Source organism: Streptomyces sp. NPDC001714 (genome assembly GCF_042892755.1).
Taxonomy (GTDB): Bacteria; Actinomycetota; Actinomycetes; order Streptomycetales; family Streptomycetaceae; genus Streptomyces.
On record NZ_JBIAUL010000013.1, the window covers coordinates 1 to 114045 of the forward strand.

Consider the following 114045-nt stretch of genomic DNA (forward strand, 5'->3'; position numbering starts at 1 on the left):
CCGCCCCGGCCCCCCCCCCCCCGCGCCGGGCCACCACCCCGGGCCCCCGGTTTAACTACCGGTTGCCCGGGTGGGGGGCCGAACCGGGGGGGGCCGGGGGGGCGCCCGCGGGCGCCGACCGGACCTGGTCGGAAACCGGCTGGACGAGGGCCCGTGCCGTGCGCGCGGGCCCTCGGCGTTTGTCGGGACGTGCCCGTTTCGGTGCTCGTTGTTTGTACTGGCTTTTGCCGTGACACTCCGGAGCGGTACGGTCGTCGATCAGAAGCACCATAGGGAAGGCGAAGGGCGTCGATGGCCATTGCCAAGGCCGAGCGGCTGATGAACCTGGCGCTGTGCCTGCTGGGGACGCGGCGGCCGCTCAGCAAGCGCGAGCTGCGCGAATCCATCGAGGCCTACCTCGAGGCGGGCAGCGACGACTCCTTCAGCCGGATGTTCGAGCGGGACAAGGACGATCTCCGTGAGCTCGGACTGGTGATCGAGACCGTCGAGAACCTGGACGGCGAGGTCGGCTACCTGGCGCGCCGCGACAGCAACCGCCTGCTGCCCATCACCCTGGACGCCGAGGAGGCCGCCGCCCTCGGTCTCGCCGCCAAGGTCTGGCAGCAGGCCCGGCTGGCCGGCGCCGCCAGCGGTGCCCTGCAGAAGCTGCGCGCGGCAGGCCTCCCGGAGGACGTCGACCCGTACGAGTCCCATGGCGCCCTGGAGCCGCGGATCCCCGTGCACGAGGCCGCGTTCGAGCCGCTGATGCTGGCCTGCCGGGACCGCCGCCCGGTCGTCTTCGACTACCGCAAGGCCACCGCCGCCCACCCCGAGACCCGGAACGTGGAGCCCTGGGCCCTGGAGTGCTGGCGCGGCCACTGGTACCTGGCGGGCTGGGACCGCGACCGGGGCGCCGAGCGGGTGTTCCGGCTGTCCCGGATCACCGGCAAGGTCCGCTCCCGGGGCGCCGCCTTCACCGCGCCGGTCCCGGACGTCGTCACCGTCCGCGAGACCGTGGCGAGCTGGGCCGGTGAGATCGCCGACCGCTCCGCGCTGATCCGGCTGCGTTCCGGCGCGGGCTACCCCCTTCGGGCGAAGGCCACCGCGGTGCGGGAACTCGGTGACGGGTGGGACGAGTTGATGATTCCGTACGGACACGGGCTCGACGCCTGGCTGGTGGAGTTCGGGCCCGATGTGGTGGTCCTGGAGCCGGCCGAGCTGCGGGCGGACGTCGTGGACCGGCTGCGTGCCGTGGCCAAGGGCTGAGGGGGAGCGGAGCAAGGCAGTGGCAGGCAAACCGGTCAGGCCCGTGAACGCCATCGACCAGACCCGGCGGATGCTCTCCCTGGTGACCTACCTGCGCGAGCGCCCCGGCGCCCGGATCGCGGACGTGGCGCGCGCCTTCGGCATCACCGAGGACGAGCTGGTCTCCGATCTCGACGTGCTGCCCATGTGCGGCACCAGCTTCCGGGGCGGCGATCTGCTGGACATCGACACCGACGGCGAGCGGATCTGGTGGCACAACGCGGCCGCGCTCGGCGAGGAGGCCGCGGAACCGCTCAGGCTCGCCGCCGACGAGGCGACCGCGCTCCTGGTCGCCGCCCGCGCGGTGGCCACCCTGCCGGGGCTGCGCGAGGGCGACCGGCAGGCGCTGCTGCGGGCCACCGCCAAGGTGGAGACCGCGGCCGGCGAGGCGGGCGACGCCAGCGCCCGGCTGTCGGTGACCTTCGAGTCCGAGGGCGGGGTCTTCGCCGACGTCGACCGGGCGATCGCCGAGCGCCGCCGGCTGTGGATCCGCTACTACTCACCGGCCCGCGACGAGGTCACCGAGCGCGAGATCGACCCCATCCGCCTGGTCAGCGTCGGCCACACCTATGTGGAGGCCTGGTGCCGCCGCTCCGAGGCCCGGCGTACCTTCCGGCTCGACCGGGTGGCGGAGATCAGGATCCTGGACGAGCCGTCCGCGCCCCCGGAGATCGAGCTGCGGGACCTGTCCGAGGCCCTGGTGCAGCCGGCCGCCGAGGACCCCGAGGTGGTCGTCGAGGTCGGTCCGGGCGGCCGCTGGGTCGCCGAGTACTACCCGCACGACAGCGCGGATGAGCTTCCCGACGGTGGACTGCGTATTACTCTGCGCACCCCCGATCCGGCCTCGCTGCGCCGGCTGGCGCTCAGGCTCGGCGGCGACGGCCGGATCGTGTCACCGCCCGAGCTGGCCGATGCCGCCCGCCGGGCGGCCCGCGAGGCACTGGCGGCGTACGACCACGTTGGGCACGGCGACGAGGAAGGGCATGAGTGAGCCGGAGGAGCGCGCCGGTGTCGAGGCGGTGACCGCACCGAGGCCCGCAGGGTCGAGCACGGTCACCCCCTCGACAGCGGCTGAGGCGCTCCGAAGGCGAACGATCAAGAAGGAGGGGCGAGGGTTTTGAACGAGTCTTCGGGGGTTCTGGACGAGTCTTCGGGTTCCGTCGGCGCGGGAGCGCGGGAGATGACGGTCGCGGCCGCCTTCGCCGGGATGAGAAGAGTGGTCCCCGTGGTGTTCAGGGCCGGCTGCCCGGACTGCCGGAGCAGTTTCGAGCTCACCGCGAGCGCCCTGCGCCTGGCCATCGGAGCCACCAGCAAGACGACGTTCTACTCGTTCACCTGCCCCGACTGCGGGGCCGCCGTCCGCAAGCCCGCCGGCGAGCGGATCGTCGAACTGCTCACCGGCGGCGGGGTCAGGACACTGCGGCTGCATCCCACCGTCTAGGCTCGCCCCATGTTCTGGGCGATGGTCGCGGTAGCTGTGGGTTTCGTGGGTCTCGCCGTGCTCGGCGTGCTCGCCGTCCGGGTCTTCCTGGAGGCGCGGCGGCTGGGCGAGCAGGTCGCGGACTCGGCGCGGCGCATCAACCGGGCCGCGGAGGACCTGGAGCGGGCGGCCGAGAGCGCCGCCCGCACTGTGGACGCACTGTGACCGCCGCTGTGCAAGCGATGTGAGTAGGGGGCCATAAGCGGTTTGCGTCACTTCGCCCTGTCACGGTGCCCGCAGGGAAAGGTACGCTGCTGCTCGCGGGGCGGAGAACGAGGCCCGTTCCGCGGACCGGGAGTACGCACGGGGATTGCCTCACGTTTACCCCTGAGCGTTACGATCGCTGACAGCACGATCACTCGGGCGCATGTCCGAAGGATCGGACAGCACCCCACCCAGCCGCCTCGGTGAGAAGGTAAAGACTTATGTTCGGAAGGCTCGGCGCCCCCGAGATCATTCTCATCCTCGTCGTCGTCATCCTGCTGTTCGGCGCGAAGAAGCTTCCCGACATGGCGCGCTCGCTCGGCAAGTCCGCTCGCATCCTCAAGAGCGAGGCCAAGGCGATGAAGGAAGACGGCAACACCACGACCTCCGCCCAGGCCCCCGCCTCCGGCGAGCAGTCCCAGGCCCAGCGCACCATCCAGGCGGCCCCCGGCGACGTGACCAGCGCCCGCCCGGTCAACGAGCCGTCGGACTCCACCCAGCGCTGACGCAAGGCCGGTAGCCCCCGGCCTGCCGCACGAGATGAGGACGTGGGTTGCCAAAGTCTGCCCGCAATCAGGAGAAGGATCCCGAGGGGCGGATGCCTCTCGCGGATCACCTTCGTGAGCTCCGCAACCGGCTCGCGAAGGCCATGCTGGCCATCATCGTCATCACGGTGGTCGCCGCCTTCTTCTACAACAACATCATCGACTTCCTCACCAAGCCGATCCTCGACTCGGTCGGTTGCCACCACACCTTCTCGGAGATGAACACGACGAAGGGTGACGAGCAGTGCGCGCAGATCACCATCAACGGTCTGCTCGCGCCCTTCACCCTCGCCCTCCAGGTCTCCCTGATGGCGGGTGTGGTGTTCGCCTCGCCGGTCTGGCTGTACCAGCTGTGGGCCTTCGTCGCCCCCGGTCTGCACCGGCACGAGAAGAAGTACGCCTACGCCTTCGTCGGCACCGGCGTCCCGCTCTTCTTCGGCGGCGCGTTCTTCGCCTACAAGGTCCTGCCGACCACCGCCAAGGTCCTCATCGGCTTCACCCCGCACGGCGTGAGCAACCTGCTGCCGCTCGACGACCTGCTGCAGCTGGTCACCCGCATGGTGATCGTCTTCGGGCTCTCCTTCGAGCTGCCGCTGCTCCTGGTGTTCCTCAATCTCACCGGGATCATCACGGGCAAGCGGATGCTCGGCTGGTGGCGGGCCATGATCCTCGGCATCACGGTCTTCGCGGCCGTGGCCACGCCGAGCACCGACCCGCTCTCCATGCTGGCGCTCGCCGGACCGATCTGGGTGCTGTACTTCGGCGCGGTCGCGTTCTCCCTCCTCAACGACCGGCGCAGGCGCCGCCGCGACGACGACGGCCTCGACGACGACGAGGCCTCCGACCTCGACCTCACCCCCGAGGACATCGGCGAGATCGAGACCGTCTCCGCCAGCCGCGCGCTGCCCGAGGGCCCGGACCGGGTCAACGGCTACGACGACGTGACCTGACAGGGCGACCCCAATCACCGAGAGGTGCCCGCGTCCCACGACGCGGGCACCTCTTCGTCGTCCGTTGTCCCATGTTCCGGATAATGATCGTCCTGTTGTCAGTGGGGACCGGTACGCTCGAAAGCACGATGACAGAGGACCTCTCACCGGCCGAGCGGTATGCGGCGGCCCGCAGGCGGGCCGCCGAGCAGGCCACCGCGCTCGCGTCGTTCCGCGAGATGTACGACTTCGGCCTCGACCCCTTCCAGATCGAGGCCTGCCAGGCGCTCGAAGCCGGAAAGGGCGTACTGGTGGCCGCCCCCACCGGCTCCGGCAAGACGATCGTCGGCGAGTTCGCCGTCCACCTCGCCCTCATGCAGGGCAAGAAGTGCTTCTACACGACACCCATCAAGGCACTGTCGAACCAGAAGTACGCCGACCTCTGCCGCCGCTACGGCGACGGCATGGTCGGCCTCCTCACCGGCGACAACAGCATCAACCCGGACGCCGCCGTGGTCGTCATGACCACCGAGGTCCTGCGGAACATGCTGTACGCGGGCTCCCAGACCCTCATCGGCCTCGGTTACGTGGTCATGGACGAGGTCCACTACCTCTCCGACCGCTTCCGCGGCGCCGTCTGGGAAGAGGTGATCATCCACCTCCCGGAGTCCGTGACCCTGGTCTCCCTGTCGGCCACCGTCTCCAACGCCGAGGAGTTCGGCGACTGGCTCGACACCGTCCGCGGTGACACCGAGGTCATCGTCTCGGAGCACCGGCCGGTCCCGCTGTTCCAGCACGTGCTCGCCGGACGCCGGATGTACGACCTGTTCGAGGAGGGCGAGGGCCACAAGAAGGCCGTCAACCCCGACCTCGCCCGGCTGGCCCGGATGGAGGCACAGCGTCCCTCCTACCAGGACCGCAGACGCGGCCGCGCCATGCGCGAGGCCGACCGGGAGCGGGAGCGCCGGCAGCGGTCCCGGGCGTGGACACCGGGCCGCCCCGAGGTCATCGAACGGCTCGACAACGAGGGCCTGCTGCCCGCCATCACCTTCATCTTCAGCCGCGCCGCCTGCGAGGCCGCCGTCCAGCAGTGCCTGTACGCGGGACTCCGGCTCAACGACGACGAGGCCCGGGAGAAGGTCCGCGCGCTCGTCGAGGAGCGCACCTCGTCGATCCCGCCGGAGGACCTGCACGTCCTCGGCTACTACGAGTGGCTGGAGGGCCTGGAGCGCGGCATCGCCGCCCACCACGCCGGCATGCTCCCGACCTTCAAGGAGGTCGTCGAGGAACTCTTCGTACGCGGCCTGGTGAAGGCCGTGTTCGCCACCGAGACCCTCGCGCTCGGCATCAACATGCCCGCCCGGTCGGTGGTGTTGGAGAAGCTCGTCAAGTGGAACGGCGAGCAGCACGCCGACATCACCCCGGGCGAGTACACCCAGCTGACCGGCCGTGCGGGCCGCCGCGGCATCGACGTCGAGGGCCACGCGGTGGTGCTGTGGCAGCGCGGGATGAGCCCCGAGCACCTCGCCGGGCTCGCCGGCACCCGTACGTATCCGCTGCGGTCCAGCTTCAAGCCGTCGTACAACATGGCGGTCAACCTGGTCGAGCAGTTCGGGCGGCACCGCTCGCGGGAGCTCCTTGAGACGTCGTTCGCGCAGTTCCAGGCCGACAAGTCGGTCGTCGGGATCTCTCGCCAGGTGCAGCGCAACGAGGAGGGGCTCGCCGGCTACAAGGAGTCCATGACCTGCCACCTCGGCGACTTCGAGGAGTACGCGCGGCTGCGGCGGGAGCTGAAGGACCGGGAGACCGAACTGGCCCGGCAGGGCGTGGCCCAGCGGCGCGCCGAGGCGGCGGTGGCCCTGGAGAAGCTCAAGCCCGGCGACGTCATCCATGTGCCGACCGGCAAGTACGCGGGCCTCGCGCTGGTCCTTGACCCCGGGCTGCCCGCAGGGCGGTCCAACGGCCACCGCGGCTTCGAGCAGCACGACGGGCCCAGGCCGTTGGTGCTGACGGCCGAGCGGCAGGTCAAGCGGCTCGCCTCCATCGACTTCCCGGTGCCGGTCGAGGCGCTGGAGCGGATGCGGATCCCCAAGTCGTTCAACCCCCGCTCCCCGCAGTCCCGTCGGGACCTCGCCTCCGCGCTGCGCACCAAGGCCGGGCACATTCCGCCGGAGCGCGCCCGCAAGAAGCGGTCGCAGGCGGCCGACGACCGTGAGATCGCGCGGCTGCGGACCGCGATCCGCGCGCACCCCTGCCACGGCTGCAACGACCGCGAGGACCACGCCCGTTGGGCCGAGCGCTACCACCGGTTGATCCGGGACACCTCCCAGCTGGAGCGGCGCATCGAGGGACGGACCAACACCATCGCCCGGACCTTCGACCGGATCGTGGCGCTGCTGACCGAGCTGGACTACCTGCGCGGCGACGAGGTCACCGAACACGGCAAGCGGCTGGCGCGGCTCTACGGCGAACTCGACCTGCTTGCCAGCGAATGCCTGCGGGCCGGTGTGTGGGAGGGCCTCGGGCCCGCCGAACTGGCCGCGTGCGTCTCGGCGCTGGTGTACGAGGCCCGGGTCGGCGACGACGCGATGGCGCCGAAGCTGCCCTCCGGGAAGGCCAAGGCCGCGCTCGGCGAGATGGTGCGGATCTGGGGGCGGCTCGACGCCCTGGAGGAGGACTTCCGGATCAATCAGACCGAGGGCGTCGGACAGCGGGAGCCGGACCTCGGGTTCGCCTGGGCCGTCTACATGTGGGCCTCGGGGATGGGGCTGGACGAGGTGCTGCGGGAGGCGGAGATGCCTGCCGGGGACTTCGTCCGGTGGTGCAAGCAGGTCATCGACGTGCTGGGGCAGATCTCGGCCGCGGCCCCGGTGGAGGGGTCGACCGTGGCGAAGAACGCACGCAAGGCGGTCGACCTGGTGCTGCGGGGAGTCGTGGCCTACTCGTCCGTGGGGTGAACGGCGGGCGTGGGTGGGGGCCTGCCCGGTGGATCCCGCCGGACAGGCCCCCGCTCTCGGCTCGGGCTCAGCGCTTGAGCGTGAAGGTGAAGTCGCCGGAGAGCCTGCTGTTCAGCCGGACCGCCGAAACGACCTTCCCCTCGGTGACCAGCCGCTCGACCTCGGCCCGCGAAAGGCCGCAGCCTTCGGCGATCAGCCGCACCGGCCGGACCGGGATCCGCGCCGCGAAGCGGACCGAGACGTCGATCACCTCGCGGTCCAGGTGATCCGGTCCGCCGGTGTCGAGGCGCCAGGCGCCGTCCCAGTCGAGGGCGATGCGGTTGCGGCGCCGCACGGCCGGATCCTGGAGCAGCTCGGCGGTCAGGCCGAGGTCGTTGTCGTGCAGCCGGTCCAGCAGCTCAGGCTGTACGGAGCGGACGTTGGTACGCTCCAGGAGCGTGAGCTTCGCCGTCTCCCCGCACGCGGTGCAGAGCACGAGGAGCCAGGCGTCGATGAGCTTGTGGTTCGCGTTGACGCGGAACCTGCCGCTCGGCCGGAAGCGACTGGACCCGCACGTGTGGCAACGGCGCAGGACCAGCGGAAGGCAGGTGGGCATGACCACCCAGTCGGTGAGCACAGAAGTACACCGGTTTCAGTGAGAAATCCGCAGCAAAAAGAGGCGCGGCGCACAGCACAGGCGCGACGCGCGACCGATCAGCGCTTGGGAGGTCTCACACGGTGTACAACGGCACGTCCTTGATCAGACGACGGGGTCGGGCAGCACAGTAGCGGCGCACAGCGGCGCCGTTCCACCGGTTTTCCGAGGGGGCGGCGCGGCTGTCAGTCCCTCGCCAGGAAGGCTCGCCAGCCTCCGTGGTGCGTGATGTCCTCGGCGTCCGCCAGTGCGCCCGGCTCGCACAGGAAGCCGGGGACACTGGTGCCGTCGGCCAGTTCCACGCTGCCCAGGGCCATGGGCCGGGGGAGCGCGGCGAGCAGGCGGCCCAGGCCCTCGGCCGGCAGGCTCCAGATCTCCGTCTCGATCTGCGCGCCGCCCGCTCCCACGTTCACCAGGCCGGGCTTGGGCGGGGTCGTCGGGAGGGCGTGGAGACGGTACGCCGGGGCCGTCGTCGTCGTGCGGTCCAGCACCGCCCCCAGCGCCAGGAGCTGGGGATTGAGCGGCTGGCCCGTCAGGTGGGCGCCGACCACCGCGAGGCTCACCCGCGGTTCCAGGGCGCGGGCGATCGTGGCCAGGCGGTCGTCCGTGAACGCCGGCCCGACCAGCATCACGCCGAACGGCAGGCCGTTCACCTCGCCCGCGGGCACCGCCAGTGCCGCCAGGTCGAAGAGGTTCGTGGAGTTGGTGAAACGGCCCAGCCTGGCGTTGGCGCCCAGCGGGTCGGCCGCCACCTCGGCGAGGGTGGGGTGGCCCGGGGTCGTGGGGAGCAGCAGGGCGTCCGCGTCGGCCAGTTCCGCCAGGGCGCGGGTGCGCAGGTCCGCGAGCCGTTCCTGGTCGGTGAAGAGCCGGTGGGCCGGGATGTCGCGGGCCCGGGTGATGATGCCGGCGACCGTGGGGTCGAGGCCCTCGCCGCCGGATGAGATCAACTTGTCGATAAAGGGACCCACGGCCGTGTACCGCTCGGCCACGAAGGCGCCCTCGTAGAGCATCGCGGCCGCCTCGGTGAAGGGGGTCAGGTCGAGCGGGCGGATCGAGGCGCCGGTGGCGGCCAGGCGGTGCACCGTCTCCTCGTAGGCGTCCGCCCAGCCCGCGTCCAGGTCGCCGAGCTGGGCGAGGGGCGGGACCGCGATGCGCCAGGGGCCCGGGGCTCGCTGGGGGAGGGGCGGGAGGGGGCGGTCCGGGTGGTTTGTCACCTCGTACGGAGACTGGTGTGTGACATGGCACAGGGCCTGCTCCGCCTCCGCCAGCGTCCGCGCGAACACCGTCACACAGTCGATCGAGGCACACGCCGGCACCACCCCCGCCGTCGGCACCAGCCCCCGGGTCGGCTTCACACCGACGATGCCGTTGAAGGCCGCCGGGACCCGGCCCGAGCCCGCCGTGTCCGTGCCGAGGGCGAGATCGACGATGCCCAGCGCCACGGCGACCGCCGAGCCGGAGCTGGAGCCGCCACTGATCCGGGTCGGGTCGACGGCGTTGCGGACCGCGCCGTAGGGGGAGCGGGTGCCGACCAGGCCGGTCGCGAACTGGTCGAGGTTGGTCGTGCCGAGGACCAGGGCGCCGGCCGCGCGCAGCCGGGCCACCACCGGGGCGTCGGCTTCCGGTTCGTAGGCGTACGCCGGGCAGCCCGCGGTCGTCGGCAGTCCGTGGACGTCGATGTTGCCCTTGACGGCGACCAGCCGCCCGGCGAGCGGAAGGTGCTCGCCGCCGGCCACCCGTTCGTCGATCGCGTGGGCCTCCGCCTCGGCCTCCGCCCGCGGGCGCAGGCCGATCCAGATCTCGGGCCGGTCGACGGCCTCGATGCGTGCGTAGGCGGCACGGACACGGGAGACGGTGCTGGACATGGTCTTGCTCCTCGGGGTCAGTTCCGGGCCGGCGCCAGGACGAGCAGGGCCGTCCCCGCCTCCACCTGGTCGCCTGGCCGCGCCAGGATCTCCGTGACCACACCGGTCATCGGTGCGTGCACCCTGGACTCCATCTTCATCGCCTCCAGCGCGAGCAGCGGCTGGCCGGCGGTCACCTCTTCGCCCGGCGCCACGTTCAGTTGCCACACGGAGGCGGCGAACTCGGCCTCTATCAGGCGGCCGCCCGGCGGCACCGCCACTTCGGTGGGCGGGGCGGGGGGCGCGGTGGCCGCCTCCGCCCGCGCGAACTCGCCCGCCGCTTCCCAGGCGTCCCGCTCCGCGGCGAAGGCCCGCTGCTGGCGCGTCCTGAACTCCCCGATGGAGTCGGCGTGCGCGGCGAGGAACTCCCGGTAGGAGGCGAGGGAGAAGGTGCCCTCCTCGATGCGCGGCACGAACCGGCCGGAGGTGATGTCGGCGCGGAGGTCGAGGAGTTCGTCCGCGGACACCGGGTACCACCTGATCCGGTCGAAGAACCGCAGCAGCCACGGCATGCCCGGTTCGAACGCGCCGCGCTGCTGCCAGCCCGACCACACCTGGGTCGTACGGCCCACGAACTGGTAGCCGCCCGGGCCCTCCATGCCGTAGACGCACAGGTAGGCGCCGCCGATGCCGACGGAGTTCTCGGCGGTCCAGGTGCGGGCCGGGTTGTACTTCGTCGTGACCAGGCGATGGCGCGGGTCGAGCGGGGTGGCGACCGGGGCGCCGAGGTACACGTCGCCGAGGCCGAGGACCAGGTACTCCGCGTCGAAGACCGTGCGGTAGACGTCCTCCACCGAGTCCAGGCCGTTGATCCGGCGGATGAACTCGATGTTCCACGGGCACCAGGGGGCGTCGTCGCGGACGCCCGCCATGTAGCGGGCGATCGCCTCGCGGGTCGCCGGGTCGTCCCAGGAGAGGGGGAGGTGGACCGTGCGGGAGGGGACGACCAGCTCGTCGGTGGGCGGCAGGGCGAGGACGATCTCCCGTACCGCACGCACCAGTCCGGCCTGGGGAAGGACCCGCGGGTCGGTCCGGATCTGGAGCGAACGGATGCCGGGAGTCAGGTCCGTGACCCCGGGCAGGTCCGCCGCCGTCACCGCCTCCATCAGCGCGTGGACACGCATCCGCAGGGCGAGGTCCAGCTGCATGGGACCGAACTCGACCAGCAGGTTGTCGTCGCCGCTGCGCCGGTACGTCACGTCACCGTCCCGGGCCAGGACGCCGCCGTCGACGATCTCGGGGCGGGGCGCGCCCGTCACGTCGACCGGGGTGAAGCGGACCGTGTCGCCGGGGCGGAGCTGGCCGAGCTTCCAGCGTTCGCCGCTCAGGACCGTCGCCGGGCACACGAACCCGCCCAGGGAGGGGCCGTCGGGGCCGAGCAGGACCGGCATGTCGCCGGTGTAGTCGACGGCGCCGACCGAGTACGGGGTGTCGTGGATGTTGGACGGGTGCAGGCCCGCCTCACCGCCGTCGGTACGTGCCCAGCGCGGCTTGGGGCCGACCAGGCGGACGCCGGTGCGCGCCGAGTTGAAGTGCACCTTCCACTCGGCCGCGTAGAAGTCGCGGACGTCGTCCTCGGTGAAGAACTCCGGGGCCGCGTGCGGGCCCTCGACGGCCGCCAGCCGCCAGTCGGCGGTGAAGTGCGGGCGTTCGGCGACCGGTTTGCCGTCCGTCACCGCTCCGCCGTGCAGGACGTCACCCGTGCGCAGCGCCCGCCCGCCGTGACCGCCGAACCGGCCCAGGGTGAAGGTGCTCGCGCTGCCGAGGAAGGCGGGGACGTCCAGGCCGCCGCCGGCGAACAGCACGTAGGTGCGCAGGCCGTGCTCGGTGGGCGCGCCGACCTCGAGCAGGCCGCCGGCCGGGACCGTCACCGGCTCCCACTGGGCGACCGGGGCGCCGTCGACGGTCACCGGGGCCGGGGCGCCGGTCACACAGACGGTGGTGGGGTGGGTGAAGCGCAGGGACGGGCCCTGGAGGGTGCATTCGAGGCCGGGTGCGCCCTCCGGGTTGCCCAGGGCATGGTTGCCGAGGCGGAAGGAGCGGTCGTCCATCGGGCCGCTCGGGGGGACGCCGACCTGCCAGTAGCCGGTGCGGCCCGGCGAGTCCTGGACCGTGGTGAGCGTGCCGGCGGCGACGACCTCGATCCGGGGGGTGGGGTCGGTGACCTCGGCGAGGGTCGCCGTGGAATGGGTGGCGGCGCGGAACCCGGGGTCGGCGAGCGCGGCCCGCACCAGACCGAGGTTGGTCTCGATGCCGTCGACGCGGGCGGCGGCCAGGGCCTCGTCCAGCCTGCGCAGCGCCGCCGCGCGGTCCGGGCCGTACGCGATCACCTTCGCGAGCATCGGGTCGTACGACGTCGTCACCTCGGCGCCGGTCTCCACCCAGCCGTCGACGCGCACGCCCTCCGGGAACTCCACCCGGGTCAGCAGGCCCGCGCTGGGCCGGTGCTCGCGGGAGGGGTCCTCGGCGTAGACGCGGGCCTCGACGGCGTGGCCGCGCGGGGTGCCCGGGGCGCGGACGACGTCGGTCTCGCCCAGGGCCAGACGCAGCATCCAGGCGACCAGGTCGACGCCGTAGATCTCCTCGGTGACCGGATGTTCCACCTGCAGGCGGGTGTTGACCTCCAGGAAGTAGGCCTCCTCGCGGGCCGCGTCGTACACGAACTCGACCGTGCCCGCGGAGCGGTAGCCGACCGAGGCGCACAGGTCGCGGGCGGACGCGGCGAGTTGGGCGCGTACGCGGTCGGGCAGGCCGGGGGCGGGGGCCTCCTCGACCACTTTCTGGTTGCGGCGCTGGAGGGAGCAGTCCCGGTCGCCGAAGGTGACGACCCGGCCGTCGCCGTCGCCGAAGACCTGGACCTCGACATGGCGGGCGTGCTCGACGAGGCGTTCCAGGAAGACCCCGGCGGAGGAGAAGGACGCGGCGGCGGTGCGCTGGACGCGGTCCCAGGCGTCGGTCAGTTCGTCGGCGGATCGACATGCCGACATGCCGATACCGCCGCCACCGCCGGTCGCCTTGAGCATGACGGGATAGCCGATGGCGGACGCTTCGCGGCGGGCCTCGTCCACGTCCGCCAGCAGCCCGGTGCCGGGCGCCAGCGGTACCCCGGCGGCCTGTGCGGCCGCCCGTGCGGTGTGCTTCGCGCCGAACAGCTCCAGCTGTTCGGGGGTCGGTCCGACGAAGACGATCCCGGCCTCCTCGCAGCGCCGGGCGAAGCCGGCGTCCTCGGACAGGAAGCCGTAGCCGGGGTGGACCGCGCCCGCGCCGGTGTCCTTGGCGGCCTTGAGGACCAGGTCGGCGTCGAGGTACGACTCCTTCGCCGGGGCCGGGCCGAGCCGGACCGCCTCGTCGGCGAGGCGGACGTGCGGGGCCGAGCGGTCGGGGTCGGAGTAGACGGCGACCGTACGCAGGCCCAGTTCACGGGCGGTCCGGATGATGCGGACGGCTATTTCGCCGCGGTTGGCGATCAGCAGCTTCTCGAAGGAGGTCATCCCGCGGCCCCGGTGATCGTCATCTGCACGGCCGTCGGGTCGAAGCCGTTGCAGGGGTTGTTGATCTGGGGGCAGTTGGAGACCAGCACGAGGACGTCGCGGTCGGCGCGCAGGGTCAGCTTCCGGCCCGGGGCCGAGAGGCCGTCGACGATGCCGAGGGTGCCGTCCTTCTCGACGGGCACGTTCATGTACCAGTTGATGTTGGAGACCAGGTCGCGTTTGCCCAGGCCGTGACGCGCGCCTTCCGCCAGGAAGTTGTCCACACACGCGTGCTGCGACCAGGTGTGGTGTCCGTAGCGCAGGGTGTTGGACTCCTTGGAGCAGGCACCGCCGACCGTGTCGTGGCGGCCGACCTCGTCGGCGACGACGGTCATCAGCGGGGTGTGTTCGTTGCTCATGAGCCTGCTGTGCGTGGTCAGGAAGATGGAGCCCTGGGCCTGGATGGTGTCGGGTGCGCTGTAGCGGACCGAGGTGTCGTGGGCGTCGTAGACGAGGAAGTCGACGGCCTGGTTGCCGTGCAGGTCGGTGATGGTGAGGGTGTCGCCCGCGCGGATCACGGCGGACCAGGCGGCGCGGGCCGGGACGACGGTCTGCGTGCTCATGCGAGCCCCCTCGCGGCGAGGAATTCGTGGGTGTTGAGGAAGGCGCGACGGCCTTCGGGGGTGGCGTCCCAGAGGGGGTCGCCGGGCGGGGTGGGCGCGGCGCGCCAGGCCAGCACCTCCAGGGGGGTGCTGACGTAGTCGGGGCGCGGGTCGGCCGGGTGCGGGACGTTCGCGATCAGTACGGTCACGTCCTGCTCGGTGCGGAGCGTGACGCTGCCGCCGGGGCCCGCGGAGCCGGTGAAGTCCAGCGTGCCGTCGTCGCGTACCTCCACGCCCTGGAAGAACGACAGGGACGGCGGCAGGTCGCGCGGTTCCAGGCCGTTCTTGGCCGCCGCCAGCTTGAACAGCTCGCGTCCTGCGGGGGAGGGCGACTGCGGGGTGCCGTCGCCGTACCGCTCGGTGTTGCGGACGAGGGTGGAGGTGCCGCAGAGCGCGTCGTGCCGGCCGGAGGTGTCGGCGACCACGGAGGCGAGCACCCGGCCCTGGTCGGAGAGGAGCAGCACGCCCTCGCCGAGGTAGGCGTTCCACTGGACCTTGACCGTGTCGGCGACGTTCAGCCGCTCCCAGGGGCGGCCGTCGGCGTACAGCAGGAGGTGGGCGCAGGCGTCGCCGGTCGGGTCGGTCAGGCGCAGTTCGGTGCCGCGGGCCAGGACGCGGTGCGTGTAGTTGCCGCCCGCCACCGTCTCGGCCCACACCAGGTGACCGGCCTCGCAGGGCGGGTCCGGCCAGTCGGCGGCCGGGACGACGGGCATGGCCTCGGCGCGGGTGCCCTCCTGGGCGCGGGCGTGGGCGCGGGCTCCGTACGTGGTCGCTGTCGCCATCGCTGACCTCCGGCTCCTTCGGCTGGGGAGATTTCTGTCGCCCGACAGAAATTAGGGGCGGGCCGGGTCGGCGGCGTTGCCGCGGTGTTCCGGCCCGGTTACCGAGGGCTCACCGGGGGTGGCGGTCCGGCGGGACGGGCGTCGGCGTGATCGCCGTACGGCGTCGTGTGCGAGGATCGAACGCATGGGGACGAGCAGTGGCCGCCGGGTCGGCCGGCCGCGGGCCGCGCAGCGGCCGGACAGCGGGCTCGAGCCGCGGGCCGAACTGCTCGCGGCCGCGGCTGAGTTGTTCACCACCCGCGGCTACGCGGCCACCACCACCCGGGCCGTCGCCGAGCGGGCGGGCATGCGGCAGGCGTCGATGTACCACTACGTCTCCGGTAAGGAGGATCTGCTCGCCGAGCTCCTCGAGTCCACCGTCACGCCGTCCCTGGCCTGCGCGCGGGAACTGCTCGCGGACGACGTGACCCCGGCCGAGGAACGGCTGCGGGTCCTGTGCCGGGCCGACGTGGAGCTGCTGTGCGCCGGGCCGCACAATCTCGGCGCGCTCTACCTGCTGCCCGAGGTGCACACCGAACGGTTCGCCGGCTTCCACGCCGTACGCGCGGAACTCAAGGACGCCTACCGGCAGTTGATCGCCGGCACGGCGGCCGGCGGGGCGCTGGCCAAGGGGGAGCTGGAGCTGCGGACCGATCTCGTCTTCGGGCTGATCGAGGGCGTCATCCTCGTCCACCGCTCCGAACCCGAGCGTCCCGCCCACGAGTTCGCCCGTGCCACGGCCGAGGCCGCGCTGCGGATCGTGGGGGTCTGACGAGTCTCGCGGGGCGGCCGAGGTTCCGCCGCTCAGGTTCCTTTCACCCGTCACAGTGAGTTACTTTCGTACGTCTGTGCGCAGTAACGGGCCGTGTTCGAATGAACGCCCCCCGTACAAAACGACCGAGGGTACTCCAGTCCTTCGGGCGTTTTCAGGTGCTTGCCGAATATGACACGGCGTTGATCCGGTCGGACTAAGCTCGCCCGCGGCGCACCGAGTTGAGGTGAATTCGTGCGCCTGTTCCCAAACATACGGAAGATCCAGACTGCTCCATGAACCTTCCCCCCACGAGCTCCCCCGACACCCAGCCGATTCGTCTCAGAAGGCATACATGGTGAGTGTGCAATCGCCTCCCGATGGCCGTGAACTTTCCCTGGCGCGCGTGCTGTTGCTGCCCGCCATACTGATGGCCGCGGCGACCGCCGCCGCCGTCGTCCTGGTGGCGGGATCCGCCCGGATCGCCGTCGGCGTGTGCGGGGCCGTCGGCATGCTGCTGGTGCTCGCGACGGCGGCGGAAGCGGTGCGCCGCGGCCGCAGGCTCCGGGAGGCCCGGGCCGAGCACGACCGTCACAGCGCGTATCTGGAACGGCGCCTCACCGCGAGCGACGAGGAGATCGAGCACCTCGGCCGGGAGGTCTTCCCGACCGCCCTCTACCGGCTGAAGGCCGGCGAGTCACCCAAAGAGGTGGTTCGCCAGCTCTTCGACGTCGACCCGCGGATGCGCCACGCCCCCGAGTCGCAGCGCCGGCTGATCCGCATCATGCTCGACATCGTCGACGAGGAAGACCTCCAGCGTGACTCCCTGGAGCGCTCGTTCGTCAGCGTCGCCCGGCGCGTCCAGGCCATCGTCCACCAGCAGGCCCACGAACTGCGGGAGATGGAGGAGGACCACGGCCGCAACCCCGAGGTCTTCGACGACCTGCTGCGCATCGACCACGGCACCGCGCTGATCGGACGGCTCGCCGACTCGGTCTCCGTGCTCGGCGGCGGCCGCCCCGGCCGCCAGTGGCCCAACCCCGTCGCCCTCTACAGCGTGCTGCGCGGCGCCATGTCCCGGATCCTGGAGTACCGGCGCATCGAGCTGCACTCCATCTGCCAGGTCAACATCAAGGGCACCTCCGTCGAGCCGGTCATCCACGCGGCCGCCGAACTCCTCGACAACGCCACCCGCTACTCGCCGCCCTCCACCAAGGTGCACGTCACCGCCGTCGAGGTGCAGTCCGGCGTGTGCATCGAGATCGAGGACGCCGGCGTCACCCTCAACGAGGAGGCCCGCGACCGCCTGGAGGGCCTGCTGGAGAAGGCCAAGCAGGGCAAGGACATCCAGGTCCTCGGCGAGAACCCGCGCCTCGGCCTCTCGGTCGTGGGCCGCTTGTGCAAGACGTACAACATGGACGTGTCGCTGCGCGCCTCCGCGTACGGCGGCGTCCGGGCCGTCCTCATCGTGCCCAGCGACATGATGACCACCGACCCCGCCCCGGGCATCGCCCACGGCATCGGTGCCACCGGCATCCCCAAGCCCGAGCTCGGCGCCCTCGAAGGCCCCAAGCGCCCGCCCAAGCGGCGTCGGCCCACCAGCCCCCGCATCCCCGCCGGGATCTCCATGGAGGACGACGTCCCCGAGGTCACCGAATGGACGGCGGGCGGCCTGCCGCAGCGGCGCAGCCGGATGAAGACGCCGCTCAGCCGGCGGATCGCCGAGCAGGCCGCCATCGAGCGCGCCGAACGCGAGGGCAACCCGACCATCTGGTCGCAGCACAAGGACCCCGAGCCGGAGCCCGAGCCGGAGCGCCGTGAGCCCGGCCTCTGGGTCGATGCCTTCTGGGAGGGGCTCAAGAAGAACAACCCGGGTGTCCACCCCACCGACTTCACCCGGAACCCCACCAAGTACCTGCATCTGATCAACGATCCGGCCGGCACCGAGGCCGAAGACGAGGGGGACCTCAAGTGATCCAGCAGCGAGGCAACTTCGACTGGATGCTCAAGCAACTCGCCGACGGGGTACCGGGCGTCGAGATGATCGTCGTGCTCTCCGCCGACGGCCTGCGCATCGCCCGGCACGGTGGCGACCCCGACGCCGCCGACCGGCTCGCCGCGGCCTGCGCGGGCGTGCAGAGCCTGGCCGGCGCCGTCGCCCAGGAACTCCCCATCAGCAACGGCGACATGAACCTCGTCCTGATCGAGATCGACAGAGGCTACTTCTACCTCATGTCCGCCGGCGCCAACGCCTACCTCGCGGTGCTCGCCGACGTCACCTGTGAACCGGGCCGGATGAGCGAGATGATGCGCGACCTCGTCGTCCGCATCGGCGCCCATCTCACCAGTCCGCCCCGGCGGAACGGGCAGACCGTATGACTCCTCCGCAACGCAAACGGCGCCGACCCAGGCCGGAACTCGCTCCGTCCCCGGTCCCGTCCGCGCCGCCGACCCCCGAGAGCGGCGGCGAGGACGAGGACAACAAGAACCCCGAACGGCTCTACGTCATCAGCGGTGGCGACGGCGCCCGGGCCGAACTCGACCTGGTGACCTTAATCGTGGCGCGCGCCGCCGCACCGCCCTCCGTCACCCCGGAGCAGGCGGCGCTGCTCCGGCTCTGTCTCGCCCCCCTGTCCGTGGCCGAGCTCTCGGCCTACCTCAACCTGCCGTTCAGTGCGATGACAGCGCTGATCACCGAGCTGATCACGGCCGAACTGGTGCAGGCGCGCGCCCCGATCGTCCGCCAGGCGCTTCCCGACCGTTCACTTCTCGAAGCGGTGATGCATGGACTTCAAAAGCTCTGAGACGGTCCCCGGCCCCCGCACCGAGGACCATCTGCCGCACACCGCCCAGGCCGCGGTGAAGATCGTGATCGTGGGCGGCTTCGGGGTCGGCAAGACCACCATGGTCGGTTCCGTCAGCGAGATCAGACCGCTGACCACCGAGGAGACCATGACCCAGGCCGGCATCGGGGTCGACGACAACTACGGCTCCGACTCCAAGACCGCCACCACCGTGGCCATGGACTTCGGCCGCATCAGCATCACCGACCAGCTGGTCCTCTACCTCTTCGGCACCCCCGGCCAGGAACGCTTCTGGTTCCTGTGGAACGGCCTGTTCGAAGGCGCCCTCGGTGCGGTCGTCCTCATCGACACCCGGCGCCTGGAGGTCAGCTTCGACGTGATGGGACGCCTGGAGGAGCGCGGGGTGCCGTTCGTCGTGGCCGTCAACTCCTTCCCGGACGGGCCTCGTTACCCCATCGAGGAACTCCGCACCGCGCTGGACCTGCCCCCCGATGTCCCCATCATCGAGTGCGACGCTCGCCGCCGGGCCTCCAGCCGTGACGTCCTGATGACCCTGATGCGCTTCCTGCACTCGCTCGCCATGTCCGGCGCGCTCACCTGACCCCCCTCGAATTTCGGACTCTTTCGAACTCTTTCGGATCTCTTCGGAGCGATCACTGTGACGCCTGAATCCCCCTTCCCGGCCGGCGCCAGCACGGGCCCGGTCCCGCCGCCCGGCTGTCCGGCGCACGACCGCGGCCCCGGCGGACTCCACCGGCTCTACGGCGCCGACGCGGACCACCTGGGCGAGCTGTACGAGAAGCTGCGAGAGGAACACGGGTCCGTGGCGCCCGTCCTGCTCCACGACGACGTACCGATCTGGGTGGTCCTCGGCCTCACCGAGAACCTCCAGATGGTCCGCACCCCCGCCGTCTTCACCCGGGACAGCCGGATCTGGACCCCGCTGCGCGAGGGCATGGTCAAGCCCGACCACCCCCTCATGCCGCACATCGCCTGGCAGCCCATCTGCTCGCACGCCGAGGGCGACGAACACCTGCGACTGCGGGCGGCCGTCCAGGGTGCCATGACCACCATCGACCACCGCAGCATCCGCCGCCTCATCGGCCGCTACACCCAGCTGCTGGTCAACGAGTTCTGCGAGAAGGGCCGCGCCGAGCTGGTCTCCCAGTACTCCGAGCACCTGCCGATGGCCGTCATGTGCGAACTGCTCGGCATGCCCGAGGAGTACAACGACCGGATCGTGGAGGCCACCCGGGACGCGCTCAAGGGCACCGAGACCGCGATCGCCAGCAACGAGTACGTGATGGGCTGCCTGACCCGGCTCACCGCCCGCCGCCGGTCCCGCCCCGAGGACGACTTCACCAGCCACCTCGTCAACCACCCGGCCGGGCTCAACGACGACGAGGTCGCCCAGCACCTGCGGGTCGTCCTCTACGCCGCCTACGAGACCACCGCCAACCTCCTCGCCAACGCGCTGCGCATGGTCCTCACCGAGCCCGGCTTCCGCGCCCAGCTCAACGGCGGCCAGATGACCGTGCCCGAGGCGATCGAGCAGTCCCTGTGGGACGAGCCGCCGTTCAGCACCGTCTTCGCCTACTTCGCCAAGCAGGACACGGAACTCGGCGGCCAGCGCATCCGCAAGGGCGACGGACTGCTCTACGCGCCCGCGCCGGGCAACGTCGACCCGCGCGTCCGCCCCGACCTGAACGCCAACATGCAGGGCAACCGCTCCCACCTCGCCTTCGGTGGCGGTCCGCACGAATGCCCCGGCCAGGACATCGGCCGTGCCATCGCCGACGTCGGGGTCGACCAGCTGCTGACCCGGCTCTCCGACATCCAGCTCGACTGCGACGAGGAGGAGCTGCGCTGGCGCGCCTCCATCGCCTCCCGGCACCTGGTGGAACTGCCGGTGCGCTTCGACCCCAAGCCGAAGCAGGACGTCACCCTCATGCCGAGCCCGGCCCTCGTCCCCCCGCAGCGCACCGACTGGCAGGCCGGCATCACCCGCCCGGCAGCACCCGCACCGGCCGCTCCGGAACCGGCCCCCGAGCCCCAGCCGGCGGCGCCGGTGGCCGTGTCCGCCTCCGAGCCGGCCAGGCCGCGCGGCATCTGGCCCAGGCTGCGCCGCTGGTGGCTGGGCCGTTAAGGGACCTGGTCACCGGCCCACGCCTGGTACGACTCCCAGGCCCGCAGCGTCCGCGCGCTGCACAGCCGGTGCTCCGAACCCGTGACCGGATCGGTGAACTCCAGCCGCCGCGCCAGCAGTTGCAGCGGCCGCCGGAAGTCACCGTCCGGCACGGGGCCCAGCACCACGGGATACAGCGGATCCCCGAGGATCGGCACGCCCAACGCGCTCATGTGCACGCGCAGTTGATGGGTCTGGCCGGTGTGCGGGGTGAGCCGGTACCGTCCCAGCTCACCTCTGCGTTCGACCAGCTCGACGACCGTCTCCGCGTTGGGCTCCCCCTCGATCTCCCGCGCCGCCGGTACCCCACGCTCCTTCAGGATCCGGCTGCGTACGGTCCGGGGAAGGGCGAGCGACGGATCGTACGGCGCGATCGCCTCGTACTCCTTGCGCACCCGCCGCTCGCTGAACAGCGTCTGGTACGCCCCCCGCTCCTCGGGCCGCACGGTGAACAGCACGAGCCCGGCCGTGAGCCGGTCCAGGCGGTGCGCGGCGCCGAGCGCGGGAATCCCCAGCTCCCGCCGCAGCCGGGCGAGGGCGGTCTCGGTGACGTGGCTGCCGCGAGGGGTGGTGGCGAGGAAGTGCGGCTTGTCGGCGACGACGAGGTGGTCGTCGCGGTGGACGACTTCGAGGCGGAAGGGGACGGGGACCTCGGGGGGCAGGTCGCGGTGGAACCAGAGGTAGCGGCCGGGGGAGTAGGGCGTGCGGGCGGCGATGGGTTGTCCATCGACATCGACGACCATTCCCGAGTTCAGCATCTCCTCAACGGCTCCGGGTGCGGCTCCGGAGAGCCGGGCCACGAGATATTCGCCGACGGTGTCCCACTCCTCGGAGAAGGGCAACCGGACCCGAACAGGGTCCACCCCTCGACGCTGGGGGAGCGGGGAGGGCGGGGCGGGGGTCTTACGTCTCATTGCAGCCAAGGGTAAGGCGGACGCCCCTTTCTCGGGGACGCGGGGAACTGCGCGACCAGCCCCCACGCACCCGCACCCCGACCGACTACGCCGCAGCCTCCGGCACAGCGACCGCACTCCGCGACTCCGCCCGGGTGAGCCTCCAAACGCCGCCCACCACCACCGTCCCGACCAGGAACAGCACGGTGAACCACCGGAAGTACCAGTGGCCCCCACTGGGGTCGTACACCGCCCCCCGAGGCCACGCCAGATTCACGGTCATCACCAGCCCGTACAGCAGCGCGACCACGTTGACCGGCACACCCCACCGCCCCAGCGAGAACAACGGCGCGCCGGTCTCGTCCGTCCCCTCCACCCGGAACTCCCCGCGCAGCCGTCGCACCAGCAGCGGCCCGGTCACCATCGCGTAGGCGAGGTACAGCATCACGATGCACGTGGTCCCGATCGCCAGGAACGCGTCCGGTGAGGCGAAGTTGAGCAACAGCAGCACGGCGGCCAGCACCCCCACCACCACGGCCGGCGCGCCCGGCATCCCGGTCCGCGGATTCACCCGCGCCAGCCGGCCGGCGAACGGGAGCTGCTCGTCCCGCGCCATGGAGAACAGCATCCGCGAGGCCGCGGTCTGGATCGCCAGCGTCGCCACCGCGATCGCCACCACCACGTCGGCCAGCAGCACCCGGCCCACCCCGTCCCCGAGGCTGCTGGTCAGGACGTAGCTCAGTCCGTCGACCCCGAGGTGCCCGTCGGTCAGGCTGGGCGCGGCCAGCAGGCCGCCCAGGATGACCAGGCCGCCGAGCAGGCCCGCGGCGGACAGCGCCGTGAGGATCGTGCGCGGCGCCGTACGCCGCGGGTGGTGCGTCTCCTCGCTCATCTCGCCCGCGCTGTCGAATCCGATCATCACGTACGCGGCCGTGAACGAGCCGACCAGGAGAGCGCCCAGCAGACCGCCCTCGGCGGCCGTACCGGTGTGGAACGTGATGCCGGGGGAGCGCTTGGAGTGGGTGAGCAGCAGCACGATGATCAGTACCGCGCCGATGATCTCGGCGGTCACCCCGACCCGGTTGATCACGGACATCACCCGGTTGTCCATGATGTTCACGAGGGTGGTCAGCACCAGCAGGACGACGCCCAGCACGGCGGCGTTGGCGGCCCCGTCGGCCGAGGTCACCGCGGTGTCAGTGCCGACCAGCTGGAAGCCGGACCACAGCGCGGGCAGCACCATCTGCAGGGCGAGCGCGGCTGCCGCGACCACCACGATCTGCCCGATCACCATGATCCAGCCGGCGAACCAGCCGAAGGACGGGTTCGACAGGCGTGAGGACCACTGGTAGATGGCGCCGGAGATCGGGTAGCGCCCCGCCAGTTCGGCGAAGCAGGCGGCCACCAGCAACTGGCCGACCAGGACGGCCGGCCAGGCCCAGAAGAAGACCGGGCCGCCGAACGCGTACCCGAAGGCGAAGAACTGGAAGACGGTCGTCAGTACGGAGATGAAGGAGAACCCGGCGGCGAACGAGGCGTACCGGCCGAGGCTGCGATGCAGCTCCTGGCGGTAGCCGAACTCCTCCAGGGAGCGGTCGTCGGGTTCCACGGAGCGGTCGTCGAGTGTCGTCACGGCGGCACCTGCCTGTCAGGCGGACTTCCTGTCGAGGACGGAAAGCGCTGATTTCCTGTCGGGCGACAGAAATTAGGGACGCGCTGTTTCGGACGCGTCACGCGGGCGTGTCCGGGGCGGGCCCAAGTCCTCACGCCCTTGCGGAGTCCGCTCAGACGCGATACATCGTGTGTATTGACGAGTCCGGTCGACTCGCGATATGTTCGGCCACGGATATTCGGAGACGAGGTGATCGGTGTGGCGATGAAGCGGCGCAAGCTCAGCAATCCCCTGGCGCTCGTCGTGCTGACGACCCTCTGGCAGAAGCCGATGCATCCGTACGAGATCGCCCAGACCATGCGCCGTCAGGGCAAGGACACCAGCACCCGGATCAACTACGGCTCGCTCTACACGGTCATGCAGAACCTGGAGAAGCACGGCTTCGTCGAGGTGGCCGACGTGGAGCGGCAGGGCAACCGCCCGGAGCGCACGGTCTACGGCATCACCGACGCCGGGCGCGAGGAGATGATCCACTGGCTGTCCGATCTGATGGCCGTCCCCGCGAAGGAGTACCCGATCTTCGAGACGGCGCTCTCGCTGATGGGTGCCCTGCCGCCCGACGAGGTCGCGCACCTGCTGGAGACGCGGCTGAGCTCCCTGGAGGTGGAGGTCGCCGGCGGCAGGGCCGTGCTCGAGAAGCTGCACGAGACGCTGCCCCGGCTCTTCGTCGTCGAGGTCGAGTACCACCTGCACATGCTGGAGGCGCAGACGGACTGGGTCCGCGGCTTCGTGCGGGAGATACGGGACGGTTCGCTGCCGGGCGTCGAGGGCTGGCGCCGGTTCCACGAGACCGGCGAGTTCCCGCCGGAGTTCACGGAGGTGGGACAGCAGTAGAGGAAGCTGCGAGAGAAACAGACCCCGGCGGAGCTGTTGGAGCAGCTCCGCCAGGGTCTCGGACCCCGAGCTGAATCCGCCGTGGGGCAGATCCGGGCGATCGAGGTGCGGCACATCCAGGATAGCCCGGCGCTCCTCAGGTGGATCAGCTGTCATCCCCTGTCATCTGTCATCCGCTCATTCAGGAGAGCCCTGTCATGAACACCCGTGCGCCCGCAGTGCAGGCGCGCCAGCTGATCAAGACCTATCCCGGTGACGTCACCGCGCTGAACGGCATGGACGTCACCGTCGAACCCGGCACCGTCTTCGGGCTCCTCGGGCCCAACGGCGCCGGCAAGTCCACCACCGTCAAGATCCTCACCACCCTGGCCCGCCCGGACTCGGGCACCGCCACCGTGGCCGGCCACGACGTGCTGCGCCACCCCGACCGGGTGCGCCGCGCGATCGGCGTGGTGGCCCAGAACTCCGGCGCCGACCCGGTCGCCACCGGCCGGGAGAACCTCCAACTCCAGGGCAGGCTCTACGGTTTGCGCGGGGCCGGGCTGAATCGCCGGGTCGACGAGCTACTGGACCGCTTCACCCTCACCGAGGCCGCCGGCCGCCAGGTCAAGGGCTACTCCGGCGGCATGCGGCGCCGGCTCGACGTGGCCCTCGGCCTGGTCCACCGCCCCGAGGTGCTCTTCCTCGACGAGCCCACCACCGGTCTCGACCCCGAGGCCCGCACCGCGATGTGGGACGAGATCGGCCGGCTGGCCGGCCAGGAGGGCCTGACCATCCTGCTCACCACGCACTACCTGGAGGAGGCCGACCGGCTCGCCGAACGGATCGCGATCGTCGACCGCGGCCGGGTCGTGGTCGAGGGCACCCCCGACTCCCTCAAGGGCGAACTGCGCGGCGACGCCGTCCACGTGGAGCTGCGCGAGGCGCCCGGGGAAGCCGGCCGCACCCTGCTCACGGGCGCGCTGACCGGACTGCCGGGCGTGCACGAGGCGCTGTTCGACGGGCGTCGGATCAGCGCCCGCGCCGACGACGGGGCCGCCGCGATGCCGGCGCTGCTGGCCGCCCTGGAGCGGGCCGGGGTGACCGTGGTCGCCGCGACCGTCGCCCGGCCCTCCCTCGACGACGTCTACCTGCGCTACGCCGGCCGCCGTTACGCGGAGGCCGACACCGCCGACTCCGGCTCCCTCACCCTGGCCGGAGGTGCGCGATGAGCAACGCCCTGTCCCAGACCTGGTACATGACCCAGCGCCAGCTGGTGGTGTTCGCCCGGCAGCCGGCGTTCGCCGTCATCACCCTGATCCAGCCGGTGATCTGGCTGTTCCTGTTCGGCAACCTCTTCAGGAAGGTCGTCGAGCTGGGCGGCTTCGGCACCACCTCCTACCTCGACTACCTGGTGCCGGGCGTGGTCGTGATGAGCGCCCTCAGCTCCAACATGTGGGCGGGCATGGGCACCCTGGAGGAGATCCAGCGCGGCACCCTCAACCGGTTCCTGACCACACCGGTCAGCAGGGCCGCGCTGATGAACGGCAACGTGGTGAACAACGGCCTGGTCACCGCCGGCCAGTCACTGATCATCGTGCTGCTCGGCCTGCTGGGCGGCGCCGACTACCCGGGTGGAATCGGTGGCACAGCCGTCCTGCTCGTGGCCGCGGTACTGCTCGGCACGATCTTCGGCGCGCTGTCCAACGCGCTCGGCATGCTGGTGCGGGAGCGAGAGTCGATCATCGGGATCAACACCTTCCTGCTGCTCCCGCTGACCTTCCTGTCCAGCGCGTTCATGGCGCCGTCCCAGATGCCCGGCTGGATGCGGCACATCGCCGACTTCAACCCGCTCAACTGGGCGATGGTGGCGAGCCGTTCGGCGCTGTCGGCGGACCCCGACTGGGGTGCGGTGCTCGGCCGCGGCGGGGCGCTGCTGGCGCTGGCGGTGGCGGCCGTGTGGCTGTCGATCAGGACCTTCAGGTCGTATCAGCGGTCGGTGTGACCCGCGCGTCGCGCCGGCGGTCGGAGTGACCGGCAAAGGGCGGCGGCACCTCCTCGCGAGGTGCCGCCGGTCCGCTCAGGCCGCGGCCGCGCCGCCCTCCTGCTCCGCCTCGATCCGGGCGTTCCACTCGCGCTTGGAGGCCTGCCAGCCGTCCTCGTTGTGACCGAGACGCCAGTAACCGGAGATCGACAGGTCCTCGCGCGGGATCTGGCGCTCGACGCGCAGCAGCGCCCGCAGCTCCTTCACGAAGCTCGCCTCGCCGTGCACGAAGGCGTGCACCCGGCCCTCCGGGAAGTCCAGCGCCCGTACGGCGGCGACCAGGGCCTCGCCGACCGGCCGTTCGCCCCGGTGCAGCCAGACGACCTCCACATCGGAGTCGATCTTCTGCTCCTCCTCGGGGCCGGAGACCTCGACGAAGGCGAACGCCTTCGCCCCGGCCGGCAGGGACTCCACAGCGCGGGCGATCGCCGGCAGCGCGCTCTCGTCACCGGCGAGCAGATGCCAGTCGGCGCCCGTGTCGGGGGCGTAGGCGCCGCCGGGGCCCATGAAGCGCACGGTCTCGCCGGGCTGCACACGGCAGGCCCACGGCCCGGCCAGGCCCTCGTCGCCGTGCACCACGAAGTCCAGGGTCAGCTCCCGGTGTTCGGGATTCCAGGAGCGCACGGTGTAGGTGCGGGTCACCGGCCAGTGCTCGCGGGGGAACTCGGCGCGGATCCGCTCCAGGTCGAAGGGCTCCGGATAGGTGACGCCCGCCGGTCCGAAGAGGAGTTTCACGTAATGATCGGTGCAGGTGTCCGCGGCGAAGTCGGCCAGCCCGTCACCGCCGAGGACCACGCGCTGCATGTGCGGGCTCAGCCGTTCGGTGCGCACCACCTGAGCGGAATGGGGCTTACGCGGCTTACGTCCCGGGCGCTCTGCCATGACCGGCCTCCCTGCTCAATTGGTTAGGTTTACCTAAGTTAGCACTTCCCTTCCGGTTAACACCTCTTCCATGAACACTTGATGGGCGGGTTTTGCCGGAAGCATTCCTTCAGGCCTCAGGCCTCAGGCCTCAGGCCTCAGGCCTCCAGCGTCACCAGCAGGCGGTTCAGCGAGCCGCCCAGACCCCAGCGGGCGGCAAGGGTGTTCAACCGCGCCGGGTCCCGGGGGGCCTTCGGCAGAGCTGTGTCGACGTCCGGCAGCGGTACGTCACCGGCGACCCGGACCACCTTCGGCGCCACGGCGACATACGGCCGGGCCTCGTCCAGCCGCTTGCGCTGCGACGGCGTGAGCTTTGCCTTCGGGTCGTCGACCGCGGCCATGATCCCGGCCAGGTCGCCGAACTCGGCGAGGAGCTTCGCCGCCGTCTTCTCGCCGATGCCCGGCACCCCCGGCAGGCCGTCGCTCGGGTCGCCGCGCAGCAGTGCCAGGTCCGCGTACCCGCCTCCGTCGACCCCATACTTCTCGCGCAGCCACGCCTCGTCGGTCGTCTGCAGCGTGCCGACACCCTTCAGCGGGTACAGCACCCGCACCCCACGCGCGTCGTCCACCAGCTGGTAGAGGTCGCGGTCGCCGGTGACGATGTCCACCGGGCCCGCGGCGCGCGCGGTGAAGGTGCCGATCACGTCGTCGGCCTCGTACCCGGCGACACCGACCCGGGCGATGCCGAGCGCGTCCAGCACCTCCTCGATGACCGGCACCTGCGGGGAGAGGGTGTCCGGCACCTGCTCCTCGTCCGGCCCCGTCTCGTGTTCCTCGGCGACCCGGTGCGCCTTGTAGGAGGGGATGAGGTCGACCCGCCACTGCGGCCGCCAGTCGGCGTCCATGCAGGCCACCAGCAGGTCCGGGCGGTGGTCCTTGACCAGCCGGTCGATGAAGTCCAGCAGCCCGCGTACGGCGTTCACCGGCGTGCCGTCCGGCGCCTTCACGGAGTCCGGGACGCCGAAGTAGGCGCGGAAGTACAGCGAGGCGGTGTCGAGAAGCATCAGTCGTGCGGTCACGCCAGGCATCATGCCGTACGGCACTGACGGCGACGGGCTCCCCGTGCGGCCGCCCGTGTGGTGAAGTCCACCCCGCCCACCCCGCTCCGGACCCAGCGGGGGCCGTAGCCTCTGACGACTTCGGCCCCGGCACCAGTCAGCCCTCCCTGCACGCCGACGGCACCAGGCGGATGGGTCCTCGCCTACGAAAAGGATCCGGCCAACCACATAGCGCTACGGCACTACCCAAGCCTTTCAGCCCTGCTGGCCGGAACGGCCGACCGTGCGTTCGACGCGCCCCGCACCCTGTCCCGCTGCGCCGCGGGCACCCCCGACGTCACCGCGATCCACGGCGACACCGTGGAACTGACCGGCCACTACCGCACCGACTGCGCCACCGACCGCCAACTCCGGGCCGCCCCGCGGGACTTCACGCTCTGGCGGGCCGGCCCCGATCACCGCCTCGACCAGGTACTCCTCGCCTGGGGCACCGCCGGGAACATCGGCGACCGCGCACGCATTGAACTCGTGGGGCGCCCTCTCGTCCTGATCGAGGGCCAGCGCCTGCGGAACGACTTCGGGAGCTGGTCCACGTATGCCTACGACCCCGCCTCCGGCCGGGCCGACCGGCTGAGTCCGCGCACCCCCGGCGGCAGCCGGGCCTTCGCCGATCCGCTGGCCGCGCTGATCACCGACCCGGGCGGTCGTCCGGCCCTCCTGGTCAGCGTGTTCGTCCCGGAGGAGGAGGCCGCGCCCGGTGAGTCCGGCGAGCTCGGGTACTGGCGCGAACTGTGAGGGTCGCGCTCACCGGACGTGACAGGGATGTGACGGCCGCCTGAAACGGTTTGCCGAACATGCGTAGGGTGCAGAGAACCCATCAGGAGGGGCCCGGCCCGAGCGGGGCACCCGAAGGACGGAACGACGAGCGAAGGAGGGAGCCGGAGCGATGGGCGACCACAAAGACCAGCAGCCCGTGCGGGTGGGCGCGGCAGTCCGGCGGCGCCGCCGTGCGCTGGAGCTCACCCTCGCCGTCGTGGCCGAGCGCAGCGGCCTCTCGGTGCCGTTCCTGAGCCAGGTCGAGAACGACAGGGCCCGCCCCAGCCGCACCTCCCTGGAGAAGCTCGCCGACGCCCTGCGCACCACGGCCGTCGAACTCCTCGCCGCCGCCGACCCGGCGTGCAGCGTCGACGTCGTACGCGCCGACGGCGCCACCGAGCCGGACTTCGCACCCCAGGTGCGTTCCCTGGTCCGCGGTCACCACCAGCTGCACGCCTCGGAGTTCACCGGCGACCACGACGCCGGCCGCGAATTCCAGCACCGCAACGACGAGTTGATGTACGTCGCCGACGGCGCCGTGGAGATCGAGGCCGAGGGCCGCGCCTACCGCCTCGGCCGTGGCGACACCCTCTACCTCACCGGCGGAGTCCGTCACCGCTGGCGCGCGACGGTCCCGGACACCCGGGTCATCGTGGTCGCGGTGGCGGAGCACATCGAGGCAGTCCACGATCGCCAGCGCTGACAGCCCCGGTTCCCGGTCGCCTCACTCCGAAGCGCCCCGCAAGGGGCGCGGGGAACTGCGCGACCAGCCACAACGTACCCGCACAGGACCACGGCGCGTAGTCTCCTTGGTCCCCTCCCTCACCGAGGCCATCGCAGAAACGCTCCCTGACGTCCTCGTCGGCGCCACGGACTGGTGCACCCACCCCGTCGGCCTCGGCCTCACCCGCATCGGCGGCACCAAGAACCCCGCCCTCGACCGCATCCTCGCCCTCGCCCCCGACCTGGTGGTCGCCAACGAGGAGGAGAACCGCGCCCCCGACCTGGACGCCCTGCGCACCGCCGGCGTGGCGGTCCTGGTCACGGAGGTGCGGGACGTACCGCAGGCCTTCCGCGAGCTGACGAGAGTACTGGCCGCGTGCGGGGCGAGCGGCCGCCCCCGCTGGCTGGACGAGGCGGAGCAGGCCTGGTCGGCACCGATGCCCGAGCCTTTCGCGACGGCGGTCGTACCGATCTGGCGGCGGCCGTGGATGGTCCTGGGCAGGGACACGTTCGCGGGTGACGTGCTGGCCCGGCTCGGCGTCCGCAACGTTTTCGGAGACCACCCCGAGCGCTACCCCCGCGTCCCGGTCGGGGAACTGCTCGACGCGGCCCCCGACCTGGTCGTCCTCCCGGACGAGCCCTATCGCTTCACCGCCGCCGACGGCCCGGAGGCCTTCCCCGGGCTGTCGTGCGCACTGCTCAGCGGACGGCACCTGACGTGGTACGGACCGTCACTGGCCGAGGCGCCACGGGTGCTGGGCGAGGCCCTGCGAGCAGCTCACCGCTGAGCAGCCCGCGTACGGTGCCGGAGGCGGCCGCGAGCCAGCCGGCGACGAGCAGGCCGTACAGACCCACCGCCAGCCAGTGGTAGCCGGAGAACCCGGTGTGCCGCCCGAGCGCGGTGGCGCCCGTGACACACGTGCCCACGGGGAAGGTGAAGGCCCACCAGGTCATGGCGAACCGCATGCCGTGCCGCCGGGCCCGCACCACGTGCGCGCTCGCCAGCGCCAGCCACAGCAGCGCGAACCCCATGACCGGAACGCCGTACAGCACGGCGAGGAGGCCGAAACCCGCCGCGTACGGTGCCGGTACGACGCCGGGGGCGAGGTCCGCGAAGGCGCCCACCGCCGTCGTGGACTGCCCGAGCGGGCCCAGCACCAGGAAGATCGTCGGCGTCAGAACGGGGGGCAGCGGACCGCCGGTGACCAGCCGGGCGAAGACGAGCGTCAGCATCAGCAGCGTGGCCAGCAGGCTCAGCCCGAAGAGCGCGAAGCAGCCGTAGAGCAGGGCCTCGCGGGGCTGCCCGGGCGGCAGACGCGGGACCAGCTGCGGCCCGAGCGCGGCCGACACCATGGGCGCGACCAGCGGCAGCAACCACGCCGGGGAGGCCTGACCGAGCTCGACCCGGTGGCGTACGGCCAGCAGGTACGGCACGGCGACGGCGGCCACGAGTCCCACCGCGGTACCGGCGACGAACAGCACGGAGTCGAGCGCGACGGCGGCCGGCTCGCCGATCCAGTTCCGCCCGAGGGCGAGGGCGCCGCCGCCGACGGCGAGCAGGGCCATGGCCAGGCACCCGTAGAAGGGGGCGACCGCGGGGTCGCGGAGGTGGGCGAGGGCCTGGTCGCGGTGGTAGGCCCAGTGCAGGGCGCGGGCGGCCAGCAGGACCAGGAGCTGCACCAGGGACAGCGCCCAGATGCCGACGAAGAGCTCGCGCGGGCCGTCGGCGCCGAGTGCGGCACCGCCGAGGGCGAGGGCTGCGGTGCCCATGACGGACGCGTACCAGTTGGGGCCGAGATTCCGGACTGCGATGACCATGAGTCCACGGTCCTGCCGTTGTGGGGCCGCGACCAGGGAGTCCTTCTCTATGGGGGCATAAGCTGGTCTTATGAGCGAGACGGAGGAACGGGCGGGCGGCGGCACGCTGGCGCACCGGGTGCCGGACCTCGGCGCGCTGGAGCTGCTGCTGGCGGTGGCGCGGCTGGGCAGCCTCGGGGCGGCGGCGCGGGAGGTCGGCATCACCCAGCCGGCGGCCAGCAGCCGGATCCGCTCCATGGAACGGCAGCTGGGCGTGGCCCTGGTGGACCGGTCACCGCGTGGCTCCCGGCTCACGGACGCGGGGGCGCTGGTGACCGACTGGGCGCGGCGGGTGGTGGAGGCGGCGGAGGCCTTCGACGCCGGGACGCAGGCGCTCCGGGACCGGCGGGACTCGCGGCTGCGGGTCGCGGCGAGCATGACCATCGCCGAGTACCTGCTCCCCGGCTGGTTGCTCGCGCTGCGCGCCCAGCGCCCCGATACGGCGGTGTCCCTGCTCGCCGGCAACTCGGCGGCGGTGGCGGAACGGCTGCTCGCGGACGAGGCGGACCTGGGTTTCGTGGAGGGCCTGACGGTCCCGCACGGCCTGGACTCGGCGGTGATAGCCCACGACCGCCTGATCGTCGTGGTCGCGCCCGCCCACCCCTGGGCCCGTCGCCGACGCCCGCTCGCCGCGGAGGAGCTGGCGGCGACCCCGCTGATCCTCCGCGAACGCGGCTCCGGTACCCGCCAGGTCCTCGACGCGGCGCTGGGCGGCCTGGCCCGCCCGCTGATCGAACTGTCGTCGACCACGGCCGTGAAGGCATCGGCGGTCAGCGGCGCGGGTCCGGCGGTCCTCAGCGAACTGGCGGTGGGGGAGGAGCTGTCGATGCGACGGCTGGTCAGCATCCCGCTGGAGGGCATCGCACTGCGCCGCGACCTACGAGCGGTCTGGCCAACAGGCCACCGCCCGACCGGCCCGGCCCGCGAGCTCCTCTCCCTGACCCGCGGCTGACGGCCCCAGGGGGCTCCGCCCCCTGAACCCCCGAACCCTCCGCCCACCCACCACCCGACTCGGTCACCTGAAAGGGAGCCCGCGACCCGACCCGTCTGGTGTTTGGGGGGAGCCCGCGATCCGACCCGTCTGGTGTTGGGGGGCGTGCCGTCCGACCCGTCTGGGTTTTTTGGGGGGCGTGCTGTCCGGTTTGTCTGGTGTTTGGGTGAGCGTGCCGTCCGGCTTGTCTGGTGTTTGGGGGGAGCCCGCGACCCGACCCGTCCGGTGTTGGGGGGGGTGTGCCGTCCGACCCGTCTGCTGTTTGGGGGGATCTATCCGGCTTGTCTGGTGTTTGGGGGAGCGCGCCCTCCGGCCTGTCTGGTTTTTTTTGGGGGGGGCGTGCCGTCCGGCCTGTCTGGTTTTTGGGGGGCGTGCCCTCCGGCCTGTCTGGGGTTTGGAGGGGAGCGGACCCTCCGGTTCGTTCGGCGTTTGAGGATGACGGTCGGCCGGCGCCACATTCCAGCCCGTCCGGCGTTTGAGGACGAGGCCGTTCAGGCCGATGCGGGGGTGCGGGGGCGGCAGCCCCCGAAGCGGGCGGTCGAAGGGGGTACGCCCCCTGGAGGACGGGACGGGTAGGGGCGGCGGGGGCGAAAACCCGGCTCAGGACGCCGACGCGGCCGCGACCAGCGCCCGCATCACCCGCAGATCCTCCCCCATCTCCGGATGCCACTGCACCCCGAGGACCCACCCGCGCTCGGCGGCCAGCTCCACCGCCTCGACCGTGCCGTCCGCCGCGTGCGCAGACGCGAGCAGCCCCTCCCCGAGGCGGTCCACCGCCTGGTGGTGGAAGGTGGGCACGGCGGTCTCCTCCGGGACCGTCTCGGCGTACCGCGTACCGGGGACCGGCTTGACGTCGTGGCGGCCGAAGACGCCGGGCACCTCCGCGTGGCCGTCGATGTGCTGCACCAGGGTGCCGCCGAGGGCGACGTTCAGGAGCTGCATGCCCCGGCAGATGCCGAGCAGCGGCAGCCCGGCCGCCAGTGCCGCGTCGATCAGGGACAGCTCCCACGCGTCCCGGGCGCGGGCGGGCCGGCCGGTGCGGGGATCCGGCTCGGCGCCGTAACGGACCGGCTCCACGTCCGGGCCGCCCGCGATCACGAGGCCGTCCAGCCGGGCCACGGTCGCCGCCGCGTGCCCGGGGTCGTCCGGCGGCAGCATCGCGGCCAGCCCGCCCGCCCGCTGCACCAGGCGCGGGTAGCCGGCCGGCAGCAGGGCCGCCTCCAGCTCCCAGACGCCCCAGCGCGTCCCGGCCTCCAGGTATGTGCTCACGCCGATCAGCGGCCGTCCGGTCATGGACCCCTCCCGTTGCATAAAGGTGTGCGTGCGTACCTTTATGGCATGCCTGTGGGCCGTTACGCCAGAAAGCCCCGCAGCAGCGCCGCCGTCCCCGCGCAGTGCTCCCGCATCATCTCCCGCGCGCCGTCCGCGTCCCCGTCCAGCACCGCCTCCACCAGCGCGATGTGCTGGCGCTGCGAGTGCTCCAGGTTGCGGACCAGGAGCGGGATGCAGTCGAGGAGGTCGTTGACCGTGGCCCGTACCGCCGCGTACTGGGCGGTGAGGGAGGGGGAGCCGCACAGTTCGGCGATCGTCAGGTGGAGCAGGGTGTCCAGGCGGCGGTAGTCCGCCAGCGGTGCCTCGTGGGTGCGGGCCAGCGCCTCGCGGAGGCGGAGCGCCTGCTCGCCGGTCAGCCCGTGCGCCGCGCACAGGCCCGCCGCACCCACCTCGAGGACCTCGCGGAAGCGCAGCACGTCCTCGATGTCGACCTCGGCGATCCGGCGCCGCAGCTCGTCCTCGCCGCCCGCGTCCGTGCGCGGCAGCACGAACGTCCCGCCGTACCGCCCGCGCCGGGACTCCACCAGGCCCTGGTCCTGAAGCACCTTCAGGACCTCGCGCAGCGTCACCCGGCTGATCCCGAGCCGCTCCGCCAGCACCCGCTCGGCGGGCAGCCGCTCGCCGCCCGGGACCAGGCCCAGCCGGACGACCTGCAGGATCTGCTCCAGCGCCTCCTCGAAGCCGTTGCCCGCCCGCACCGGTCGCAGCACCGGAGTCAACGGGTCGTCGAGGGCGCCGTCCGCGTCCAGCGACATATGGCCGTACCCCCTTCCCAAGCAATGGTTCTCTTCAATACCTTAGAGCCCCCCACCCGGCCGCAGAAGCGCAGCACCATCGCGAAAGAAGCCGAAGGAGCTCCCGTGGCAGACCGCACACCCCCGCTGAGCGTCGAGGAACTGCACACCCACGTCGCCAGCGGTGAGATCGACACTGTCGTCCTGGCCTTCCCCGACATGCAAGGGCGGTTGCAGGGCAAGCGGTTCGCCGCCCGTTTCTTCCTCGACGAGGTCCTGCGCCACGGCACCGAGGGCTGCAACTACCTCCTCGCCGTCGACACCGAGATGAACACCGTCGACGGCTACGCGATGTCCTCCTGGGACCGTGGCTACGGCGACTTCGCCATGCACCCCGACCTCGCCACCCTCCGCCGTGTGCCCTGGAATGCCGGCACCGCGATGCTCATCGCCGACCTCGCCTGGAACGACGGCTCCCCGGTCGTCGCCGCGCCCCGGCAGATCCTCCGCCGCCAGCTGGAGCGCCTCGCCGAACTCGGCTACACCGCACAGGTCGGTACGGAGCTGGAGTTCATCGTGTTCAAGGACACCTACGAGGCTGCGTGGGACGCGAACTACCGGGGGCTGACCCCGGCCAACCAGTACAACATCGACTATTCGGTGCTGGGGACCGGCCGGATCGAGCCCCTGCTCCGCCGGATCCGCAACGAGATGGCGGGCGCCGGACTGACCGTCGAGTCCGCCAAGGGGGAGTGCAACCCCGGGCAGCACGAGATCGCGTTCCGCTACGACGAGGCCCTTGTCACCTGCGACCAGCACGCCATCTACAAGACCGGCGCCAAGGAGATCGCCGCCCAGGAGGGCGTCTCCCTCACCTTCATGGCCAAGTACAACGAGCGGGAGGGCAACTCCTGCCACATCCACCTGTCGTTGACGGACGCGGACGGCCACAACGTCTTCGCCGCCTCCGACGGGCACGGCATGTCCGACGTGATGCGGCACTTCCTCGCCGGGCAGCTCGCCGCCCTCCGCGACTTCTCGCTCCTCTACGCCCCCAACATCAACAGCTACAAGCGGTTCCAGCCGGGCTCCTTCGCCCCGACCGCCGTCGCCTGGGGCCAGGACAACCGCACCTGTGCGCTGCGCGTCGTCGGCCACGGCCGCTCGCTGCGGTTCGAGAACCGGCTGCCCGGCGGCGACGTCAACCCGCACCTCGCCGTCGCCGGCCTGGTCGCGGCCGGGCTGTACGGCATCGAGCAGCAGCTGGAACTGCCCGAAGCCTGCGCCGGCAACGCCTACACCGCCGACTTCGCCCACGTCCCGACCACCCTCCGCGAGGCCGCCGAGCTCTGGGAGAACAGCCCCGTCGCGAAGGCCGCCTTCGGGGACGAGGTCGTCGCGCACTACCGCAACATGGCCCGCGTCGAGCTGGAGGCCTTCGACGCCGCGGTGACCGACTGGGAGCTGCGCCGCTCCTTCGAACGCATGTGAGGCACCCCTTGTCGCAACAGTACGAACTCGACGTCCTCAACCCGGCCACGGAGGAGGTGATCGCGACCGTCCCGGGGGCCGTGGAGGAGGACATCGACACCGCCGTACGACGGGCCGCGCGGGCCCAGGAGCGGTGGGCCGCCCTCGCACCCGGCGAACGGGCCCGGCTGCTGCGCCGGTTCGCCGTCACCGTCGACGAACACCGGGAGGAACTCGCCCGGTCGGAGGTCCGGGAGGCGGGACACACCATCGGCAACGCGCGATGGGAGGCAGGCAACGTCCGGGACCTGCTCGACTACGCGGCCGGGGGAGTGGAACGGCTCACCGGCCGTCAGATCCCGGTCCCCGGCGGCCTCGACGTCACCCTCCTCGAACCCCTCGGAGTCGTCGGCGTCATCGCCCCCTGGAACTTCCCCATGCCCATCGCGGCCTGGGGCACCGCCCCCGCCCTCGCCGCCGGCAACGCCGTCCTCCTCAAGCCCGCCGAGACGACCCCGCTCACCGCCCTCCGCCTCGCCGAACTCGCCCTGACGGCGGGCCTGCCCGAGCACCTCTTCCAGGTGCTGCCCGGCCGCGGCGACATCGCGGGCGAGGCCCTGGTCCGCCACCCCGGCGTCGCCAAGATCGTGTTCACCGGCTCCACCCGGATCGGCAGGCGCATCATGGCGCTCTGCGCCGACCAGGTGAAGCGCGTGACCCTCGAACTCGGCGGCAAGAGCCCCAACCTCGTCTTCGCCGACGCCGACATCGAGGCCGCCGCGGCCGCCGCCCCCATGTCCTTCCTGGACAACTCCGGCCAGGACTGCTGCGCCCGCACCCGCATCCTCGTCCAACGCCCGGCCTACGACCGCTTCCTGGAGCTCCTCGCCCCCGCGATCGAGTCCGTCACCGTCGGCGACCCGGCCGACGAGCGGACGGACATGGGCCCGCTGATCTCCAAGGCCCAGCTGGAGCGGGTCCGTTCGTACGTCGACGCGGACGCGCCCGGCGTCCGGGGCAAGGCGCCCGAGGGCCCCGGCTTCTGGTTCCCGCCGACCGTCCTCACCGGCGTCGACCCACGCGCGCGCGTGGCCGCCGAGGAGGTCTTCGGACCGGTCGCCGTCGTCATCCCGTTCGAGGACGAGGCCGACGCGATCCGGCTCGCCAACGACACCGACTACGGCCTCTCCGGCTCGATCTGGACCCGCGACGTGGGCCGCGCCCTGCGCGTCTCCCAGGCCGTCAAGGCCGGCAACCTGTCCGTCAACTCCCACTCCAGCGTCCGCTACTGGACCCCCTTCGGCGGCTTCAAGCAGTCGGGGATCGGCCGCGAGCTCGGCCCGGACGCGCTCACCGCCTTCACCGAAACCAAGAACGTCTTCATCAGCACGGAAGGCCCCGCACAGTGACCGCTGAGACCCCTGACATCGTCTGCCGCCGGCTCGTCGGCCGTACCGCCGTCATCACCGGAGCCGGCAGCGGCATCGGCCTCGCCACCGCGCGGCGGCTGGCCTCCGAGGGCGCCCACGTCGTCTGCGGCGACGTCGACGAGACCCGCGGCAAGGCCGCCGCCGAGGAGGTCGGCGGCCTCTTCGTCAAGGTCGACGTCACCGACGCCGAGCAGGTCGAGGCGCTGTTCAAGACGGCCTTCGACACCTACGGCAGCGTCGACATCGCCTTCAACAACGCCGGTATCTCGCCGCCCGACGACGACTCCATCCTGGAGACCGGACTGGAGGCCTGGAAGCGCGTCCAGGAGGTCAACCTCACCTCCGTCTACCTGTGCTGCAAGGCCGCCATCCCCTACATGAGGCAGCAGGGCAAGGGCTCCATCATCAACACGGCGTCCTTCGTGGCCCGGATGGGCGCGGCGACGAGTCAGATCTCCTACACCGCCTCCAAGGGCGGGGTCCTGGCCATGTCCCGTGAACTGGGCGTGCAGTTCGCCCGGGAGGGCATCCGCGTCAACGCGCTCTGCCCCGGACCGGTCAACACCCCCCTGCTGCAGGAGCTGTTCGCCAAGGACCCCGAGCGGGCCGCACGCCGCCTGGTGCACATCCCGCTCGGCCGGTTCGCCGAGGCCGAGGAGATCGCCGCCGCCGTCGCCTTCCTGGCCAGCGACGACTCCTCCTTCGTCAACGCCAGCGACTTCCTGGTGGACGGCGGGATCTCTGGGGCGTACGTCACGCCCCTCTAGGAGTCCGTGTACGGACCCCGACCCCCGTCCTACAGTGCGGGAGTGAGCATGACGCCGCCGCCCGGCTGGTACGCCGACCCCGAGGCCCCGCACCTGGAGTGCTGGTGGGACGGACGGGACTGGACCGAGCACCGGCGCACCCCGTCCGGCCTCCCCGTGCCGCCTACCCCGGCGGCACGGGCGTCCGGACGGGCCAAGGCGGTCGCGCTGACGTCCGCCGCTGCCGTGCTGGCGACGGCGATAGTCTCCGGCGCGACCGTGCTCCGCACCGACGAGGCGAGCGGCGGAGCCGACACCACGGTCCGCGCCGCCCCCAGCGCGGCGGCGCCCCCGTCGCTCGTCGTCGACCAGCTCAACGGCATCACCCTGCCGGTGCCGGCCGGCTGGACCGGCTCCTCGTACCTCGCCCAGGACGACGTCGTGATGACCACCGACGGCACCTACGCCTGCCCGGCCCACACCGGCCGGTGCCGGCACGGCCAGGTCCTCAGCGGTACGGCGGGCAGCGCCGACGGCGCCTCCCCGCGCACCGCCGCCGAACGGGACGTACCCGACGCGGCCGAGGCGGCCTACGGCCACGATCCCGGTGGCCGGCGGCCCTTCGGCGGCATCCGGTCCCACCAGGTCGTCAGGTCCGGACGGGTCGCGGTGGCGGGCCGCGACGGCTACCTGGTCCGCTGGCGGGTACGGACCGCCGACGGACCGGGCGGCTACGTCCAGTCCGTGGCCTTCCCGTCCGCCACCGGCGTCCCGGCCCCGGCCGTCGTCCGCTTGGTCTTCGACGCGGGCCCGGACGGACCGCCGCTGTCCGACATGGACAAGATCACCAGCGGCATCCGCCCGGTCGGTTAGAGGTCAGAGGAAGGTGTGACCTTCACCCCGGTACGTCGGTACGGTCGCCGTCACCCGGTCGCCCTCGACCAGCTGCAGCTCGGCGAACCGCTCGCACAGCTCGCCCGCCTTGGCATGCCGGAACCACACCTTGTCGCCGATCAGCAGGTCGTCAGCGGCGGCGCCGAGCAGCGGGGTCTGCACCTCGCCGGGACCCTCCTGGGCGTCGTACGACAGCCCCTCCGGCAGGTACGGCACCGGGAGCCGGTCCGGGCCCGCGACGCCCGAGGCCGGGTAGCCGCCGCCGAGGACCGTCACGACCCCGACACCGGGGCGCCGTACCACCGGCATGGCGAAGAGCGCGGCCGGACGGCCGGTGAACGACGTGTAGTTGTCGAAGAGGCGCGGCACGTACAGACCCGATCCGGCCGCTATCTCGGTGACCGCGTCCTCTGCCGCCGTGGTCTGCACACTGCCCGTGCCGCCGCCGTTGACGAACTCCAGGTCCGGCGCCACCGCCCGGACCGCCCGCACCACCGCGCCGCGCCGCTCGGCCAGTTCACGGCGGGCGGTGGCCTGCATCAGCCGCACCGCGCGGGAGCGTAGCGGCCGGCCGGCGACGTCGTCCCCGACGCCGGCGATGTGCCCCTCGTACCCCATGATCCCGACCAGCCTGAAGCCCGGCCGCCGGGCCACGGTCCGGGCCAGGTCGGCGAGCTGGACGGGGGAGTACAGCGGCGAGCGCCGGGCCCCGACCCGCACCCGGCCCCCGAACAGCTTCAGCGAGGTGTCCAACTCCAGGCAGACCCGGACCACTTCGCTGCCGCCGTCACGGGCGGCGTCGATCAGGTCGAGGTGCGCCGGGTCGTCGATCATCACGGTCACGGCGGCGGCCAGCTTCGGATCGGCGGCCAGCTCCGCGAACGCGCTCCGGTCGGCGGACGGATACGCCAGCAGGACGTCGTCGAACCCCGACCGCGCGAGCCACAGCGACTCCGCGAGCGTGAACGACATGATCCCCGCGAAGCCCTCCTTCGCGAGGACCCGTTCCAGCAGGTGGCGGCAGCGCACGGACTTGCTCGCGACCCGGATCGGCTTGCCGCCGGCCCGGCGCACGAGATCGTCCGCGTTGGCGTCGAAGGCCTCCAGATCCACGATCGCGAGAGGGGCGTCGAGGTGGGCGGTGGCCCGGTCGTAACGGGCCCGGTCGGCGGCGCGCGCAGTCATGAACGAAGCCTGCCAGACAGGATTACCGCAGGGTAGGGGGACGATCCGGGCAGAAGCCGCGGGCCCGCGGACTGGTTGCCGTTCGCGCTCGCACAAGCCGTAGAGTGACGCGCAGGTACGGCGGAACGGCCCGGCCGCCTGACCCGCGCCGGGATACGGATCCGCGCGTGCGGGTATGCGTGCCCGGGGGCGGACGCCTTCGCGCCGGGGAGCACGACGGCCCGTACGAGGAGTTGGCCCGGGCACGAGGAAACGGGGGGGCATGAGCGGCGAAGCGCAGCACGCCCCGAACCCGCGACGCCCCGCGCCCGGCCCCGCCCCGACGGAGCCCGCCGGGGAGCCCGCGCCAACGGCCGACGGGGCCCGGCCGGGCAACGGCGGGAACGGCCGGGGCGATGTCCCGCACGCGGCCCACGTGTCCGGCCGATCGGATCGACCGGGGTACGACGGCGACGGCCGGGGCGCTGTCCCGGGCACGGCCGACGCGTCCCGCCGGGCGGACCGGCCCGGGTTCTTCGACCGGCCGAGCCGGGTGAACCGGTCGCAGCGGCCGGACGTATCCACTGGCGGGGCCGGGACCTCCGGGCAGGACCAGCTGCCGGGACGGCCCGGTGGGCAGCAGAGTCGTGATGAGCGGACGAGCCGGGGCGGTGCGGTGGGGCAGGTCGAACAGGGTGCGGGGGACCGGGCTGTCGGCCGCTCGACGTCCGCCGAACGCATCGTTCGGCCCCGCCGTCCCAGCCTCCGACCCCCGCAGGACCAGCCGCCCCGGAGCACCCCCACCACGTCCCCGCCCCCACCACCGGCCTCGGCCCGCTTCCCGGACGCACCCCCGACGGCTTTCGACCGGGAGCCCGGTCGGGCGGTGCCGCCGGCACCGTCGGCGTTCGCGGGTGGGGAGACCGGTCGACGGGGGCCTGCGGCCTCCTCGGCTCGGGAGTCCGGCCGCGCTGTGCCGCCCGCGTCCCCCGGGCGGGAGACCGGGCGTACCGCGCCGTTCCGCCTGTCGTACGGTTCGGGCCCGTCGCCGCGGCGCGCGGACTCCGGGGCGGAACCGACCGCCCCGCTGCGCCCCCTGCGCGCGGCGTCGGAACCGGAGCCGTCGTCGGACGAGCGGCGCGGAGCCACGGGCCCGTCGGCCGCGCGCCCGGGCACGCCGTCCGCGCCGTCGGACGGCACGACCGGGGGCACCACCGGCTCGGCCGGGCCCAGACGGCTCGAACGGCCGCGCGGCGACTACCCGACCACCACCTTCGGCGCGCCGGCCTCGGGCAGCGCGTGGAGCCCGCACATGCGGACGTTCCCCGTCCCGACCGCCCCGCCCCGCCCCACGACACCTCCGAAGGCCGCCCCACAGCCACCCCGCCCGCCACAGCCTCCGTCCCCCGACACACCACCGCGTCCGACGGACGCCGTGACGGCAGGCGCACCGCCGCGTCCGACGAGCCCTCCGGCGACCGGTACACCCTCGCGTCCCGCGGATCCTCCGGCGGCGGGTGCCGCACCGCGCCCGGCCGGGCCCGCGGCGGCCGAAGTTCCCTCGCGTCCCGCGGGGCCTTCCTCCCGTGCGACGGGCGGTCCGGCGCCGACCGCTCCCCCGCGTCCGGCGGGGCCCGCGGCGGCCGGTGTTCCCTCGCGTCCGTCGAGCGGTCCGGGGGCGGCCGGAACACCCCCGCGTCCGGCGGGGCCCGCGGCGGCCGGTGTTCCCTCGCGTCCGTCGGGCGGTCCGGCGCCGACCGCTCCGCCGCGTCCCACGGTGCCTCCGGCGGCCGGTGCCCCAGGAGGCGAGGTACCGCATCGGCCGGGTGGGCCGGCGGCCTCCGGTCCGTCGCGTCCGGTGGGGCTCCCGGACAGCGGTGCCCAGACGCGTCCCGCCGCTTCGTCGGCTACCGGTACGGCGTTCCCGGCCGTCGACGGTCCCGCGCACCCGGCGGCGGGAGCGCCGCCGCGGCCGTCGGCCGCTCCGGCCTCGGCCCGGCCGGACTCCGGCACCGTGCCGCATCCCGCCCCCGCTCCACCTTCCCACCGCGACACCGCCCCGCCGCCCCAGCCCCTCAACCCCGCCCCGGACCCCTCGATGTCCTGGACCGCCTCCGCGGGAACTCCCGGCCGGGAGCGGCCCGTTGTGACGTTCGGTGAGCCCGAGGGGTACGACGAGCGTGGGCGGGGGCTGTCGTTGGCCGCTCGCCTGGCGCCTCGCACCGCCGCTGCAGCCGCCTGCATGGTCCTCGGCCTCGGTCTCATCGGCGGCGCGGTGACCGGCGGCTGGATCATCGACGACGGCGGCGACCCGGGCGCGGCGACCAGCTTCAGCTCCGCCGCCGGCCTCTGGCACAACGTGCCCGTCGACGAGTTGTTCCCGCGCACCGTGCAGGGCACCGGCGCCGGCCCCGGCGGAGCCGACCGCACCTGGACCCGGATCGCGGTCGCCCCGGCCACCGGCTGCGCCGACGCCTTCGACCCGCTGCTGCGCAAGACACTCGCCCCCGTCGGCTGCCAGCGCCTGATCCGCGCCACCTACACCGACGCCACCCAGAGCTACGTGACGACCGTCGGCCTGCTGTTCACGAAGGCCGACTCGGCCGGGATGGCCGCCCTCGCCAAGCGGTTCACGGACGAGCGCCTGGACCGCCGTGCCGACCTGCTGCCCCTGCCGTTCGCCGCGAAGGGCACCGCCGCCGAGCGGTTCGGCCCGCACCAGCGCGCCTCCTGGACGATCTCCGTGCTCACCGACGCCCCGGTCGTCGCCTACGCCGTCTCCGGCTGGGCCGACGGCCGTACCGTCGACACCCCGCAGCCCGCCGCCGACGCCGAGGCGTCCGGCGCCACCACGGCCGCGGCCCAGGCCGGCCTCGGCAACGAGGCGGAGGGTCTGGCCGACCGCATCGAACGGCGACTGCGCCAGAACATCGCAGGACCGGCAACGGAGACGCCCTCATGAAGCGCCGCGCAACCGGGGCCGCGGTGAGCCTGCTGCTCGCCGGCTCGCTCGCCCTGCTGCCGTCCACGACCGCGTACGCGGACGGTATCCGCGCCCAGCAGTGGGGCCTGTCCGCCCTGCACCTCGACGAGGCCTGGCAGACCACCAAGGGCAAGGGCATCACCGTCGCCGTCCTGGACACCGGCGTCGAGGCCGACCACCCGGACCTCGTCGGCAACGTCCTGACGGCCAAGGACATGATCGGTTTCGGTGCCGGGCCCGGCGACCGCGACTGGGCCCGGCACGGCACCGCCATGGCCGGCATCATCGCCGGTCACGGCCACGGCGTCGGCGACGGCGACGGCGTGATGGGGGTAGCGCCCGAGGCCAAGATCCTCCCCGTCCGGGTCATCCTCGAAGACGGCGACAGCGCCCGTGCCAAGGCCCGCTCCACCCGGGGCAACGCCCTCGCCGAGGGCATCCGCTGGGCCGCCGACCACGGCGCCGACGTCATCAACCTCTCCCTCGGCGACGACTCCGACTCCGCGCACCCCGAGCCCAGCGAGGACGAGGCCATCCAGTACGCCCTGAAGAAGGACGTCGTGGTCGTCGCCTCGGCCGGCAACGGCGGCGACAAGGGCGACCACATCTCCTACCCGGCCGCCTACCCGGGTGTCATCGCCGCCACCGCGGTGGACAAGTTCGGCACCCGCGCCGGCTTCTCCACCCGCCGCTGGTACGCCACGGTCAGCGCGCCCGGCGTCGACATCGTCATCGCCGACCCGGACCACAAGTACTACGAGGGCTGGGGGACGAGTGCCGCCTCCGCCTTCGTCTCCGGTGCCGTGGCCCTGGTCAAGGCGGCCCACCCCGGGCTCACCCCGGCCCAGATCAAGAAACTCCTGGAGGACACCGCCCGCGACGCCCCGGCCGGCGGCCGCGACGACTCCCGGGGCTTCGGCATGATCGACCCGGCGGCCGCCATCAAGGCCGCGGCCAGGCTGAAGACGCAGAACCTGACGTCGGCGTCGTACAGCAAGAAGTACTTCGGCTCCGGCCCGGACCCGGAGGAGAAGACGACGAGCGCAACGGACTGGGCAGCCCCGCTGGCGGGCGGCACGGGCGGGGTGCTGCTGGTGGCTGCGGTGGTGCTGTGGAGAGGCCGCAGAAGAACCCCCTGAGGGAGACGCGCCCCAAAGGGGCGCTGGGGGCCCCGGCCGAAGGCTGGGGGAGGAACTGCGCGATCAACCCCCACGCACCCGCACCCGCCTGCGAACCCACTCCCTACTGCGAAGCCGCAGCCGAAGCGGACGCCGACTCGGAAGACTCGGTGAACGACCCCACCGCCGCCTTCGCCGCCGCCTCCACCAGCGAGATCCCCTTCGCCTGGCTCACCGTCCCCTTCGACAGCACGGCCACCAGATAGTCCGTCCCGCCCACCGTCACCCGCCCGATGCTGTTCACGTCCCACAGCCCCGTCGTGCTCCGCGCCAGCCACCCGTTCTTCAGCGCGAACTGCGAACCGTCGGCGGCCGCCGAGACGCCCCACCGCTGATCGGACTCGACCGTCTTCATCAGCCCCCGGATGTACTCCCGCGAGGCCTCGCTCAGCTTCGAGTCGTCGCCGAACACCTGCTGGAGCAGGGTGAGCTGATCGGCGGCGGTGGTCTGCGTCAGTCCCCACAGCGCCCCGTCGCCGCCCTCGGTCGACGTCAGCCCGAACCGCCTGTTCGCCGCGTCCAGGCCCGCCGCCTTGCCGATGACGTCCCAGAGCTGGGACGCCGCCGTGTTGTCGCTGTTCTCGATCATCTTCGTGGCGTACGCCTTCTCCGTCGCCGTCAGATGCCGGTCGGCGTCCTGCGCCTGCAGCAGCAGCGTCGCCAGGATGTCGACCTTGACGATGCTCGCGGTGTCGAAGGCCGAGTGGCCGTAGGTCGCGCTGTCGCCGGAGTCCAGGTCGAGGACGGCCGCGGAGACCTTCGCCCCGGACGGCACGGTCACCTTCCCCAGCGCCGAACTCAGCAGCGCGTCCCGGTTCACGGCCGGCTCCGTCACGGGTTCCACCGATGCCTCCTCACTTGCCGAAGCCGAAGCCGAGACCGAGGAGGACGGCGCCGGCGACGCCGCCGAGGATACGGCGTTGCCGCGCGCGTGCGCCTTCACGTACACGGTCCCCGCCGCGGTGGCCCCTAGGACGGCGACCGTGGCGAGGGAGACGTAGAGAACGGCCCGGCGCCGGGGCCGGGCGCGACGGCGGGCCCGACGGGATCCTGAGGTGGCTCTGGGGGACTCCATGCCCGCGATGCTGGGGCCGGGGACTGTGCGAGCCGTTTGGTGGAAGTTAGAAGTAGGTCAGGGAAATCTGAGATTCCGGTGAAAGCTGTGTCGAGCCGGTTTCGGGGGCCGCACAACCGCAGCAGCATCCCCCCGATAGGGTCGGGGACCGTGGCGAACAAGAACATTCCCGACTCCGGCTACTCCGACGACGACGGCTCCGCCGACCCCCGGCTGGCCGCCGCGCTGGCCGCCTGGGCCGCGGACCGCAGCGCCGTCGCACCGGTCCTGGAGGCGCTGAAGGGCGCCCGGCTCCTGGTCCCGGTGGTCGCCGTCCTCGGCGAGGTCGAGGAGGACGAGAACGGTCTGCGCCGCGAGAAGACCAGTGACATGGCCGTCCCCACCCTGAAGGCGGGCCACCGCACCGCCCTGCCGGCCTTCACCTCCACCGACTCGCTGGCCCGCTGGGACCCGGCGGCCCGGCCCGTGGCCGTACCCCTGCACCAGGCGCTCCAGGCCGCCGCGCACGAGAAGGCCGACACGGTGGTGCTCGACCTGTCGGGGCCGGTGCCGTTCGAGCTGACCGGCGCCGCGCTGCTCGCCCTCGCCGAGGGACGTACGAGCACCGACCCGCTCGCGGACCCGGCCGTGGTCGGTGCCGTCCGGGCCGCGGTGGCCGCCGAGCCCGCCGTGCTCCGCGCCCACCTCGGACCCGGGGCGGCCGACGGGACGCTGGCGCTGGTCCTCGACCCGGCCGCCGCGCCGCCGGCCGAGGCCGCCCGGGCGGTCGCCGAGCGGCTCGCCGCCGACGAGACACTGCGGGCCCGCCTGGTGCGCGGCCTCGACCTGGCACTGCTGCCGGCCGGGACCACGCCTCCGGGCGAGCCCTTGTACGTACGAGGCTGAGCGGCGGCTAGCCGTAGACCGGGCCGGTGTACTTCTCGCCGGGGCCCTGGCCGGGCTCGTCGGGGACGATCGAGGCCTCGCGGAAGGCCAGCTGCAGCGACTTCAGGCCGTCCCGCAGCGGGGCGGCGTGGAAGGAGCTGATCTCGGTCGCGGACGCGTCGAGCAGTCCGGCGAGAGCGGTGACCAGCTTGCGGGCCTCGTCCAGGTCCTTGTACTTGTCCCCCTCCTCGGTCAGACCGAGCTTCACGGCCGCGGCGCTCATGAGGTTGACGGCGACCGTCACGATCACCTCGACCGCGGGGACCTCCGCGATGTCGCGGGTCATCTCGTCGAAGTCGGGCTGCCCGGCGTCACCGGGGCCGGGAAGGGGTGTTTCACTCATGCCCCACACGATAGGCGCAGGGGTGCGGAGGCTCTTACTTAGCCCCAGGTCGTCTCAATTAGCCCTGTCTCGGCTTTGCTGCTAGCCTGGTGTGACGACCGGCCGGACGGGTATGCCGCACAGCTAACCGAACCGGCCCACAAGTGGAGGCTTCGAACTCCCACCTGACTGCCCCACGGGCGGCGGGTCACCGGTCAGGCGGTCGCTTCGCCGTTCACGGCGACGGCGTTCCGTCCGATTCTGCGCCCCGCGATCCTCGCGGCGGTGTTCCGGTAGTTCGAGGAGCCCCGCCTGTGATCGTCCGGGGCATTTTTTCTGCTTCGGTGCGGTTAGGTCTTACGGAAACAGACGTTACGCGGCTGCCCGCCAGGCCGCCGTGTGGTGCTACCGAGGAGGATCCATCAGCACCGAGCCCCGCATCAACGACCGGATTCGCGTTCCCGAGGTGCGACTTGTCGGTCCCAGCGGCGAGCAGGTCGGGATTGTCCCGCTTGCCAAGGCGCTGGAGCTTGCGCAGGAGTACGACCTGGACCTGGTCGAGGTCGCGGCGAACGCCCGTCCGCCCGTGTGCAAGCTCATGGACTACGGGAAGTTCAAGTACGAGTCGGCCATGAAGGCCCGTGAGGCGCGCAAGAACCAGGCGCACACGGTCATCAAGGAAATGAAGCTCCGGCCGAAGATCGACCCGCACGACTATGACACCAAGAAGGGTCACGTCGTCCGGTTCCTCAAGCAGGGCGACAAGGTCAAGATCACGATCATGTTCCGTGGTCGCGAGCAGTCCCGGCCCGAGCTGGGCTACCGACTGCTGCAGCGGCTCGCGGAGGACGTCCAGGACCTCGGTTTCGTGGAGTCGAACCCGAAGCAGGACGGCCGGAACATGATCATGGTTCTCGGTCCGCACAAGAAGAAGACCGAGGCGATGGCCGAGGCCCGTCAGGCGCAGGAGGCCCGCAAGGCGGATGCGAAGGCCAACCCCGGCCGCTCGCAGAACGCCGCCGAGGTCGAAGCGGCCGAGGCGCCTGCCGAGGAGCCCGCCGAGGCGTGATCCCGGGGTCAACGCCCCAGGTCAGCACCAGGGGCGCGAGTCCCAGGATGTAACCGATACAAGAGCGACGTTCCACCGTGCCCGGTTTCACGACCGGGCACCGGAGCGCCACCGACGAGGAGATAACGGCGCTATGCCGAAGAACAAGACGCACAGCGGTGCCAGCAAGCGCTTCAAGGTCACCGGCTCCGGCAAGGTCCTGCGTGAGCGCGCCGGCAAGCGCCACCTGCTCGAGCACAAGTCGTCCCGTGTGACGCGTCGCCTCACCGGCAACGCCGAGATGGCCCCGGGTGACACCGCGAAGATCAAGAAGCTTCTCGGCAAGTGACACACGGGCGCCTGCCGGCGCCTGAGTCAGCAGTACCGGGACCCAGTCGTTTCCGGGCCGCGTGAGTCCAACCGCGGCCCCGCTACAAGGAGTTAACAAGTGGCACGCGTCAAGCGGGCAGTCAACGCCCACAAGAAGCGCCGGGCGATCCTCGAGCAGGCCTCCGGCTACCGCGGTCAGCGTTCGCGCCTCTACCGCAAGGCCAAGGAGCAGGTCACCCACTCGCTGGTCTACAACTACAACGACCGCAAGAAGCGCAAGGGCGACTTCCGTCAGCTGTGGATCCAGCGCATCAACGCCGCTGCCCGCGCCAACGGCATCACCTACAACCGCTTCATCCAGGGTCTGAAGGCCGCGAACGTCGAGGTCGACCGCAAGATCCTGGCCGAGCTGGCCGTCAACGACGCCAACGCTTTCGCCGCGCTCGTCGAGGTGGCCCAGAAGGCGCTGCCGTCGGACGTCAACGCCCCCAAGGCGGCGTGACGCTGCGCTGGCTTTAGGCCGACGTGACTGAAGGACCCGCAGGCTGTACGGCTTGCGGGTCCTGCTGTTGCCGCCCGCTCGCTTCGTTCTTCTCCGCCGCGACGGCGCTCAGTCGGTACGGCGGATTTCGGCGGTGCCGAGCCCTGGGTTGGCGCAACGGTTTCCCTCGCCCGCGTTGGCGGGTGCCGCTGCGCCCACCCGTGCCGCCTGGGGGTCCCCCAGGCCTTTCGGGCTCTGGGGGAGGCACGACTGCCCGCAGCTATGAGAGCCACGGCCGGGAAGCGCCCCGTAAGGGGCGCTGGGGGTACCCCCGGCCGAAGGCTGGGGGAGGAACTGCGCGACCAGCCCCCACCGGCCCGCGGCCGAAGAACCGGCTGCAGCGGCGGGTAAGAAAGCTACCGATGTCTCCGAAGGTGAACGACAACATGCCCACCCCCGAGCTGATCTCCCCCCGTTCCGCGCGTGTCGCCGCTGCCCGGCGGCTGGGGCGGCGGAACTTCCGGGGGAAGGAGCGGCTGTTTCTCGCCGAGGGGCCGCAGGCCGTGCGGGAGGCGGCCGGGCATCGGGTCGGTGACACGGCGACGCTCGTCGAGATGTTCGCGACCGTCGAGGCCGCGGAGCGGTACGCCGACATCATCGGAGAGGCGCGGACCGCCGGCGCCCGGATCCACCTCGCCTCCGAGGACGTCATCGCCGACATCTCCACCACGGTGACGCCCCAGGGGCTCGTCGGGGTGTGCCGGTTCCTGGACACGCCGTTCGAGGAGATCCTCGCCGCCCGCCCCAAGCTCGTCGCCGTCCTCGCCCACGTCCGTGACCCCGGCAACGCCGGCACCGTGCTGCGGTGTGCCGACGCCGCGGGTGCGGAGGCCGTCGTACTCACCGACGCGTCCGTCGATCTGTACAACCCGAAGGCGGTCCGGGCCTCCGTGGGCTCCCACTTCCACCTGCCGGTCGCCGTCGGGGTACCCGTCGAGCGGGCCGTGGCCGGGCTGAAGGGCGTCGGCGTGCGGATCCTCGCCGCCGACGGGGCCGGGACCGACGACCTCGACGACGAGCTCGACCAGGGGACCATGGGCGGGCCCACGGCGTGGGTGTTCGGGAACGAGGCCTGGGGGCTTCCGGAGGAGACGCGCGCGCTGGCGGACGCCGTCGTGCGCGTCCCGATCCACGGGAAGGCCGAAAGCCTGAACCTCGCCACCGCCGCCGCCGTATGTCTCTACGCATCAGCCCGTGCACAGCGCGCCTCCGGAGGGTGCCGTTCCGTCACCGAGAGCTAGTAGGGTGACCAGCTCGGGGGCCTGCTGCGCCGTCTGAGAGGTGGAGTACGGGGTATGAGTGTCGGCACCAGCAACGCGCCGGGGGGCCGCGGCACCGGTCGCGTACCCGCACCCCGGCACGGCGACCTCACCGGGCTCGGCATCGACCCCGACGAGCTGCCCGACGGCCTGGTGGTCGCGGACGAGCACGGACTCGTCGTCTGCTTCAACACCGCCGCCGCCCGCATCACCGCCACCGCCCCCGCCGACGCCCTCGGCCGGCGCCTGGAGAAGGCCCTGCCCTTGGAGGACCTGGAAGGCCGGCGCTGGTGGCAGCTCACCGACCCCTACGGCGGCCTCGCCATCCGGGTCGGCCAGCCCGAGCGGAACCTGCTGCTGCCCGGCGGCCGGGAGGTGCTGGTGTCCGCCAGGTACGTGCGGGACGAGCCCACCGGGCCCGTGCGCCGGGTCGTCGTGTCGCTGCGGGACACCGAAGCCCGGCGTCGTACCGAACGCAGTCACGCAGAGCTGATCGCCACCGTCGCGCACGAGCTGCGCTCCCCGCTGACCTCCGTCAAGGGGTTCACGGCCACGCTGCTCGCCAAGTGGGAACGGTTCACCGACGACCAGAAGCGGCTGATGCTCGAGACCGTCGACGCGGACGCCGACCGGGTCACCCGGCTCATCGCCGAGCTGCTGGACATCTCGCGGATCGACAGCGGCCGGCTGGAGGTACGCCGGCAACCCGTCGACATAGGCGCGGCCGTCGGACGGCACATCCAGGCGTACGTCGCCGCCGGGCAGCCCGCCGACCGCTTCCTGCTCCGCGTCGAGCAGCCGCTGCCCGCCCTGTGGGCCGACCCCGACAAGGTCGACCAGGTCCTCAGCAACCTCATCGAAAATGCCGTGCGGCACGGCGAGGGAACCGTCACCATTGACATCACGGCCACGGCATCCCCGCGCGAAGGCGAGGACACCGGCACGTCGGTCACGGTGAGCGACGAGGGGCCCGGCATCCCGGAGGAGTCCATGAACCGCGTCTTCACCCGCTTCTGGCGGGGCAGCAAGCGCGGCGGCACCGGCCTCGGGCTGTACATCGTCAAGGGCATCGTCGAGGCCCACGGCGGCACCATCACCGTCGGACGCGCCCCCGGTGGCGGCGCCGAGTTCCGATTTACGTTGCCCGTGGGGGCCCCGGCGTATCTCGCCTGAGATCACAGACAGCACCTGGATCACAGCGACCGCCGGAGCAGCCCGCGGGCGCTCCGCGTTCCTCCACCCCGTTAGACTCGGCCTTTGGCACCTTTGTGTCCTTCTCACGGCCCACCAACGGTCTCGGGGACCAACCGCCAGCCAATCGGAAGCACGGGAAGAGATGTCGGCACCCAATAAGTCGTACGACCCTGTCGAGGTCGAGGCGTTGAAACCGGAAGAGATCGAGCGCATGCGGGACAAGGCGCTCGCCGCCTTCGCCGCCGCGGACTCCCTCGACGCGCTCCAGGAGGCCAAGGTCGCCCACACCGGCGGCACCTCCCCGCTGGCCCTCGCGAACCGCGAGATCGGCGCCCTGCCCCCGCACGCCAAGGCCGCCGCCGGCAAGCTGGTCGGCCAGGCCCGCGGCGCGGTGAACAAGGCCCTCGCGGGCCGCCAGGAGGAGCTGGAGGCCGAGCGTGACGCCCGGGTGCTGGTCGAGGAGGCGGTGGACGTCACACTGCCCTACGACCGCGTCCCGGCCGGCGCCCGCCACCCGCTGACCACCCTGTCCGACCGCATCGAGGACATCTTCGTGGCCATGGGCTACGAGGTCGCCGAGGGGCCGCAGGTCGAGGCCGAGTGGTTCAACTTCGACGCCCTCAACATCGGCCCGGACCACCCGGCCCGCGGCGAGGCGGACACCTTCTTCGTGCAGGGCCCCGAGGGCGGCACCGAGTCCGGTGTCGTGCTGCGCACCCACACCTCCCCGGTGCAGATCCGCTCCCTGCTCGACCGCGAGCTGCCGGTGTACGTGATCTGCCCCGGCCGCGTGTACCGCACCGACGAGCTGGACGCCACGCACACCCCGGTCTTCCACCAGGTCGAGCTGCTCGCCGTGGACGAGGGCCTGACCATGTCGGACCTCAAGGGCACCCTGGACCACATGGTCCAGTCGCTGTTCGGCCCGGGCATGAAGACCCGGCTGCGGCCGAACTTCTTCCCCTTCACCGAGCCCAGCGCCGAGATGGACATGCTGTGCTACGTCTGCAAGGGCGAATCCGTCGGCAACCCCGACCGCCCCTGCCGTACCTGCTCCTCCGAGGGCTGGATCGAGCTGGGCGGCTGCGGCATGGTCAACCCGCGGGTGCTCACCGCCTGCGGCGTCGACCCGGAGAAGTACAGCGGCTTCGCCTTCGGGTTCGGCATCGAGCGGATGCTGATGTTCCGCCACAACGTCGAGGACATGCGAGACATGGTCGAGGGTGACGTCCGGTTCACCCGGCCGTTCGGGATGGAGATCTGATGCGGGTCCCGCTTTCCTGGCTGCGGGAGTACGTCGACCTGCCGGCCACCGAGACCGGCCGCGACGTGCAGGCCAAGCTGATTTCTGGCGGTCTTGAGGTCGAGACCGTCGAGCAGCTCGGCGACGGCCTCAAGGGCCCCCTGGTGGTCGGCCAGGTGCTGACCATCGAGGAGCTGGAGGGCTTCAAGAAGCCGATCCGCTTCTGCACCGTCGACGTCGGCACCGCCAACGGCACCGGCGAGCCCCAGGAGATCGTCTGCGGCGCCCGCAACTTCGCCGTCGGCGACAAGGTCGTGGTCGTGCTGCCGGGCGCGGTGCTGCCCGGCGACTTCGCCATCGCCGCGCGCAAGACGTACGGCAGGACCTCCCACGGCATGATCTGCTCCAGCGGCGAGCTGGGCATGGGCGACGACGGCACCCACGGCATCATCGTGCTGCCGCCGGAGACCGAGGTCGGCAAGGACGCCATCGAGCTGCTGGAGCTGGTCGACGAGGTCCTGGACATCGCCGTCACCGCCAACCGCGGCGACTGTCTGTCCATCCGCGGCGTCGCCCGCGAGGCCGCCATCGCCTACGGCCTGCCGCTGCGCGACCCGGCGCTGATCGACGTGCCCGGCCCGAACGCCTTCGGCTACCCGGTCCAGGTCTCCGACCCGCTCGGCTGCGACCGCTTCACCGCGCGCACCGTCACCGGTCTGAGCCCCGAGGCCCGCTCGCCGATCTGGCTGCAGCGCCGCCTGCAGAAGGTCGGCATGCGCCCGATCTCGCTCGCCGTCGACGTCACCAACTACGTGATGATGGAGCTTGGCCAGCCGCTGCACGCCTACGACCGCAAGCTGGTCCAGGGCACCATCGGCGTCCGCCGCGCGGCCGAGGGTGAGAAGATCGTCACCCTCGACGGTGTGGAGCGGAAGCTGCACGCCGAGGACCTGGTCATCACCGACGACCGCGGCCCGATCGGCCTCGCGGGCGTCATGGGCGGCGCCAACACCGAGATCGCCGACCACGACGACCTGGAGAACTCCACCACCGACGTGGTCATCGAGGCGGCGCACTTCGACGCCGTCGCCATCGCGCGCACCGCCCGCCGGCACAAGCTGTCCTCGGAGGCCTCGCGCCGCTTCGAGCGCGGTGTCGACCCGCAGGCCGCGGCCGCCGCCGCGCAGCGCACGGTCGACCTGCTGGTGCTGCTCGCCGGCGGCACCGCCGAGGCCGGCGTCACCGAGGTCATCGCGCCGTCCGCGCCGCACACCATCACGGTCGCGGCGGACCACCCGGACAAGGTCGCGGGCGTCGAGTACGGACGGGAGATCGTCGTCCGGCGCCTGCAGGAGGTCGGCTGCGACGTCTATGGAAATCCTGCCGCGTGGAACGCGTCGTTGGGGGGTGGTGGTCGGGCGACGGGCGGGCAGGACGAGCTGCTCGTCACCGTCCCGTCCTGGCGGCCGGACCTGCTCGAACAGAACGACCTGGCCGAAGAGGTCATCCGCCTGGAGGGCTACGAGAACCTGCCCTCCACGCTGCCCAAGCCGCCGTCCGGCCGAGGCCTGACCCACCGGCAGCGCCTGCACCGCCGGGTGGGCCGCGCGCTCGCCGGGGCCGGCTACGTCGAGGCGCCGAACTACCCGTTCGTCAGCGAGCAGGTCTTCGACCAGCTGGGCCTCGCCGCCGACGACCCGGCCCGCCGCGTCGTCCGGCTGACCAACCCGCTCAACGACGAGGAGCCGGCGCTCCGCACCTCGCTGCTGCCGGGCCTGCTCGGTGCGCTGCGGCGCAACGACGGGCGCGGTGCGCACGACCTGGCGCTGTTCGAGACCGGCCTGGTCTTCCTCCCGCGTGCCGAGCAGGGCATCGCCGGTCACCTGCCGGTCGACCGCCGCCCGACCGACGCGGAACTCGCCGCGCTGAACGCGGTGCTGCCCGAGCAGCCGCGCCATGTCGCCGTCGTCCTCGCGGGCGCCCGCGAGCAGGCCGGCTGGTGGGGCAAGGGCCGTCCGGCCGACTGGGCCGACGCGGTCGAGGCGGGGCGCGCGGTCGCGCGTGAGGCCGGGGCCGAGCTGATCGTGCGGTCCGGGCAGTACGGGCCGTGGCACCCCGGCCGGTGTGCCGAGCTGGTCGTCGTGGCCGACGGCGCGGAGCGGGTCGTGGGCCACGCCGGTGAGCTGCACCCGCGCGTGGTCAAGGCCCTGGGGCTGCCGGCCCGCACCTGCGCGATGGAGCTGGATCTGGACGCGCTGGAGCAGGTCGGCGACGGCACCCCGCAGGCGCCGAGCATCTCGACGTTCCCGGTGGCCACGCAGGATGTCGCCCTCGTCGTGGACAAGCCGGTGCCGGCCGCCGACGTCGAGGCCGCGCTGCGCGAGGGGGCGGGTGAACTCCTTGAGGCCATCCGGCTGTTCGACGTGTACGTCAACGACGAGCAGCTCGGCGACGGGAAGAAGTCGCTGGCATATGCGCTGAGGTTCCGGGCGTCCGATCGCACGCTGACCGTGGACGAGGCGTCGGCGGCGCGTGACGCTGCGGTCGCCCTAGCGGGGGAGCGTACGGGAGCGGTGCTGCGCGGCTAGGCGCCGTGGGGGGAACTGCTGTCGGCCGGCTGCGGGTTCGTCGTGGCTCATCGCGCAGTTCCTCCCCCAGCCTTCGGCTGGGGGTACCCCCAGCGCCCCCCAAGGGGCGCGTCCCTGACCGGCGCTCACATGTACTGCTACCTGCATAAATGCGGGTGTCCTGTGGGTGGTCACTCATTTGGGTGAGATCCATCCGAGACGTGGCCTTTTCGGGGCATGCCGTCGACAGAATCGGACCGGCCTTTCGGGGTCGGTCCGTCTGTTCTGTCAGGGCCTACTTGGGGGCCATCGGCATGATCCGCATCAAGGCTGGGGGTCCCCGCAGCAGGCGGCCCCGGATGAACGCACGGCCCAGGCGCCGTGCCCTCGCCCTGGGACTGCCCACGGTGTGGGGCGCCGTCGCGGTCGGCTACAAATACGGGTGCCCGCTGGCCGAGCAGCACGGGCTCGGCGCGCGGATCGTCACCAGTGCCGTGTTCTTCGCCGTCGGCACCGGGCTGATACTCCATGTCCGCCGGGCCCTGCTGAGGGAGTTGCGGCAGGCCCGCATGGTCGCCGGCGCCGCACAGAGCGTGCTGCTGCGGCCGTTGCCGCCCCGGCTGGCCGGGCTGAACGTCGCCGCCGCCCAGCTCTCCGCCGACCGGGGTGCGAGCATCGGCGGCGATCTCTACGAGGCCGTCGCCACCGAACACGGCGTACGGGTCGTGATGGGCGACGTACGCGGCCACGGGCTGGCGGCGATCGGTACGGTCGCCGCCGTCCTCGGCAGCTTCCGGGAGGCCGCCCACGACGAACCCGAACTGGGACGGGTGCTGGGCCGCCTGGACCGCGCCCTCGCCCGGCACCTACGCGAACGAGCCAGAGCCGAACACCCGTCCAGCGGCCAGGACCCGGACAGCCCGGTGGCCGAGGAGTTCGTCACCCTGCTGCTCCTGGAGATCGCGACGGACGGCGGTCTCAGTGCCTTCAACTGCGGCCATCCATGGCCGTACCTGCTCAGTGGGTCAAGGGTCGAGCAGTTGTCCCGGGCAGACCCGCTGCCGCCCCTCGGGCCGTTCCCGCTGCCGTCGGATCTGGCTGCCACGCCCTGTGGCCAACTGCTCGCAGACGAGTCCCTGGTCCTGTACACGGACGGTGCCGAAGACGCCCGAGACGCGCGAGGTCGCTTCTTCTCCTTGCCGGAAGCCTTGGCGGCAGCAGTGCGAAGCCGCCCGGTCTCGCCTCAGAGCATCCTCCGTACGGTCTTCACGGCCCTGCTCCACCACACAGCGGGCCGCCCCACCGACGACATCGCCCTCCTGGTGCTACGCAACGAACGCACGCACCAACACGCCTGCTTGGGGGCGCGGGGCGATGACATCAGCGGCTCCGCCGCGGGGGCGCGAACAGCCACGACGCACCCGCAGCCGACAACGCGCGGCTAGCCCCCTGTTGTCGGCCAAGCCAACGGCCAGGCCACCGCACTGTACGAGGGGGAGCCGGCGGCCCGGCCGGCCTCTTGCGAGGCAGTTCAGTCAACCGGCCCGACACTCTCCGCGACAGTGCGTGCACGCTACGGATTCGCGCACTTCGTTCACACCCCGTGTGAACGCACCCGCACTACGCTGACGGCACCAGGCCACTCGGGGGGCATCCATGCAGCCCAACTCTCTGCTCGACGCGATCCTGGACGAGGCGGGGATCTCGCACGCCGGTCTCGCCGCGCACGTCAACCAGGCGGGCCGCGCCCGTGGACTCTCGCTGCGCTATGAACACACCGCCGTCGCACGGTGGTTGAAGGGCCAGCGGCCGCGCGGCCAGGTGCCCGACCTGATCTGCGAGGTGCTCGCCGTCCGCCTGCACCGGCCGGTCACCCTCGACGACATCGGCCTCGGGGTACCCGGCGAGCCCAGCGTCCCGCACGCCACCTCGCTCTCCGGTTTCGTCGAACGGGCCACCGCCCTGTGGCGTTCCGACGAACAGCAGCGCCCGCACATACTCGGCGCGCCCGCCGTCACCGGCACGCCCGCCGTGATGCCGGTGTGGGAGTGGGAGAACCCCCCGGAGGACGTCGACGTCTCGCGGGGCGGGCGGCACCGGGTCACGCCGGCCGACCTGGAGATGCTGCGCGCCGCCCGGGCGCACTACGAGCAGATGTACCGCAAGGCCGGCGGCATGGCCACCCGCACCCGGATCGTCGGCTTCCTCAACGCCGAGGCGGCGCCGCTGCTGCGCGGCAGCTACACCGATGCCACGGGCCGTCAACTGCACCGCGCCACCGGGGGACTGGTGGCGATCGCCGGAATCTGCGCCTACGACTCCGACGCCCACGGCCTCGCCCAGCGCTACTTCCACCAGGCGCTGCGCCTGTCCAAGGCCAGCGGTGACCGGGGACTCGGCGCGTACGTCATCGCACTCCTGGTCAACCAGGCGCTGTTCATGCGGGAGTTCCGGCAGGCCGTCGCCTTCGCGGAGGCCGCGCTGCGCACCGCCGGCAAGCACATCACCCCCGCCCTCGCCTCCGATCTGTACGCGATGCAGGCGAAGGCGTACGCCCACCTCGGCGACGGCACGAGCGCGCTGTCCTGCATCCGGCGGGCCGAGTCGGCCGCCGAACGCATCCGGCGCGGCCACGAGCCCGACGAGACCGGCTATGTCCAGCCCGGCCTGGTCAACGTGCAGGTGGCCGAGGCGCTGCTCAGCCTCGGCGAACTCGCCGCCGCCCGGGAGCATGCGGCGGCCGCCGTCGACAACCCCGCCCACGACCGGGGGCGGGTGCACCGGCTCGCCATGCTGAGCACCATCGAACTGCGTCAGGGAAACGCCGACAACGCGGTGGCCACGGCCGTGCAGATGGCCGAGCAGGCCCGCGGAATGGAGTCCCAGCGCCTGCGCGACAGACTCCGCGCGGTACGCGAGCACCTGGTGCGCAGCGGCGGTTCCGGAACCGCCGAGGCCGCCGAGCTGATCGACGGCGCACTGCGCGTACCGCTCCAGGCGCGGTAGGCCTTCGAAGCCGCTGCTGCGATATTGCCACTTACTCGGCGGAAGGTGGCAGAACCGTGCAGTGGACGAAACAGAACGAACAAACTGTGTATGAAAACCGCTGGTTCAGCGTGAATCTCGCTGATGTCGAGCTGCCGGACGGCCGGCACCTCGACCACTTCCTGATACGGCTGCGGCCGGTGGCCGTGGCGACGGTGGTCAACGAGGCGGGCGAGGTCCTCCTCCTGTGGCGCCACCGTTTCATCACCGACAGCTGGGGCTGGGAACTCGCGGCGGGAGTCGTCGAGGACGGCGAGGACATCGCCGTCGCGGCCGCCAGGGAACTGGAGGAGGAGACCGGCTGGCGGCCGGGAACCCTGCACCATCTCATGACCGTGGAGCCGTCCAACGGCCTCACCGACGCCCGGCACCACATCTACTGGTCCGACGAGGGCGAGTATGTCGGACACCCCGTGGACGACTTCGAGTCGGACCGGCGGGAGTGGGTCCCGCTCAAGCTCGTCCCGGACCTGATCGCCCGCGGGGAGGTCCCGGCCGCCAACATGGCGGCCGCGTTACTCCTGCTGCACCACATGAGGCTCGCCGACGACTAGAGCGGGCTCTAGCGGGCCAGCGCCTGCCAGACCGTGACGACCAGGGCGCCCAGTGCGGTGAGCGCGGCGAGGGAAGGCAGGGGCCAGCGGGCGTGTTCCAGCGAGGCCAGGCGGGTGTTGAGCTCGTCCAGTTCCTTGGCGGTCTCCTTGGTGCGATGGCTGAGCAGGTTCAGCCCTCCCTCGACCTGGGCGTAGGCCACATCGAGGCGACGACGTAACTCTGCGAGTTCTCCTTGGACCACGGGATGCTCCGGTTCGGTGGTCACGGGTCCGCTCCTTTGCGTGATCGAGGGTGTTGTTCCGCATCCCTTTGCATGCGCATGAAGAGTGAACTCGCCTGGTGAGCGCGTGGGGAGAGTGTGCGAGGGGCATATGCGTGCCCGCGGTGCACACGGAGTGTGAAACACGCGGGCCCGGCACCGCAGCAGGTGCCGGGCCCGTGGAGCATCGCTCCCTGTAGTCAGCGGGGCGTGATCAGCCGTACGTGTAGAAGCCCGAGCCGGTCTTGCGGCCCAGCCGGCCGGCCTCGACCATGCGCTGGAGCAGCGGGGGAGCGGCGTACAGCGGCTCCTTGTACTCGGCGTACATGCTGTTCGCGATGGAGACGATGGTGTCCAGGCCGATCAGGTCGGACAGCTTCAGCGGGCCCATCGGGTGCGCGCAGCCCATCTCCATGCCGTTGTCGATGTCCTCGCGGCTCGCGATGCCGGACTCGAACATCCGGATGGACGAGAGCAGGTACGGCACCAGCAGCGCGTTGACCACGAAGCCGGAGCGGTCCTGGGCGCGGATCGCGTGCTTGCCGAGCACCTTCTCGGCGAACATCTGGGCGCGGCTGAGGGTGCCCTCGGAGGTGGTGAGCGCCGGGATCAGCTCGACCAGCTTCTGCACCGGGGCGGGGTTGAAGAAGTGGATGCCGACGACGTGGTCGGGGCGGGAGGTGGCGACGGCCAGCTTCACCAGCGGGATCGAGGAGGTGTTGGAGGCCAGGATCGCGTCCGGGCGGGTCACCACCTGGTCGAGCACCTGGAAGATCTCCGTCTTCACCTGCTCGTTCTCGACGACGGCCTCGATCACCAGGTCACGGTCGGCGAACTCGCCGAGGTCCGTGGTGAAGCTCAGCCGCGCCAGCGTGGCGTCCCGCTCCTCCGCGGAGATCTTGCCGCGCTCGGCGGCCTTGGCCAGGGAGTTGTGCAGCCTGGTACGGCCGATCTCCAGGGCCTCGCCGGTGGTCTCGGCGACCCGCACGTCCAGACCGGCGCGGGCGGCGACCTCGGCGATGCCCGCTCCCATCTGGCCGCAGCCCACGACTCCGACCTTCTCGATGTCGGTCACATCGTCCCCTTCGCTGATCTACGAGCGGCCGGCAGGACCTCCGGATCCGGCGCCTGCTCCGTTCGAGCACGTTACCCGTAAGTATCGATGATCGATCGTCCGGGTGCGGGCATCCTGTGCCGCGGAGGCGATCCGTGACCACGCGGATCCGGAGAGTGAGAGGGTCTTACGATGGCACGAGTGTCTCGCAGGGCGTTCGCGTTGGCGACCCTGTCCGTGCTGGCGTCGGCGACACCGGGCGCCGCCGCGCCGACGGGACACCCGCCCCGCCGTGCGGCCACCGAGATGCGCGGCATGTGGCTGGCGACCGTCTCCAACCGTGACTGGCCCTCCCGCACCGGACTGTCGGCGTCCGCCCAGCGCAAGGAGCTGACCGCCCTCCTCGACAAGGCGGTCGACCACCGGCTCAACGCCGTGATGTTCCAGGTGCGGCCCACCGCCGACGCGTTCTGGCCCTCGCCCTACGAGCCCTGGTCCCAGTACCTCACCGGCACCCAGGGCAAGGACCCCGGCTGGGACCCGCTGGGCACCGCCGTCCAGGAGGCCCACGCCCGGGGCCTGCAGCTGCACGCCTGGTTCAACCCGTACCGGATCGCCAACCACACCGACCCGGGCCGGCTGGTCGCCTCCCACCCGGCCCGCACACACCCGGACTGGGTCGTGCGGTACGGCGGCAAGCTCTACTACAACCCGGGCATCCCGGCCGTCCGCACCTTCGTGGAGCAGGCGATCCTCTACGCGGTCGCCAAGTACCCCGTGGACGCGGTCCACTTCGACGACTACTTCTACCCGTATCCGGTGGCCGGCCAGACCTTCGACGACGACGCCGCCTACGACACCCACGGCGGGGACTTCTCGTCCCGGGCGGCCTGGCGGCGGGACAACACCGACAAGCTGGTCACCGAGATCGCCGCCGGGGTGAGGAAGCTGCGACCCGGCACCCGGTTCGGGATCAGCCCGTTCGCGGTATGGCGCAACGCCACCACCGACTCCCGCGGCTCCGACACCAGGGCGGGCGTCGAGACGTACGACGACCTGTACGCGGACACCCGGAAATGGGTGCAGAAGAACTGGATCGACTACATCGTCCCGCAGGCGTACTGGCAGATCGGCAACGCAGCCGCCGACTACGCCAAGGTGGTCGACTGGTGGGCGGGCGTGGCCAAGGGGTCAGGGACCCGGCTGTACATCGGTGAGGCGCTCTACCAGGCGGGGGCCGCCGGCGCCGCCTCGGCCTGGCAGGACCCGGCCGAACTGTCCCGCCATCTCGCTCTGGCCGACAAGTACCCGCAGGTGGGCGGGCATGTGTACTTCGCGGCCAAGGACGTGGCCGCCGACCGGATCGGCGCGCTCTCCCGGGTGGTCGCCGACCACTACAAGCAGCCGGCGACCCCACCGAGCTGAGCTGCGGCGCCCCGATAGGGGCGCTGGGGGTACCCCCAGCCGGAGGCTGGGGGAGGAACTGCGCGACAAAGCCACGACGGTGCCGCAGCCAACCGACGGCATACGCCACCTCGCGGCACTCCCAGCGGAGCGCTACCGCTGTTCGTGGATCTCCCGGTGCCTGACCTGGCAGTCGGGACCGGGGGACATGATGGCCTCGTGGCCGTCCTCGAAGCGGACCCGGTAGGGCGGGCTGCCCTCGGGGCCGAGTACCTGGACGACTTCCGAGACCTGGTCGTGCTGTCCGACCACCCTGCCGTGCTGGACAAGCTGGTCGCCCTCGGATGCACGCATCTCCAGGGCCTCCTCACGATCGCGATCGTTGGGTGACGGCGATGCACACGAGCACGGCGGCGGCCGTGAGTGGAGCGGCCGCGGTGAGGTGCTCGCCCAGCAGCAGCACCGACCACACCAGTGTGAGCAGCGGCTGGGCCAACTGCAACTGGCTGGCCTTCGGAATGCCGACGGCCGCCATCCCCCGGTACCAGACCACCAGGCCGAGGAACTGCGAACCCGCCGCCACCCACAGCACGCCGGCCACCCCGTGCGCGTTCCAGACGACCGGCTCGTACGACAGCGCGACCACCGCGGCCGGCCCGGTCAGCGGCAGGCAGCCCACCAGCGCCCAGCCGATGACCTGCCACCCGGGCATGATCCGGGCCAGCCGGCCGCCCTCGGTGTAACCGGCCGCGCACACCACCAGGGCAGCGAACAGGTAGCCGTCGGCCGTCGTCAGCGCTCCGCCGCTCTGGGCGACGGTGAACGCCAGTACGGCCGCCGCGCCCGCCAGGGCCGCCGCCCAGAAGGTGCGGGAGGGGCGGATGCCCATGCGCAGGGCCGAGAAGAGGGCGGTGGTCAGCGGGAGCAGGCCCACCACGACGGCCGCGTGCGAGGTGGTGGAGGTCTCCAGGGCGAGCGTGGTCAGCATCGGGAAGCCGAGCACGACCCCGGCCGCGACGACCGCCAGCCCCGCCCAGTGCCGGCGCTCGGGCAGCCGTACCCGCAGGAAGAGCAGGCAGCCGCCCGCCATGGCCGCCGCGAGCACACTGCGCACCGCCACCAGCGCCCACGGCCCGAAGCCCTCCAGGCCCCAGGCCGTGGCCGGGAAGGTGAGGGAGAAGGCGACGACACCGAGGGCGGCCTGGAGGGTGCCGAACCGTCGGGAGGAGCGGGCGGCCGGGGAAGGGGCCGGGGCGTCGGCCGGTGGCGTGCCGACCGCTATTGAAGTCGGGCTGGTAGCGCTACTCTCTGCTCTCATGCAAGAGCGTAGCAGTGTCGTGGAACTGGCGGAACGGCTGCGGCGGGACCTCGACCGCTACTCGCCAGGTGGAAAGCTCCCGTCGAGCCGGGCCCTTGTCGAGCAGTTCCGGGTGAGTCCGGTGACCGTCTCCCGGGCGCTGGCCCAGCTGGTCGCGGAGGGCCTGGTCGTCACCCGGCCCGGCGCGGGCGCCTTCAAGGCCCCGCCGCGCACCGCGGCCGAGCCCGCCGGGGACACCTCCTGGCAGGAGGTGGCGCTCAGCGCCGACGGCGCCCTCGACGTGGTCCCACGCACCGTCGACGCCTCCGGGGTCACGGTGTGCCTCGCCGCCCCGCCGCCCGGCGTGCTGGAGCTCAGCGGCGGCTACCTGCACGCCACCCTGGAGCCCGAGCGCGCCATGGCGGCGGCGCTGGCGCGGGCCGGCCGCCGCCCCGGCGCCTGGGGCCGGCCGCCGCTCGAAGGCCTCCCCGAACTGCGCGAGTGGTTCGCGCGGGACATCGGCGGCGCGGTCACCGCCGCGGAGGTGCTGGTCGCCTCCGGCGGCCAGTCCGCCCTGGCCACCGCCCTGCGCGCACTCGCCCCGCCCGGCGCCCCGGTCCTGGTCGAGTCGCCCACCTACCCCGGCATGCTCGCCATCGCCCGCGCGGCCGGCCTCCGCCCGGTCCCGGTCCCGGTCGACCCCGACGGCGTGCGCCCCGCGCTCCTCGCCGACGCCTTCAAGGCCACCGGCGCCCGGGTGTTCGTCTGCCAGCCCCTCTTCCAGAACCCGACCGGCGCCGTCCTCGCCCCCGATCGCCGCGCCGAGGTGCTGCGCATCGCCCGCACAGCCGGCGCGTTCGTGATCGAGGACGACTTCGTGCGACGGCTGGTGCACGCGGACGCGGGCCCGCTGCCCCGCCCGCTCGCCGCAGACGACCCCGACGGAGTCGTCGTCCACGTCGGCTCGCTCACCAAGGCCACCTCGCCGAGCTTCCGGGTGGCCGCCCTGGCCGCCCGCGGCCCGGTCCTGGAACGCCTGCGCGCCATCCAGATCGTCGACACCTTCTTCGTCCCCCGCCCGCTCCAGGAGGCCGCCCTCGAACTCGTCGGCTCCCCGGCCTGGCCCCGCCACCTGCGCAACCTGGCCGCCGAGCTGAAGACCCGCCGCGACGCCCTCACCGGCGCCCTCGCCCACCACATCCCCGAACTCGCCCTCCCGTACATCCCCTCCGGCGGCTACCACCTCTGGCCGCGCCTGCCCGACGGCGCCGACGACGCCACCCTGACCGCCGCCGCCCTCCGGGCCGGCGTCTCCATCACCCCGGGCCGCCCGTACTTCAGCGCCGAGGCCCCGGCCGCCCACGTCCGCCTGAGCTTCGCCGCGGTCGCCGGGACGGGGGAGATCCTGGAGGGGGTACGACGGCTGCGCGCCGCGTGCGACGAGGCGCTGCGTCCCAGACCCTGAAAACCGATCGACGCCCGGACGCCCGACCGGCGAGGATCCCCGCATGAGCGACGCACCCGGCCTCCCCGAGGGCTACGAGTTCTCCGCCGACACCGACCGCGTGGACGTCGAGCGCGTCCACCGCTGGCTGTCGACCGATGCCTACTGGGCGACCGGCCGCCCGCTGGACCAGCAGGAGCGCGCGATGGCGGGCTCGCTCAACTTCGGGGTCTACGACACCGTCACCGGGGAGCAGGTGGCGTACGCGCGCGTGGTGACCGACCAGGCGCTGTTCGCCTGGCTCTGCGACGTCTACGTCGACCCGTCGGTGCGCGGCAAGGGCGTCGGCACGGCGATGGTCGGCGCGGTCCGCGAGCACCTGCGGCCGTACGGCGTACGACGCGTGCTGCTGGCCACCCACGACGCCCACGGGGTCTACGAGAAGCTCGGATTCGCCCCGCTCGAACGCCCGGACCAGTGGATGGCGCTCTACTACACGTCGCCCGAGTGACATTCCGGTTGACTTGTCGGACTCCTCCTGACCTTTGAGTAACATTTCCTCCACGTCCGACAACTCACAGCCCAATCGCCCTTGACCTGCGCACATGCGCGTCACACCATCGCCGCATGCCACTTCGGGTCACGTTCGTCGCGGCCGCGCGCAGCTCACCGCTGCTCGCGGAGCGCTTCCAGGACGACCGCCCGCTGGACCAGGCGGGCTGGGACGAGGTGCAGCGCGTCGCCGGTGAGCTCCTGCCTCTCGCGGCGGCCGAGCTGCGCTACTGCTCGCCGACTCCGCGCAGCCGCGCGACCGGCGACGCCCTGGGGTACGCCCCGCTGGTCCAGCTCGCGCTGCGCGACTGCGACATGGGCCGCTGGCGCGGGCTGACGCTCGGCGAGGCGATGGCCAGGGAGCCGGACCAGGTGGACGCCTGGCTCTCCGACCCGCTCGGCGCCCCGCACGGTGGCGAGTCGCTGCTGGCGTTCATCACCCGGGTCGGCGGCTGGCTCGACACCCGCCCCGTGGGCGACGGCGACCGTATCGTCGCCGTCGCCGAGCCCTCGGTGATCCGGGCCGCCCTCGTCTACGTGCTCAAGGCGCCGCCCGCGACCTACTGGAACATCGACGTCCGCCCGCTCTCGACGACCACGGTGACGGGCCGGGGCGGCCGCTGGAACCTGCGTTTCGACCCGGCGTCGGCTCAGACCTCCCGCACGTAGGCGCTCCGCTGGGAGGGCCGAGTGGGGCCGTGGGTCGGGTGCGGCGGCGTTGTGGGCTGGTCGCGCAGTTCCTCCCCCAGCGCCCCTTACGGGGCGCTCTGGCGCACGTAGTCGGTCGTCAGAAGCAGGTCCTTTGCCGGGCCGGCCACTCGCCACACCGTGCGCCAGTGGTCGGCGTCCTGGACGGTGAACTCGCCGCGGTAGAGGTCGGCCACGCAGGGGTGGTCGGCGACGTACCGCCCGGACGTCAGGTCCAGGTCGTGGAAGGGGCGGTCGTCGGCGAAACGCACGTCGGCCGTGCCGGGGCGTGGGCCGGGGAGGAAGCGCAGGGTGCGCTCGGCGGGCCGGGCCACGCCCTGCCAGGTGAACGTGCCCGACTCCTCGTGCAGCAGGCCGCCGCCGTCCAGGGGCAGGAACACCGTGGCCCCCTCGAAGCGGCCCTCGTCGCCGCCCGCCAGGTCCCGCACGGTCCGGTCCACCCGCCACCGGCCGGCCAGATGGGCCAGTACATCCGCCACCGGCCAGAACTCGCCCACGGTCGTCCCTTCGTCGGCCCACAACCCTACGCCGCCCAGGCCCGCGGCCGACGCGCGGAACTCCCGCCCCATTGACGCGCTCATGCCCCTTCCTTATCGGTGCGGGGCCGGCTCGCGGCGGCGCGTGGCGCGGTGAACACCGAGACGTCCACCGCGGTCGCCCCGGTCACGTCCACCTCACCGGGGTCGCCGGCCGGTTCACCTGCACCTTCCCGGCGAACTCGGTCACCTTCCTGGGGATCAGGCGGAAGTAGCGTCCGGCGCGGGCTGCTGTCCGACCGGCAGTAGCCCGCGCTCGGCGAAGACCTTCTTGGCGACCAGGGTGGCGTTGAGCGCCTTGGGGAAACCGCAGTACCCGGCGGAGTGCAGCAGCGCCTCGACGATCTCCCCGGGCGTGAGGCCCACGTTGAGGGCCGCGTTGACGTGCACCTCCAGTTGGGGCTCGCAGCCGCCCAGTGCGGTGAGCATGCCCAGCGTCACCAACTGCCGGTCCCGGGGGAGGAGTTCCGGGCGGGCGTAGATCTCGCCGAAGCCCCAGGCGACGATCTGGTGGCCCAGCTCGGGGCTGACGTCGGCCAGCGAGGCGATGACCCGCTGCCCGACGTCGCCGTCGACCTTCCGCAGGACCTCCAGGCCGTGGGCGAAACGTTCTTCGCGCGTGGTGCTCTCGCTCATGTCAGCTCTTCCGTTCTCCTCGGATCCGGTCACGACCAGAAGAACGCTAGGAGTTGGAGCACGCTCGAGGTCAAGCCCGTTTCCGCGGTCACCCCAGTGCGCGCAGTGCGGCGACCCGTTCGCCCAGGAACGTCCGGGTCCAGTCGGCGTGCTCCCCCGCATAACCCCGGGGGCCGCACTCCACCACCAGGATCAGGCCCAGGTAGAGGCCGTACAGGGCGAGGCGATGGCGCAGTTCGGGGGAGAAGTCGAGGCACCCGCCGGCCGCTCGGTACCCGGCCACCAGGTCGCTCTCCGGGCCGACGTCCCCGCCGAACTCCAGCGAGACCAGTTCGGCGGCCGGGTCGCCCCAGAAGGCGCGCTCGTGGTCGATGAGGCCGGTGATCCGGGGCGCGTCCGCCCGGTCGTCGACGAAGATGTTGCCCGGCCAGAGGTCGAAGTGGACGAGCCTGGGCTCGGTGACCTCGTCGAGCGCCGGGCCGCCCTCGGCCACCAGGCTCCGTATCCCGGCGGCGGGCACCCCGAGGTCGGCCCCCCAGCGGGCCGCGTCCGCCAGCAAGGCCTCCACCATGGCCGTGAACGCGGTGCGCCAGTCGGCGGCGGACAGCTCCGCCCCGGGCGCCGGATAGCCGTAGCGGCCGTCCTCGGAGGTGAGCGTGTGCAGGCGGGCGGTGACGGCGCCCAGTTCGCGGCGCAGCGCCGACGCGGTGGCGGGCGGGAGACGCTCGGCGGCCTTGTCCCAGGGGGTGCCCTCCAGCACCGAGACGGCGAGGAAGTCGTCTGTCCCGTAGAACAGTTCGGGGGTCGGTACCGCTCCCGCGGGCAGGCCGGCCAGACGCCGGTAGACCATGGCCTCGGTGCCCATGATCCCACGTTCGTAGCGGAGCACGGGAGCCTCGGCGGGCGGTGCGAGCTTCACCACGGCCGCGCGTCCGTCGTCGAGGCGGACCCGGTAGGCGGTGTTGAACCAGCCGTCGGTCAGCTCCTCCTCCAGTCGGCAGCCGACGTCCGTCGCCCCGCGGAGGAGGGCGTCGAGTCCGGCGGCGGACAACCGGCGCTTGGTGAGGCTCTGCATGCGGCGACTCGCTCTCGTCCGGCGGGGCGGTGCGTGAGGGGCGCTGGGAGCGCGTGGGAGCGCTCCCGAAGATACGGGATCAGGGTCAGCCGTGACCCCTGCTTCGGATGGTCTCCGCGGCCGCGACGAGCTCGCCGAGAACGGAGCGCACCGCCCTGCGGGCCGTGCGCTCCGGGCGGTGGAGCGCGTCGATGTGACGGTGCGCCTCGATGCCCGCGAGCGGTCTGAGGGTCACGCCCGGGTGCGGGCGGGACGTCCAGCGGGGCATCAGGGCGACGCCGCCGCCCGCGGCGACCACCTCGGCGACCACGGCGATCTCGTTGACGCGGTGCACGATGTCGACTCCGCGCCCGGCCGCGGCCGCGATCGCCTCGACCGTGGCCAGGAGCGGGAAGCCGTCGTGCACGGTGATCCAGGGCTGGTCGGCGACGTCGTGCGCGGTCACGGCGGGTCGCGCGGCCAGGGGGTGGCCGACGGGCAGGGCGATGTCGAGCGGTTCGCGCAGCAGCGGAGTGGCCGTCGCGGTCCGGGGCCAGGGCGGGGCGTGGTCCAGGCGGTGGGCCAGGACAAGGTCGTAGGCGCGGGTCAGCGGCGGGAAGCCGGCCTGGGCCACGTCCTCGTCGTGGAGGGCGAGCCGGGGGGATCCCGGCCCGCTCAGCCGCCGTAGCAGCAAGGGGTAGAAGGCGGCGGCTCCGCTGTGGAAGGCGGCCAGCGACACCGTGCCGTCGGGTTCGTCGACGTACGCGTCGATGGTGTGGCGGGCCCGGGCCAGGGCGGCCTCCACACCGATCGCCGCGTCGGCCAGGGCCTGCCCGGCCGGCGTGAGGACCAGCCGGCGGCCGGCCCGTTCGGTGAGGGGGACCGGGATCGAGCGCTGGAGCAGCCGCAGTTGCTGCGAGATGGCCGAGGGCGTCACCCGCAGCGCCTCGGCGGCCGCCGTGACGCTGCCCAGTTCGCCCAGCTCCCGCAGGACCCGCAGCTGCCGTTCGTCCACGGTGTGAGTGTAGCTCTGCTAAAGGGTTGTTTGAGAAGGTCGTCGTTTACTTCAACATGCAGGTCGTGGATCGTGAACGGCATGCCTACAACCCGTCGTATCGATGTGGTGCTCCTGGCCGTCGCCGTCGTCTGGGGCTCCAGCTACCTGACGGCGAAGACCGCCACGGACGCCCTCCCCGTCCCGACCGTCCTCTTCGTGCGCTACGCCGTCGCCGCGCTCGCGTGCGCGGCGCTACTGTGCCGGCCCGGCGGCCCCGCCGGTTCCCTCACCCGGGACGAGAAGGTCTACGGCGGTCTGCTCGGGCTCACCCAGGCCGCCGTCCTCGTCCTGGAGACGTACGGCGTCGCCCACACCAGCGCCGGGAACGCGGGCCTGATCATCAGCCTCACCCTCGTCCTCACCCCCGTCCTGGACCGGGTCCGTCTGCCGGGCAGGTTCTTCCTCGCCGCCGGGGTGTGCCTGGCCGGTGTCGGGCTGCTCGTCTCCGGCAACGGGCTGCGCGCCCCCGGAGCCGGTGATCTGCTGATGCTCGCGGCGGCCGTGGTCCGCGCCGGGCATGTGGTGCTGGTCGGCCGGGTGACCGCGGGCCGGGCCCTGCGCCCGCTGCAGCTGACCGCCGTGCAGTGCGCCGTCGGTGCCGCCCTGTTCCTTTGGCCCGCGGCCTCCGGACTGCCGGCGCTGGCCCGGACCGGCGCCGCCACCTGGGCCCAGCTCGTCTACCTCGCCCTGTTCTGCGGTCTGTTCGCCTTCCTCGCCCAGACCTGGGCGGTCCAGCACACCTCCGCGACCCGGGCCGGACTCCTGCTGGGCACCGAACCGGTGTGGGCCCTCCTGGTCGGCGCCGTCCTCGGCGGCGAGCGGCTCACCGGGCTCTCCGTCCTCGGAGCCGCACTGATCGTCACGGGGACGTACTGGGGTCAAGCCGTCGAACGGGTACATCGCGGGCTCTCTCCGGCGGCGGCGCGCGACGCGGTTCCGCGCCGTGCGGATGCAGGCGCCACACAGGCAAGTTAACCTGCAAAACATTTTTCGGAAAGCTGCCGTTTCCTTTGAAGTCGTGAATTCTTTCCCGTAGTGCACACGGATTCGGAATTCGCCTTATTACTTCACAGGCATGGCACAACCATCCGGAACCTCTACCCGTCTAAGTCGGCGAAACACCGACCTGCGGGGACTGACGACCCCGTTTTTTATCTGGGGGCCGCACAGAATGAATCGCACCATCCCGGCCGGGCGCGAACAGGGGGCGAAACCGGCAGGGGGCGAGGCGGAACGGGAAACCGGCCCGGGGAAATGGCGGAGAGCCGATCCGAGAGCGACCGCGGCGCTGCTCGCGGCACTTCTCACCACCGTGGCGTTCTGTGCCGCCGACGTGATCGCCCGCAGTTATCCGTTCGGGTCCCGCACCCGCAGCGTCAACGACCTCGGCAACCAGTACGTGCCCTTCCACGCCCACCTGTGGGACCTGCTGCACGGCAGGGCCGACGGCGGCCTCCTGGTCAACTGGCAGTCCGGCTACGGCTCCAGCTTCCTGCCGGACCTCGGCACCTACGTGAGCAGCCCGTTCGCGCTCCTTGTCGCGGTCTTCCCGCGCGACGAGATCGACCTCGCGGTGTACGCGATCACCGTGCTGAAGACGGCGGTCGCCGGTGCCGCCATGGCCTGGCTGCTGATGAGGCTGCGCCGCGGCCGCTGGTGGGCGGCCGGCCTCCTGGGCGCCTCCTACGCCCTGTGCGGCTGGAGCCTCGCGCTCGCCTCCTACAACCCGATGTGGCTCGACGGCCTGATCGCGCTCCCGCTGTTCTGCCTGGTCGGCGAGTGGGCGATGGCCGGCCGGCGCCCGCTGCTCAGTGTGCTGATCGTGGCGCTCGCCTGGATCGCCAACTTCTACACCGCCTACATGGCCACCCTCGGCGCCGCCCTGGTGCTGCTGCTCCGGCTGGTCCTCACCGAACTGCCGTGGCGGCGCGCCCTGGTGGTGGTGGGCCGCGCCGGGGTGACCGTCGGGCTGGGCATCGGCCTGGCCGCGCCGCTGGTGATCGTCGTGTACTCCGGCACCAAGCACGCCTACCCGGGCCGCGAGGGCCACTTCGCCCCGGTCGGCACCGAGGACCTGCTGGCCCGGCTGCTGCCGACGACCTACAGCTACAGCTCCCCGGCCCTCTACGTCGGCATCACCGCCCTGGTGCTCGCTCTCGCCCTGCCCTTCCACCGCAAGGTCCCGGTCCGGGTGCGGGTGGGCTGGACGGTCCTGGTGCTCGCGGTGGCCCTGTCGCTCCAGTGGGCGCCGACCAGCCTGGCCTGGCACGCCTTCGCCGCCCCGAACGGCAGCTCCTACCGGCAGGCCTTCGTACTCTGCGCCCTGCTGGTCATCGCCGCCTGGCACGCGCTGGCCCACGGACTCCCGGACCTGCGGGCACTCGGCTCGGCCGCCGTGCTGCTGGTCCTGATCGCCGCCGCCGCGAGCCGCAGCGCCCTCACCCAGCAGCACAGCCATCACACCTGGCCGGTGGTGCTGCTCGCGGTCGCGGGCGCGCTCGGCGGGCTCGCCCTGCTCGGCCTGCGGAACGGCAGGCCGGTGCTGGCCGGGCTGGCCGTGGCGCTGCTGATCGGCGCGCAGTTCGGCGAGGCCGCCGCCACCTCGGCCGTGGCCACCCGGATGCGGCTCGGCCAGATGGACGACTACGCCCCCTGGGGCGACCGCCAGCAGCAGGAGGCGGACGCGGTCGCGAGCGCCGACAACTGGCCCGCGTACCGCACCGAACCCGGCCGCGACCAGACCGTCGCCAACGACCCCATGATGGTCGGCGGCCAGGGCTCCCAGTACTACAGCAGCCTCACCGCCGACGTCCTCAGCCGCACCCTCACCGCGCTCGGCGACGGCTGGACCTCACGGGGCCGCAGCCTGCAGAGCCTCGACAACCCCGTCACCGACGCGGTGTTCTCGGTCGGCGCCCGGGTGCACAACCCGCCGGACCCGCACCAGAAGTGGCTGCCCCGGGGCGGCGGCCCGTCCACCGTCACCGGCGCGGACGTCCCGCCGCTGGTGACCGTGCGGCCCACCGCCGCGCACTCCACCCCGGCCGCCTTCGGCCCCTCCCCGTACCGCAACCAGGAACTCCTGCTCGGCGCCCGCGTCTACACCCTGCCCCGCACCACCCTCAGCGGTGCGCGCAAGGGCGACGCGGCGCGGGGCCTGCTGGTCGACGGAGCACAGACGATCACCGCCCGGTGCCGGCCCGGGAGTTCGGTCTTCCTGTGGGCACCGCACTACTCCGGCACCGCCCAACTCGCCAGTGGCGGCGAGCAGAAGCTGTTCCGGTCCGACGCCGAGAACACGAAGATCGCCGCGATGCAGCCGCTCGGCACGGTACGCGCTTCGGGGCGGATCCGGATCGACCTCAAGCCCAACCGGCTCAGCCGGGTCCCGGCACAGGGCGCGGTCGGCTGCCTCGACACCGCGCGGCTGCGCACCGCCGTACAGCACCTGAAGTCCACCGGCGCGACCAAGGTGACCGTCTCCGACGGCACCCTGCACGCCCGACTGCCCGCCGGCAGCAGCGGAACCGCCGTGGTGGCCGCCCCGCGGATCGCCGGCTGGCGCTGCTCCGCAGGGGGTGACGAGGTCGCGGCGAGCGAGTTCCACGGCCTGATCGCCGTCCCGCTCGACGCCTCCGCCACCAGCCTGACCTGCACCTTCCACCCGCCCGGCCTGCGCCTGGGCACCGCCGTCGGCGGCGCCTCGCTGCTGACCCTGATCCTCCTCGGCGCCGTCTCGGCCGTACGCCGCAGAACCGCCACCCGCCCCGGTGAGCGCACGACCACCGCTCACTGACCCGTCCCCAGGGGGAAGAGACCCATGCTGATATCGATCGTCGCGCCCTGTTACAACGAGGAAGACGTCATAGAGCGCTTCCACGAACAGGTCCAGAAGATCGCCAACGAACTCCTGCCGCTCGGCCACGACATGGAGTTCGTGTACGTCGACGACGGCAGCCGCGACCGCACCCTGCCGCTCCTCAGCAAGATCGCCGACGGCGACGCACGCGTCCGGTACGTCTCCTTCAGCCGCAACTTCGGCAAGGAGTCGGCGCTGCTGGCCGGTCTGAAGCACGCCACCGGCGACGCCGTCATCGTCATGGACGCCGACCTGCAGCACCCGCCGGAGCTCATCAAGCGCATGGTCGAACTGCGCGGCGAGGGCTACGACCAGGTCATCGCCAAGCGCACCCGGCAGGGGGACCGCGTCACCCGCACCCTCACCGCCCGCCTCTACTACCGGCTCATCAACCGGCTGGTCGACGTCGAACTCGTCGACGGTGTGGGCGACTTCCGGCTGATGTCGCGCCGGGTGGTGGACGCGATCGTGAGCCTCACCGAGTACAACCGGTTCTCCAAGGGCCTGTTCGCCTGGGTCGGCTTCCCCAGCACCACCTTCGAGTACGAGAACGCGGTGCGCGAACACGGCAGCAGCTCCTGGTCGTTCCGCAGCCTGCTCAACTACGGTCTCGACGGGCTGCTCTCCTTCAACAACCGCCCGCTGCGCGCCGCGCTCTACCTGGGCCTGGCCCTGCTGGCCCTCGCCGGCGCGTACACGGCGTGGATCGTGGGCGCCGCGATGATCCACGGTGTCCAGACGCCCGGCTATGTCACCATCATTACAGCCGTCACCGCCCTGGCCGGCGTACAGATGATCATGCTCGGGGTCATCGGCGAGTACACCGGCCGGATCTACTACGAGGTCAAGGGGCGCCCGCACTTCCTGGTGAAGGCGACGAACGTGGACCGAACGGAAGACCGCAGCCGCGGCACGACGAAGGACCTCATCCCCTGATGCCGAACGCCACCCTGTCGACCGCCACCGGCCCCACCCGCCCGATATCCGGGCAGATCATCACCTTCGCCGTGGTGGGCGTCGTGAACACCGCGACGTACTACGGCCTCTACCTGCTTTTTCTGAGCTATTTGCCGTACCTGGCCGCGCATATTCTCGCGTTTTTCCTGAGTATGATCGGCTCGTTTTTTCTCAATGCGAAGTTCACTTACCGGACGCGTCCCACCTGGCGGAAATTCCTGCTGTTCCCGCTGACCAACGCCACGAATTTCGTGCTCACCACGGTGGGGGTGTACGTGATCGTCGACGTGCTGCACGCGGGAAGCAAGTTCGCTCCGCTGATGGCGTCGGCGGCGGCGATTCCGGTCACCTTCGTGGTGTCGCGGTGGGTCATGCTGCCGAAGGTGGAGGCGGCGTAGGCGCGACGCCTTCTGCCAGGGCGAGGCCTCGTCGATCGCGGACCGGATCTCCTCGTCCTCCAGGAACGCAGCACGGCTCGTACGGCCGAAGAGACCGTGCCGATCCGGGCGATGGCGCGCAGCGCTTCGAGGAGTGGCGTGGCGCGATGTGCTGCCACAAGGGGGCGCAGTCCTCCTCCGTCGCCGTTCCGCCCTTGTCCCTCAGGTGCAGCAGGGCACCTCGCGTCTCCTCGGTGAGGCGATCCCCGTAGGCGGTGCGTTGCATAAAAGTGCAGGGAACCGTATAGTCATGCCATCTGGAGGAGGATGGACATGGCGGTACGTGCGGCGGTGGCCGGAGCGAGCGGGTACGCGGGCGGAGAGGTCCTGCGGCTGCTCCTCGCGCACCCCGAGGTCGAGATCGGCACCCTGACCGGCAACTCCAACGCGGGCCAGCGCCTGGGCGCGCTCCAGCCGCACCTGCTCCCGCTGGCCGACCGGGTGCTGGCGGAGACGACCGCCGAAGCCCTCGCCGGGCACGACGTCGTCTTCCTCGCGCTCCCGCACGGGCAGTCCGCCGCAGTCGCCGAGCAGCTCGGCCCGGACGTCCTCGTCGTCGACATGGGCGCCGACTTCCGGCTGACCGACCCGGCCGACTGGGAGCGTTTCTACGGCTCCCCGCACGCCGGCACCTGGCCCTACGGCCTCCCCGAACTTCCGGGTGCCCGCGCCGCGCTGGAGGGGTCCAAGCGCATCGCGGTACCCGGTTGCTATCCCACCGCCGTCTCCCTCGCCCTGTACCCGGCCTACGCCGCCCGGATCGCCGAGCCCGAGGCGCTGATCGTCGCCGCGTCCGGCACCTCCGGCGCGGGCAAGGCGCCCAAGCCGCACCTGCTGGGCAGCGAGGTCATGGGCTCCATGACGCCGTACGGCGTCGGCGGCGGCCACCGGCACACCCCCGAGATGATCCAGAACCTGAGCGCGGTGGCGGGGGAGCGGGTCGCCGTCTCCTTCACGCCGACGCTCGCGCCGATGCCCCGGGGCATCCTCGCCACGTGCAGTGCCAAGGCCGTGGTCGGGGTGACGGGGGAGTCCGTGCGCGCGGTCTACGAGAAGGCCTACGCCGACGAGCCCTTCGTCCATCTGCTCCCCGAGGGCCGGTGGCCCGCCACGGCGTCCGTCTACGGTTCCAACGCCGTTCAGGTGCAGGTCGCGTACGACGAGGCGGTGGGCCGCATCATCGCGATCAGCGCCATCGACAACCTGACCAAGGGCACCGCCGGCGGTGCCGTCCAGAGCATGAACCTCGCCCTGGGTCTCGCCGAGACCACCGGGCTGACCACGATCGGAGTTGCGCCGTGAGCGTGACGGCAGCGAAGGGATTCACGGCCGCGGGCATCGCCGCCGGGATCAAGGAGAACGGCAACCCGGACCTGGCCCTCGTGGTCAACACCGGGCCCCGCCGCGCCGCCGCGGGCGTCTTCACCTCCAACCGCGTGAAGGCCGCGCCGGTGCTGTGGTCCGAGCAGGTCCTCAAGAGCGGCCAGGTCTCGGCCGTCGTCCTCAACTCCGGCGGCGCCAACGCCTGTACCGGTCCCAAGGGCTTCCAGGACACCCATGCGACCGCCGAGAAGGCCGCCGAGGTGCTCGGGCGCGGTGCCATCGAGGTCGCGGTCTGCTCCACCGGCCTGATCGGTGTGCTCCTGCCCATGGACAAGCTGCTGCCGGGAGTCGAGGCCGCCGCGGCCCAGCTCTCCGAGCACGGCGGCGAGAAGGCCGCCATCGCCATCAAGACCACCGACACCGTGCACAAGACGTCGGTCGTGACGAAGGAAGGCTGGACCGTCGGCGGGATGGCGAAGGGCGCCGGCATGCTCGCCCCCGGCCTCGCCACCATGCTGGTCGTCCTCACCACGGACGCGGTCGTCGAGAGCGAGGTGCTCGACAAGGCGCTGCGAGCAGCGACCCGGACCACCTTCGACCGCGTCGACTCCGACGGCTGCATGTCCACCAACGACACCGTGCTGCTGCTCGCCTCGGGCGCGGCCGACGTCACCCCGGAGTACGAGGAGTTCGCCGAGGCCGTCCGTGCCGTCTGCGACGACCTCGGCCAGCAGCTGATCCGGGACGCCGAGGGCGCCAGCAAGGACATCAAGGTGGAGGTGGTCAACGCCGCCTCCGAGGACGACGCCGTCGAGGTGGGCCGCTCCATCGCCCGCAACAACCTCCTCAAGTGCGCCATCCACGGCGAGGACCCCAACTGGGGCCGCGTCCTCTCCGCGATCGGCACCACCAAGGCCGCCTTCGAGCCCGACCGGCTCAACGTCGCCATCAACGGCGTCTGGGTGTGCAAGAACGGCGGCGTCGGCGAGGACCGCGAGAAGGTCGACATGCGCTACCGCGAGGTGCACATCGTCGCCGACCTCGCCGCCGGCTCCGAGACCGCCACCATCTGGACCAACGACCTGACCGCGGACTACGTCCACGAGAACAGCGCGTACTCGTCATGAGCACCACGCGTAAGCACACCGCGCTGCCCAAGGCCCAGACCCTCATCGAGGCCCTGCCCTGGCTGGTCCGTCACAACGGCAAGACCGTCGTGATCAAGTTCGGCGGCAACGCCATGATCGACGAGGACCTGAAGGCGGCCTTCGCCCAGGACGTCGTCTTCCTGCACCACGCCGGCCTCAAGCCGGTCGTCGTGCACGGCGGCGGCCCGCAGATCAGCGCCGCGCTGGACAGACACGGCATCGTCAGCGAGTTCAGGGCCGGCCTCAGGGTCACCACCGAGGACGCCATGGACGTCGTACGGATGGTGCTCGCCGGGCAGGTCCAGCGCGAGCTGGTGAACCTGCTCAACCAGCACGGCCCGCTCGCCGTCGGACTGACCGGCGAGGACGCCCACACCATCACCGCCACCAAGCACCGGCCCGAGATCGACGGCGAGCTCGTCGACATCGGGCGGGTCGGCGAGATCACCTCGATCGACACGGGCGCTATCGAGGCCCTGCTCGCCGACGGCCGCATCCCGGTCGTCTCCTCCATCGCCCGCTCCGAGGACGACGGACATGTCTACAACGTCAATGCTGATACGGCGGCTGCGGCACTCGCTGCTGCTCTGGGCGCCGAGACCCTCATGGTCCTCACCGACGTGGAGGGCCTCTACGAGGACTGGCCGAACTCCGACGAGGTGATCAGCCGCCTCACCGCTTCCCAACTGGAGAAGCTGCTGCCGGAACTCAGCTCCGGCATGGTGCCGAAGATGGAGGGCTGCCTGCACGCCGTGCGCAACGGCGTCACCACCGCCCGGGTCATCGACGGCCGGGTCCAGCATTCGATCCTGCTGGAGATCTTCACGGACGAAGGCATCGGCACGATGGTCGTGCCGGACCAGGAGGGGGAGTCATGAGCAACCAGGAACTGACCACGCGCTGGCAGGGCGCGCTCATGAACAACTACGGCACCCCGCGCCTGCCCCTCGTCCGCGGCGAGGGCGTGAAGGTGTGGGACACCGAGGACCGCCCGTACTACGACTTCGTCGGCGGCATCGCCACCAACGCGCTCGGCCACGCCCACCCCGCGATCGTCGAGGCCGTGAGCAAGCAGATCGCGTCCCTCGGCCACATCTCCAACTTCTTCATGGCCGAGCCCACCGTCGCCCTCGCCGAACGGCTGGTCCAGCTCTTCGGCCGGGAGGGCAGGGTCTTCTTCTGCAACTCCGGCGCCGAGGCCAACGAGGCCGCCTTCAAGATCGGCCGGCTCACCGGGCGGACCCACATGGTGGCCACCGACGGCGGCTTCCACGGCCGGACGATGGGCGCCCTCGCGCTCACCGGACAGCCCGCCAAGCAGGAGCCGTTCCGACCGCTGCCCGCCGACGTCACCCACGTGCCCTACGGCGACGCGCAGGCGCTGGCCGCCGCGGTCACCGAGGAGACCGCCCTCGTCGTCATCGAGCCGGTCCAGGGCGAGAACGGCGTGGTCGTGCCCCCGGCCGGCTACCTCAAGGCGGCCCGCGCGATCACCGCCGCCACCGGCGCGCTGCTCGTCCTCGACGAGGTGCAGACCGGCATCGGCCGTACCGGCACCTGGTTCGAGTACCAGGCCCACGAGGGCGTGCTGCCCGACGTCGTCACCCTCGCCAAGCAGCTCGGCGGCGGGCTGCCGCTCGGCGCGACCGTGGCCTTCGGCCGCGCCGCCGACCTGCTCCAGCCCGGCCACCACGGCACCACCTTCGGCGGCAACCCGGTCGCCTGCGCCGCCGGCCTCGCCGTCCTCGACACCATCGAGAACGAGGGGTTGCTGGAGAACGTCAAGCGGCAGAGCGAGAGGTTGCGGGACGGAATCGAGGATCTCGGCCACCGGTTGATCGATTATGTCCGGGGCGCGGGCCTCCTCCTGGGTATCGTGCTCACCGAGCCGCTGGCAGCGCAGGTGCAGCAGGCGGCTCAGGAGGCCGGGTTCCTGGTGAACGCGCCCGCTCCCGACGTCGTACGGCTGATGCCGCCGCTGAACCTCCGCGACGCCGAGGCGGACGCGTTGCTGAGCGCCCTGCCCGGCATCCTCGACGCAGCGAGCGGGGACGGACGATCCGGAGAATGAGACGACGATGAGCCAGGCGCAGGAGTTCGACCAGTCGGGCGGGGCGGGGCCCGCGGTGCCGCAGACCCGGACCGCCCGGCACCGCCGGATCGTGGACATCCTCAACCGGCAGCCGGTGCGCTCGCAGAGCCAGCTCGCGAAACTGCTCGCCGACGACGGGCTCACGGTCACCCAGGCGACGCTCTCCCGGGACCTCGACGAGCTGAACGCGGTGAAGATCCGCAACACCGACGGCGAGCTGATCTACGCGGTGCCGAGCGAGGGCGGTTTCCGCACGCCCCGCGCCCCGCTGGGGGAGTCCGCGAAGGAGGAGCGGATGCGCCGCCTCTCCCAGGAACTCCTGATCTCGGCCGAGGCCTCCGCCAACCTGGTCGTCCTGCGCACCCCGCCCGGCGCGGCCCAGTTCCTGGCGTCCTCGATCGACCAGGCGGAGCTGCACGACATCCTCGGGACGATCGCCGGCGACGACACGGTGCTGCTGATCAGCAGGGAGCCGACCGGCGGGCAGGCCCTCGCGGACCACCTGCTGCGCCTGGCCCAGAACGGCCACTGACGACGGCCACAGACGACGGCCGCTCACCAAGGCCGGCCGCGGTGGCCGCCGACCGGCCGCCGACCCGCGTGCGGGGACCGGCCTGGCGACGGACAATGACCGTGTGATCTTCCGCGGCGAGCGGTCAGGCGGGCGGGCAATCCCCTGGCGGCCGTCGAACGTATACAGGGGTGTGTCGGGATTCCGGTTCCCTGTCGGCCGCCTCCCGGACGAGGCTCTGCTGTCCGGGCTGGCCACCGGAGACCCGGAGCTCGCCGAGGTCTTCGTACGGAGATTTCAGCGCCGGGTCTTCGGGGTCGCGATGGCCGTCACCGGGGACCAGCAGCTCGCCGAGGACGTCTCCCAGCAGACGTTCGAGCGTGCGTGGCGGCACGCCCAGATCTACGACTCGCGCCGCGGTTCGGTCGGGACCTGGCTCACCACCATCGCCCACAACCTCGCCGTCGACGCCGTCCGTGCCCGGCGGACGGAACCGATGGCACCCGAGGACCTCGACCCCCTCCTCGACGCCGTCACGGAGACCCCCGAGCGGTGGGCGCTGGCCGACGAGGCCTCCACCCAGCTCCGGGCCGCGCTGGCCCGGCTGCCGCGGGAACAGGCCCGGGCCCTGATGATGGCCGGCATCCACGGCATGACGGCCCAGCAGATCGCCGACGCGGAGCGGATCCCGCTGGGCACGGCCAAGACGCGGATCAGAGCGGCGATGGCGAAACTCCGCACCGCGCTCACGTCCCCGAAGGGAGGCGACCATGTCCGGTGACGCGCACTGCGAGAAGCTGCGCGAGGTCGGCGCCGAACTGGCGCTGGGCGTCCTGCCCGGCCGCGAGCGGGCCGAGGCGGTCGCCCATCTGGACGGGTGCGCGGACTGCCGGGAGTACGTACGCCAACTCACCGGGATCGGCGACCGGTTGATCGGCCTGCTGCCGGAGAGCGACCCGCCGCCCGGCTTCGAGACCCGGGTGGCGCGCAGTCTGGCCGAGCAGGCGGCGGGGGCGGAGGGGGCCCGGCCCGCCCGCGCGGCTCAGGGCCGGCGCGGTCGCGTCCGACGCCTCCGGCTGCGGCTCGCCGCGGTCGCCGCCACCGCCGCGGTCGCCGTCGGCTTCGCCGGCTGGGCGATCGGCAGCGCCGTCGAGGGCGCCGTGACCGCCTCCTCTCCTGCCGTGGAGTCCGAGCCCGTACTGGTCGGCGACATGATCCCGGCCGGTGGCGGGCAGCCCGTCGGCGAGGTCTACGCCCACCCCGGCAGCCCCGCCTGGATGTTCGTCTCCGTCGCCCTCACGGGCACCCCCTACAACGGCAGGGTCACCTGCCTCCTCGCCCGCGCCGACGGTACGACCACGCGGATCGGCGACTTCCCCCTGCGCGACGGACACGGCAACTGGGGTGTGGCGGTCCCCGTGGACCTCACCAAGTACGCCGCCACCCGTCTCACCTCTTCCGACGGCTCCGTCCTCGCCACCGCCCGGCTGCAGCAGGGCAAGGTGGTGACCCCGGAGGTGTCATGACAGCACCGCTCCCGAGCCGAGCCGGTGCAGCAGGGCGTAGGGTCCCTGGCGCCCGAGGAGATCCGCGTGCGCGCCGTCCTCGACGACCCGGCCGTGGTCGAGCACCACGATCCGGGTGGCGTCGCGGACGGTCGGCAGGTGGTGCGAGATGACCACGGTGGTCCGCCCGGCCATGAGCCGGCGCAGGGGTTCCATGATCCGCCGCGCCGAGCGGACGTCCAGCCCGGCGGTGGGCTCGTCCAGGAGGAGCACCGGGGCGTCCCGGATCATCGCCCGGGCGATCGCCAGCCGCCGGCACTGCCCGCCGGAGAGCGTCCGGCCGCGCTGTCCGACGAGGGTGTCGTAGCCGTCCGGGAGCCGCTCGACGAACTCGTGGGCGTCCGCGGCCCGCGCCGCCGCGACGATCTCCGCCTCCGTGGCCGCCGGCCGGCCGTAGGCGATGTTCTCCCGCACGGTGCCGTGGAAGACGAGCGTCTCCTGCAACACCACCGCGACGCTCTCCCGGACGTCGGTCAGACTGAGCTCGCGCAGATCGGTCCCGTCGAGACGGACCACGCCCCGGTCGGGGTCGTAGAACCGCAACTGCAGCTTCGCGAGCGTGGACTTGCCCGACCCGCTCGCCCCGACCAGCGCCAGCGTCTCCCCGGGAGCCGCCCGGAACGACACGTCGGACAGCGCCCAGGCCGCCGTACCGGGATAGCGGAACCACACCCCGTCGAACTCCACCGCACCCCGGGCCCGGCGGAGCCGGCGCGCGCCGGCCGCCTCGGTCACCTGGGGCCGCTCGTCGAGCAGTTCGATGATCCGTTCCGCGGCGGCGGAGGCGGTGTAGAAGGTGGTGCCGAGCCCGGACAGCCCGTGGACCGGGCTGTACAGCTTGCCGATCAGCGCGAGGAAGACCAGCAGCCCGCCGAGTGTGAGCTGCCCCTGGGCCAGCTTCCAGGTGCCGAGGGCCAGCACCGCGAGGCCGCCGGCCAGCTCCACGAACTCGACCGCGGGTGCGTACACGGCATGGATCCGCGCCGAGGCCATCGCCGCCCGGAACCGGCCGGCGTTCTCCCGCTCGAACCGGCGTGCCTCCCACGCCTGCCGGTTGTACGCCTGCACGAGTACGACGTTGCCCAGCGACTCCTCGGCGATCGCGCCGAGCGCCCCGCCGCGCCGCCTGCGCTCCCGCGAGGCGTCCCTGACCAGCCGCGAGAAGTACCGGGCCGCGGCCCAGAACAGCGGTACGACGACGAGGGCGAGCAGGGTCAGGTCCCAGCGCAGGTAGACCAGCATGCCGAGGTAGACGCCCAGGCTGATCACGTAGTACAGGGCGTCCGCCACACCCGAGAGCAGGAACGTCTCCACGGCGTCGACATCGCCCGTGACCCTGGACAGCACGTCCCCGAGCCGCCGGCGTTCGAAGAAGCCGAGGGAGAGTCCCTGGACATGCCGGAAGACGTCGGAGCGCAGCGCGAGCAGGAAGCGTTCGCCGACCCAGGTGGACGTCACGTCGTCGGCGTAGCCGAGGACGCCGGAGCAGAGGACGAGGCCCAGGTAGGCGGGCGCGATCCACAGGAAGGGCCGCAACTCCCGGGCGACGAGCACGTCGTCGACGACGAACTTGAAGAGCCAGAGCTCCGCGGCGTCGACGGCGGGGCCGGTCAGGCTCAGCAGGACGAGCGGCACGAGCCAGCGGCGGCCGCCCCGGGTGTACGGCCAGAACCGCCGGAAGACCTCGCGTGGGGAGACCGGGGGAGCGGCCGCCACCACGGTGTCGGAGGGCTCGCCCACCGACAGCAGACGCCGTAGCACATGCGCCATGACAGGGGGTTCCTCGGAAACCGCCGGCGAAGCGGACCGGCTGCCCCGGTGGCCGGTCCGCTCAGCCCTCAGGTGTGGTCAGTAGCGGTCGTGGTCGTGCCGGTCGTGATCGTGGTCATGCCGGTGACCGTGCCGGTCGTGGTGGTCGTGATCGTGTCCGTGACCGTGTCCGTGTCCGTGACGGTCGTCGTGGTCGTGATCACGTTCGTGGTCCCGATGGTTGAACGGCATGAGGTTGCTGAAGACGGCCATGGTGTTCCTCCCGAAACTTGCTTCACAGGGGGTACGGCCGAGAGGGGGTTTGGGATGGCACCCAGAGGAACAAATCGGAAAAAAGTAGCGGCGGCGTCCACCGGCCCTTCGGCTGCGGGCCGGTGGGGGCTGGTCGCGCAGTTCCTCCCCCAGCCTTCGGCCGGGGGTACCCCCAGCGCCCCTGAAGCGCGAGCGAAGCCGAGCGTGGGGGAGGCACCCGGCCGGCGCCGGTGAGCGTCCCCACCCCACCTCAGCCCAGACGCGCGGCCAGCCCTCCGGTGCAGCGCACCTCGTCCCCCGCGGTGATCAACAGCCCTTCCACGTCCGGCAGCGACTCCAGCCACGCCAACCCCGCCCGCGACCCCATCGCGAACGCCGCCGTGGCCCAGCAGTCCACCCACGTCAACCGTGGCCCCACCACCGTCACCGCCACCAGATCCGTCACCGCCGACTTCCCGGTCCGCGGATCGACGATGTGCGCGCCCCGCTCCGCCGTACCGGACGTGGCGACCGCCAGTTCATCGACTCCCGCCGCCGAGATCACCGCCGCCAGCCCACCCGGCCGCAACGGATCGGCGATCCCCACCCGCCACGCCCGCGTCGGCTCGGGCGCGCCGAACATCTGGACGTCGCCGCCGCCGTTCACGCTCACGCCGCGCACCCCGGCCACCTGCCGGAGCGACCTGGCGGCCCGCTCGGCGGACCAGCCCTTCACGATCCCGGTGGGATCGAGCCGCCCCCGGTAGCGCGTGCTGAACCAGCCGTCGCTCACCCGCTCCGCCTCGGCGGCCAGTTCCAGCACCTCGGCCACCTCGGGATCGCACTCTCCGACGCCGATCTCCTCCCGCGCCAGCCGGGACACCTGGCTGTCCTCGCGGTACGTGCTGAACACCTCGTCGACCCGGTGCAGCCCGGCGACCGCCTCGCCCAGGGCCGCCCGTACGGCATCCGGATCCCCGCCGCGGACGTCGAAGGAGAAGACGGTCCCCATGACCTCCTCCGCATGACGCACCGCGGCGGGAGCCTCCGCGGACTCGGCCACCGCCTCAGCCACCGGCCTGGTCCAGCGCCGACTGCAGGGACTGCTTGTAGCCGGTGCTGGTGTAGGTGGCCCCGGAGACGGAGTCGATGTCGGCGCTGCCGGCCGCCACCGCCTCCTGGTTGAGCTTCGGGACGGAGAGCGCGGTCTTCTGGTCGCTGGTGCCGCCCTTGGGCGCCTGCACCGCCTCCGCCTTGGTGATCTTCCCGCCGGAGACGGTGATCCGGACCTGGACCGGCCCGTACTGGGTCTGCGCGACCTGCCCGGTCACCGTCTTGGCCTGCGCCTGCGCGGACCCGGAGGAGGACGAGCCGGACGAGGAACCGGACGACGCGCTCGCTTCCTTCAGCTTGTCCAGCGCCGACTGCAGCGACTGCTTGTAGCCGGTGCTCGTGTACGTCGCTCCGGAGACCGAGTCGATGTTCGCGCTCTGCGCCGCCACCGTCTCCTTGTTGAGCTGCGGCACCGACAGCGCGGTCTTCTGGTCGCTGGTGCCGCCCTTGGGCGCCTGGATCGCCTGGGCCTGGGTGATCTTGCCGTTGGCGACGGTCAGCCGGACCTGCACGACTCCGTACTGGGTCTGGGTCGCGTCTCCGTCCACCGTCGTGGTCCCGGCGGCCCCGGTGCCGCCCTGCGGCGACTCCTGTCCCGCCGCCGCGGCCGACGGGGCCGCTCCCGCCGCCGACGCGGACGCCGGGTCCGACGACGGCTTCAGCGACAGCAGCAGCACGACACCGGACACGGTCGCCGCGGTGGCCAGCACCACACGCCTGATGGGGTGACTCTTCCTCATCGTTCCCGAACTCCCGATTCCCTGGATTCCCGTGTGGTCCCGTCGCTCACATCTCGAACGACTCGTGATGGATGCGGCGGGCGGGAACTCCCGCGCCGCGCAGTGCTTCGTACACGCCCTGCGCGAACCCGGGCGGGCCGCACATGAAGACGTCGTGGTCGACGATGTCCGGGATCTTCCGCTGGAGGTTCTCGGCGGAGATGTCCGGCCGCTCGCCCTCCGGGCTGTTGACCGCGTACATCAGCCGGGCCCCGCGCTCCTTGGCGATCTTGGCCAGCTCGTCCCACAGGGCGAGGTCCTGCGTGGTGTTGGCCCGGTAGAGCAGGGTCAGGTCGCCCGCGGCGCCGGGCAGCGTCTCGAACAGCGCCCGCATGGGCGTGATCCCGACGCCGCCCGCCACCAGCAGGACCTTGCCGCGGCTGCGCCGGGACGCGGTCATCGCCCCGTACGGCCCTTCGGCCCACACCTTGGTTCCGGGCCGTAGTTCGCGCAGCCGCGCGCTGTGGTCGCCGATCGCCTTGACGGTGATCCGCAGCATGTCGGGGCGAGGGGCCGCCGACAGGGAGTACGGGTGCGAGCTGAACCGCATGCCGGGGGCCATGAACCGCCAGCGGAAGAACTGGCCGGCCTCCGCGCCCATCCGGTGCAGCTTGCGCCCGCCGATCAGCACCGACACGATGCCCGGCGTCTCCTCGATGACCGCCTCGACCCGCATCCGGTGCCGCAGGTTGAGCCGGATCGGGGTGAGGATCCGGTACCAGACCACCAGCGCGCTGACCGCGCCGTACAGCCCGTACCAGAACGTCTTGGCCATCGGGGTGAGGGCGAAGTCGTTGCCGGTGGTGATCTGGTGCCAGAAGGTCAGGAACACCGCCGCGTACGTCAGCAGGTGCACGTGGTACCAGGTGTCGTACGGCATCCGGCGCCGCACCGGGCCGATCGACGTCAGGCCGATGACGACGAACAGGCCGGTCCCGATGGCGGCCTTGCCCATGTCGGGGAGCTGGTTCACGGAGTCGATGGTCTGCTGGACGATGTCGTTCAGCGTCTTGCCGGCCTGCAGCGCGTAGCCCCACATGATGAGGAAGACGTGCGCGAAGACCAGGCAGAGCGTGTAGCGGCCGCTCATCGCATGCCAGCGGGCGACGCGGTCGGAGCCGACCCGCCGCTCCAGCGCGGGCACCCGGGCCATCTGGAGCACCACGAGTGCCATCAGATAGCCGGCCAGCAGGCCGGTGATCCGGCCCGCGTTGAGAATCTTGCCGTTCTGGTCGGCGATGGACGGGGTGTTGTGCCACCACAGCCAGAGCACGGCCGCCGCGCCCGCCCATACGGCGAGCAGCAGCGGAACGGCCGGGGAGCGGCGCGGGCGGATGCGGCGCATCGTCTGTCGGCGGGCGGCACGTCCGCCTGCGAGCGTGGTGGTCACGGTTCCTCCGTAGGGAATTGACCCTTGGCCCACAGATACGTGCCGTACTGCCCGAGTGTTCAGAGACCCGCGGAGTCCAGTGCCGACTGGAGTGACTGCTGGTAACCCTGGCTGGTGTAGGTGGCCCCGGAGACCGTGTCGATGCTCGCGCTCTGCGCCGCCAGCGCCTCGCTGCGCAGCTGCGGGAGGGCGTAGTCGTTGATCTCCTGGTCCCGTGGGTTGTCCGACGGGTACTGGACCGCCGTGACGTCGGTGATCTTGCCGTTCTTGATGGTCACCTTCACCTGGACCGGACCCCAGCGGGTCTGGACGGTGTCCCCGGTGACGGTCTTGGTGCCGGTGCTGCTCCCGGACTTGCCGGAGCCGGAGCTGCCGGAGCCGCTGGAGTCACCCGAGCCGCTGGTCGCGCCCGGTGAGGCGCTCGCGCTGGCCGACGGGGCGGGGGCCGCCGAGTCGGTGATCACGGTGGGGGCGGTGTGCGGCTTCAGCGCCAGCAGCATCACTATCCCGGAGACGGTCGCGGCGCTCGCCAGCATGATGCGGCGCAGGGGCCGGTTCTTGTTCAATGCGTGCACGACAGGGGCCTCACAGCTCTCACAGTTCGTCTCAGAGTTCGAATGACTCGTGGTGGACACGGCGGTCCGGGACCCCGGCCGCGCGCAGCGCCCCGTACAGCTCCTGGGCGAAGCCGTGCGGACCGCAGATGTACACGTCGTAGCCGGCGAGGCCCGGGAAGGTCGCCCGCAGCGACTGAGCCGTCAGGGCGGGGCGCTCGCCCCGCGGGCCGTTGAGCGCGTACAGCACCCGGGCCCCGCGCCAGCGCGCGATCGCCTCCAGCTCGCCGCCCAGGGCCAGGTCCTCGGCGGTCCGCGCCCGGTAGAGCAGTGTGACCTCGCCGGGCAGGGTCTCGAAGAGCGCCCGCAGCGGGGTGACGCCGACACCGGCCGCGATCAGCAGGGTCCGGTGACTGCTCGCCCGGTCCGCGGTCAGGGCGCCGTACGGGCCCTCCGCCCACACCCGGGTGCCCGGCCGCAGCAGTGCCACCGCCGCGCTGTGGTCGCCGAGCGCCTTGACCGTGATCCGCAGCAGGTCGCCGCGCGGCGGCGCCGAGAGCGAGTACGGAGTCGACGTCCAGCCCATGCCGTCGCCGCCGAAGAACCGCCAGCGGAAGAACTGCCCGGCCTGCGCACCCAGTTCCCCGACCCGCCGGCCCTGCACGACGACCGAGTACACGCCCGGCGCCTCCTGCTGCACGGAGTGCACCCGCAGCCGGTGCCGGAGGTTGAGCCGCACCGGTGCCAGGATCCGGAACCACAGGACCAGCGCCGCGACCCCCAGGTACAGCGCGTACCAGAAGGCGGTGGCGACCGGCTTGCCGTTGAAGTCGTTGCCCAGCGTCAGCTGGTGGAAGAAGGCGAGGAAGACGGCCGCGTAGGTGAGGAGGTGGACGTAGTACCAGAACTCGTAGCTGGTCCGGCGGCGCGCCGCGCGCATCGAGGTGATGCCGACGGCGAAGAGGATCACCGTGCCGGCGGTCGCCTTGAGCATGTCGGGGTAGTTCAGGACGACGTCCAGCGTCTCGTGGACGATCGAGGCGTGGTCCTGGGCGGCGTACCCGGTGAGGATCAGCACGATGTGCGCGACCAGCAGGCAGACCGTGTACCGGCCGGCCATCGCGTGCCAGCGGGCGACCCGGTCCGAGCCGACCCGCACCTCAAGCAGCGGAACCCGGGCCATCAGGCCGACGAGTACCGCGCAGGAGTACCCGCACAGCAGCCCGGCGATCCGCCCGGCCCCGGTCAGCCAGCCCGCCGCACCCACGACGGAGCCCGTGTCCGACCACCACAGCAGGATCACGGCCGCGGCCCCGGCCCACAGCAGGGCGAGCACGGCGGCGGCGGGGGAGCGGCGCGTGGCCACGGCGGGTGCGGCCGGGGCGGTACGCCGTTCGTCCACGGTCGTCATGAGCAGGGTCCCTTCTCCGGTCGGTGACGCCACTGTGCAGCGCGAACCTCTGAGCGACCTCTCAGTTCCCGCCCTGCTCAGCGCACTCAGAGGAAACTCAGAGGGCCCGAGGTCCCCCCTCGCCTCCCGCAGGGGCGATGCTGGTAGACGCGATGAACACGACCCGCTCCGGCCGCCCCGCCCTCACCCGACCCGACGGCACCCAGCTCCGCGTCCTCGTCGTCGACGACGACCCCGACCTCGCGGAGGTCCTCACCGGTGCCCTGCGCTACGAGGGCTGGGAGGTCCGCGCGGCCGGCGACGGCGCGAGTGCGCTGGCCGCGGCCCGGGAGCTGCTGCCGGACGCGGTGATCCTCGACGTGATGCTCCCGGACACCGACGGCTTCGCCGTGCTCCGCTCGCTGCACCAGGTCAAGCCGGACGTCTGTGTGCTCTTCCTCACCGCCCGGGACGCCGTCGAGGACCGTATCGCCGGCATCACCGCGGGCGGCGACGACTACGTCACCAAGCCCTTCAGCCTGGAGGAGGTCATCGCCCGGCTGCGCGGCCTGCTGCGCCGGGCCGGCATGGCCCGCCAGCAGGAGGACGGCCCGCGCCTCGTCGTCGGCGACCTCACCATGGACGAGGAGGCCCGCGAGGTGACCCGGGCGGGCGAGCTGATCGAGCTCTCCCCGACCGAGTTCGAACTGCTCCGCTTCCTGATGCGCAACCCGCGCCGCGTCCTCAGCAAGGCGCAGATCCTCGACCGGGTGTGGTCGTACGACTTCGGAGGCCGCGCCCACGTCGTCGAGCTGTACATCTCCTACCTGCGCAAGAAGGTGGACGCGGGCCGCGAGCCCATGATCCACACGGTCCGTGGCGCCGGGTACGTCCTCAAGCCGGTGACCCGGTGAACCCGCTACGACGGCTACGGCACCTGCCCCGCCCCCGCACCCTCCGCGCCCGCCTCACCGCGGGCCTGGTCGTGCTGCTCGCGGTGAGCTGCGCGGCCGTGGGCGTCGCGGCCGTGGTCGGACTGGACGGCTTCCTCACCGGCCGCCTCGACCAGCAGCTCCAGCAGACCGGCCCGAGCTTCCCGCAGTCCCTCGAACACGGCAAGTACAAGCCCAGCGACCGGGACGGCGACGAACACGGTGACACCCGCCGGCAGGCCGCCGGCACCTTCGGCGCCCGCCTGCTCAAGGACCGGGTCACCAACGCGGCCCTGATCCCCTCCGGCGACGACCCGGACCTGACCGTCGGCCTCACGGCCCGCGACCGCACGGCTCTCGCCGGACTGCCGGTGGACGGCCGCGGTCACACGGTCCACCTCGCCTCGATCGGCGACTACCGGCTGCTGGCCTGGCCGGGCCGCGACGGCGACGTCCTGATCACCGGCCTGCCCCTGGAACCGGTACGTGCCACCGTCCACCGCCTGGAACTGGTCGCCGCCGCCGTCTTCGGCCTGGCCCTGGCCACGGCCGGGGTGGCCGGCGCCCTCTGGGTCCGCTGGTCCCTGCGCCCCCTGAGCCGCGTGGCGGCGACGGCCACCCGGGTCAGCGAGCTCCCGCTCGCCAGCGGCGAGGTGGCGCTGCCGCCCCGCGCCCCCGAGTCCGACCCCCGCAGCGAGGTCGGCCGGATGGCCGCCGCCTTCAACCGCATGCTGGGCCACGTCGAGGACGCGCTCACCAAACGCCACGCCAGCGAGGAACGCCTGCGCACCTTCGCGGCCGACGCCAGCCACGAGCTGCGCACCCCGGTCGCCTCGGTCCGCGGCCACGCGGAACTGGCGCTGCTGCACCCGGGCCCGGTGCCTCCCCAGGTCACCCGAGCCCTGGAACGGATCGCCGCCGAGTCCTCCCGGATGGGCGAGATGGTCGACGACCTCCTCCTGCTGGCCCGCCTGGACGCGGGCCGCCCCCTGGAACGCCACCCGGTCGACCTCACCCACCTGATCCTGGACGCGGTCACGGACGCGCGAGCCGCGGGGCCGGACCACCGCTGGACCCTGGACCTCCCCGAGGACCCGGTGACGGTGAGCGGCGACTCCCACCGCCTGCAACAGGTGCTGGCCAACCTGCTGGCCAACGCACGTCTGCACACACCGGCCGGCACGAAGGTGACGGTGACCCTGGAGACGGACGGCGCGGAGGCGGTCCTCCAGGTCCACGACGACGGCCCGGGCATCCCGCCGGACATCCAGCCGGGCGTCTTCGAACGCTTCACCCGAGCAGAACACCGCCGCCGCGCAGACGCCTCCGGCGGCGGAGCGGGCCTGGGCCTGTCGATCGTGGCGGCGGTGGTGGAGGCGCACGGGGGGACCGTTGCCCTGGAGAGCGCCCCGGGGTCGACGACGTTCACGGTCAAACTCGCGATCAGTGAAGGCGCCTAGGGCGCGGGGCTGTATCGATGTGCGGCTCCGCCGCGCGGGCGCGACCGGCCACACACGGCCCGCCCTCGCCCACGTACCCCAACGCAACCTCAATACCGGGTAAGTGCCGTATCCCCGCCCGCCGTCCCGATAGCGATATGCGGCAACTTCTTCGGATCCGCCCACTGCAGAATCCGCCGCATCGCGTCCTCCGGCACCGACACACACCCCGCCGTGGCCCCCGCCCCGTTGACATGCAGGAAGATCCCGGCCCCCCGCCCCCGCACCGGCTGCGCATAGTTGAACCCGATCACCAGCGCATACCCGTACTGCGTCGTGAACGACGACAACTTCTCCGACTCCGCGGCCCGGCAGTCGGACGGCAACGGCTCGACCCAACGGTTGTAAGAGGTGGAGTCGTTGTCCTGGCACCACCACGAGTCCGCCGTCACCGGCCGGTACTCGACCGCGGTCCCGGCCGGCGCCGCCTGGAGCCCGAACCCGAACGGAAGGTCGTACAACCCCGTCGGCGTCGTGTTCGTACCCTGCTGCCGCTTGACTCCCTCGACCAGCCCCTTCGCCCCGAACCGCGCGGCGGCGGACCCCACCTGGGCCCATTCCCCGTCCCGGCGCTCCCACCAGGTGAGCGTCCCCGACGTCGAGCTCAGCGCGGACGCCTCCGCGGTGATCAGCTGGGTGCCGCCACCCGTGTCGGCCATGCTCGCGGGCAGCGGTGAGGCGTCCCCGCCCCCCGGTGCCGCACCGAGCAGCAGCAGGGACGCGGACACAAGGGTGACGACGACGCCTGGACGCATGGCTCAGACGCTAGCCGGAGGCAGCGGCAACGGCAGCCCGGGTAGGCCGTCCAGGCTCACCGCGATGTGTTCCTTCTTCTCGAAGTACGCGCTCAGCGTGGCGTCGTCCTCGCGTGCGAAGCGCCTTTCGTGCAGCTCGCGGTCGGCCTCGTACGCCATGTGGGGGACCGCGTAACCGCAGCTGTCACGGATGAGTTCGGCGTGCACGACGATGATCGCGCGCAGGCCGTGCCGGGTCGGGTCGATGTCCGGGAAACGGGCCAGGAGTTCCGTGAAGCGCGGGTCGTCGCGGAAGACCGCCTCGCCGCGGCCGTGCACCCGCACGATGTTCGGCGGGCCCTGGAAGGCGCACCACATCAGGGTGATGCGGCCGTTCTCCCGCAGATGGGCGATGGTCTCGGCGTTGGAGCCGGCGAAGTCCAGGTAGGCGAAGGTCAGTTCGTCGAGTACGGCGAAGGAGCCCTTGAGACCCTTGGGGGAGAGGTTGACCGTGCCGTCGCCCGCGAGCGGAGCGGTGGCGGTGAAGAACAGGGGCTGTTCCTCGATGAACGTGCGGAGCCTGCCGTCGATGCGTTCGTAGGTCTTTCCCATGAGGCCCACTGTGGCCGCCCCGGCCGGCGCTGTACACGGGGCGGCCACAGCTGCCTGTCACGTCACTTGGTGAGCGTGCAGGCGGCCAGGGAGTCCAGGCCGGTCGGCTTGGTCGACGTCCGGCCGATCGCGATGGCGATCCGGTCGATGGTCGACTTCCGCTTGTCCGCCAGCGGGCCGAGGATCGCGTTCTGGACGAAGTTCGGGCCGCCCTGGCCGACCGTGGTCCGGAGCCGGTTGTTGGCCTCCTGGATCTGCGTCTGGAGCAGGGTGAGGTTGCGGGTGACCTCCGCCTGCGCGGAGGCGGGGATCGCCGGGAGCTTGGAGGCGACGTCCGGGCAGGTGATGGTGCCCACCGCGCTGTTGCTCGTGCTGCCGGTGCTTCCCGTCGACTGCTGCTGGGTCGCCGCCGTGCTCGGCGTGGCCGCGGCCGAGCCGGTGCCCGTCGCCGTGCCGCTGCCCGTGTTCGTGCTGGTCCCGCTCGCGTTCAGGGTGCACGGCGCCAGCGAGTCCAGGCCGGTCGGCTTGGCGGCCGTACGGCCGATCGCGGTCGCGATCCGGTTGATGGTCGCCACCCGCTTGTCCTTGAGGGGACCGAGGATCGCGTTGTTCACAAAGTTCGGCCCGCCCTGGCCCACCGTGTCGACCAGCCGCTTGTTGGCCTCCTGGATCTGCGTCTGGAGGAGCGTGAGATTTCTGTCGACCTCGGCCTTCGCGGAGGCGGGGATCGCCGGCAGCTTGGAGGCGACGTCCGGGCAGGTGATCGTGCCGGGCGAGGCGGCGAGGGTGCGCGCGTTGCTCGTGTCGCTGCTCTTGTCGGGCGTACCGGCGAGGGCCGAACCGGCGATGACCGCGCCGGAGAGCGCCACGGCGGCGGCACCGCCGATGAGCGCGACACGACGCTTGTTGTACTTCGGAAGAGCCCTGGACATGCGGATGCCTCACTTGGGTCAGAGGTGGGTTTACAAACGCGGCGCCAGCGTTCAGGGATGGGTACGGGTAAGCGGTTTCGTTTGTTCAAACCCCGTTTCACAAATCTCTGACACCGCCCGGAAGGCCGCCACGGTCGGAGCGGAGCCGGGGTGAGCTGTATTGACGAATCATGCAGAGCTCTGCATACTCATGCATAGCAAGCGGATGTACGCAAGGAGGGACCCATGACCGAGCGCGTCGTACTCGCCTACTCCGGCGGGCTGGACACCTCCGTCGCCATCGGCTGGATCGCCGAGGAGACGGGCGCCGAGGTCATCGCCGTCGCGGTGGACGTCGGCCAGGGCGGCGAGGATCTCGACGTCATCCGCAAGCGCGCCCTGGCCTGCGGCGCGGTCGAGGCCGAGGTCGCCGACGCCAGGGACGAGTTCGCCGACGAGTACTGCCTCCCGGCGATCAGGGCCAACGCCCTCTACATGGACCGCTACCCGCTGGTCTCCGCCCTCTCCCGGCCGGCGATCGTCAAGCACCTGGTGGCCGCCGCCCGCAAGCACGGGGCCACCACGGTCGCCCACGGCTGCACCGGCAAGGGCAACGACCAGGTCCGCTTCGAGGCCGGCATCGTCGCCCTCGCCCCCGACCTGACCTGCATCGCCCCGGTCCGCGACTACGCGATGACCCGCGACAAGGCCATCGCCTTCTGCGAGGCGAAGAGCCTCCCCATCGCGACCACCAAGAAGTCCCCGTACTCCATCGACCAGAACGTCTTCGGCCGCGCCGTCGAGACCGGCTTCCTGGAAGACATCTGGAACGGCCCGATCGAGGACATCTACGAGTACACCCGGAACCCGGCCACCCCGCGCGAGGCCGACGAGGTGGTCATCACCTTCCAGGCGGGCGCCCCGGTCGCGATCGACGGCAGGCCGGTCACCGTCCTCCAGGCGATCCAGGAGCTCAACGAGCGCGCGGGCGCCCAGGGCGTCGGCCGTATCGACCTCGTCGAGGACCGGCTCGTCGGCATCAAGTCCCGCGAGGTGTACGAGGCGCCGGGCGCGATCGCGCTCATCACCGCCCACCAGGAGCTGGAGAACGTCACCGTCGAGCGCGAACTCGCCCGATACAAGCGGCAGGTGGAGCAGCGCTGGGGCGAACTCGTCTACGACGGCCAGTGGTTCTCCCCGCTCAAGCGCGCCCTGGACGGCTTCGTCAACGAGGCGAACCAGCACGTCACCGGCGACATCCGGATGACCCTGCAAGGCGGCCGCGCGGTCGTCACCGGCCGCCGCTCCGACTCCTCCCTCTACGACTTCAACCTCGCCACCTACGACACCGGTGACACCTTCGACCAGTCCGCGGCCAAGGGCTTCATCGACCTCTACAGCCTGTCGTCGAAGATCGCCGCCAAGCGAGACCTCGCCTGACCGGTAGCGTGACCACCGCCTCCCCGTTCATGGCCGGGGAGGCGGCGCCACATCCGTATCTCTCTAGGAGCAACGCAAGTGAGCAGCAACAGCGGTGACGTCCGGCTCTGGGGCGGACGTTTCGCCGACGGTCCCGCCGAGGCCCTGGCGAAGCTGTCCGCGTCCGTCCACTTCGACTGGCGGCTCGCGCCCTACGACATCGCCGGTTCGCGTGCCCACGCGCGCGTGCTGCACAAGGCGGGCCTGCTCACCGAGGACGAACTCCAGCGCATGATCGCCGGCCTCGACCAGCTGGAGGCCGACGTCGCCGACGGCTCCTTCGTCGGCACGATCGCCGACGAGGACGTGCACACCGCCCTGGAGCGCGGCCTCCTGGAGCGCCTCGGCGCCGACCTCGGCGGCAAGCTGCGCGCCGGCCGCTCCCGCAACGACCAGGTGGCGACCCTCTTCCGGATGTACCTGCGGGACCACGCCCGCACCATCGGCGGCCTGATCGCCGACCTCCAGGACGCCCTGATCGGCCTCGCCGAGGCCCATCCGGACGTGGCGATGCCCGGCCGCACCCACCTCCAGCACGCCCAGCCGGTCCTCTTCGCCCACCACGTCCTGGCCCACGTCCAGTCCCTGACCCGGGACGCCGAGCGGCTGCGCCAGTGGGACGAGCGCACGGCCGTCTCCCCGTACGGCTCCGGTGCCCTCGCGGGTTCCTCGCTGGGCCTGGACCCGGAGGCGGTGGCGAAGGACCTCGGCTTCGAACACGGCAGCTCCGCGAACTCCATCGACGGCACGGCCTCCCGTGACTTCGTCGCCGAGTTCGCCTTCATCACCGCGATGATCGGCGTGAACCTCTCCCGGATCGCGGAGGAGGTCATCATCTGGAACACGAAGGAGTTCTCCTTCGTCACCCTGCACGACGCGTTCTCCACGGGTTCGTCGATCATGCCCCAGAAGAAGAACCCCGACATCGCTGAGCTGGCCCGCGGCAAGTCCGGCCGCCTGATCGGCAACCTGACCGGCCTCATGGCCACCCTCAAGGCCCTGCCGCTCGCCTACAACCGCGACCTCCAGGAGGACAAGGAGCCGGTCTTCGACTCCTGCGACCAGCTGGAGGTCCTGCTCCCCGCCTTCACCGGCATGATGGCCACCCTCACCGTCAACCGCGAGCGCATGGAGGAGCTGGCCCCGGCCGGCTTCTCGCTCGCCACCGACATCGCGGAGTGGCTGGTCAAGAAGGGCGTACCGTTCCGCGTCGCCCACGAGGTGGCCGGCGAGTGCGTCAAGGCGGCGGAGGCCGAGAACAAGGAACTCGACGAGCTGACGGACGACCAGTTCGCGAAGATCTCCGCCCACCTGACCCCGGAGGTACGGACGGTCCTCAACGTCCCGGGCGCGCTCGCCTCGCGCAACGGCCGTGGCGGTACGGCACCGAGCGCGGTCGCGGTGCAGCTGGCGGAGGTCAAGGCGGACGTGGCGGCACAGCACGCCTGGGCGGTGGCCAGGACGGCCTAGTCCAGCGCAGCCGGCAGGGAAGGGCCCGGACGACATGTCCGGGCCCTTCCCGCTGTCCGGCGACAGCGGCTCGGCCCGACCGCAGAACCCGGAGAAGCCGGAGCCCCCGGTGGGCCCCGGATGCCGGGCCCCGTCCCCCGAGTGGCCGCCGACCTCGCCGGGTTCGGCGGTCGGTGGGCACCGGGCGCGGGCCAGCGGGGACGGCCTGTTCAGCCGCTGCCACGGCCTTCCGGAGGCATCTCCGCCTGCTCCTGTTCGAATTGACACCGGGCTACCGGGGCCTCGTACTGAGTCGGGAGACATCTTTTGGTCAAAAAGTGTCTCTTCGGTGCATTCCACCACCCCCCTCCACCCCACCCCCCATGGAGCCGCCATGACGGTGCAGTCACAGCAAGCGACGATGCCGATGGTCCTGGTGTTCGAGGACGACCCCGGCGGGGATCCTCTGCACATCAACATGCCCGTACCGCATCCCGTCCCGCATCTGGACACCCAGCCCTTCCCGATGGCCATCGCGGAATCCGCGCCGCAGCCGGACAGCGCGGGACCCGGCACCGAGGCGTTTCGCTACTGGGTGGCGGCCGACTCGCTCAGCCGGGCCAGCCAGACCTGGGGTCCGCTGGTGCCGACCGGAACGAAGTGGCACCCGCAGGTCGGACGCGCTCTCACGGCGCACCTCAACGCGGGGGACGACCTGAACGCCTTCTACGACCGCAAAGGCCTGTGGTTCTTCCGCCGCACGGTGGCAGGCGTCAACGTCGCCGCGTGCGAGAGCAACGAGGTGGTCCAGCACGAGGCGGGCCACGCGGTCCTCGACGCCCTGCGCCCCCAGCTGTTCAACATGGCGAGCGCGGAGACGGCCGCCCTGCACGAAGCGTTCGGTGACATCAGCGCCCTGCTGGGCTCACTCCAGCTGGAATCGCTGCGGATCGCGGTACTGGCCGAGACGCAGAGCGACCTCGAACTGTCCTCCCGGGTGTCCAGGATGGCCGAGCAGTTGGGCTGGGCGATCCGCCAGGGCCACCCGAACGCCGTGGACCCGGACTGCCTGCGCAACCTGGCCAACAGCTTCTTCTACCGCGACCCCGTCCTGCTGTCGCCGAACGAGCCCGCGAGCAGGCTCTCCAGCGAGCCGCACTCGTTCTCCCGGGTGTTCAGCGGCGCGTTCCTGAAGATCGTCGCGGGCATTTTCCGGCAGCAGGACCTGCAGGACCAGGCAGGTCTGGGCAGGGCGGCCGAGATCGCGGGACAGCTTCTGGTGGACGCGGTCGTGGCCGCACCCGTGGTGTCCGCCTACTACGCGCAGATCGCGGCTCACATGATCGCCGCGGACCACCGCCGGAACGGCGGCATGTACGGCCAGTCCCTGCGCTCGGCGTTCATCCGGCACGGCATCCTCTCCCTGGAGGCCGCCGCGTCCGTCACCGAGCCCGAGGTGGCACGCCGAGGCGCCGGAATCGCCGAGGTGACGCCGGGTGGTGGTGACGACCAGGGCCTGACGCCCGTCACGGTCCAGGGGGCGACGTACGGTGTCACCCAGCCGCTCACCCTCTCCGCGCCGGCGCAGGAGCGGCGCTTCGGCGTCGCGGGCTCCGACCCCGCCGGCGGCTCGGTGCGGCCCTCCGACCCCGAGCGCGTGGCGACGTCGTACCTCGAGGACCTCTTCCGCCGCGGCCGGGTCCACGTGCCCACAGAGCACCGCTCCGCCACGTCGTTCGTGGACGACAGCCCCTCCCGGCTCAAGACGCACGAGATCACGCGGAGCACGACCGGCGAGGGCCTGGCCCTGGTCCGGCGGTGCTTCGACTGAGGAGTCGATCCCAGAACTCGGTCCGAGCCCTCGGTCTGAGCACTAGGTCTGAGCACTCATTGGAAAAAGCGCAGGCGACGGACGGTCAGCCGTCCGTCGTCCTCGCGCTTGACCACGTGCGTCGTTTCGGCCGTCGGCTCCTCGCCCTCGAAGACCGCCTCGCCGCGGGCCAGCAGGTCGCCGACGAACTTGTCGGCGTTCGCCAGGTCCTCCACCTCGCCCTGCACGTCCACCGTGAAACCGGCGCGCTCGATCACTTCGGTGCCCCGCGTGGTCGCCATGGCCACCACGAGTCGCGGGGAGACGACCTGCACGGGAACGGCCTCGGTCTCGTCCATGGCCGCGGTCAACGCAGGCCGGTCCCGGCCGTCCGGCACCTCGATCCGGGCCCGGAACACGGGACGGTTCTCCATCGCGGCCACGGTGAACACCGGGTGCGCCGCGGTCCGCATCCCCGCCTCACGTGCGCACGCGCGTTCCTGGGCGTTCTCGCCCACGAAGACACACTCGTCCGCCGCCGCTCCTCCCGTGCTCGCGACCGCCCGGTCGAAGATCTCCCGGCTGTCCTTCGCGCCCCAGTGCACCAGGGCCTGGTCCGTGAACCGGCCGGGGAACGCCTCCGCCAACGCGCCCGCCGCCCGCGCTACGGCACCGTCGCCCGACCCGGGGTTGGAGATGATGCCCTTGCGTACCTCGCGGAGGGCGTCGAGCACGGCGATGACACGCGGCAGGGGCTGCAGACTCAGCGAGCCGTCGGGGTCCACGTGGGGGTCCGCAAGGGTCTCCCCGATGTCGAAGAAGATCACAGACATGGTGACTGCCTCCCCATGGTGAACGCTTTCGAGTCGGGACCGCCGGAGTGAAATCGCCGTGGGCGTGACGGGCGCCGGCAACTCCCGGCGCAAGGCTGAACCGCGCGGGGCTGGGTAGATTGGTGCGAGATCCCTCTCCTGAGGTGAGATCCCCTACGCCGACCGTGCCGGGAGCCCCCATGCCGTTCAGCCGCCTGGCCACCGTGACCACGCCCACCGCGCACATCGGGCTCGGCCTCGCCGCGGTCGGCCGCCCCGGCTACATCAACCTCGGCCGCGAAGCCGACCTCGGCGAGGACCGCAGCGTCGGCGCCCTCCGCGCCCGCACCCACGAACTCCTCGACGCGGCCTACGCGCAGGGCGTCCGCTACTTCGACGTGGCCCGCTCCTACGGCCGCTCCGAGGAGTTCCTGGCCGACTGGTTGGCCGCCCGCCCGGACGTCCAGGACATCGTCGTGGGCAGCAAGTGGGGCTACACCTACACGGCCGGCTGGTCGGCGGACGCCGAGACGCACGAGGTCAAGGACCACAGCCTGCAAACGTACGACCGACAGCGTGCCGAGACCGCCGAACTGCTCGGCGACCGGCTCGACCTCTACCAGATCCACTCGGTGACCCCGGACAGCCCCGCCCTCGCCGACAAGGAACTCCACGCCCGCCTCGCCGAAGCAGCGGCCACCGGCCTGACCATCGGCTTCTCCACCAGCGGCCCCGCCCAGGCCGACGCCATCCGCGCCGCCCTCGCCGTGACGGTCGACGGCGAGCCCCTCTTCCGTACCGTCCAGTCGACGTACAACGCCCTGGAGACCTCGGCGGGCCCGGCCCTCGCCGAGGCGCACGACGCCGGACTCACGGTGATCGTCAAGGAGGGCATGGCCAACGGGCGGCTGGCCGCCCCGCACGCGCCCGACGCCCTGCGGGCCGTGGCCGAGGAGACCGGTCTGGGCTGCGACGCCGTCGCCCTCGCGGTCGTGCTCCGCCAACCCTGGGCCGGGGTCGTCCTCTCCGGCGCGGCGACGGTCGCCCAGCTCGCCTCCAACCTGCACGCGGCCGTGGTCGACCTCGACGCGGACCAGCTGACCCGCCTCACCACCCTGGTCGAGGACCCGCACGCCTACTGGGAGCGCCGCGGCGGTCTGCCGTGGCACTGACACGTACGTGGCAGTGATACATATGCGGCCGTAGCCTCCCGGAGATACGTGTAACCGCACCAAACCGTCCCCGGCGGACTCCTCCCGGTACGCGCGTGGCCACCGTGAGACAAAGATGTCTCATATGGGTTACCCTTGTCTCATGGCCCTCGACCGCGACCACGTCCTGCGCAGCGCAGCCACCCTGCTGACCCGGAAATCCACCGCGACCATGGACGAGGTCGCCAAGGCCGCCGGGATCAGCCGGGCCACCCTGCACCGGCACTTCGCCGGGCGCGACGCGCTCGTGCGCGCGCTGGAGGCGCTCGGCATCGCGGAGTGCGAGGCGGCCCTGGACGCCGCCCGCCTGGACGAGGGTCCAGCGGCCGACGCCGTACACCGCCTGGTCCGCGAGATCGAACCGGCCGCGGGCCTGCTCGCCTTCCTCTACACCGAGAACCAGCTGTTCGAGGGCGACGGACAGAACCAGGGCTGGACGCGGATCGACGAACGCATCGCGGCCCTCTTCGGGCGAGGTCAGCGGAGCGGCGAGTTCCGTATCGACCTCACGCCCGCCTGGCTCACCGAGGCGCTGTACGGCCTGCTGGCCTCCGCCGCCTGGGCGGTCTCCGAAGGCCGCGTCGCCCCCAAGGACTTCACCCACATGATCGTCGAGCTGTTGCTCGGCGGCGCACGACGAAGAGAGGAATCATGACCGGCACCCTGCAGCCGGCGCGTGTCGCGGAGGCGGAGGAGCGGCGGCCGGGCCGCTGGGCTGCGCTTACGGTGCTGGTGCTCGCGGTGCTCCTGGTAGCCGTCGACGCGACGGTCCTCGGCCTGGCGACCCCCTACATCAGCGAAGACCTCAACCCCTCCGGCACCCAACTGCTCTGGATCGGCGACGTCTACTCGTTCGTCATCGCCGGTCTGCTGGTCTCGATGGGCAGCCTCGGCGACCGCATCGGCCGCAAGCGGATCCTGCTCGTCGGCGCGACGGCGTTCGGCGCGATATCCGTCCTGAACGCGTACGCGACGACCCCCGTGATGCTGATCGCGGCCCGCGCCCTGCTGGGCGTCGCGGGCGCGACCCTGATGCCGGCCACCCTCGCCCTGATCCGCAACCTCTTCCACGACCCGCGCGAGCGCAGCCTCGCCGTCGGCATCTGGGGCGCGGCGGCCTCGGCGGGCACGGCCGTCGGCCCGATCGTGGGCGGCTTCCTGCTCGAGCACTTCTGGTGGGGCTCGGTCTTCCTGATCAACCTGCCGGTGATGGTGGTCCTGGTCCTCGTCGGCCTCAGGACCCTCCCCGAGTCCCGCAACCCGGCCCCGGGTCCCTGGGACCTGATCAGCGTCGTGCTGTCGCTGGTCGGCATGATCGCCGTCGTGTACGCGGTGAAGGAGGCCGCGACCCACGGCCTCACCGGCGTCACCGCGGTCGCCGCCCTCCTCGGCGTCGTGGCCCTCTACGGCTTCGTCCGCCGCCAGCTCACCATGCCCAAGCCCCTGCTGGACATGCGGCTGTTCCGCAACCGCGGCTTCAGCGGCGCGGTCCTGGCCGACCTGCTGACCGTGCTCGGCATGTCGGGCCTGGTGTTCTTCCTCTCCCAGTACCTGCAACTGGTCCAGGGCAGACACCCGTTCGAGGCGGGCCTCGCCGAACTCCCGGCCGCGGTCGGCGCGGTGGCGGCGGGCCTGGTGGCCGGCCGGGCGGCCCGCCGTCACTCGGTACGGGCGGTGGTCTCCGGCGGCCTCGCGGCCGTCGGCGTGGCCCTCGCGGCCCTGACCACCCTCTCGCAGTCCACCGGATACCCGATCCTGGGCGCCGCCCTGCTGGTGGTCGGCATCGGGGCGGGGTTCTCCTTCACGGTCACGGCGGACGTCATCCTCTCCAGCGTCCCCAAGGACCAGGCCGGCGCCGCCTCGGCGGTCTCCGAGACGGCGTACGAACTGGGCGCGGCGCTGGGCATCGCCCTGCTCGGCTCCATCGTGATGGGCGTCTACCGCGGCTTCACGGCCCCGCCGGGCACCCCGGCCGCCGCCCGCGAATCGCTGGGCGCGGCCCTGGAGGCCTCGAAGACCATGCCCGCACCCACGGCGACCGACATGCTGACAGCGGCCCGCGACTCCTTCACCCACGGTCTCCACCTGGCCTCGGGCACAGGCGCCGCGGTCCTGCTGGCGACGGCAGCGGCAGCTTGGTTCCTGCTCAAGAACCAGAAACTCTGAGCGCCTCTCGCTGAAGCGCCCCTTCAGGGGCGGCGCTGGGGGAGGAACTGCGCGAGAAACCACGAAGCATCCGCGCCCGAAAAGCCACCGCCCCCCCCCGGAAAAATCACTTCTTATAACCCAGCACCGTCATCATCCCGCTCTCCGAGTGGTACTGGTTGTGACAGTGCAGCATCCACAACCCCGGGTTGTCGGCATCGAAGTCGAGCACCAGCTTCCGGTGCGGCAGCACGATCGTCGTGTCCTTGCGCGCCCCCGCCGAACTGATCCCGGTGACCGCGAACGTGTGCCCGTGCAGATGCATCGGATGCCACATGTCGGTCGCGTTGACGAGCGTCAGCCGCACCCGCTCACCGGACCGCACCTCATGCCGCTGCCGCACGTCGTACTGCTTGTGGTCGAACCCCCAGTCGTACCTCTCCATCGTGCCCGTGATCCTGATGAGCAGGTCGCGGTCGGGCACCCGGTCGTCCATAGCGACGGACTCGGCCGGCAACAGGCGGCGCGCCGGCACGATCTCGCGGTCCAGCTCGTCCGGGCGGACATCCGGCGCCGGAAGGTTTCTCCCCTTGTCGGTGCGGAGGATCGCGAGCGCCTTGCCCTTCTTGCCCTCGGCGAGCGCGACGAGCGGGAAGACGCCGTCCTTGGCGGTGACGAGGACGTCGTACCGCTCGGCCATGCCGACGAGCAGCGCGTCGGTCCTCTTGTGCTGCACGGGGTAGCCGTCGGTGTGGGTCACGGTCATCTCGTGGCCGCCGAGCGCGACCCGGAAGGCCGTCTCGGAGCCCGCGTTGATGATGCGGATCCGGACCCGGTCGCCGGGGCGGCAGCGGAAGACGGAGGGGTCGGTGCGCAGGCGCCCGTTGGCCAGGTAGTGCGGGTAGGCGACGTTGCCGCCCTCGCCGTGGAGGATCTGGCTGTGGGAGTTGCGCAGGACCCGGTCGGGACCCGTCGGCCTCTTCGACTTGGCGCTGGGAGCGGGCTTGGACGGCGACGCGGAGGCGTGCGCCGATCCGTGGGGGCTCGGGCTGCCATGGCCCGGGCCCATGCCCATCGCCATGCTCATCGCCATGGCCCCGCCCGGCTTGAGCTGGTCGAGCACCTGCTCGGGGTTGGAGCCGTCGATGTCGTCGACCCAGTCGTCCAGGACGACGATCCACTCCTGGTCGTAGGCGAGCGGCTCCTTCGGGTCGTCGACGATGAACGGCGCGTAGAGGGCCCGGTCGGGCTGCATGCCGACGTGCGAGTGGAGCAGATACGTGCCCGGGTGGGCGGCGGTGAAGCGGTAGACGAAGTCCGTGCCCGGCTCGATGGGCGGCTGGGTCAGGTCCGGAACACCGTCCATGTCGCAGCGCAGGCGCACCCCGTGGGCGTGCAGCGTGGTCTTCTCGGTCAGCTGGTTGGAGAGAGTCAGACTGAGGACGTCACCTGCGGTGACGCGCACCAGCGGCCCCGGGAGCGACTCGTTGTACGCCCAGCTGTGGACCGACCGCCCGCCCAGGTCCAGCATGCTCTTGGCAGCCGTGAACCTGATCATGCGGACGGGGCCGGACCCGCGCTTCCGCTCGGCCGCGAGCACCTCCGGGTCCGACGGGTTGACGTACCCCTTGGGCCCCTGCGGGACGAACGCCGCGGTTCCGGCCGTGTGCTGCGGGCCGGAACTGGGTTCGGAGCCCGAGTCGGAACATGCCGCGAGGAGTCCCGCGCCGACGGCAGCGAACGGAGCACGAAGCAGGGTACGCCGAGAAGGTTTCTGCATGTCTGAATAAGACATGCTGTGTGCTCATATGGCTGGTAAATGCAGATGAATGAACGAAGTGTCGGGGCAGATTCCACCGGCAGGCGGACGCCGGACGGGGGTCAGGCAGATGGCAGACAGAAGGGCACGGACCACCGGTCCGTGCCCGTCCGCCGAAAGAGTGTCAGCCGGCCCTCGCCGTCAGCCTGCCCGCGCCGTCAGGCGGCCTTCGCCTTCGTGGCGTACATGTCCACGTACTCCTGCCCGGACAGCCGCATCACCTCGGCCATCACCGAGTCGGTCACGGCCCGCAGCACGTAGCGGTCCCGGTCCATCCCCTCGTACCGGGAGAACTCCATGGCCTCGCCGAACCGGACGGTGACCTTGCCGGGCCGCGGGATGCCCGCACCGCCCGGCTGCAGCTTGTCCGTGCCGATCATCGCGAAGGGGACCACCGGCGCGCCGGTCATCAGCGTCAGCCGCGCGATGCCGGTACGGCCCCGGTAGAGCCGGCCGTCGGGGGAGCGGGTGCCCTCCGGGTAGATCCCGAAGATCCTGCCCTCGTCCAGGACCCGCTTGCCGGTCATCAGCGCGGCGACGCCGCCGCTCGCGCCGTCCCGGTCCACCGGGATCATGCCGACGCCGGTGAAGAACCAGGCCATCAGGCGGCCCTTGAAGCCCTTCCCGGTGACGTACTCGTCCTTGCCGATGAAGAACACCTGCCGCTTGCTCACGAGCGGCAGGATCATCGAGTCGATGAACGTGAGGTGGTTGCCGGCGAGGATGACCGGCCCGTCCCCCGGGATGTGCTCCACGCCCTCCACCTGGGGGCGGAACATCAGGCGCATGATCGGTCCGAGCACTGCCTTGATGAGCGCGAAGCGGGACAACGGGTCCTCCGATGTCGAGGGTCGGTATGAGTCTGTGCAGGTGAGGACATTACTCGCGGCTCCGTGGGAAGCGCACATCGGGTACGGCCGGTTCACCGAGGTCTTACGTACTGTTGACGCTGGTTTACCTGCGGTGACGCCCCGAAGTCGGCCCGTAACGCGCTCGCGACGATGTGACGGATGTCGCCGACGGACCGTCACGACTCGCCGTCCATCAGCCATACGGCGTCACCCGACCGTTGGGTCGGCGGTCTCCCTTCGGTCACATCCGCAGCCCTACGATCGGCCGGCAACAGAGGGCGAAGGTCAGGAGGGCGCTCATGAACACGCAGGACTCGAACGAGCGGACGCCGGCGAACGGCACGACCGGACGGCGGGCGCTGCTCGGTGCCGCGGTGCTCGGCGCGGGCGGCGCGGTCCTCGGACTGCCCGGCGCGGCCAGAGCGGCCGAGGCCAGGCAGACCGGTCACGGCGGCGGACTGAAGAGCCTCCCGAAGCCGACGATCATCGGTCACCGTGGCTCCAGCGGCTACCGCCCGGAGCACACCTTCGGCTCCTACGACCTCGCCCTCGACCTCGGCGCCGACGTCGTCGAGGCCGGTGACCTCGTCCCCACGAAGGACGGTCACCTGGTCTGCCGCCACGAGCCGGAGATAGGCGGCACCACGAACGTCGCCGACCACCCCGAGTTCGCGGACCGCAAGACCACCAAGACGCTGGACGGCGTGCCCACCACCGGCTGGTTCACCGAGGACTTCACGCTCGCCGAGCTGAAGACGCTGCGCGCGATCGAGCGCATCCCGGCCAACCGCCCGCACAACACGATCTACAACGGCCGCTGGGAGATCCCCACCTTCGAGGAAGTCCTCAAGTGGCAGGACGAGCAGACCCGCAAGCGCGGCAAGCAGGTCTGGATCTACCCCGAGACCAAGCACCCCACCTACTTCCGCCGCCTCGGCCTCGGCCTCGAGGAGCGCGTCGCCAAGCTGCTGCGCAAGTACGGCAAGGACAAGCGGAACTCGCCGGTCATCCTGCAGTCCTTCGAGCCCACCAGCATCCAGCGCCTGAACACGCTGCTCGACAACCCGCTGGTCGTGCTGCTCTCCGCCGCGAACACGCGGCCCTACGACTTCGTCGCGACCGGTGACCCGCGCACGGTCGCCGACCTGATCACGCCGAAGGGCCTGCGCGAGATCGCCGGTTACGCCCAGGGCATCGGCCCGACCGTGGACCTCATCATCCCGAAGGACGCGAACGGCAACTTCACCACGCCGAGCACCCTCGTCGCGGACGCGCACAAGGTCGGTCTGATCCTGCACCCGTACACCATGCGCAACGAGAACCCCTTCCTGCCGCCGGCCTACCGCAACGGCTCCGCCGCGGACGCCTACGGCAACGTCTTCCCGGTCTTCCAGAAGTACTTCGAGACCGGCATCGACGGCGTCTTCACCGACAACGCCGACACCGCCCTGCTGGCGCGCGCCGACTTCGTCAACGGCTGAGCCCCCGCACCCCGTTCGGGGTGTCTCCCGGCCGCTCCGGCAACCTGCCCCGGGGCGGCCGCGTCGTTCCGCATATGACGAACGACCTGGTCGCCGCCCTGCGCCCGCTGCTCACCGCCGAGGCCGCCGCCGAAGCACAGGCCTGCGGCAGCGACCCCCGCGACCTGGAGCAGACCGTCTGGCTCCGCCTCCTGGAGCGCCTGGAGACCCACGGCCCGCCCCGGGCCCCCGAGGACTGGCTGCGCCGGGCGGTCCGCGCCGAGTCCCGCCGCACCCGCCGTACCGCCCGCCGGGAACACCCGTACCCCGCCGACCCCGCCGACCCCACCGCCCCCACCCCCGAACAACGCGTCCTCACCACCGCCCGCCACCGCGCCCTGCGCGACGCGGTCGCCCGCCTCCCCGGCCGCTGCCCCCGCCTCCTGCAGGCGCTGCTCTCCCCGCAGGACCTGACATACCGGGAGATCGCGGGGGAGTTGGGTATCTCACAGGGCAGTCTCGGCCCGGAACGTTCCAGATGTCTGGGTTGTCTGCGTCGATTGTTGACGCCGGAGGTTGCGCCCGGCGAAGCGCGGGGATAGGAGTGAGAACGACAGGCGATCAGGTGAGCGGGAGGCGTGCGCACATGGGCATGAGCGTGACCATCTCGGTGGCGACCGAGCAGGATGCAGAGCAGATCTTCAGGCTCCAGTACCTGTGCTTCCAGAGTGAGGCGGCGCTGTACGGCAACTACCGCATCGACCCGCTCGTCCAGAGCCTCGACTCGGTCCGCCAGGAGCTCGCCACCGACTGCGTCTTCGTCGCCCGCCTCGGCGAGGAGGTCGTCGGCTCGGTCCGCGGCTCGGTCACCGAGGACGGCGCCGCCGCCATCGGCAAGCTCTGCGTCCACCCCCGCCTCCAGGGCCACGGCATCGGCGCGAGGCTGCTCCGCGCGGCCGAGGGCGCGTTGGAGGAGGAGCGCGGCGCCAAGCGGTTCCGTCTCTTCACCGGCCACCGCAGCGAGGGCAACCTCCGCCTGTACCGCCGGGTCGGCTACGAGACCGTAGGCACGTCGAAGGGCGCGGACGGCGTCCCGATGATCGTCCTGGAGAAGCCGGCCAGTACGTACGCGACAACGGCGTGACTTTTCAGCCCCCTTGGCTGTAGCGCCCCGTCAGGGGCGCTGGGGGTACCCCCGGCCGAAGGCCGGGGGAGGAACTGCGCGACCAGCCACGAACCATCCGCCGTCGCGCACGTTCCTCAGGCCGCTTCCCGCTGCGCGCCCTTCCGCAACCAGTACAACGCGGAAATCGGCAACAGCACGGGAATGAACACGTACCCCATCCCGTAGTCCGACCACACGGTCGCATCCGGGAACGCGGAAGAGTCGACGAGGGTCCACGTGCCCACGATCAACACCCCCGCGAGCTCGGCGGCGCAGCACACCTGAGCCACCCTGCGCGCGGTCTCGCCGCCCCGCACCAGCGTGTACGTGATGAACGCGTACACCACGCCGGCAACGGCGGACAGCGAGTACGCGAGCGGCGCCCGGTCGAACTCGGTCGCGATCTGGTAGGCAGATCGCGACACGGCCCCGACGACCATCACGCCGTAGAACCAGACCAGCAGCGTCCCCGGCCCACTGGTCAGCCGCTTCGGCCTCTCTTCCACGGCCGTCATCTCACCCTCCCCAGATGTCATAGAGCCGCACCTCCAGCACGGCCAGCACCACACCGCCCGCGGCGACCGTCACGGAACCCCACCGCGTCCGCTCGGCGAGCGACATGAACCCCGCGGCCGGCACGCACGCGAACGCGCCCAGCAGATAGGCGACGAAGATCGTCGTACCCTGGTCCGGCTTCTCGCCCCGCGCCAGCAGCACGATCCCGGCGATCAGCTGGATCACCGCCAGCACCGTCACCACGGCCATCCCGATGAAGTGCCAGTCCTTCGTCGGCTGGTCCCGGTACGCCGCCCAGCCGCACCACGCGGCGAGCAGCAGCGCGGCGACTCCGGTCACCGTCAGCAGGGCATTGAGCATGCGGTGACCTTATTACGGCCGAAACGGCCCGGTGCCGTCGCCCCTGCCCTGCACCGTAGGGTCTAGACCATGACGATCCACGCACAAGCCCTCCTGTTCGACAACGACGGCACCCTGGTCTCCTCCCTCGAATCGGTCGAGCGCTGCTGGACCCTCCCCCACGCCTAAAGGGCGCGGGGGGACCCCCACGGCGGCGGAGTACGGCGTCACCGAGGAGTTCGCCCGAGTCGAACTGCACGGACGGCCCGCCGCGGACATCGTCGCCGACCTGCTCCCGCCGGCCCTCGTGCCCGAGGCGGTCGCCCGAGTCGAACAGCTGGAGGTGGAGGACGTCCCCAACGGCGGCGTCCACCTGCTCCCCGGCACCGCCGCCCTCCTCGACACCCTGCCCGCCGACCGCTGGGCCGTCGTCACCTCCGCCACCCGCCGTCTGGCCGAGGCCCGTCTGGAAGCGGTCGGGATCCGGCCGAAGACGCTGGTCTGCGCCGACGACATCACCCGAGGCAAGCCCGACCCCGAGCCCTACCTCCTCGCCGCCCGGCAGCTGGGCGTCGACCCGGCGCACTGCGTGGTCTTCGAGGACGCCCCCGCCGGACTCCAGGCGGGCCGCGCGGCCGGTATGACCACCGTGGCGTTGGCCACAACCCACCAGGCGCACGAGCTGGACGCGGACCTCGTGGTGAAGGACCTCTCGGCCTTGTCCGCGCTGGTCACCGACCGCGCGGTCGAGATAGCGCCCCGCGGTTGAGAGCTGTCCGCCGCTGTCCGGCATGCGGACAGCGGCGGCCTGTCAGGACCGTAGGTCTGGTTTACTGATCGCATGACCACGACGAGCGACCGCACCCCTGCGACCGAGGCGACCATGACGCCCGGTGCTCGTTGTATGTGTCGAATGTGCGCCTTCTAGAGGGCCCCCGCACCACCCCAGAGCTCGCGCCCCGAAGCGAGACCGGTGGCATGTCCGTACGGCGCGACGCCGCCCGTACGTGACGCAAGCCGCCCCCCCGCGCACATGTTCTCCCCGGTTCAGCGCTGCTGCGAGAACCGTGCCGCGTCCCTGAACGAACGCACCCGTGCGCCCGGGCACACCCACGCCCGCGCACTCGACAGTGACGGAAACCCACGTGATCACCACCACGGGCCTGACCAAGGTCTACCGCTCCCGCGGCCGAGAGGTCACCGCCCTCGACGGCGTCGACCTGCACGTCCGCGAAGGCGAGGTGTACGGCGTCATCGGCCAGTCCGGCGCCGGCAAGTCCTCGCTCATCCGCTGCGTCAACCTGCTGGAGCGCCCCACCACCGGCACCGTGACGGTCGACGGACAGGACCTCACCGCCCTCGCCGGACGCGGTCCCCGGGCCGGCCGGGAGCTGCGGCAGGCGCGCAGCCGCATCGGCATGGTCTTCCAGCACTTCAACCTGCTGTCCTCCCGGACCGTCCAGGACAACGTCGAGCTGCCGCTGGAGATCCTCGGAAAATCAGGGAAGGAACGTTCCCGCAAGGCGCTTGAGCTGCTCGACCTCGTCGGGCTCGCCGACAAGGCGAAGGCCTACCCGGCCCAGCTCTCCGGCGGCCAGAAGCAGCGCGTCGGCATCGCCCGCGCCCTGGCCGGCGACCCCAAGGTGCTGCTCTCCGACGAGGCCACCAGCGCCCTCGACCCGGAGACCACCCGCTCCATCCTCCAGCTGCTGCGCGACCTGAACCGGCAGCTGGGCCTGACCGTCCTGCTCATCACGCACGAGATGGACGTCGTGAAGACCGTCTGCGACTCCGCCGCGCTGATGGAACGCGGCCGCATCGTCGAGCACGGGACCGTCAGCGAGCTGCTCGCGACCCCGGGCTCCGAACTGGCCGCCGCGCTCTTCCCGGTCGGCGGCGAGGCATCCGGCGACGACCGCACCGTCCTGGACGTCACCTTCCACGGCGAGGCCGCCACCCAGCCGGTCATCTCCCAGCTCTCCCGTACCTACAACATCGACATATCGATCCTCGGCGCCGCCATCGACACCGTCGGCGGCCTCCAGATCGGCCGGATGCGCATCGAACTGCCCGGCCGCTACGAGGACAACGTGGTGCCCATCGGCTTCCTGCGCGAACAGGGCCTGCAGATCGACGTGCTGGGCCAGGAGCCCGCGCTGGTGAAAGACGGTGCCAAGTGACCTGGTCCGAGATGCAGCCGCTGCTGTCCCAGGCGTGTTGGGACACCCTCTACATGGTCGGCTGGTCCACGCTGATCGCCGTCGTCGGCGGCCTTCCGCTCGGTGTCCTGCTCGTCCTCACCGACCGGGGCGGCCTGCTCCAGAACGTGCTGGCCAACAAGGTCATCGGGCAGATCGTGAACGTCGCCCGCTCGATGCCGTTCATCATCCTGATGGTCGCACTGATGAACTTCACCCGCTGGATCACCGGGACGACCATCGGGCGTGAGGCCGCCATCGTGCCGCTCGCGATCGGCGCGATCCCCTTCTTCGCCCGCCTCGTCGAGACGGCTGTCCGCGAAGTGGACGGCGGGCTCGTGGAGGCCGTGCAGGCGATGGGCGGCAACACCTGGACCGTCGTACGGAAGGTCCTCGTACCCGAGTCGCTGCCCTCGCTCATCTCGTCCACCACGACCACGATCGTCGCGCTCATCGGCTACTCCGCCATGGCCGGCACGGTCGGCGCCGGCGGGCTCGGCGACATCGCCATCCGCTACGGCTACCAGCGGTTCGAGACCGAGCTGATGTGGATCACGGTCGCCATCCTCGCCGTCGTCATCTCGGTCATCCAGTTCGCCGGCGACTACGCGGCCCGCTCCCTGCACCGCCGCGCCGGCCGGTCCGGCCCGGCGCCCAAGCTGCGCCTGCTGAAGGCCTCCACGGCCACCGGCGAGACCGTCTGAGCCCCAGCCACCCCCCCCCTCAAATTTCCTCGCACCACCAACCGCGGGGTCGCTCCACCCTTAAGGAAAGGCACTTTTCGTGCGTAACACCGCAAAGCTCACCGCCGCCGTCCTCACCGCAGGAGCCCTCACCATCGGGCTCACCGCCTGCGGCTCGGACAAGGACTCCGCCTCCTCCGACTACAGCGGACCGCTGGTCGTCGCGGCCAGCCCGACCCCGCACGCCGAGATCCTCGACTACATCAAGGACAACCTGGCGAAGAAGGCCGGACTCGACCTGGAGGTCAAGGAGTTCACCGACTACATCACGCCGAACACGGCGACCGAGGACGGCTCGGTGGACGCCAACTACTTCCAGAACAAGCCGTATCTCGACGACTTCAACAAGAAGCGCGGCACTCACATCGTGCCCGTCGTCACGGTGCACCTGGAGCCGCTCGGCCTCTACTCCCACAAGGTCAAGAGCGTCGACGCGCTGAAGAGCGGTGCGACCGTCGCCGTCCCCAACGACTCCGTGAACGAGGCGCGCGCCCTCAAGCTGCTCGCCGCCAACGGGCTCATCACCCTCAAGGACGGCGCCGGCAGCGAGGCGACCCCGCAGGACATCGCCAAGAACCCGAAGAACCTCCGGTTCAAGGAGGTCGAGGCGGCCCAGACCGCGCGTTCCCTGGACGACGTGGACGCCGCGGTGATCAACGGCAACTACGCCATCTCGGCCGGCATCAAGCCCGCCAAGGACGCCCTCGTCCTGGAGTCCGCGACGAACAGCCCGTACGGCAACTTCCTCGCGGTGAAGAAGGGGAACGAGAAGGACCCGCGGGTGAAGAAGCTCGCCAACCTCCTCACCTCGCCCGAGGTGAAGAAGTTCATCGAGGACAAGTACCAGGGCTCGGTCATCCCGTCCTTCTGAGACCTCTGACCGACGCCTCGCACGTCCAAAGCGAACGTATCGCCACGCACGGGGTCCATTCCCTCACAGGGGGTGGACCCCGTCGTGCGGTTCAGTGGTTTCATGCTGCATGCTGGGCAGTTCGCAGGCCCTGACGGTTTGGCCCTGAAGGATTTCCGAAGGTTACGGAGCGGCGCATGACTAGCACCTTCCCCAACATCTCCATCAGCACGGAGCGGTTGGTGCTGCGTCCCCTCGACGAGGACGACGTGCCCGCCCTGGCCGAGATGATGAACGACGAACAGGTCGGGGCCTGGACGTCCGTGCCGCAGCCCTACACCGAGGGCGACGCCCGCACCTGGATCACCGAGAGGGCCCCCGCCGAGCGCGCCGAGGGCCGTGGCATCGTCTTCGCCGTCACCGAGTTCCTCACCCAGCGCCTCGTCGGAATGGTGCACCTGCAGAACACGGACTGGCGCGTTCGTGCCAGCGAGATCGCGTACGTCGTCGCCCCCTGGGCCCGGGGTGAGGGGTACGCCACCGAGGCGGCCCTCGCCACCGCCCACTGGCTGTTCCACGACCAGAAGTTCGAGCGGATGGAGCTGCGCACCGCCGCCGACAACACCGCCTCCCAGCAGGTGGCCCAGAAGATCGGCTGTATCAGCGAGGGCGTGCTCCGCAACGCCTGGATAGCGCGGACCCGGGCGGAGAACGGGGAGTGGATCGACGTGCGCACCGATGTCATCGTCTGGAGCCTGCTGCCCGAGGACCTCGCCGGGGTCAGCGAACAACTGGCCGACACCGGGGGTTTCACCTCCTTCAACGACTGGAACTGACACCTCGGGGCCCCATGGAGGAACGACCGCCGTCACGACGACGGCACCTTCCACCAGGTAACCTCACGTAGCCCTACCTGCGTAAACCCTCTGGAGACCGACGACTATGGCCGACCGCGTCACAGTGATCGGCTGGGACGGCTCGCCGCTGACAGCCGCGGCACGCTCCGCCCTCGGCGCCGCCACGCTCGTCGCGGGCGCGGCCCACCATCTCGCGCTCCCCGAAGTGCCGCCCCGCGCCGAACGCATCCGCCTCGGCAGCGTCGCCCTCGCCGCCCGCCGCATCGCCGGCCACCGCGGCACCGCCGTGGTGCTCGCCGACGGCGACCCCGGCTTCTTCGGCGTCGTACGGACCCTGCGCGCACCCGAGTTCGGCCTGGAGGTCGAGGTCGTCCCCGCCGTCTCCTCGGTGGCCGCCGCCTTCGCCCGCGCGGGGATGCCCTGGGACGACGCACAGGTGGTGGTCGCACACCGGCGCACCCTGCGACGCGCGGTGAATGTGTGCCGCGCGCACACCAAGGTGGCGGTCCTCACCTCACCCGGCGCCGGCCCGGCCGAACTGGGCCTCCTCATGGAGGGCGTCCACCGCACCTTCGTCATCTGCGAGGAACTCGGCACCGAACGCGAGCAGGTCCACGTCGTCACTTCCGACAAGGCCGCCGACCACGCCTGGCGCGACCCCAACGTCGTCATCGTCATCGGCGGTACGACCGGACCGGTGACGGTTCCCGAGGGCGGCGGCTGGATCGCCGGCCGCGACCCGGCCACCGGCCCGCGCGGCTGGGTGCAGCCCGACGCGGAGTACGGCGACGGAGCCCCGCTCGGCGAAGGGGAAACGGATCTGCTGCGGGCCGCCCAACTCGCCCGCCTGGGGCCCCGGATCGGAGACCTGGTCTGGGACATCGGCTGCGGCAGCGGCGCGTTCGCCACCGAGGCCGCGCGCGCCGGAGCCGCCGTCATCGCCGTCGACCGGGACCTCGCGGCCTGCGTCCGCAGTGAGACGGCCGCCCGCAGGTTCGGGGTCCAACTCCAGATCGTGCACGGCGGCGCCCCGCACGTGCTGGAGAACCTGCCCGAGCCCGACGTCGTCCGGGTCGGCGGCGGGGGAGCGACGGTGGTCAACGCGGTCGCCGACCGTCGCCCGCAGCGCATCGTCACGCACGCCGCCACCCGCGACGCGGCCGAACTCGTCGGCCGCGACCTGACCGAGCACGGATACCAGGTCGAATGTGCCCTTCTCCAGTCCGTCGAACTCGACACCAGGGCCTGGACGGAGACCGAGCGGAACGTCGCGTTCCTGCTCAGCGGTGTTCTCCCCGAGCGCGCCCCGTGATCCTGTTGTCATACTGCGCGCGGTAGGCTGGCCGATCGCTGCACCGCACCGGTGACCCGGAAGTTCGTTCGTCAATATCCGGAAAACGCGCTCCTTTTGGGACCGGTGTGGTACGGCAGAACCGGGGACGCGCAACGTGGCGCAGTCCACAGCGGGCTGTCGCGGATCACGCTGTCGCGACGGTCGAACGGCCGGGACAATGCCACTGAATGGCTTTGTCGCCTTTTCCGGCGGGTCGTTCGTGCCGCTGGGCACGCACGCTCGTTCTTGACAGTGGGGCGGTCGGTGCGCCGCCCCGGGCGAGCTGGTCGTAGAAGGCACTAACCGATGGGCGAGGGGTACGCATGACGGACACCGGCCAGGTCCCGGGCGAGGGACTGCCGGAGAGCGCAGGCATGGTGGAACAGCCGGGCGTTCCCGCGCACGGCGCGTACACCTACCTCTCCGAGTCGCCTGCCGAGGACGAGGAAGACCTGCTGCTCCCCGGAGCCCAGGGCGCCTGGGGGAACGAGGTGCCGCCGCCGCCTCCGGAGCCGGTCGTCGAGACCGTCCACGAGCCCGGCCCGCACGAGATGGGCGGCCGGGACAGCGGCTCGGTCGACCTCACCGCCGTCCGGCTGCCCAGCTCGGTACCGGCGTCCCCGATCCTCTCCGTGCCGCACGACCCGGCGGCCGCCCCGGCGCCGCGCCGCCCGCTGCACCTCGGCCCGCCGATCCCGGACACCTCCACCAGTCCGGTCCGCTCCCTCGCCGACCGCGGCCCGGCCGGCACGCCGGTACGGCAGCCGGGCGCGGCGGCGTCCGGTCCCGAGTACCTCGACGTCCAGCC

General features: G+C 71.8%; 107 protein-coding genes and 1 pseudogene (1 of these 108 only partly in view). 70 read left to right on the top strand and 38 right to left on the bottom strand.

From position 1 onward, the window contains the following. Positions 1–291: 291 nt before the first annotated feature. The 7 genes from ACFY0P_RS30385 (at position 292) to ACFY0P_RS30415 (ending at position 7399) form a co-directional block, all read left to right on the top strand. On the top strand, positions 292–1245 hold the full coding sequence (locus tag ACFY0P_RS30385; protein WP_388920048.1) for a helix-turn-helix transcriptional regulator: 954 nt from the start codon (positions 292–294) through the stop codon (positions 1243–1245). A 19-nt stretch (positions 1246–1264) separates the two neighbouring features. Further along, positions 1265–2275: a helix-turn-helix transcriptional regulator gene (locus tag ACFY0P_RS30390; RefSeq protein ID WP_388920050.1), complete on the top strand. Its 1011-nt coding sequence runs from the start codon at positions 1265–1267 to the stop codon at positions 2273–2275. A 189-nt stretch (positions 2276–2464) separates the two neighbouring features. Next, the gene (locus tag ACFY0P_RS30395; RefSeq protein WP_355726724.1) at positions 2465–2725 is read left to right on the top strand and encodes a hypothetical protein; all 261 of its coding nucleotides are present in this window, start codon (positions 2465–2467) and stop codon (positions 2723–2725) included. Between the two features lie 9 nt (positions 2726–2734). Beyond that, positions 2735–2929, top strand: coding sequence for a hypothetical protein (locus ACFY0P_RS30400; RefSeq protein WP_388920053.1), 195 nt, complete (start codon positions 2735–2737; stop codon positions 2927–2929). A gap of 260 nt (positions 2930–3189) precedes the next feature. Beyond that, positions 3190–3474: a Sec-independent protein translocase subunit TatA gene (gene tatA / locus ACFY0P_RS30405; protein ID WP_352365046.1), complete on the top strand. Its 285-nt coding sequence runs from the start codon at positions 3190–3192 to the stop codon at positions 3472–3474. Positions 3475–3521: 47 nt separating this feature from the next. Then, complete coding sequence (gene tatC, locus ACFY0P_RS30410) at positions 3522–4463, top strand: twin-arginine translocase subunit TatC (RefSeq protein WP_388920056.1); 942 nt, start codon at positions 3522–3524, stop codon at positions 4461–4463. Positions 4464–4546: 83 nt separating this feature from the next. Continuing rightward, positions 4547–7399: a DEAD/DEAH box helicase gene (locus ACFY0P_RS30415; RefSeq protein ID WP_388920059.1), complete on the top strand. Its 2853-nt coding sequence runs from the start codon at positions 4547–4549 to the stop codon at positions 7397–7399. 67 nt (positions 7400–7466) lie between these two features. On the opposite strand, the gene ACFY0P_RS30420 is transcribed toward ACFY0P_RS30415, so the two are convergent. From ACFY0P_RS30420 to ACFY0P_RS30440, 5 genes are all read right to left on the bottom strand, one after another. Next, positions 7467–8015 (bottom strand): DUF1062 domain-containing protein, encoded by a 549-nt coding sequence (locus tag ACFY0P_RS30420; RefSeq protein WP_388920062.1) that lies wholly within the window; start codon positions 8013–8015, stop codon positions 7467–7469. A gap of 203 nt (positions 8016–8218) precedes the next feature. After that, positions 8219–9898, bottom strand: a complete 1680-nt coding sequence (atzF, locus tag ACFY0P_RS30425; protein WP_388920065.1) for an allophanate hydrolase — start codon at positions 9896–9898, stop codon at positions 8219–8221. 17 nt (positions 9899–9915) lie between these two features. Then, the gene (locus ACFY0P_RS30430) at positions 9916–13428 is read right to left on the bottom strand and encodes a 5-oxoprolinase/urea amidolyase family protein (RefSeq protein WP_388920068.1); all 3513 of its coding nucleotides are present in this window, start codon (positions 13426–13428) and stop codon (positions 9916–9918) included. After that, entirely contained in the window at positions 13425–14030 is a 606-nt protein-coding gene (locus ACFY0P_RS30435) for an urea amidolyase associated protein UAAP2 (protein ID WP_388920071.1), read from the bottom strand. Before ACFY0P_RS30435 ends, ACFY0P_RS30430 begins: the two co-directional genes overlap by 4 nt. Further along, positions 14027–14851, bottom strand: coding sequence for an urea amidolyase associated protein UAAP1 (locus tag ACFY0P_RS30440; protein WP_388920074.1), 825 nt, complete (start codon positions 14849–14851; stop codon positions 14027–14029). The genes ACFY0P_RS30435 and ACFY0P_RS30440 overlap by 4 nt, the downstream gene beginning before the upstream one ends. A 184-nt stretch (positions 14852–15035) precedes the next feature. On the opposite strand from ACFY0P_RS30440, the gene ACFY0P_RS30445 reads away from it, so the two are divergent. The 6 genes from ACFY0P_RS30445 to ACFY0P_RS30470 all read left to right on the top strand — a co-directional run bounded on the left by ACFY0P_RS30445 (position 15036) and on the right by ACFY0P_RS30470 (position 20591). Next, positions 15036–15662, top strand: a complete 627-nt coding sequence (locus ACFY0P_RS30445; RefSeq protein ID WP_388920077.1) for a TetR/AcrR family transcriptional regulator — start codon at positions 15036–15038, stop codon at positions 15660–15662. A 334-nt stretch (positions 15663–15996) separates the two neighbouring features. Next, positions 15997–17616: a sensor histidine kinase gene (locus ACFY0P_RS30450; protein ID WP_388920080.1), complete on the top strand. Its 1620-nt coding sequence runs from the start codon at positions 15997–15999 to the stop codon at positions 17614–17616. Then, positions 17613–18020, top strand: a complete 408-nt coding sequence (locus tag ACFY0P_RS30455) for a roadblock/LC7 domain-containing protein (RefSeq protein ID WP_046726726.1) — start codon at positions 17613–17615, stop codon at positions 18018–18020. The genes ACFY0P_RS30450 and ACFY0P_RS30455 overlap by 4 nt, the downstream gene beginning before the upstream one ends. Next, entirely contained in the window at positions 18017–18445 is a 429-nt protein-coding gene (locus ACFY0P_RS30460) for a DUF742 domain-containing protein (protein ID WP_388920083.1), read from the top strand. The genes ACFY0P_RS30455 and ACFY0P_RS30460 overlap by 4 nt, the downstream gene beginning before the upstream one ends. Further along, on the top strand, positions 18426–19046 hold the full coding sequence (locus ACFY0P_RS30465; protein WP_388920086.1) for an ATP/GTP-binding protein: 621 nt from the start codon (positions 18426–18428) through the stop codon (positions 19044–19046). The genes ACFY0P_RS30460 and ACFY0P_RS30465 overlap by 20 nt, the downstream gene beginning before the upstream one ends. A gap of 57 nt (positions 19047–19103) precedes the next feature. Continuing rightward, positions 19104–20591, top strand: a complete 1488-nt coding sequence (locus ACFY0P_RS30470; RefSeq protein ID WP_388920089.1) for a cytochrome P450 — start codon at positions 19104–19106, stop codon at positions 20589–20591. Here the strand turns inward: ACFY0P_RS30470 and ACFY0P_RS30475 are convergent. Both ACFY0P_RS30475 and ACFY0P_RS30480 read right to left on the bottom strand, forming a co-directional pair. Beyond that, positions 20588–21544, bottom strand: a complete 957-nt coding sequence (locus ACFY0P_RS30475; protein ID WP_388920092.1) for an RluA family pseudouridine synthase — start codon at positions 21542–21544, stop codon at positions 20588–20590. The genes ACFY0P_RS30470 and ACFY0P_RS30475 overlap by 4 nt on opposite strands. Before the next feature lie 85 nt (positions 21545–21629). Continuing rightward, positions 21630–23156, bottom strand: a complete 1527-nt coding sequence (locus ACFY0P_RS30480) for an amino acid permease (RefSeq protein WP_388920095.1) — start codon at positions 23154–23156, stop codon at positions 21630–21632. Between the two features lie 243 nt (positions 23157–23399). On the opposite strand from ACFY0P_RS30480, the gene ACFY0P_RS30485 reads away from it, so the two are divergent. From ACFY0P_RS30485 to ACFY0P_RS30495, 3 genes are all read left to right on the top strand, one after another. Beyond that, positions 23400–24029, top strand: a complete 630-nt coding sequence (locus tag ACFY0P_RS30485) for a PadR family transcriptional regulator (protein ID WP_388920839.1) — start codon at positions 23400–23402, stop codon at positions 24027–24029. Positions 24030–24226: 197 nt separating this feature from the next. After that, positions 24227–25240: an ATP-binding cassette domain-containing protein gene (locus tag ACFY0P_RS30490; protein ID WP_388920098.1), complete on the top strand. Its 1014-nt coding sequence runs from the start codon at positions 24227–24229 to the stop codon at positions 25238–25240. Further along, entirely contained in the window at positions 25237–26013 is a 777-nt protein-coding gene (locus ACFY0P_RS30495; protein ID WP_388920101.1) for an ABC transporter permease, read from the top strand. Before ACFY0P_RS30490 ends, ACFY0P_RS30495 begins: the two co-directional genes overlap by 4 nt. A 75-nt stretch (positions 26014–26088) precedes the next feature. Here the strand turns inward: ACFY0P_RS30495 and ACFY0P_RS30500 are convergent, their stop codons facing one another. Next, entirely contained in the window at positions 26089–26934 is an 846-nt protein-coding gene (locus ACFY0P_RS30500) for a siderophore-interacting protein (protein WP_388920103.1), read from the bottom strand. 137 nt (positions 26935–27071) lie between these two features. After that, on the bottom strand, positions 27072–28001 hold the full coding sequence (locus tag ACFY0P_RS30505; RefSeq protein WP_388920842.1) for a 5'-3' exonuclease H3TH domain-containing protein: 930 nt from the start codon (positions 27999–28001) through the stop codon (positions 27072–27074). A gap of 330 nt (positions 28002–28331) precedes the next feature. Between ACFY0P_RS30505 and ACFY0P_RS30510 the strand changes: the two genes are divergently transcribed. From ACFY0P_RS30510 to ACFY0P_RS30520, 3 genes are all read left to right on the top strand, one after another. Further along, the gene (locus ACFY0P_RS30510; RefSeq protein WP_388920106.1) at positions 28332–28766 is read left to right on the top strand and encodes a hypothetical protein; all 435 of its coding nucleotides are present in this window, start codon (positions 28332–28334) and stop codon (positions 28764–28766) included. A gap of 151 nt (positions 28767–28917) precedes the next feature. Next, entirely contained in the window at positions 28918–29490 is a 573-nt protein-coding gene (locus tag ACFY0P_RS30515) for a helix-turn-helix domain-containing protein (protein WP_388920108.1), read from the top strand. 106 nt (positions 29491–29596) lie between these two features. Next, entirely contained in the window at positions 29597–30298 is a 702-nt protein-coding gene (locus ACFY0P_RS30520; protein ID WP_388920111.1) for a helical backbone metal receptor, read from the top strand. On the opposite strand, the gene ACFY0P_RS30525 is transcribed toward ACFY0P_RS30520, so the two are convergent. Continuing rightward, a complete protein-coding gene (locus ACFY0P_RS30525; RefSeq protein WP_388920113.1) occupies positions 30210–31328 on the bottom strand; it encodes a TDT family transporter in 1119 nt (372 codons plus the stop codon). The two genes, ACFY0P_RS30520 and ACFY0P_RS30525, sit on opposite strands and share 89 nt — an antisense overlap. 70 nt (positions 31329–31398) lie before the next feature. On the opposite strand from ACFY0P_RS30525, the gene ACFY0P_RS30530 reads away from it, so the two are divergent. Further along, the gene (locus tag ACFY0P_RS30530) at positions 31399–32319 is read left to right on the top strand and encodes a LysR family transcriptional regulator (RefSeq protein WP_388920116.1); all 921 of its coding nucleotides are present in this window, start codon (positions 31399–31401) and stop codon (positions 32317–32319) included. A gap of 639 nt (positions 32320–32958) precedes the next feature. Here ACFY0P_RS30530 and ACFY0P_RS30535 read toward each other — a convergent pair. After that, positions 32959–33651 carry a gamma-glutamyl-gamma-aminobutyrate hydrolase family protein gene (locus ACFY0P_RS30535; protein ID WP_388920119.1) on the bottom strand — a complete coding sequence of 231 codons (693 nt, stop codon included), beginning with the start codon at positions 33649–33651 and terminating at the stop codon, positions 32959–32961. 59 nt (positions 33652–33710) lie between these two features. Continuing rightward, positions 33711–34445, bottom strand: coding sequence for a FadR/GntR family transcriptional regulator (locus ACFY0P_RS30540; protein WP_388920122.1), 735 nt, complete (start codon positions 34443–34445; stop codon positions 33711–33713). A 105-nt stretch (positions 34446–34550) separates the two neighbouring features. Between ACFY0P_RS30540 and ACFY0P_RS30545 the strand changes: the two genes are divergently transcribed. From ACFY0P_RS30545 to ACFY0P_RS30560, 4 genes are read left to right on the top strand one after another with little or no spacing between them, the layout of a single operon-like run. Further along, the gene (locus tag ACFY0P_RS30545; RefSeq protein ID WP_388920125.1) at positions 34551–35915 is read left to right on the top strand and encodes a glutamine synthetase family protein; all 1365 of its coding nucleotides are present in this window, start codon (positions 34551–34553) and stop codon (positions 35913–35915) included. An 8-nt stretch (positions 35916–35923) separates the two neighbouring features. Beyond that, positions 35924–37303, top strand: coding sequence for an aldehyde dehydrogenase family protein (locus tag ACFY0P_RS30550; protein ID WP_388920128.1), 1380 nt, complete (start codon positions 35924–35926; stop codon positions 37301–37303). Further along, the gene (locus tag ACFY0P_RS30555; RefSeq protein ID WP_351704150.1) at positions 37300–38091 is read left to right on the top strand and encodes a 3-oxoacyl-ACP reductase; all 792 of its coding nucleotides are present in this window, start codon (positions 37300–37302) and stop codon (positions 38089–38091) included. The genes ACFY0P_RS30550 and ACFY0P_RS30555 overlap by 4 nt, the downstream gene beginning before the upstream one ends. A gap of 48 nt (positions 38092–38139) precedes the next feature. After that, the gene (locus tag ACFY0P_RS30560; protein WP_388920845.1) at positions 38140–38943 is read left to right on the top strand and encodes a DUF2510 domain-containing protein; all 804 of its coding nucleotides are present in this window, start codon (positions 38140–38142) and stop codon (positions 38941–38943) included. A gap of 3 nt (positions 38944–38946) precedes the next feature. Here ACFY0P_RS30560 and ACFY0P_RS30565 read toward each other — a convergent pair whose 3' ends face one another. After that, positions 38947–40149 carry an amino acid deaminase/aldolase gene (locus ACFY0P_RS30565; RefSeq protein WP_388920131.1) on the bottom strand — a complete coding sequence of 401 codons (1203 nt, stop codon included), beginning with the start codon at positions 40147–40149 and terminating at the stop codon, positions 38947–38949. 2125 nt (positions 40150–42274) lie between these two features. Here ACFY0P_RS30565 and ACFY0P_RS30570 point away from each other — a divergent pair. Next, complete coding sequence (locus tag ACFY0P_RS30570) at positions 42275–43090, top strand: hypothetical protein (protein ID WP_388920134.1); 816 nt, start codon at positions 42275–42277, stop codon at positions 43088–43090. Continuing rightward, the gene (mycP, locus tag ACFY0P_RS30575) at positions 43087–44250 is read left to right on the top strand and encodes a type VII secretion-associated serine protease mycosin (protein ID WP_388920137.1); all 1164 of its coding nucleotides are present in this window, start codon (positions 43087–43089) and stop codon (positions 44248–44250) included. The genes ACFY0P_RS30570 and mycP overlap by 4 nt, the downstream gene beginning before the upstream one ends. A 103-nt stretch (positions 44251–44353) precedes the next feature. Here the strand turns inward: mycP and ACFY0P_RS30580 are convergent, their stop codons facing one another. Next, positions 44354–45364, bottom strand: coding sequence for a serine hydrolase (locus tag ACFY0P_RS30580; protein WP_388920140.1), 1011 nt, complete (start codon positions 45362–45364; stop codon positions 44354–44356). 150 nt (positions 45365–45514) lie between these two features. Here ACFY0P_RS30580 and ACFY0P_RS30585 point away from each other — a divergent pair, with 150 nt between their 5' ends. Continuing rightward, complete coding sequence (locus ACFY0P_RS30585; protein WP_388920143.1) at positions 45515–46249, top strand: SseB family protein; 735 nt, start codon at positions 45515–45517, stop codon at positions 46247–46249. A gap of 7 nt (positions 46250–46256) precedes the next feature. On the opposite strand, the gene ACFY0P_RS30590 is transcribed toward ACFY0P_RS30585, so the two are convergent. After that, on the bottom strand, positions 46257–46631 hold the full coding sequence (locus tag ACFY0P_RS30590; RefSeq protein WP_217550395.1) for a DUF1844 domain-containing protein: 375 nt from the start codon (positions 46629–46631) through the stop codon (positions 46257–46259). A 376-nt stretch (positions 46632–47007) separates the two neighbouring features. Here ACFY0P_RS30590 and infC point away from each other — a divergent pair, with 376 nt between their 5' ends. The 10 genes from infC (at position 47008) to ACFY0P_RS30640 (ending at position 58391) form a co-directional block, all read left to right on the top strand. After that, entirely contained in the window at positions 47008–47679 is a 672-nt protein-coding gene (gene infC / locus ACFY0P_RS30595; RefSeq protein ID WP_351499651.1) for a translation initiation factor IF-3, read from the top strand. A 133-nt stretch (positions 47680–47812) separates the two neighbouring features. Next, positions 47813–48007: a 50S ribosomal protein L35 gene (gene rpmI, locus ACFY0P_RS30600; protein WP_046726698.1), complete on the top strand. Its 195-nt coding sequence runs from the start codon at positions 47813–47815 to the stop codon at positions 48005–48007. A 99-nt stretch (positions 48008–48106) separates the two neighbouring features. Continuing rightward, a complete protein-coding gene (gene rplT, locus ACFY0P_RS30605; protein ID WP_006141703.1) occupies positions 48107–48490 on the top strand; it encodes a 50S ribosomal protein L20 in 384 nt (127 codons plus the stop codon). 425 nt (positions 48491–48915) lie between these two features. Then, on the top strand, positions 48916–49770 hold the full coding sequence (locus ACFY0P_RS30610; protein ID WP_388920848.1) for a TrmH family RNA methyltransferase: 855 nt from the start codon (positions 48916–48918) through the stop codon (positions 49768–49770). 54 nt (positions 49771–49824) lie between these two features. Then, positions 49825–50961, top strand: coding sequence for an ATP-binding protein (locus ACFY0P_RS30615; RefSeq protein ID WP_388920147.1), 1137 nt, complete (start codon positions 49825–49827; stop codon positions 50959–50961). Between the two features lie 163 nt (positions 50962–51124). Next, positions 51125–52246 carry a phenylalanine--tRNA ligase subunit alpha gene (pheS, locus tag ACFY0P_RS30620; RefSeq protein ID WP_388920150.1) on the top strand — a complete coding sequence of 374 codons (1122 nt, stop codon included), beginning with the start codon at positions 51125–51127 and terminating at the stop codon, positions 52244–52246. Further along, on the top strand, positions 52246–54813 hold the full coding sequence (gene pheT, locus ACFY0P_RS30625) for a phenylalanine--tRNA ligase subunit beta (protein WP_388920153.1): 2568 nt from the start codon (positions 52246–52248) through the stop codon (positions 54811–54813). Before pheS ends, pheT begins: the two co-directional genes overlap by 1 nt. Positions 54814–55106: 293 nt before the next feature. After that, entirely contained in the window at positions 55107–56237 is a 1131-nt protein-coding gene (locus tag ACFY0P_RS30630; RefSeq protein WP_388920156.1) for a PP2C family protein-serine/threonine phosphatase, read from the top strand. Positions 56238–56448: 211 nt separating this feature from the next. Continuing rightward, positions 56449–57798, top strand: a complete 1350-nt coding sequence (locus tag ACFY0P_RS30635) for a transcriptional regulator (protein WP_388920159.1) — start codon at positions 56449–56451, stop codon at positions 57796–57798. Positions 57799–57854: 56 nt separating this feature from the next. Beyond that, positions 57855–58391, top strand: a complete 537-nt coding sequence (locus ACFY0P_RS30640) for an NUDIX hydrolase (RefSeq protein WP_388920162.1) — start codon at positions 57855–57857, stop codon at positions 58389–58391. A gap of 8 nt (positions 58392–58399) precedes the next feature. On the opposite strand, the gene ACFY0P_RS30645 is transcribed toward ACFY0P_RS30640, so the two are convergent. After that, positions 58400–58657 carry a hypothetical protein gene (locus ACFY0P_RS30645; protein WP_388920165.1) on the bottom strand — a complete coding sequence of 86 codons (258 nt, stop codon included), beginning with the start codon at positions 58655–58657 and terminating at the stop codon, positions 58400–58402. A gap of 208 nt (positions 58658–58865) precedes the next feature. Further along, positions 58866–59726 (bottom strand): 3-hydroxybutyryl-CoA dehydrogenase, encoded by an 861-nt coding sequence (locus tag ACFY0P_RS30650; RefSeq protein WP_388920168.1) that lies wholly within the window; start codon positions 59724–59726, stop codon positions 58866–58868. Positions 59727–59897: 171 nt separating this feature from the next. Between ACFY0P_RS30650 and ACFY0P_RS30655 the strand changes: the two genes are divergently transcribed. Beyond that, entirely contained in the window at positions 59898–61130 is a 1233-nt protein-coding gene (locus tag ACFY0P_RS30655; protein WP_388920171.1) for a glycoside hydrolase family 10 protein, read from the top strand. 132 nt (positions 61131–61262) lie between these two features. On the opposite strand, the gene ACFY0P_RS30660 is transcribed toward ACFY0P_RS30655, so the two are convergent. Beyond that, entirely contained in the window at positions 61263–61463 is a 201-nt protein-coding gene (locus ACFY0P_RS30660) for a DUF1918 domain-containing protein (protein WP_388920174.1), read from the bottom strand. Between the two features lie 13 nt (positions 61464–61476). Beyond that, complete coding sequence (locus tag ACFY0P_RS30665) at positions 61477–62427, bottom strand: DMT family transporter (RefSeq protein ID WP_388920177.1); 951 nt, start codon at positions 62425–62427, stop codon at positions 61477–61479. Here ACFY0P_RS30665 and ACFY0P_RS30670 point away from each other — a divergent pair. The 3 genes from ACFY0P_RS30670 (at position 62426) to ACFY0P_RS30680 (ending at position 65071) form a co-directional block, all read left to right on the top strand. Further along, positions 62426–63871, top strand: a complete 1446-nt coding sequence (locus ACFY0P_RS30670; protein ID WP_388920180.1) for a PLP-dependent aminotransferase family protein — start codon at positions 62426–62428, stop codon at positions 63869–63871. The genes ACFY0P_RS30665 and ACFY0P_RS30670 overlap by 2 nt on opposite strands. Positions 63872–63914: 43 nt before the next feature. After that, entirely contained in the window at positions 63915–64361 is a 447-nt protein-coding gene (locus tag ACFY0P_RS30675) for a GNAT family N-acetyltransferase (protein WP_388920183.1), read from the top strand. Between the two features lie 116 nt (positions 64362–64477). After that, positions 64478–65071, top strand: coding sequence for a histidine phosphatase family protein (locus ACFY0P_RS30680; RefSeq protein WP_388920186.1), 594 nt, complete (start codon positions 64478–64480; stop codon positions 65069–65071). A gap of 86 nt (positions 65072–65157) precedes the next feature. Here ACFY0P_RS30680 and ACFY0P_RS30685 read toward each other — a convergent pair whose 3' ends face one another. The 4 genes from ACFY0P_RS30685 to ACFY0P_RS30700 form a co-directional block, all read right to left on the bottom strand. Beyond that, positions 65158–65607: a DUF6314 family protein gene (locus ACFY0P_RS30685; protein WP_388920851.1), complete on the bottom strand. Its 450-nt coding sequence runs from the start codon at positions 65605–65607 to the stop codon at positions 65158–65160. 240 nt (positions 65608–65847) lie between these two features. Then, a complete protein-coding gene (locus ACFY0P_RS30690) occupies positions 65848–66282 on the bottom strand; it encodes a carboxymuconolactone decarboxylase family protein (protein ID WP_388920189.1) in 435 nt (144 codons plus the stop codon). 88 nt (positions 66283–66370) lie between these two features. Then, entirely contained in the window at positions 66371–67357 is a 987-nt protein-coding gene (locus ACFY0P_RS30695) for a phosphotransferase family protein (RefSeq protein WP_388920192.1), read from the bottom strand. An 85-nt stretch (positions 67358–67442) separates the two neighbouring features. Continuing rightward, positions 67443–68351 (bottom strand): LysR family transcriptional regulator, encoded by a 909-nt coding sequence (locus ACFY0P_RS30700; protein WP_388920195.1) that lies wholly within the window; start codon positions 68349–68351, stop codon positions 67443–67445. Positions 68352–68432: 81 nt separating this feature from the next. Between ACFY0P_RS30700 and ACFY0P_RS30705 the strand changes: the two genes are divergently transcribed. The 11 genes from ACFY0P_RS30705 (at position 68433) to ACFY0P_RS30755 (ending at position 80246) form a co-directional block, all read left to right on the top strand. Beyond that, positions 68433–69368 carry a DMT family transporter gene (locus tag ACFY0P_RS30705; protein WP_388920198.1) on the top strand — a complete coding sequence of 312 codons (936 nt, stop codon included), beginning with the start codon at positions 68433–68435 and terminating at the stop codon, positions 69366–69368. Between the two features lie 196 nt (positions 69369–69564). After that, the gene (locus tag ACFY0P_RS30710; protein WP_388920201.1) at positions 69565–72189 is read left to right on the top strand and encodes a YfhO family protein; all 2625 of its coding nucleotides are present in this window, start codon (positions 69565–69567) and stop codon (positions 72187–72189) included. 24 nt (positions 72190–72213) lie between these two features. Further along, positions 72214–73188: a glycosyltransferase family 2 protein gene (locus ACFY0P_RS30715; protein ID WP_388920203.1), complete on the top strand. Its 975-nt coding sequence runs from the start codon at positions 72214–72216 to the stop codon at positions 73186–73188. After that, positions 73188–73607, top strand: coding sequence for a GtrA family protein (locus tag ACFY0P_RS30720; RefSeq protein WP_388920206.1), 420 nt, complete (start codon positions 73188–73190; stop codon positions 73605–73607). Before ACFY0P_RS30715 ends, ACFY0P_RS30720 begins: the two co-directional genes overlap by 1 nt. A gap of 312 nt (positions 73608–73919) precedes the next feature. Next, the gene (argC, locus tag ACFY0P_RS30725) at positions 73920–74948 is read left to right on the top strand and encodes an N-acetyl-gamma-glutamyl-phosphate reductase (RefSeq protein WP_388920209.1); all 1029 of its coding nucleotides are present in this window, start codon (positions 73920–73922) and stop codon (positions 74946–74948) included. Continuing rightward, positions 74945–76096, top strand: a complete 1152-nt coding sequence (argJ, locus tag ACFY0P_RS30730) for a bifunctional glutamate N-acetyltransferase/amino-acid acetyltransferase ArgJ (protein WP_388920212.1) — start codon at positions 74945–74947, stop codon at positions 76094–76096. Before argC ends, argJ begins: the two co-directional genes overlap by 4 nt. Beyond that, on the top strand, positions 76093–76995 hold the full coding sequence (gene argB / locus ACFY0P_RS30735; RefSeq protein WP_388920215.1) for an acetylglutamate kinase: 903 nt from the start codon (positions 76093–76095) through the stop codon (positions 76993–76995). The genes argJ and argB overlap by 4 nt, the downstream gene beginning before the upstream one ends. Continuing rightward, positions 76992–78188, top strand: coding sequence for an acetylornithine transaminase (locus tag ACFY0P_RS30740; RefSeq protein ID WP_388920218.1), 1197 nt, complete (start codon positions 76992–76994; stop codon positions 78186–78188). Before argB ends, ACFY0P_RS30740 begins: the two co-directional genes overlap by 4 nt. A 7-nt stretch (positions 78189–78195) precedes the next feature. Beyond that, a complete protein-coding gene (locus ACFY0P_RS30745; protein ID WP_388920221.1) occupies positions 78196–78741 on the top strand; it encodes an arginine repressor in 546 nt (181 codons plus the stop codon). Between the two features lie 172 nt (positions 78742–78913). Continuing rightward, positions 78914–79501, top strand: a complete 588-nt coding sequence (locus ACFY0P_RS30750) for an RNA polymerase sigma factor (RefSeq protein WP_388920224.1) — start codon at positions 78914–78916, stop codon at positions 79499–79501. Further along, positions 79491–80246, top strand: a complete 756-nt coding sequence (locus ACFY0P_RS30755; RefSeq protein WP_388920227.1) for a zf-HC2 domain-containing protein — start codon at positions 79491–79493, stop codon at positions 80244–80246. The genes ACFY0P_RS30750 and ACFY0P_RS30755 overlap by 11 nt, the downstream gene beginning before the upstream one ends. Here ACFY0P_RS30755 and ACFY0P_RS30760 read toward each other — a convergent pair. The 7 genes from ACFY0P_RS30760 to ACFY0P_RS30790 form a co-directional block, all read right to left on the bottom strand. Next, the gene (locus ACFY0P_RS30760; RefSeq protein WP_388920230.1) at positions 80241–82055 is read right to left on the bottom strand and encodes an ABC transporter ATP-binding protein; all 1815 of its coding nucleotides are present in this window, start codon (positions 82053–82055) and stop codon (positions 80241–80243) included. The genes ACFY0P_RS30755 and ACFY0P_RS30760 overlap by 6 nt on opposite strands. Before the next feature lie 68 nt (positions 82056–82123). Further along, the gene (locus tag ACFY0P_RS30765) at positions 82124–82258 is read right to left on the bottom strand and encodes a hypothetical protein (protein ID WP_388920233.1); all 135 of its coding nucleotides are present in this window, start codon (positions 82256–82258) and stop codon (positions 82124–82126) included. Between the two features lie 299 nt (positions 82259–82557). Beyond that, entirely contained in the window at positions 82558–83298 is a 741-nt protein-coding gene (locus ACFY0P_RS30770; RefSeq protein WP_388920854.1) for an FAD:protein FMN transferase, read from the bottom strand. A 55-nt stretch (positions 83299–83353) separates the two neighbouring features. Continuing rightward, positions 83354–84139, bottom strand: coding sequence for an FMN-binding protein (locus tag ACFY0P_RS30775; protein WP_388920236.1), 786 nt, complete (start codon positions 84137–84139; stop codon positions 83354–83356). A 46-nt stretch (positions 84140–84185) separates the two neighbouring features. After that, positions 84186–85568: a ferric reductase-like transmembrane domain-containing protein gene (locus tag ACFY0P_RS30780; protein WP_388920239.1), complete on the bottom strand. Its 1383-nt coding sequence runs from the start codon at positions 85566–85568 to the stop codon at positions 84186–84188. Between the two features lie 59 nt (positions 85569–85627). Next, entirely contained in the window at positions 85628–86143 is a 516-nt protein-coding gene (locus ACFY0P_RS30785; protein WP_388920242.1) for an FMN-binding protein, read from the bottom strand. A 31-nt stretch (positions 86144–86174) separates the two neighbouring features. Continuing rightward, positions 86175–87533 carry a ferric reductase-like transmembrane domain-containing protein gene (locus ACFY0P_RS30790; RefSeq protein ID WP_388920245.1) on the bottom strand — a complete coding sequence of 453 codons (1359 nt, stop codon included), beginning with the start codon at positions 87531–87533 and terminating at the stop codon, positions 86175–86177. A gap of 152 nt (positions 87534–87685) precedes the next feature. Here ACFY0P_RS30790 and ACFY0P_RS30795 point away from each other — a divergent pair, with 152 nt between their 5' ends. Both ACFY0P_RS30795 and ACFY0P_RS30800 read left to right on the top strand, forming a co-directional pair. Next, complete coding sequence (locus ACFY0P_RS30795) at positions 87686–88426, top strand: response regulator transcription factor (protein WP_388920248.1); 741 nt, start codon at positions 87686–87688, stop codon at positions 88424–88426. Next, on the top strand, positions 88423–89904 hold the full coding sequence (locus tag ACFY0P_RS30800; RefSeq protein WP_388920251.1) for a sensor histidine kinase: 1482 nt from the start codon (positions 88423–88425) through the stop codon (positions 89902–89904). Before ACFY0P_RS30795 ends, ACFY0P_RS30800 begins: the two co-directional genes overlap by 4 nt. An 89-nt stretch (positions 89905–89993) precedes the next feature. On the opposite strand, the gene ACFY0P_RS30805 is transcribed toward ACFY0P_RS30800, so the two are convergent. From ACFY0P_RS30805 to ACFY0P_RS30815, 3 genes are all read right to left on the bottom strand, one after another. Continuing rightward, complete coding sequence (locus tag ACFY0P_RS30805) at positions 89994–90698, bottom strand: L,D-transpeptidase (protein ID WP_388920254.1); 705 nt, start codon at positions 90696–90698, stop codon at positions 89994–89996. Between the two features lie 3 nt (positions 90699–90701). Next, positions 90702–91289 (bottom strand): pyridoxamine 5'-phosphate oxidase family protein, encoded by a 588-nt coding sequence (locus ACFY0P_RS30810; protein ID WP_388920257.1) that lies wholly within the window; start codon positions 91287–91289, stop codon positions 90702–90704. Positions 91290–91351: 62 nt separating this feature from the next. Beyond that, on the bottom strand, positions 91352–92221 hold the full coding sequence (locus tag ACFY0P_RS30815; protein WP_388920259.1) for a hypothetical protein: 870 nt from the start codon (positions 92219–92221) through the stop codon (positions 91352–91354). Between the two features lie 225 nt (positions 92222–92446). On the opposite strand from ACFY0P_RS30815, the gene ACFY0P_RS30820 reads away from it, so the two are divergent. The 3 genes from ACFY0P_RS30820 to ACFY0P_RS30830 all read left to right on the top strand — a co-directional run bounded on the left by ACFY0P_RS30820 (position 92447) and on the right by ACFY0P_RS30830 (position 96959). Next, complete coding sequence (locus ACFY0P_RS30820; protein ID WP_388920262.1) at positions 92447–93640, top strand: argininosuccinate synthase; 1194 nt, start codon at positions 92447–92449, stop codon at positions 93638–93640. A 78-nt stretch (positions 93641–93718) separates the two neighbouring features. Further along, the gene (gene argH / locus ACFY0P_RS30825; RefSeq protein ID WP_388920265.1) at positions 93719–95149 is read left to right on the top strand and encodes an argininosuccinate lyase; all 1431 of its coding nucleotides are present in this window, start codon (positions 93719–93721) and stop codon (positions 95147–95149) included. Between the two features lie 373 nt (positions 95150–95522). After that, positions 95523–96959: a hypothetical protein gene (locus ACFY0P_RS30830; protein WP_388920268.1), complete on the top strand. Its 1437-nt coding sequence runs from the start codon at positions 95523–95525 to the stop codon at positions 96957–96959. Between the two features lie 56 nt (positions 96960–97015). Here the strand turns inward: ACFY0P_RS30830 and ACFY0P_RS30835 are convergent, their stop codons facing one another. After that, positions 97016–97771, bottom strand: coding sequence for an HAD family hydrolase (locus ACFY0P_RS30835; protein ID WP_388920271.1), 756 nt, complete (start codon positions 97769–97771; stop codon positions 97016–97018). Between the two features lie 179 nt (positions 97772–97950). Here ACFY0P_RS30835 and ACFY0P_RS30840 point away from each other — a divergent pair, with 179 nt between their 5' ends. The 3 genes from ACFY0P_RS30840 to ACFY0P_RS30850 all read left to right on the top strand — a co-directional run bounded on the left by ACFY0P_RS30840 (position 97951) and on the right by ACFY0P_RS30850 (position 101127). After that, complete coding sequence (locus ACFY0P_RS30840) at positions 97951–98922, top strand: aldo/keto reductase (RefSeq protein ID WP_388920274.1); 972 nt, start codon at positions 97951–97953, stop codon at positions 98920–98922. Between the two features lie 142 nt (positions 98923–99064). Beyond that, positions 99065–99616, top strand: a complete 552-nt coding sequence (locus ACFY0P_RS30845) for a TetR/AcrR family transcriptional regulator (protein WP_388920277.1) — start codon at positions 99065–99067, stop codon at positions 99614–99616. Next, entirely contained in the window at positions 99613–101127 is a 1515-nt protein-coding gene (locus tag ACFY0P_RS30850) for an MFS transporter (protein WP_388920280.1), read from the top strand. Before ACFY0P_RS30845 ends, ACFY0P_RS30850 begins: the two co-directional genes overlap by 4 nt. Positions 101128–101233: 106 nt before the next feature. Here ACFY0P_RS30850 and ACFY0P_RS30855 read toward each other — a convergent pair whose 3' ends face one another. Together ACFY0P_RS30855 and ACFY0P_RS30860 are read right to left on the bottom strand one after the other, a co-directional pair. Beyond that, positions 101234–102886, bottom strand: coding sequence for a multicopper oxidase family protein (locus ACFY0P_RS30855; RefSeq protein ID WP_388920283.1), 1653 nt, complete (start codon positions 102884–102886; stop codon positions 101234–101236). Positions 102887–103083: 197 nt separating this feature from the next. Next, positions 103084–103755: a 1-acyl-sn-glycerol-3-phosphate acyltransferase gene (locus tag ACFY0P_RS30860; protein WP_089103180.1), complete on the bottom strand. Its 672-nt coding sequence runs from the start codon at positions 103753–103755 to the stop codon at positions 103084–103086. A gap of 320 nt (positions 103756–104075) precedes the next feature. On the opposite strand from ACFY0P_RS30860, the gene ACFY0P_RS30865 reads away from it, so the two are divergent. From ACFY0P_RS30865 to ACFY0P_RS30875, 3 genes are all read left to right on the top strand, one after another. Next, positions 104076–105257: a glycerophosphodiester phosphodiesterase gene (locus ACFY0P_RS30865; RefSeq protein WP_388920286.1), complete on the top strand. Its 1182-nt coding sequence runs from the start codon at positions 104076–104078 to the stop codon at positions 105255–105257. 74 nt (positions 105258–105331) lie between these two features. Then, on the top strand, positions 105332–105838 hold the full coding sequence (locus ACFY0P_RS30870) for an RNA polymerase sigma factor (RefSeq protein WP_388920289.1): 507 nt from the start codon (positions 105332–105334) through the stop codon (positions 105836–105838). 44 nt (positions 105839–105882) lie between these two features. Continuing rightward, a complete protein-coding gene (locus ACFY0P_RS30875; RefSeq protein WP_365796558.1) occupies positions 105883–106380 on the top strand; it encodes a GNAT family N-acetyltransferase in 498 nt (165 codons plus the stop codon). Positions 106381–106496: 116 nt separating this feature from the next. On the opposite strand, the gene ACFY0P_RS30880 is transcribed toward ACFY0P_RS30875, so the two are convergent. Further along, a complete protein-coding gene (locus ACFY0P_RS30880; protein ID WP_388920293.1) occupies positions 106497–106916 on the bottom strand; it encodes a hypothetical protein in 420 nt (139 codons plus the stop codon). A 1-nt stretch (position 106917) separates the two neighbouring features. After that, on the bottom strand, positions 106918–107277 hold the full coding sequence (locus ACFY0P_RS30885; protein WP_388920296.1) for a hypothetical protein: 360 nt from the start codon (positions 107275–107277) through the stop codon (positions 106918–106920). A 69-nt stretch (positions 107278–107346) separates the two neighbouring features. Here ACFY0P_RS30885 and ACFY0P_RS30890 point away from each other — a divergent pair. From ACFY0P_RS30890 to cobT, 7 genes and pseudogenes are all read left to right on the top strand, one after another. Next, positions 107347–108025: pseudogene (locus ACFY0P_RS30890) on the top strand (HAD family hydrolase). A 376-nt stretch (positions 108026–108401) separates the two neighbouring features. Next, a complete protein-coding gene (locus tag ACFY0P_RS30895) occupies positions 108402–109436 on the top strand; it encodes a methionine ABC transporter ATP-binding protein (protein ID WP_388920299.1) in 1035 nt (344 codons plus the stop codon). Further along, positions 109433–110158, top strand: a complete 726-nt coding sequence (locus ACFY0P_RS30900) for a methionine ABC transporter permease (protein ID WP_388920302.1) — start codon at positions 109433–109435, stop codon at positions 110156–110158. Before ACFY0P_RS30895 ends, ACFY0P_RS30900 begins: the two co-directional genes overlap by 4 nt. Before the next feature lie 79 nt (positions 110159–110237). Further along, positions 110238–111068 carry a MetQ/NlpA family ABC transporter substrate-binding protein gene (locus ACFY0P_RS30905; RefSeq protein WP_388920305.1) on the top strand — a complete coding sequence of 277 codons (831 nt, stop codon included), beginning with the start codon at positions 110238–110240 and terminating at the stop codon, positions 111066–111068. Positions 111069–111244: 176 nt separating this feature from the next. After that, positions 111245–111883 carry a GNAT family N-acetyltransferase gene (locus ACFY0P_RS30910; RefSeq protein ID WP_388920308.1) on the top strand — a complete coding sequence of 213 codons (639 nt, stop codon included), beginning with the start codon at positions 111245–111247 and terminating at the stop codon, positions 111881–111883. A gap of 106 nt (positions 111884–111989) precedes the next feature. Further along, positions 111990–113216, top strand: coding sequence for a precorrin-6y C5,15-methyltransferase (decarboxylating) subunit CbiE (cbiE, locus tag ACFY0P_RS30915; protein WP_388920311.1), 1227 nt, complete (start codon positions 111990–111992; stop codon positions 113214–113216). A gap of 344 nt (positions 113217–113560) precedes the next feature. Beyond that, positions 113561–114045, top strand: partial view of a nicotinate-nucleotide--dimethylbenzimidazole phosphoribosyltransferase gene (cobT, locus tag ACFY0P_RS30920; RefSeq protein WP_388920314.1) — the 5' end (the start) only. It continues 3274 nt past the right edge of the window; 485 of the gene's 3759 nt are visible here — the first part of the coding sequence; its start codon is at positions 113561–113563; the stop codon falls past the right edge of the window.

Bases quoted from the DNA above. Each gene is read 5' to 3' on its own strand.
- ACFY0P_RS30850 (WP_388920280.1), top strand. From the start codon at position 99,613: ATGACCGGCACCCTGCAGCCGGCGCGTGTCGCGGAGGCGGAGGAGCGG.
- ACFY0P_RS30460 (WP_388920083.1), top strand. From the start codon at position 18,017: ATGACTCCTCCGCAACGCAAACGGCGCCGACCCAGGCCGGAACTCGCT.
- ACFY0P_RS30560 (WP_388920845.1), top strand. From the start codon at position 38,140: ATGACGCCGCCGCCCGGCTGGTACGCCGACCCCGAGGCCCCGCACCTG.
- ACFY0P_RS30885 (WP_388920296.1), bottom strand. From the start codon at position 107,277: ATGCTCAATGCCCTGCTGACGGTGACCGGAGTCGCCGCGCTGCTGCTC.
- mycP (WP_388920137.1), top strand. From the start codon at position 43,087: ATGAAGCGCCGCGCAACCGGGGCCGCGGTGAGCCTGCTGCTCGCCGGC.
- ACFY0P_RS30820 (WP_388920262.1), top strand. From the start codon at position 92,447: ATGACCGAGCGCGTCGTACTCGCCTACTCCGGCGGGCTGGACACCTCC.
- ACFY0P_RS30755 (WP_388920227.1), top strand. From the start codon at position 79,491: ATGTCCGGTGACGCGCACTGCGAGAAGCTGCGCGAGGTCGGCGCCGAA.
- ACFY0P_RS30495 (WP_388920101.1), top strand. From the start codon at position 25,237: ATGAGCAACGCCCTGTCCCAGACCTGGTACATGACCCAGCGCCAGCTG.
- ACFY0P_RS30795 (WP_388920248.1), top strand. From the start codon at position 87,686: ATGAACACGACCCGCTCCGGCCGCCCCGCCCTCACCCGACCCGACGGC.
- ACFY0P_RS30675 (WP_388920183.1), top strand. From the start codon at position 63,915: ATGAGCGACGCACCCGGCCTCCCCGAGGGCTACGAGTTCTCCGCCGAC.
- ACFY0P_RS30670 (WP_388920180.1), top strand. From the start codon at position 62,426: ATGCAAGAGCGTAGCAGTGTCGTGGAACTGGCGGAACGGCTGCGGCGG.
- ACFY0P_RS30395 (WP_355726724.1), top strand. From the start codon at position 2,465: ATGACGGTCGCGGCCGCCTTCGCCGGGATGAGAAGAGTGGTCCCCGTG.
- ACFY0P_RS30525 (WP_388920113.1), bottom strand. From the start codon at position 31,328: ATGGTCATCGCAGTCCGGAATCTCGGCCCCAACTGGTACGCGTCCGTC.
- ACFY0P_RS30530 (WP_388920116.1), top strand. From the start codon at position 31,399: ATGAGCGAGACGGAGGAACGGGCGGGCGGCGGCACGCTGGCGCACCGG.
- ACFY0P_RS30565 (WP_388920131.1), bottom strand. From the start codon at position 40,149: ATGACTGCGCGCGCCGCCGACCGGGCCCGTTACGACCGGGCCACCGCC.
- ACFY0P_RS30710 (WP_388920201.1), top strand. From the start codon at position 69,565: ATGAATCGCACCATCCCGGCCGGGCGCGAACAGGGGGCGAAACCGGCA.
- ACFY0P_RS30415 (WP_388920059.1), top strand. From the start codon at position 4,547: ATGATCGTCCTGTTGTCAGTGGGGACCGGTACGCTCGAAAGCACGATG.
- ACFY0P_RS30655 (WP_388920171.1), top strand. From the start codon at position 59,898: ATGGCACGAGTGTCTCGCAGGGCGTTCGCGTTGGCGACCCTGTCCGTG.
- ACFY0P_RS30865 (WP_388920286.1), top strand. From the start codon at position 104,076: ATGAACACGCAGGACTCGAACGAGCGGACGCCGGCGAACGGCACGACC.
- tatA (WP_352365046.1), top strand. From the start codon at position 3,190: ATGTTCGGAAGGCTCGGCGCCCCCGAGATCATTCTCATCCTCGTCGTC.
- ACFY0P_RS30840 (WP_388920274.1), top strand. From the start codon at position 97,951: ATGCCGTTCAGCCGCCTGGCCACCGTGACCACGCCCACCGCGCACATC.
- ACFY0P_RS30485 (WP_388920839.1), top strand. From the start codon at position 23,400: ATGAAGCGGCGCAAGCTCAGCAATCCCCTGGCGCTCGTCGTGCTGACG.
- rpmI (WP_046726698.1), top strand. From the start codon at position 47,813: ATGCCGAAGAACAAGACGCACAGCGGTGCCAGCAAGCGCTTCAAGGTC.
- ACFY0P_RS30760 (WP_388920230.1), bottom strand. From the start codon at position 82,055: ATGGCGCATGTGCTACGGCGTCTGCTGTCGGTGGGCGAGCCCTCCGAC.
- ACFY0P_RS30465 (WP_388920086.1), top strand. From the start codon at position 18,426: ATGGACTTCAAAAGCTCTGAGACGGTCCCCGGCCCCCGCACCGAGGAC.
- ACFY0P_RS30805 (WP_388920254.1), bottom strand. From the start codon at position 90,698: ATGCGTCCAGGCGTCGTCGTCACCCTTGTGTCCGCGTCCCTGCTGCTG.
- ACFY0P_RS30740 (WP_388920218.1), top strand. From the start codon at position 76,992: ATGAGCAACCAGGAACTGACCACGCGCTGGCAGGGCGCGCTCATGAAC.
- ACFY0P_RS30615 (WP_388920147.1), top strand. From the start codon at position 49,825: ATGAGTGTCGGCACCAGCAACGCGCCGGGGGGCCGCGGCACCGGTCGC.
- ACFY0P_RS30630 (WP_388920156.1), top strand. From the start codon at position 55,107: ATGATCCGCATCAAGGCTGGGGGTCCCCGCAGCAGGCGGCCCCGGATG.
- ACFY0P_RS30830 (WP_388920268.1), top strand. From the start codon at position 95,523: ATGACGGTGCAGTCACAGCAAGCGACGATGCCGATGGTCCTGGTGTTC.
- ACFY0P_RS30580 (WP_388920140.1), bottom strand. From the start codon at position 45,364: ATGGAGTCCCCCAGAGCCACCTCAGGATCCCGTCGGGCCCGCCGTCGC.
- ACFY0P_RS30540 (WP_388920122.1), bottom strand. From the start codon at position 34,445: ATGTCGCTGGACGCGGACGGCGCCCTCGACGACCCGTTGACTCCGGTG.
- ACFY0P_RS30845 (WP_388920277.1), top strand. From the start codon at position 99,065: ATGGCCCTCGACCGCGACCACGTCCTGCGCAGCGCAGCCACCCTGCTG.
- ACFY0P_RS30870 (WP_388920289.1), top strand. From the start codon at position 105,332: ATGACGAACGACCTGGTCGCCGCCCTGCGCCCGCTGCTCACCGCCGAG.
- ACFY0P_RS30715 (WP_388920203.1), top strand. From the start codon at position 72,214: ATGCTGATATCGATCGTCGCGCCCTGTTACAACGAGGAAGACGTCATA.
- ACFY0P_RS30535 (WP_388920119.1), bottom strand. From the start codon at position 33,651: ATGACCGGACGGCCGCTGATCGGCGTGAGCACATACCTGGAGGCCGGG.
- ACFY0P_RS30660 (WP_388920174.1), bottom strand. From the start codon at position 61,463: ATGCGTGCATCCGAGGGCGACCAGCTTGTCCAGCACGGCAGGGTGGTC.
- ACFY0P_RS30875 (WP_365796558.1), top strand. From the start codon at position 105,883: ATGGGCATGAGCGTGACCATCTCGGTGGCGACCGAGCAGGATGCAGAG.
- ACFY0P_RS30815 (WP_388920259.1), bottom strand. From the start codon at position 92,221: ATGTCCAGGGCTCTTCCGAAGTACAACAAGCGTCGTGTCGCGCTCATC.
- ACFY0P_RS30790 (WP_388920245.1), bottom strand. From the start codon at position 87,533: ATGACGACCGTGGACGAACGGCGTACCGCCCCGGCCGCACCCGCCGTG.
- ACFY0P_RS30665 (WP_388920177.1), bottom strand. From the start codon at position 62,427: ATGAGAGCAGAGAGTAGCGCTACCAGCCCGACTTCAATAGCGGTCGGC.
- ACFY0P_RS30745 (WP_388920221.1), top strand. From the start codon at position 78,196: ATGAGCCAGGCGCAGGAGTTCGACCAGTCGGGCGGGGCGGGGCCCGCG.
- ACFY0P_RS30400 (WP_388920053.1), top strand. From the start codon at position 2,735: ATGTTCTGGGCGATGGTCGCGGTAGCTGTGGGTTTCGTGGGTCTCGCC.
- ACFY0P_RS30690 (WP_388920189.1), bottom strand. From the start codon at position 66,282: ATGAGCGAGAGCACCACGCGCGAAGAACGTTTCGCCCACGGCCTGGAG.
- ACFY0P_RS30440 (WP_388920074.1), bottom strand. From the start codon at position 14,851: ATGGCGACAGCGACCACGTACGGAGCCCGCGCCCACGCCCGCGCCCAG.
- ACFY0P_RS30610 (WP_388920848.1), top strand. From the start codon at position 48,916: ATGCCCACCCCCGAGCTGATCTCCCCCCGTTCCGCGCGTGTCGCCGCT.
- ACFY0P_RS30435 (WP_388920071.1), bottom strand. From the start codon at position 14,030: ATGAGCACGCAGACCGTCGTCCCGGCCCGCGCCGCCTGGTCCGCCGTG.
- argC (WP_388920209.1), top strand. From the start codon at position 73,920: ATGGCGGTACGTGCGGCGGTGGCCGGAGCGAGCGGGTACGCGGGCGGA.
- ACFY0P_RS30500 (WP_388920103.1), bottom strand. From the start codon at position 26,934: ATGGCAGAGCGCCCGGGACGTAAGCCGCGTAAGCCCCATTCCGCTCAG.
- ACFY0P_RS30770 (WP_388920854.1), bottom strand. From the start codon at position 83,298: ATGGGGACCGTCTTCTCCTTCGACGTCCGCGGCGGGGATCCGGATGCC.
- ACFY0P_RS30910 (WP_388920308.1), top strand. From the start codon at position 111,245: ATGACTAGCACCTTCCCCAACATCTCCATCAGCACGGAGCGGTTGGTG.
- ACFY0P_RS30450 (WP_388920080.1), top strand. From the start codon at position 15,997: ATGGTGAGTGTGCAATCGCCTCCCGATGGCCGTGAACTTTCCCTGGCG.
- argB (WP_388920215.1), top strand. From the start codon at position 76,093: ATGAGCACCACGCGTAAGCACACCGCGCTGCCCAAGGCCCAGACCCTC.
- ACFY0P_RS30695 (WP_388920192.1), bottom strand. From the start codon at position 67,357: ATGCAGAGCCTCACCAAGCGCCGGTTGTCCGCCGCCGGACTCGACGCC.
- ACFY0P_RS30490 (WP_388920098.1), top strand. From the start codon at position 24,227: ATGAACACCCGTGCGCCCGCAGTGCAGGCGCGCCAGCTGATCAAGACC.
- ACFY0P_RS30775 (WP_388920236.1), bottom strand. From the start codon at position 84,139: ATGAGGAAGAGTCACCCCATCAGGCGTGTGGTGCTGGCCACCGCGGCG.
- ACFY0P_RS30505 (WP_388920842.1), bottom strand. From the start codon at position 28,001: ATGCCTGGCGTGACCGCACGACTGATGCTTCTCGACACCGCCTCGCTG.
- ACFY0P_RS30515 (WP_388920108.1), top strand. From the start codon at position 28,918: ATGGGCGACCACAAAGACCAGCAGCCCGTGCGGGTGGGCGCGGCAGTC.
- ACFY0P_RS30445 (WP_388920077.1), top strand. From the start codon at position 15,036: ATGGGGACGAGCAGTGGCCGCCGGGTCGGCCGGCCGCGGGCCGCGCAG.
- ACFY0P_RS30680 (WP_388920186.1), top strand. From the start codon at position 64,478: ATGCCACTTCGGGTCACGTTCGTCGCGGCCGCGCGCAGCTCACCGCTG.
- pheS (WP_388920150.1), top strand. From the start codon at position 51,125: ATGTCGGCACCCAATAAGTCGTACGACCCTGTCGAGGTCGAGGCGTTG.
- ACFY0P_RS30475 (WP_388920092.1), bottom strand. From the start codon at position 21,544: ATGAGACGTAAGACCCCCGCCCCGCCCTCCCCGCTCCCCCAGCGTCGA.
- pheT (WP_388920153.1), top strand. From the start codon at position 52,246: ATGCGGGTCCCGCTTTCCTGGCTGCGGGAGTACGTCGACCTGCCGGCC.
- ACFY0P_RS30430 (WP_388920068.1), bottom strand. From the start codon at position 13,428: ATGACCTCCTTCGAGAAGCTGCTGATCGCCAACCGCGGCGAAATAGCC.
- atzF (WP_388920065.1), bottom strand. From the start codon at position 9,898: ATGTCCAGCACCGTCTCCCGTGTCCGTGCCGCCTACGCACGCATCGAG.
- ACFY0P_RS30705 (WP_388920198.1), top strand. From the start codon at position 68,433: ATGCCTACAACCCGTCGTATCGATGTGGTGCTCCTGGCCGTCGCCGTC.
- ACFY0P_RS30835 (WP_388920271.1), bottom strand. From the start codon at position 97,771: ATGTCTGTGATCTTCTTCGACATCGGGGAGACCCTTGCGGACCCCCAC.
- ACFY0P_RS30720 (WP_388920206.1), top strand. From the start codon at position 73,188: ATGCCGAACGCCACCCTGTCGACCGCCACCGGCCCCACCCGCCCGATA.
- ACFY0P_RS30855 (WP_388920283.1), bottom strand. From the start codon at position 102,886: ATGCAGAAACCTTCTCGGCGTACCCTGCTTCGTGCTCCGTTCGCTGCC.
- ACFY0P_RS30810 (WP_388920257.1), bottom strand. From the start codon at position 91,289: ATGGGAAAGACCTACGAACGCATCGACGGCAGGCTCCGCACGTTCATC.
- ACFY0P_RS30590 (WP_217550395.1), bottom strand. From the start codon at position 46,631: ATGAGTGAAACACCCCTTCCCGGCCCCGGTGACGCCGGGCAGCCCGAC.
- ACFY0P_RS30880 (WP_388920293.1), bottom strand. From the start codon at position 106,916: ATGACGGCCGTGGAAGAGAGGCCGAAGCGGCTGACCAGTGGGCCGGGG.
- ACFY0P_RS30635 (WP_388920159.1), top strand. From the start codon at position 56,449: ATGCAGCCCAACTCTCTGCTCGACGCGATCCTGGACGAGGCGGGGATC.
- ACFY0P_RS30385 (WP_388920048.1), top strand. From the start codon at position 292: ATGGCCATTGCCAAGGCCGAGCGGCTGATGAACCTGGCGCTGTGCCTG.
- cbiE (WP_388920311.1), top strand. From the start codon at position 111,990: ATGGCCGACCGCGTCACAGTGATCGGCTGGGACGGCTCGCCGCTGACA.